The 113,927-nt window shown below is 60.4% G+C and carries 98 protein-coding genes, 2 tRNA genes, 1 other RNA gene, 1 pseudogene and 1 riboswitch (1 of these 103 cut by a window edge); of the genes and pseudogenes, 56 read left to right on the top strand and 46 right to left on the bottom strand.

The genetic code is table 11. The features are described 5' to 3' along the window. Both ACWHRL_RS16615 and ACWHRL_RS16610 read right to left on the bottom strand, forming a co-directional pair. Positions 1-794, bottom strand: partial view of a FecCD family ABC transporter permease gene (locus tag ACWHRL_RS16615; protein WP_447894529.1) — the 5' portion only. 244 nt of this gene lie to the left of the window's left edge; 794 of the gene's 1,038 nt are visible here — the first part of the coding sequence; its start codon is at positions 792-794; its stop codon lies off the left edge, out of view. Then, entirely contained in the window at positions 794-1,810 is a 1,017-nt protein-coding gene (locus ACWHRL_RS16610) for an ABC transporter substrate-binding protein (protein ID WP_447894528.1), read from the bottom strand. Before ACWHRL_RS16610 ends, ACWHRL_RS16615 begins: the two co-directional genes overlap by 1 nt. A 42-nt stretch (positions 1,811-1,852) precedes the next feature. Next, positions 1,853-2,044: riboswitch (cobalamin riboswitch) on the bottom strand. Positions 2,045-2,148: 104 nt separating this feature from the next. Here ACWHRL_RS16610 and ACWHRL_RS16605 point away from each other — a divergent pair. Next, complete coding sequence (locus ACWHRL_RS16605) at positions 2,149-2,616, top strand: DUF2243 domain-containing protein (RefSeq protein WP_447894527.1); 468 nt, start codon at positions 2,149-2,151, stop codon at positions 2,614-2,616. Next, positions 2,617-3,426 (top strand): cytochrome c oxidase assembly protein, encoded by an 810-nt coding sequence (locus ACWHRL_RS16600; RefSeq protein ID WP_447894526.1) that lies wholly within the window; start codon positions 2,617-2,619, stop codon positions 3,424-3,426. Positions 3,427-3,493: 67 nt separating this feature from the next. On the opposite strand, the gene ACWHRL_RS16595 is transcribed toward ACWHRL_RS16600, so the two are convergent. From ACWHRL_RS16595 to ACWHRL_RS16585, 3 genes are read right to left on the bottom strand one after another with little or no spacing between them, the layout of a single operon-like run. After that, entirely contained in the window at positions 3,494-4,561 is a 1,068-nt protein-coding gene (locus ACWHRL_RS16595; RefSeq protein ID WP_447894525.1) for a TRAP transporter substrate-binding protein, read from the bottom strand. Positions 4,562-4,593: 32 nt separating this feature from the next. Next, on the bottom strand, positions 4,594-5,883 hold the full coding sequence (locus tag ACWHRL_RS16590) for a TRAP transporter large permease (protein WP_447894524.1): 1,290 nt from the start codon (positions 5,881-5,883) through the stop codon (positions 4,594-4,596). 2 nt (positions 5,884-5,885) lie between these two features. After that, a complete protein-coding gene (locus tag ACWHRL_RS16585; RefSeq protein ID WP_447530161.1) occupies positions 5,886-6,437 on the bottom strand; it encodes a TRAP transporter small permease in 552 nt (183 codons plus the stop codon). A 371-nt stretch (positions 6,438-6,808) separates the two neighbouring features. Between ACWHRL_RS16585 and araD the strand changes: the two genes are divergently transcribed. The 7 genes from araD to ACWHRL_RS16550 all read left to right on the top strand — a co-directional run bounded on the left by araD (position 6,809) and on the right by ACWHRL_RS16550 (position 15,394). Beyond that, a complete protein-coding gene (araD, locus tag ACWHRL_RS16580; RefSeq protein WP_447894523.1) occupies positions 6,809-8,542 on the top strand; it encodes an L-arabinonate dehydratase in 1,734 nt (577 codons plus the stop codon). Between the two features lie 12 nt (positions 8,543-8,554). Further along, on the top strand, positions 8,555-9,355 hold the full coding sequence (locus ACWHRL_RS16575; protein ID WP_447894522.1) for an HpcH/HpaI aldolase family protein: 801 nt from the start codon (positions 8,555-8,557) through the stop codon (positions 9,353-9,355). 70 nt (positions 9,356-9,425) lie between these two features. Next, the gene (locus ACWHRL_RS16570; protein ID WP_447894521.1) at positions 9,426-10,307 is read left to right on the top strand and encodes an SMP-30/gluconolactonase/LRE family protein; all 882 of its coding nucleotides are present in this window, start codon (positions 9,426-9,428) and stop codon (positions 10,305-10,307) included. 43 nt (positions 10,308-10,350) lie between these two features. After that, a complete protein-coding gene (locus tag ACWHRL_RS16565) occupies positions 10,351-11,799 on the top strand; it encodes an NAD-dependent succinate-semialdehyde dehydrogenase (protein WP_447530157.1) in 1,449 nt (482 codons plus the stop codon). 9 nt (positions 11,800-11,808) lie between these two features. Beyond that, a complete protein-coding gene (locus ACWHRL_RS16560) occupies positions 11,809-12,576 on the top strand; it encodes an SDR family NAD(P)-dependent oxidoreductase (protein WP_447894520.1) in 768 nt (255 codons plus the stop codon). After that, the gene (locus ACWHRL_RS16555) at positions 12,528-14,639 is read left to right on the top strand and encodes an alpha-glucosidase (RefSeq protein ID WP_447896191.1); all 2,112 of its coding nucleotides are present in this window, start codon (positions 12,528-12,530) and stop codon (positions 14,637-14,639) included. Before ACWHRL_RS16560 ends, ACWHRL_RS16555 begins: the two co-directional genes overlap by 49 nt. Further along, on the top strand, positions 14,639-15,394 hold the full coding sequence (locus ACWHRL_RS16550) for a TSUP family transporter (protein ID WP_447894519.1): 756 nt from the start codon (positions 14,639-14,641) through the stop codon (positions 15,392-15,394). Before ACWHRL_RS16555 ends, ACWHRL_RS16550 begins: the two co-directional genes overlap by 1 nt. Before the next feature lie 40 nt (positions 15,395-15,434). On the opposite strand, the gene ACWHRL_RS16545 is transcribed toward ACWHRL_RS16550, so the two are convergent. Both ACWHRL_RS16545 and ACWHRL_RS16540 read right to left on the bottom strand, forming a co-directional pair. Further along, positions 15,435-16,475, bottom strand: coding sequence for a LacI family DNA-binding transcriptional regulator (locus tag ACWHRL_RS16545; RefSeq protein ID WP_447530154.1), 1,041 nt, complete (start codon positions 16,473-16,475; stop codon positions 15,435-15,437). A 195-nt stretch (positions 16,476-16,670) separates the two neighbouring features. Beyond that, positions 16,671-18,152: a carbohydrate porin gene (locus ACWHRL_RS16540; RefSeq protein WP_447894518.1), complete on the bottom strand. Its 1,482-nt coding sequence runs from the start codon at positions 18,150-18,152 to the stop codon at positions 16,671-16,673. 390 nt (positions 18,153-18,542) lie between these two features. On the opposite strand from ACWHRL_RS16540, the gene ACWHRL_RS16535 reads away from it, so the two are divergent. Then, positions 18,543-19,559 (top strand): hypothetical protein, encoded by a 1,017-nt coding sequence (locus ACWHRL_RS16535; RefSeq protein ID WP_447894517.1) that lies wholly within the window; start codon positions 18,543-18,545, stop codon positions 19,557-19,559. A 116-nt stretch (positions 19,560-19,675) separates the two neighbouring features. Here ACWHRL_RS16535 and speB read toward each other — a convergent pair whose 3' ends face one another. Further along, a complete protein-coding gene (speB, locus tag ACWHRL_RS16530; protein WP_447896190.1) occupies positions 19,676-20,578 on the bottom strand; it encodes an agmatinase in 903 nt (300 codons plus the stop codon). A 145-nt stretch (positions 20,579-20,723) separates the two neighbouring features. Between speB and ACWHRL_RS16525 the strand changes: the two genes are divergently transcribed. Next, entirely contained in the window at positions 20,724-21,647 is a 924-nt protein-coding gene (locus ACWHRL_RS16525; protein WP_447894516.1) for a LysR family transcriptional regulator, read from the top strand. A gap of 174 nt (positions 21,648-21,821) precedes the next feature. Then, positions 21,822-23,024, top strand: coding sequence for an FAD-dependent urate hydroxylase HpxO (gene hpxO, locus ACWHRL_RS16520; protein ID WP_447894515.1), 1,203 nt, complete (start codon positions 21,822-21,824; stop codon positions 23,022-23,024). Between the two features lie 15 nt (positions 23,025-23,039). On the opposite strand, the gene ACWHRL_RS16515 is transcribed toward hpxO, so the two are convergent. Continuing rightward, complete coding sequence (locus ACWHRL_RS16515; protein WP_447894514.1) at positions 23,040-24,359, bottom strand: NRAMP family divalent metal transporter; 1,320 nt, start codon at positions 24,357-24,359, stop codon at positions 23,040-23,042. 187 nt (positions 24,360-24,546) lie between these two features. Between ACWHRL_RS16515 and ACWHRL_RS16510 the strand changes: the two genes are divergently transcribed. Both ACWHRL_RS16510 and ACWHRL_RS16505 read left to right on the top strand, forming a co-directional pair. Next, positions 24,547-25,176, top strand: a complete 630-nt coding sequence (locus tag ACWHRL_RS16510; RefSeq protein WP_447894513.1) for a hypothetical protein — start codon at positions 24,547-24,549, stop codon at positions 25,174-25,176. A gap of 100 nt (positions 25,177-25,276) precedes the next feature. After that, positions 25,277-25,549, top strand: coding sequence for a DUF2798 domain-containing protein (locus tag ACWHRL_RS16505; RefSeq protein WP_447894512.1), 273 nt, complete (start codon positions 25,277-25,279; stop codon positions 25,547-25,549). Between the two features lie 2 nt (positions 25,550-25,551). Here the strand turns inward: ACWHRL_RS16505 and ACWHRL_RS16500 are convergent, their stop codons facing one another. The 5 genes from ACWHRL_RS16500 to ACWHRL_RS16480 are packed head-to-tail and all read right to left on the bottom strand — an operon-like array spanning position 25,552 to position 31,315. Beyond that, positions 25,552-29,046 carry a pilus assembly protein gene (locus ACWHRL_RS16500; RefSeq protein ID WP_447894511.1) on the bottom strand — a complete coding sequence of 1,165 codons (3,495 nt, stop codon included), beginning with the start codon at positions 29,044-29,046 and terminating at the stop codon, positions 25,552-25,554. Continuing rightward, a complete protein-coding gene (locus tag ACWHRL_RS16495; protein WP_447894510.1) occupies positions 29,043-29,555 on the bottom strand; it encodes a pilus assembly PilX family protein in 513 nt (170 codons plus the stop codon). Before ACWHRL_RS16495 ends, ACWHRL_RS16500 begins: the two co-directional genes overlap by 4 nt. Then, on the bottom strand, positions 29,552-30,451 hold the full coding sequence (locus tag ACWHRL_RS16490; protein WP_447894509.1) for a PilW family protein: 900 nt from the start codon (positions 30,449-30,451) through the stop codon (positions 29,552-29,554). The genes ACWHRL_RS16495 and ACWHRL_RS16490 overlap by 4 nt, the downstream gene beginning before the upstream one ends. A gap of 1 nt (position 30,452) precedes the next feature. Further along, the gene (gene pilV, locus ACWHRL_RS16485) at positions 30,453-30,860 is read right to left on the bottom strand and encodes a type IV pilus modification protein PilV (protein ID WP_447894508.1); all 408 of its coding nucleotides are present in this window, start codon (positions 30,858-30,860) and stop codon (positions 30,453-30,455) included. Beyond that, positions 30,857-31,315 (bottom strand): GspH/FimT family pseudopilin, encoded by a 459-nt coding sequence (locus ACWHRL_RS16480; RefSeq protein WP_447894507.1) that lies wholly within the window; start codon positions 31,313-31,315, stop codon positions 30,857-30,859. The genes pilV and ACWHRL_RS16480 overlap by 4 nt, the downstream gene beginning before the upstream one ends. Positions 31,316-31,739: 424 nt before the next feature. Here ACWHRL_RS16480 and ACWHRL_RS16475 point away from each other — a divergent pair, with 424 nt between their 5' ends. Together ACWHRL_RS16475 and ACWHRL_RS16470 are read left to right on the top strand one after the other, a co-directional pair. Continuing rightward, a complete protein-coding gene (locus ACWHRL_RS16475; protein WP_447894506.1) occupies positions 31,740-31,928 on the top strand; it encodes a hypothetical protein in 189 nt (62 codons plus the stop codon). Then, positions 31,921-33,393 (top strand): sodium:solute symporter family protein, encoded by a 1,473-nt coding sequence (locus tag ACWHRL_RS16470; RefSeq protein ID WP_447894505.1) that lies wholly within the window; start codon positions 31,921-31,923, stop codon positions 33,391-33,393. Before ACWHRL_RS16475 ends, ACWHRL_RS16470 begins: the two co-directional genes overlap by 8 nt. A gap of 177 nt (positions 33,394-33,570) precedes the next feature. On the opposite strand, the gene ACWHRL_RS16465 is transcribed toward ACWHRL_RS16470, so the two are convergent. Then, positions 33,571-35,547, bottom strand: coding sequence for a methyl-accepting chemotaxis protein (locus ACWHRL_RS16465; RefSeq protein ID WP_447894504.1), 1,977 nt, complete (start codon positions 35,545-35,547; stop codon positions 33,571-33,573). Positions 35,548-35,739: 192 nt separating this feature from the next. Then, complete coding sequence (locus ACWHRL_RS16460; RefSeq protein WP_447894503.1) at positions 35,740-38,040, bottom strand: molybdopterin cofactor-binding domain-containing protein; 2,301 nt, start codon at positions 38,038-38,040, stop codon at positions 35,740-35,742. Positions 38,041-38,281: 241 nt separating this feature from the next. Here ACWHRL_RS16460 and ACWHRL_RS16455 point away from each other — a divergent pair, with 241 nt between their 5' ends. After that, positions 38,282-38,770: a MarR family winged helix-turn-helix transcriptional regulator gene (locus ACWHRL_RS16455; RefSeq protein WP_447894502.1), complete on the top strand. Its 489-nt coding sequence runs from the start codon at positions 38,282-38,284 to the stop codon at positions 38,768-38,770. A 32-nt stretch (positions 38,771-38,802) separates the two neighbouring features. On the opposite strand, the gene ACWHRL_RS16450 is transcribed toward ACWHRL_RS16455, so the two are convergent. The 7 genes from ACWHRL_RS16450 to ACWHRL_RS16420 all read right to left on the bottom strand — a co-directional run bounded on the left by ACWHRL_RS16450 (position 38,803) and on the right by ACWHRL_RS16420 (position 45,518). Next, positions 38,803-40,320 (bottom strand): tripartite tricarboxylate transporter permease, encoded by a 1,518-nt coding sequence (locus tag ACWHRL_RS16450; protein ID WP_447894501.1) that lies wholly within the window; start codon positions 40,318-40,320, stop codon positions 38,803-38,805. Between the two features lie 21 nt (positions 40,321-40,341). Then, positions 40,342-40,866: a tripartite tricarboxylate transporter TctB family protein gene (locus tag ACWHRL_RS16445; protein ID WP_447894500.1), complete on the bottom strand. Its 525-nt coding sequence runs from the start codon at positions 40,864-40,866 to the stop codon at positions 40,342-40,344. Between the two features lie 37 nt (positions 40,867-40,903). Next, positions 40,904-41,872 (bottom strand): Bug family tripartite tricarboxylate transporter substrate binding protein, encoded by a 969-nt coding sequence (locus tag ACWHRL_RS16440; RefSeq protein WP_447894499.1) that lies wholly within the window; start codon positions 41,870-41,872, stop codon positions 40,904-40,906. 179 nt (positions 41,873-42,051) lie between these two features. After that, positions 42,052-42,735 (bottom strand): N-carbamoylsarcosine amidohydrolase, encoded by a 684-nt coding sequence (locus ACWHRL_RS16435; RefSeq protein WP_447894498.1) that lies wholly within the window; start codon positions 42,733-42,735, stop codon positions 42,052-42,054. A 5-nt stretch (positions 42,736-42,740) separates the two neighbouring features. Beyond that, positions 42,741-43,508, bottom strand: a complete 768-nt coding sequence (locus ACWHRL_RS16430) for a maleate cis-trans isomerase family protein (RefSeq protein WP_447894497.1) — start codon at positions 43,506-43,508, stop codon at positions 42,741-42,743. Positions 43,509-43,521: 13 nt separating this feature from the next. Then, complete coding sequence (locus tag ACWHRL_RS16425; protein ID WP_447894496.1) at positions 43,522-44,355, bottom strand: alpha/beta fold hydrolase; 834 nt, start codon at positions 44,353-44,355, stop codon at positions 43,522-43,524. Next, positions 44,352-45,518: an FAD-dependent monooxygenase gene (locus tag ACWHRL_RS16420; protein WP_447894495.1), complete on the bottom strand. Its 1,167-nt coding sequence runs from the start codon at positions 45,516-45,518 to the stop codon at positions 44,352-44,354. Before ACWHRL_RS16420 ends, ACWHRL_RS16425 begins: the two co-directional genes overlap by 4 nt. Positions 45,519-46,014: 496 nt before the next feature. Here ACWHRL_RS16420 and ACWHRL_RS16415 point away from each other — a divergent pair, with 496 nt between their 5' ends. The 5 genes from ACWHRL_RS16415 to ACWHRL_RS16395 all read left to right on the top strand — a co-directional run bounded on the left by ACWHRL_RS16415 (position 46,015) and on the right by ACWHRL_RS16395 (position 52,269). After that, positions 46,015-46,500: a (2Fe-2S)-binding protein gene (locus ACWHRL_RS16415; protein WP_447894494.1), complete on the top strand. Its 486-nt coding sequence runs from the start codon at positions 46,015-46,017 to the stop codon at positions 46,498-46,500. After that, positions 46,493-49,411: a c-type cytochrome gene (locus ACWHRL_RS16410; RefSeq protein ID WP_447894493.1), complete on the top strand. Its 2,919-nt coding sequence runs from the start codon at positions 46,493-46,495 to the stop codon at positions 49,409-49,411. The genes ACWHRL_RS16415 and ACWHRL_RS16410 overlap by 8 nt, the downstream gene beginning before the upstream one ends. Positions 49,412-49,454: 43 nt before the next feature. Further along, positions 49,455-49,643 (top strand): hypothetical protein, encoded by a 189-nt coding sequence (locus tag ACWHRL_RS16405; protein WP_447894492.1) that lies wholly within the window; start codon positions 49,455-49,457, stop codon positions 49,641-49,643. Continuing rightward, positions 49,636-51,153, top strand: a complete 1,518-nt coding sequence (locus tag ACWHRL_RS16400) for a sodium:solute symporter family protein (protein ID WP_447894491.1) — start codon at positions 49,636-49,638, stop codon at positions 51,151-51,153. Before ACWHRL_RS16405 ends, ACWHRL_RS16400 begins: the two co-directional genes overlap by 8 nt. An 84-nt stretch (positions 51,154-51,237) precedes the next feature. Beyond that, positions 51,238-52,269 (top strand): leucyl aminopeptidase, encoded by a 1,032-nt coding sequence (locus tag ACWHRL_RS16395; RefSeq protein WP_447894490.1) that lies wholly within the window; start codon positions 51,238-51,240, stop codon positions 52,267-52,269. A gap of 87 nt (positions 52,270-52,356) precedes the next feature. On the opposite strand, the gene ACWHRL_RS16390 is transcribed toward ACWHRL_RS16395, so the two are convergent. From ACWHRL_RS16390 to ACWHRL_RS16380, 3 genes are read right to left on the bottom strand one after another with little or no spacing between them, the layout of a single operon-like run. Next, a complete protein-coding gene (locus tag ACWHRL_RS16390; RefSeq protein ID WP_447894489.1) occupies positions 52,357-53,286 on the bottom strand; it encodes a 5-oxoprolinase subunit C family protein in 930 nt (309 codons plus the stop codon). After that, a complete protein-coding gene (locus ACWHRL_RS16385) occupies positions 53,283-53,987 on the bottom strand; it encodes a 5-oxoprolinase subunit B family protein (protein WP_447894488.1) in 705 nt (234 codons plus the stop codon). The genes ACWHRL_RS16390 and ACWHRL_RS16385 overlap by 4 nt, the downstream gene beginning before the upstream one ends. Further along, the gene (locus ACWHRL_RS16380) at positions 53,984-54,736 is read right to left on the bottom strand and encodes a 5-oxoprolinase subunit PxpA (RefSeq protein ID WP_447894487.1); all 753 of its coding nucleotides are present in this window, start codon (positions 54,734-54,736) and stop codon (positions 53,984-53,986) included. Before ACWHRL_RS16380 ends, ACWHRL_RS16385 begins: the two co-directional genes overlap by 4 nt. Before the next feature lie 540 nt (positions 54,737-55,276). Between ACWHRL_RS16380 and ACWHRL_RS16375 the strand changes: the two genes are divergently transcribed. The 3 genes from ACWHRL_RS16375 (at position 55,277) to ACWHRL_RS16365 (ending at position 58,292) form a co-directional block, all read left to right on the top strand. Continuing rightward, positions 55,277-56,254, top strand: coding sequence for a TRAP transporter substrate-binding protein (locus ACWHRL_RS16375; RefSeq protein ID WP_447894486.1), 978 nt, complete (start codon positions 55,277-55,279; stop codon positions 56,252-56,254). A 79-nt stretch (positions 56,255-56,333) separates the two neighbouring features. Further along, on the top strand, positions 56,334-56,897 hold the full coding sequence (locus tag ACWHRL_RS16370; protein WP_447894485.1) for a TRAP transporter small permease: 564 nt from the start codon (positions 56,334-56,336) through the stop codon (positions 56,895-56,897). 90 nt (positions 56,898-56,987) lie between these two features. Then, positions 56,988-58,292, top strand: coding sequence for a TRAP transporter large permease (locus ACWHRL_RS16365; RefSeq protein ID WP_447894484.1), 1,305 nt, complete (start codon positions 56,988-56,990; stop codon positions 58,290-58,292). A gap of 8 nt (positions 58,293-58,300) precedes the next feature. Here the strand turns inward: ACWHRL_RS16365 and ACWHRL_RS16360 are convergent, their stop codons facing one another. Both ACWHRL_RS16360 and ACWHRL_RS16355 read right to left on the bottom strand, forming a co-directional pair. Then, positions 58,301-59,830: a sensor domain-containing diguanylate cyclase gene (locus ACWHRL_RS16360; RefSeq protein WP_447894483.1), complete on the bottom strand. Its 1,530-nt coding sequence runs from the start codon at positions 59,828-59,830 to the stop codon at positions 58,301-58,303. A 217-nt stretch (positions 59,831-60,047) separates the two neighbouring features. After that, a complete protein-coding gene (locus ACWHRL_RS16355; RefSeq protein WP_447894482.1) occupies positions 60,048-60,794 on the bottom strand; it encodes a sulfite exporter TauE/SafE family protein in 747 nt (248 codons plus the stop codon). Positions 60,795-61,309: 515 nt separating this feature from the next. On the opposite strand from ACWHRL_RS16355, the gene ACWHRL_RS16350 reads away from it, so the two are divergent. Next, positions 61,310-62,917, top strand: a complete 1,608-nt coding sequence (locus ACWHRL_RS16350) for a methyl-accepting chemotaxis protein (protein WP_447894481.1) — start codon at positions 61,310-61,312, stop codon at positions 62,915-62,917. A 14-nt stretch (positions 62,918-62,931) separates the two neighbouring features. Here the strand turns inward: ACWHRL_RS16350 and mgtE are convergent, their stop codons facing one another. Beyond that, a complete protein-coding gene (gene mgtE, locus ACWHRL_RS16345) occupies positions 62,932-64,287 on the bottom strand; it encodes a magnesium transporter (RefSeq protein ID WP_447894480.1) in 1,356 nt (451 codons plus the stop codon). A 54-nt stretch (positions 64,288-64,341) separates the two neighbouring features. Here mgtE and ACWHRL_RS16340 point away from each other — a divergent pair, with 54 nt between their 5' ends. Together ACWHRL_RS16340 and ACWHRL_RS16335 are read left to right on the top strand one after the other, a co-directional pair. Then, entirely contained in the window at positions 64,342-64,629 is a 288-nt protein-coding gene (locus ACWHRL_RS16340; RefSeq protein WP_447896189.1) for an FCD domain-containing protein, read from the top strand. 240 nt (positions 64,630-64,869) lie between these two features. Further along, positions 64,870-65,775 (top strand): D-alanyl-D-alanine carboxypeptidase family protein, encoded by a 906-nt coding sequence (locus ACWHRL_RS16335; RefSeq protein WP_447894479.1) that lies wholly within the window; start codon positions 64,870-64,872, stop codon positions 65,773-65,775. A gap of 106 nt (positions 65,776-65,881) precedes the next feature. Here ACWHRL_RS16335 and ssrA read toward each other — a convergent pair. Together ssrA and smpB are read right to left on the bottom strand one after the other, a co-directional pair. Then, positions 65,882-66,261, bottom strand: a transfer-messenger RNA (tmRNA) gene (gene ssrA, locus ACWHRL_RS16330). Positions 66,262-66,304: 43 nt separating this feature from the next. Continuing rightward, entirely contained in the window at positions 66,305-66,796 is a 492-nt protein-coding gene (smpB, locus tag ACWHRL_RS16325) for an SsrA-binding protein SmpB (protein WP_447894478.1), read from the bottom strand. Positions 66,797-66,922: 126 nt separating this feature from the next. Between smpB and ACWHRL_RS16320 the strand changes: the two genes are divergently transcribed. Beyond that, on the top strand, positions 66,923-67,357 hold the full coding sequence (locus ACWHRL_RS16320) for a type II toxin-antitoxin system RatA family toxin (RefSeq protein ID WP_447530103.1): 435 nt from the start codon (positions 66,923-66,925) through the stop codon (positions 67,355-67,357). Next, entirely contained in the window at positions 67,347-67,667 is a 321-nt protein-coding gene (locus tag ACWHRL_RS16315) for an RnfH family protein (protein WP_447894477.1), read from the top strand. The genes ACWHRL_RS16320 and ACWHRL_RS16315 overlap by 11 nt, the downstream gene beginning before the upstream one ends. A 3-nt stretch (positions 67,668-67,670) precedes the next feature. Here the strand turns inward: ACWHRL_RS16315 and ACWHRL_RS16310 are convergent, their stop codons facing one another. Beyond that, a complete protein-coding gene (locus ACWHRL_RS16310) occupies positions 67,671-68,168 on the bottom strand; it encodes an outer membrane protein assembly factor BamE (RefSeq protein WP_447894476.1) in 498 nt (165 codons plus the stop codon). 72 nt (positions 68,169-68,240) lie between these two features. Here ACWHRL_RS16310 and fur point away from each other — a divergent pair, with 72 nt between their 5' ends. Next, positions 68,241-68,651 (top strand): ferric iron uptake transcriptional regulator, encoded by a 411-nt coding sequence (gene fur, locus ACWHRL_RS16305; RefSeq protein WP_447530100.1) that lies wholly within the window; start codon positions 68,241-68,243, stop codon positions 68,649-68,651. A gap of 115 nt (positions 68,652-68,766) precedes the next feature. On the opposite strand, the gene recN is transcribed toward fur, so the two are convergent. Then, entirely contained in the window at positions 68,767-70,440 is a 1,674-nt protein-coding gene (gene recN, locus ACWHRL_RS16300; protein ID WP_447894475.1) for a DNA repair protein RecN, read from the bottom strand. A gap of 198 nt (positions 70,441-70,638) precedes the next feature. On the opposite strand from recN, the gene grpE reads away from it, so the two are divergent. The 4 genes from grpE to ACWHRL_RS16280 all read left to right on the top strand — a co-directional run bounded on the left by grpE (position 70,639) and on the right by ACWHRL_RS16280 (position 75,653). Then, a complete protein-coding gene (gene grpE / locus ACWHRL_RS16295; RefSeq protein WP_447530098.1) occupies positions 70,639-71,283 on the top strand; it encodes a nucleotide exchange factor GrpE in 645 nt (214 codons plus the stop codon). 138 nt (positions 71,284-71,421) lie between these two features. Beyond that, positions 71,422-73,356, top strand: coding sequence for a molecular chaperone DnaK (gene dnaK, locus ACWHRL_RS16290; RefSeq protein ID WP_447530097.1), 1,935 nt, complete (start codon positions 71,422-71,424; stop codon positions 73,354-73,356). Positions 73,357-73,480: 124 nt separating this feature from the next. Then, a complete protein-coding gene (gene dnaJ, locus ACWHRL_RS16285; protein ID WP_447530096.1) occupies positions 73,481-74,638 on the top strand; it encodes a molecular chaperone DnaJ in 1,158 nt (385 codons plus the stop codon). Positions 74,639-74,753: 115 nt separating this feature from the next. Continuing rightward, a complete protein-coding gene (locus tag ACWHRL_RS16280; protein ID WP_447894474.1) occupies positions 74,754-75,653 on the top strand; it encodes a DMT family transporter in 900 nt (299 codons plus the stop codon). On the opposite strand, the gene ACWHRL_RS16275 is transcribed toward ACWHRL_RS16280, so the two are convergent. From ACWHRL_RS16275 to ACWHRL_RS16265, 3 genes are read right to left on the bottom strand one after another with little or no spacing between them, the layout of a single operon-like run. Continuing rightward, positions 75,631-76,380: an ABC transporter ATP-binding protein gene (locus tag ACWHRL_RS16275; protein WP_447894473.1), complete on the bottom strand. Its 750-nt coding sequence runs from the start codon at positions 76,378-76,380 to the stop codon at positions 75,631-75,633. The two genes, ACWHRL_RS16280 and ACWHRL_RS16275, sit on opposite strands and share 23 nt — an antisense overlap. After that, positions 76,374-77,447: a FecCD family ABC transporter permease gene (locus ACWHRL_RS16270; protein WP_447894472.1), complete on the bottom strand. Its 1,074-nt coding sequence runs from the start codon at positions 77,445-77,447 to the stop codon at positions 76,374-76,376. The genes ACWHRL_RS16275 and ACWHRL_RS16270 overlap by 7 nt, the downstream gene beginning before the upstream one ends. Next, complete coding sequence (locus ACWHRL_RS16265) at positions 77,437-78,558, bottom strand: ABC transporter substrate-binding protein (protein ID WP_447894471.1); 1,122 nt, start codon at positions 78,556-78,558, stop codon at positions 77,437-77,439. The genes ACWHRL_RS16270 and ACWHRL_RS16265 overlap by 11 nt, the downstream gene beginning before the upstream one ends. A gap of 286 nt (positions 78,559-78,844) precedes the next feature. Here ACWHRL_RS16265 and ACWHRL_RS16260 point away from each other — a divergent pair, with 286 nt between their 5' ends. The 5 genes from ACWHRL_RS16260 to greA all read left to right on the top strand — a co-directional run bounded on the left by ACWHRL_RS16260 (position 78,845) and on the right by greA (position 85,287). Beyond that, positions 78,845-79,129: a DUF2218 domain-containing protein gene (locus tag ACWHRL_RS16260; protein WP_447894470.1), complete on the top strand. Its 285-nt coding sequence runs from the start codon at positions 78,845-78,847 to the stop codon at positions 79,127-79,129. Positions 79,130-79,239: 110 nt separating this feature from the next. Beyond that, entirely contained in the window at positions 79,240-80,052 is an 813-nt protein-coding gene (dapB, locus tag ACWHRL_RS16255) for a 4-hydroxy-tetrahydrodipicolinate reductase (protein WP_447894469.1), read from the top strand. Between the two features lie 333 nt (positions 80,053-80,385). After that, positions 80,386-81,531 (top strand): glutamine-hydrolyzing carbamoyl-phosphate synthase small subunit, encoded by a 1,146-nt coding sequence (gene carA / locus ACWHRL_RS16250; RefSeq protein ID WP_447530552.1) that lies wholly within the window; start codon positions 80,386-80,388, stop codon positions 81,529-81,531. A 52-nt stretch (positions 81,532-81,583) separates the two neighbouring features. Then, positions 81,584-84,814, top strand: a complete 3,231-nt coding sequence (gene carB / locus ACWHRL_RS16245; protein WP_447894468.1) for a carbamoyl-phosphate synthase large subunit — start codon at positions 81,584-81,586, stop codon at positions 84,812-84,814. Continuing rightward, positions 84,811-85,287 carry a transcription elongation factor GreA gene (gene greA, locus ACWHRL_RS16240; RefSeq protein WP_447530088.1) on the top strand — a complete coding sequence of 159 codons (477 nt, stop codon included), beginning with the start codon at positions 84,811-84,813 and terminating at the stop codon, positions 85,285-85,287. The genes carB and greA overlap by 4 nt, the downstream gene beginning before the upstream one ends. 88 nt (positions 85,288-85,375) lie before the next feature. Here the strand turns inward: greA and yhbY are convergent, their stop codons facing one another. Then, positions 85,376-85,702: a ribosome assembly RNA-binding protein YhbY gene (gene yhbY, locus ACWHRL_RS16235; RefSeq protein ID WP_447530087.1), complete on the bottom strand. Its 327-nt coding sequence runs from the start codon at positions 85,700-85,702 to the stop codon at positions 85,376-85,378. Positions 85,703-85,824: 122 nt separating this feature from the next. On the opposite strand from yhbY, the gene rlmE reads away from it, so the two are divergent. The 16 genes from rlmE (at position 85,825) to ACWHRL_RS16155 (ending at position 102,843) form a co-directional block, all read left to right on the top strand. Continuing rightward, a complete protein-coding gene (gene rlmE, locus ACWHRL_RS16230; protein WP_447530086.1) occupies positions 85,825-86,475 on the top strand; it encodes a 23S rRNA (uridine(2552)-2'-O)-methyltransferase RlmE in 651 nt (216 codons plus the stop codon). A 194-nt stretch (positions 86,476-86,669) separates the two neighbouring features. Continuing rightward, the gene (ftsH, locus tag ACWHRL_RS16225) at positions 86,670-88,664 is read left to right on the top strand and encodes an ATP-dependent zinc metalloprotease FtsH (RefSeq protein ID WP_447894467.1); all 1,995 of its coding nucleotides are present in this window, start codon (positions 86,670-86,672) and stop codon (positions 88,662-88,664) included. 117 nt (positions 88,665-88,781) lie between these two features. Beyond that, positions 88,782-89,690, top strand: coding sequence for a dihydropteroate synthase (gene folP / locus ACWHRL_RS16220; protein WP_447894466.1), 909 nt, complete (start codon positions 88,782-88,784; stop codon positions 89,688-89,690). Beyond that, positions 89,687-91,036, top strand: a complete 1,350-nt coding sequence (glmM, locus tag ACWHRL_RS16215; protein ID WP_447894465.1) for a phosphoglucosamine mutase — start codon at positions 89,687-89,689, stop codon at positions 91,034-91,036. Before folP ends, glmM begins: the two co-directional genes overlap by 4 nt. A 92-nt stretch (positions 91,037-91,128) precedes the next feature. After that, entirely contained in the window at positions 91,129-91,878 is a 750-nt protein-coding gene (gene tpiA, locus ACWHRL_RS16210; RefSeq protein WP_447894464.1) for a triose-phosphate isomerase, read from the top strand. A 4-nt stretch (positions 91,879-91,882) separates the two neighbouring features. Beyond that, a complete protein-coding gene (secG, locus tag ACWHRL_RS16205; protein WP_447894463.1) occupies positions 91,883-92,242 on the top strand; it encodes a preprotein translocase subunit SecG in 360 nt (119 codons plus the stop codon). Positions 92,243-92,290: 48 nt separating this feature from the next. Further along, a tRNA-Leu gene (locus ACWHRL_RS16200) sits at positions 92,291-92,377 on the top strand. 106 nt (positions 92,378-92,483) lie between these two features. Next, positions 92,484-92,560 (top strand) — tRNA-Met (locus tag ACWHRL_RS16195). A gap of 314 nt (positions 92,561-92,874) precedes the next feature. Then, positions 92,875-93,336, top strand: a complete 462-nt coding sequence (gene rimP / locus ACWHRL_RS16190; RefSeq protein ID WP_447530080.1) for a ribosome maturation factor RimP — start codon at positions 92,875-92,877, stop codon at positions 93,334-93,336. Positions 93,337-93,401: 65 nt separating this feature from the next. After that, entirely contained in the window at positions 93,402-94,916 is a 1,515-nt protein-coding gene (gene nusA / locus ACWHRL_RS16185) for a transcription termination factor NusA (RefSeq protein WP_447894462.1), read from the top strand. Between the two features lie 27 nt (positions 94,917-94,943). Next, positions 94,944-97,475 (top strand): translation initiation factor IF-2, encoded by a 2,532-nt coding sequence (infB, locus tag ACWHRL_RS16180; RefSeq protein ID WP_447530078.1) that lies wholly within the window; start codon positions 94,944-94,946, stop codon positions 97,473-97,475. Positions 97,476-97,492: 17 nt separating this feature from the next. After that, on the top strand, positions 97,493-97,900 hold the full coding sequence (rbfA, locus tag ACWHRL_RS16175) for a 30S ribosome-binding factor RbfA (RefSeq protein WP_447894461.1): 408 nt from the start codon (positions 97,493-97,495) through the stop codon (positions 97,898-97,900). Further along, positions 97,900-98,820, top strand: coding sequence for a tRNA pseudouridine(55) synthase TruB (truB, locus tag ACWHRL_RS16170; RefSeq protein ID WP_447894460.1), 921 nt, complete (start codon positions 97,900-97,902; stop codon positions 98,818-98,820). Before rbfA ends, truB begins: the two co-directional genes overlap by 1 nt. 117 nt (positions 98,821-98,937) lie before the next feature. Continuing rightward, entirely contained in the window at positions 98,938-99,207 is a 270-nt protein-coding gene (gene rpsO, locus ACWHRL_RS16165) for a 30S ribosomal protein S15 (protein ID WP_074397689.1), read from the top strand. Positions 99,208-99,425: 218 nt separating this feature from the next. Continuing rightward, positions 99,426-101,588 (top strand): polyribonucleotide nucleotidyltransferase, encoded by a 2,163-nt coding sequence (pnp, locus tag ACWHRL_RS16160; RefSeq protein WP_447530075.1) that lies wholly within the window; start codon positions 99,426-99,428, stop codon positions 101,586-101,588. Positions 101,589-101,673: 85 nt separating this feature from the next. After that, the gene (locus tag ACWHRL_RS16155; RefSeq protein ID WP_447894459.1) at positions 101,674-102,843 is read left to right on the top strand and encodes an MFS transporter; all 1,170 of its coding nucleotides are present in this window, start codon (positions 101,674-101,676) and stop codon (positions 102,841-102,843) included. Positions 102,844-103,047: 204 nt separating this feature from the next. Here ACWHRL_RS16155 and ACWHRL_RS16150 read toward each other — a convergent pair whose 3' ends face one another. From ACWHRL_RS16150 to dksA, 9 genes and pseudogenes are all read right to left on the bottom strand, one after another. After that, positions 103,048-104,226 (bottom strand): acetyl-CoA C-acetyltransferase, encoded by a 1,179-nt coding sequence (locus ACWHRL_RS16150; protein WP_447894458.1) that lies wholly within the window; start codon positions 104,224-104,226, stop codon positions 103,048-103,050. A 112-nt stretch (positions 104,227-104,338) separates the two neighbouring features. Then, entirely contained in the window at positions 104,339-105,202 is an 864-nt protein-coding gene (panC, locus tag ACWHRL_RS16145; protein WP_447894457.1) for a pantoate--beta-alanine ligase, read from the bottom strand. A gap of 63 nt (positions 105,203-105,265) precedes the next feature. Further along, positions 105,266-105,763 carry a 2-amino-4-hydroxy-6-hydroxymethyldihydropteridine diphosphokinase gene (gene folK, locus ACWHRL_RS16140; protein WP_447894456.1) on the bottom strand — a complete coding sequence of 166 codons (498 nt, stop codon included), beginning with the start codon at positions 105,761-105,763 and terminating at the stop codon, positions 105,266-105,268. A gap of 12 nt (positions 105,764-105,775) precedes the next feature. Beyond that, positions 105,776-107,161: a polynucleotide adenylyltransferase PcnB gene (gene pcnB / locus ACWHRL_RS16135; RefSeq protein WP_447894455.1), complete on the bottom strand. Its 1,386-nt coding sequence runs from the start codon at positions 107,159-107,161 to the stop codon at positions 105,776-105,778. Between the two features lie 854 nt (positions 107,162-108,015). Then, a complete protein-coding gene (locus tag ACWHRL_RS16130; protein ID WP_447894454.1) occupies positions 108,016-109,407 on the bottom strand; it encodes a sigma-54-dependent transcriptional regulator in 1,392 nt (463 codons plus the stop codon). Further along, positions 109,385-112,329: pseudogene (locus tag ACWHRL_RS16125) on the bottom strand (ATP-binding protein). Before ACWHRL_RS16125 ends, ACWHRL_RS16130 begins: the two are co-directional and overlap by 23 nt. Then, positions 112,319-112,495 carry a hypothetical protein gene (locus tag ACWHRL_RS16120; RefSeq protein WP_447530068.1) on the bottom strand — a complete coding sequence of 59 codons (177 nt, stop codon included), beginning with the start codon at positions 112,493-112,495 and terminating at the stop codon, positions 112,319-112,321. Before ACWHRL_RS16120 ends, ACWHRL_RS16125 begins: the two are co-directional and overlap by 11 nt. Position 112,496: 1 nt before the next feature. Further along, complete coding sequence (gene gluQRS, locus ACWHRL_RS16115) at positions 112,497-113,396, bottom strand: tRNA glutamyl-Q(34) synthetase GluQRS (protein WP_447894453.1); 900 nt, start codon at positions 113,394-113,396, stop codon at positions 112,497-112,499. Positions 113,397-113,488: 92 nt separating this feature from the next. Then, positions 113,489-113,926, bottom strand: coding sequence for an RNA polymerase-binding protein DksA (gene dksA, locus ACWHRL_RS16110; RefSeq protein ID WP_447530066.1), 438 nt, complete (start codon positions 113,924-113,926; stop codon positions 113,489-113,491). Between the last annotated feature and the right edge of the window lies 1 nt (position 113,927).

Here is a 113,927-nt window from a genome sequence, read left to right as displayed (position 1 = left end):
ATGACCGCCGTGACGAGCGCGGCGGTGCCGATCAAAAGCGAGCGGGTCAGCCGCAGATTCACGCCTAATGAGGCCGCGCTTTCCGCGCCGAACGCGAAGGCGTCCAGCGCGCGCACCTGGCTAAGCGCCACGCCAAGGCTTGCGACCGCCACGGGCAGGGCAAGCCAGGCATCCGGCCAGCGCACCGCGGAAAGATTGCCCAAAAGCCAAAACATGATGCCGCGGGCCTGCTCGGCGTTGGCCGAGTGGGCGATGATAAAAGCGGTCAGCGCGTTGAAAAGCTGCGCCCCGGCGATGCCGGCCAAAATCAACACCCCCGCGCCTCGGGTGCCGGGGCCGCTGCCCGCCATGTGGGCGAGCAGCGCCACGAAGCTGAACGCGGCTAACGCGCCGGCAAACGCGCCCATCGACATCGAGATCATGCCCGCCCCCACGCCGGCGACGGTCACGGTGACCGCGCCGGTGGAGGCGCCCGCGGAAATGCCCAGCAGGTACGGGTCGGCCAGGGCGTTGCGTAAAAGCGCCTGTAAAATTACCCCGGACACCGCCAGCCCTGCGCCGCAGCAGGCGGCGACCGCGGCGCGCGCCATGCGGTAATGCCACACCACGGCTTCATCCAGGCTATTGAGCGGCTGGTCGGTCAGGCCGGTCTTTTTGGCCAGCACGTCGAGCACGGTGGAAAGCGGAATGCGCGTTTCGCCGACCGCGGCGCCGATAAAAAGCGCGGCGAGCAAACAAAGCGGCATCAGCCAAACCCAGGTGGCGGCGGCGGGGCGCGCCGTTTTCGCGCGCATCAGAGCGCCAGGTCGAAATTGGCCAGGTGCTCGATCAGCGTCTCGAGGGCGAAAATACTGCGTATCGAGGGGTCCATGGCCTGGGCGTCGATTTCGATCACGTGCTCGCTTTGCACCGCGTCGAGCAGCCCGGTCACCGGGTCGCTTTGTAGATAGTCGCGTTTGGTGGCCAGGTCGTCGGCGGGGAAGCGGCGGCGCTCCATGCGTGCGGCGGCGATAAAGGTAGGATTGGCGCGGGCGATGTGCTCCCAGCCCACGCTCGGCCACTCCTCTTCGATGCTCACCACGTTGTCGATGCCGAGGGTGCTCATCATCCAGTCCGGTACGCTGTTCACACCTGCCACGTAAGGGTCGCTACCCAGCTGTGCCGAGGAGTACCAGAACACGCCGCTGGTATCCTTGGACAAGCTGAGTGCCTGGGCGGCCTCGATCGCGGCGGTTTCCCGCGCCTTGAGCGCCTCGATGGCACCATCGCCGCGCTCTGATACATCGAACATACGTGAAAGCGTCGCGATGGCCTGGTACACCAGCGCCGGGTCGAAGAGCGTGCGCCGCGCGCCGTCCATGCTTTGGACGTTGTCCTTGCCCTCGCACTCGGTAGGCAGGGTCCAAAGCGCCACCCCCGCGTCGTCGAACATCTCGGGCGTGCCCACCACACCGGCCGGCCCGACCATCCACTCAAAAGCGGAAATCACCAGGTCCGGCTCTCGGTTGATCACGCTTTCGAAGCTGGGCGCGTCGTCGGAAAGGCGCTCGACGCCGGCATTCGCCTCGGCAAACTCATCGAGCACCGGGTTGACCCAAAGCGAGGTGCCGACCATTCGTTCTTCGAGGCCGAGCAGATAAAGCATTTCCGTCGCCGCCTGGCCGATGGTGACCACCCGCGCCGGCGGCGCTTCGAGGGTGATGGCATGACCGCAGCTTTCAAGCGTGAGCGGGTAGTCGGTGGCCGCCAAGGCAGCCGACGCCGCGCAAAGGCCCAAAAGGGCCGTTGCGTTACGTAATGTCAGCATCATGTACACTCCCGTGCATGATCCGCGGCCGCCAGGGGCGCCGTGGTGAGTGAAGAGTCGTCGGCAGTTCTCCTGACTGACGGGTCATGGCTAGCTCACCTTCCCGGACGTAGCGTCCAGTGGTCTCTTGAGCGTCGCTCGCCGCCTACAGTTGCGGGGGCAGTTCCGGTTCGCGGCCAGGCCGCTTTGGATTCTCTATTAAGTTTCCGAAGAAACACCGACGCGCGCTATTCTAGAGAGCGCCCCTGGTCAGGGCAATTGCTCATTGCGCCAGGCACCGCCCACCCTTTACCCCGGGGGTGGGCTTGCCTACGCTTACATGACAGTCAGGGAGAACGGCGATGACCAGAATGGCGAATGCATCTACCACGTTGAGCGCAAAGCGCTCGCTTTGGGCGGCGGTGCTGGTGGGCATCGGGGTCATGGCGGCCGTCGATGAAATCGTCTTCCACCAGCTTTTGCAGTGGCACCACTTTTTCGACTTCTCCACGCCGGCATTCGGTATTGTGTCCGACGGGCTGTTGCATGCAGGCGAACTGCTGGCCGTGGTGGTGGGGGTCTTCATGCTGTTGGATCTTTCTCAGCGCCAATGTTTGAGCATTGCCTGGACGAAAGCGGGCTTTTTTCTGGGGATGGGCGGCTTTCAGCTCTTCGATGGCCTGATCAACCACAAGGTGTTGGGCCTGCATCAGATTCGTTACGGCGTGGATCCGCTGATGTACGACCTGGTATGGAACGCCTGCGCCATCGTCTTTTTGCTGGTCGGGGTGGGGTTTTTCCGGCGCGCCCGGTCAAGCGCCGCGCGTTAAATGCACGCCCACGCCAACACTCATGGCTCGCTGCTGGCTTGGCTGCCCTTCGCGCTGGTCGTCCTCATCACGCTGGTGTACCTGGTTGCCGCCCAAGGGCTTCACCGCCGGGCGTTCTGGAGCCGTAAGCGGTGCGGTTTCTTCGTGCTGGGCAGCGCGCTGCTGGGCGTGGCTTTCTGGCCCTCGCTGATGAATTGGGCGCACCACGACCTGATCGGGCACATGACGCTGCACCTTTTGATCGGCATGTTCGCGCCGCTTGCCTGGGTGTTGGCCGCCCCGGTCACATTGCTGTTCAAAACGCTTCCGCAGGCGGGCGGCAAGGTGGTAGTGGCGCTTCTTCACAGCCGCTTCATTCGCTTGATCGCTCACCCGGTCACCGCACTGTTTCTCAACGTGGGCGGCATGTACGTGCTCTACATGACGCCGCTTTACGCCGCTTCGCTTGAAAGCCCGACGCTTCACTACGCCATTCACCTGCATTTCCTGCTGGCAGGTTATCTTTTCTGCTGGGCGATCCTCGCCGAGCCCGACACCTCACCCCACCGGCTCAGCCTGCGCTTTCGCCTCGGCGTGCTGTTCGCCGCCATCGCTACCCACAGCCTGCTCGGCAAGCTGATGTACGCTCAAGGCTTACCCCGGGGCACCGGCCACGCTCTGGAAGACGTGCAAGCCGCCGCGCAGCTGATGTACTACGGCGGCGACCTGGCCGAGGTGCTGCTGGCGGTGGTGTTGATGACGTTTTGGTTGAGACGGCCGGTGGGGCGGCGAGAAGAGATAGGGGGAAGAAAGAGGGTGCAAGGGGGATAGTGTGACTGTCAGCCTGTTGGAGTGACCAGGCTGACAGTTATCTTAAGTTTAAGCTATTGTCCGGCGCTTATGACCCCAGAATGGAATCCCGGTCAGCATTGGCGCGCTCTTCTGCCCGGTCACGGGCCGCTTCGAAGGCGTCCAAAAAGCTTTCGCCGTCTTCGCCAAACGTCTCCAGGTACCACTTCCTGACGGGGTCGGCCAGGGCGCGAAACTCTTCCATCTCTTCTTCGGTCGGCGTGTAGATCTCGCCTCCCGCTTCTTCCCATTTGCGGTAAGCCTCCAGCTCCTTGCGTGGCTGGATACCAAACTGAACCGTCGCCATCATCGCCGCACCATCGGCAACGACACGCTGTTGCTCAGCAGACAGAGATTGAAACTTCTGATTCCCCATGAGCCACATGGCCGCCATGTACGCATGGTTATCCATGGTCATGTACTTGATGACTTCCTGGAAATTCATGTTGGTGATGTCTGAAATCGAGTTGAGCGTGCCGTCGACCACGCCGGTCTGCAGGCCGGTATACACTTCAAGCCAGGGCAGCGGAGTTGGCGATGCGCCCATTTCCCTGACCATGAGCTGCTGGATTTCCGACTCTATCGTGCGAAAGCGAAGCCCTTCGGCATCACTGGGCGTGCGAATTTCACGCTCACCGTTGACGATATTGCGCCAGCCACCGGTCTGCGTCATGGACATCAGGCGGATGCCATCGTTACTGGCCTGGAGAATCTCATCGCGTAAAAAGCCGGTAAATTCCGGGTCGGTGAGCATGTTCATCGCCGCCCGGTCATCGGGGAACGCGTAAGGAATATCCAACCCTTGGATCGGTGGGTAAACCGAGGCGACGCCACCGGCCGTCGCCGTGTAGATGTCGACGATGCCTGCCTGCATGGCTTCGAAACACTCGTTGGCTGAGCCACATAGCTGTGCGCCGGCAAAGATATTGACGTTGATGTCGCCGGCGGTACGGCTCTCCACGTAGTTTTTGAATACCAGCGCCGCGTCATATTCCTGGTCTTCTTCGTTGGCGAGAAACACCAGATTGAGGTCGGTGGCGTGCGCCAGAACTGGCGTGAAAAGCGTGCCCCCCACTAGCAGCGTAGCGAGGGTTTTACGGGCGTGTTTCATGGACATTGTCATTGTTCTCCTTGGAGTTTTATTACAGGTCAAGCGACATAACCAAACATTCTGGGTAGTGCCAAAATGAGGTCAGGGATATAAACCAAAGCGAAAAGGATCGCGATCTCGACAAAAAAGAGCGGCAGCATCTCCCACGCGATTCTCTCGATGCGTTCTTTGCTGATACTGCTGACCACAAAGAGGACCAGGCCCATCGGTGGCGTTATGAGCCCCATGATCAAGGTGATACTCATCACGACAGCAAAATGAATAGGATCAACCCCGACCCCGGTCATGACGGGGGCCAGGATGGGACCCAAAATCAGAATGGCAGGCCCGGCATCCATGATGGTGCCGACGGCCAATAGAAAAACCACGACCAGAAAGAACAGAATCCGCGGATCGTCGGTAACGGAGAGAATGAAGGTGCTTACGAGTTGCGGCGTGCCTTTCAGGCTGACCAGCGATGCAAACGCGACGGCCGCCCCTACCAGCAGCAGAATGACCGCTGAGTTCAACGCAGCTTTACCAAACAGACGGGGAAGCTCTTTGAAGCTGATTTCACGGGTCACGAAAAGCCCAAGAATCAATGCGTAAAAGGCAGCAACGGCCGCGCCTTCCGTGGGCGTGAAAATACCGCCCACGATACCGCCGATAAGAATGACCGGCGTAAGAAGCGGCATGAAGGCGGTCACGAATGCCTGCCACTTCTCTTTCCACGTGGCTTTACGTAGCGGCTCCGGGAACTCCTTGAAACGGGCCATGATGGCAATCGTGATCATGAGCCCTACACCGATCAGGATGCCCGGCACGATGCCGCCCGCAAACATGCCCGCCACGGAAACGTTCATGATGAACGCATAAAGAATGAAGATGCCGCTGGGCGGAATAATGCTGGCAATGACCGCGGATGCGGCGGTGATCGCCGCCGAGAAACGGTTGGTGTAACCCGATTGGCGCATGGCCGGGATCATCACGGACCCCATGGCGGATGCATCCGCGACTGCCGAGCCTGAACCACCCGCCAGCATGAGGGATGAGGCAACCGAGACCTGGCCCAGGCCGGCTTTGCGGTGGCCAATAAGCGTTTCGGCAAAACGCACGATACGCGCAGTGACCCCGCCCGCTGTCATCAGCTCGCCCGCCAGAATAAAGAAGGGCAGCGCCATCAAGGGGAAACTATCGATACCGGCAAAAAGACGCTGGAATAAAAGATTGAGAAAGACCGGCCGACCTTCCAGCAGCAGGCTAACGCCCGGGGCAAAAAGCATGAGAAAAACAATCGGCATGCCCGCGATTAAAAGAAAGAGGAATACCCATAAATAAGCAAAGGCCATGGTTATACCTCGACGTTGTCGTTATCAGCAGACGTTTCATGCCTGGCTGGTAAGTGGATGTTAAAAAAGAGGCTATATCCCAAACGCAGGACGCGTTCAAAAGAGCTTAAAGCCGTGAGAAAAAAGCTTAAGGGGAGGACGTAGTAAACGATCGACATGCTAATGCCAAGCGATAGACTCGCGATCGTGGCACCTCGATCGATACGGTCAAAGCCGAGTTTGATACACCATATCAGTACCGCTAAAACACATAGTTCGAGCAGCAACTGCAGAAGTCGCCATAAAAAGGCGTCTTTAAACCAATCCGTCACTATTTCAAGGCTTGCGTTAAGCCCTTGGCGATGGGCGGCGGGGAAGAACAAAAACGCCATCCATACCATCATGAAACGCGCCAACTCCTCCGTCCATCCGAAGCTGTCGCTGAGCACGTAACGGAAAAAAACGTGGGTAATCATGATACCCAGCATGGCGGCCAGCAGAAGCGTTGCCATGTAGCCCGCCCAGCGTGTTGTTATCCCGTTTATACGATCAAGTAGGGCGATGAACGTGGGCATTGCCGCCTCCGTAAGGCAGTTAAGCCTCCTTTGGGAGGTTGCCTTCTTCTTTGTAGTAGTAAAGGTGAGCTTTTGATAGCGTATCTCGTAGCGCTGCGAAAATGTTAGTGATGCCCCTATAGACTGTCAAGCAAACCGGCGCCAGTTCGGGGCTGGTAGGCTTAGACATAAGTCTTATATATGGAAAATAACCCACTTATAGTTCGTTAAGATTATGATTTTAATTTATTATTACTATTATTTCGATGGCTGTTCCCGTCATGAAGTTGACAGTTCTAAACACCGAACGCTATATTTTCGTAGCGCTACGAAAATATAATAAAAAGGGAAGCCATCTTATAAACGCCCGTTACGACCTAAAGGCCTACGACGTGACAAAACAACAGCGACGCAAGATCGAAGAGCTGCGCAGCCAGCGCTGGTACGACTCCCAGGATATGCGAGGGTTTGCGCATCGCCAGCGAACCCAGCAAATGGGCTTGCGCCGCGATGAGTTCATGAACAAACCGGTCGTCGGTATTATCAATACCTGGAGTGATTTGAGCCCCTGCCACGCGCACCTGCGGGATCGCGCCGAGGCGGTCAAACGGGCGGTGTGGGCGAGCGGCGGGTATCCCGTCGAGCTGCCTGCCTTGTCGCTGGGGGAGGTGCTCGTCAAACCCACCACGATGCTTTACCGCAATTTTCTGGCGATGGAAGCCGAAGAGCTGCTCCGCTGCCACCCCATCGACGGTGTGGTCCTTTTGGGCGGCTGTGACAAGACCACGCCCGCTTTGCTGATGGGCGCCATCAGCATGAATATACCGGCGATATTCTGCTCGGCCGGCCCCATGCTCAACGGAAAGTGGAAAGGTAAAACGCTGGGTGCTGGCACCCATACGCGTAAATATTGGGATGAGTTACGCAGCGGGAACATTACCCAGGAAGAGTGGATCGACCTGGAGTCGCGAATGACGCGCTCCAACGGCACGTGCAACACCATGGGCACGGCCTCGACCATGACGTCGATTATCGATGCGATGGGCCTTAGCCTGCCGGGTGCTTCGAGCATTCCGGCGGCGGACGCCGCGCATACCCGCATGGCGTCCGAGTGTGGTAGTCGTATCGTAGAGATGATCTGGGAAGACCTTAAGCCTTCCGACATCCTAACCCGGGATAATTTTCTTAACGGCGTCAAATGCTATATGGCGCTGGGCGGCTCGACCAACGCCGCGATTCACCTTATCGCGCTGGCCCGGCGCGCCAATGTCGAACTCACCCTGGACGATATGGACACGGTCGCGCGCCAAATTCCCGTTTTGGCGAATATTTTCCCGTCAGGCAACCACCTGATGGAAGACTTCTATTACGCCGGGGGGCTACCCGCCCTGCTGTTGCATTTGAGCGACCACCTCGAGCTTGGTACGGCCAGCGTCAGCGGTCAGACACTTGGCGAGAACCTGAAAGATGCCGAGTGCTACGACGAGAATGTTATTCGCCGCCTGGATAACCCGGTCTGCGACGGTGCGGCACTGGCCGTGCTGCGCGGTAACCTGGCGCCGAGAGGGGCGGTCATCAAGCCAAGCTCTGCCGATGCCAAACTGACCCGCCATCGTGGTAATGCGATCGTGTTTGAAAACCACGCCGATATGGTGGCGCGTATCGATGACCCGGATCTGGACGTGACGGCGGACAGTGTACTGGTATTGCGTAGCGCCGGCCCCAAGGGTGCACCGGGTATGCCCGAGTGGGGCGCCTTGCCGATTCCCAAGAAGCTGTTGGCCCAGGGTGTCAGAGACATGCTGCGCCTGTCGGATGCCCGCATGAGTGGCACCCACTACGGTACTTGTGTGCTTCATATTGCGCCCGAATCCGCCGTTGGCGGGCCACTCGCGCTGGTACGCAATGGCGATGAAATCGAGCTGGATGTCGCCGACCGGCGCCTGGCGCTTTGCATCAGTGATGACGAACTCGAAAAGCGTCGCCAGGCGTGGCGCCCCCCCAGCCCGCGTATCGATCGCGGTTACACCGCCATTTATCAGGAGCATGTCACCCAGGCCGACCAGGGCTGCGACTTCGATATTCTACAAAACGGCCAGCGTCAGCCAGAGCCGGAAATCTTTTAAGGAATCAATCCGATGACCCTTCCCAAAAACAAGTTCAAGCAGTGGTTGAATGAACCCGACAAGGTGCCCGTGGGCACTTGGTTGATGACGGCAAGCCCCAATGTAGCCGAAGCCATTGGCTGGGCCGGTTTCGATTACGTCGTGCTCGATATGGAGCATGTCCCCATTGGTATCCCCGAGGCGGTCGCCATCATGCAGGCCGTCGCGGGTACGCCGACTGAGCTCGTGGTGCGCCTTCCCTGGAACGATCCGGTCATCGTCAAACGGGTGCTCGACAGCGGCGCCCAGACGCTGATGTTCCCCTATATCCAAAATGCCGAGGAAGCCTCCCAGGCGGTGTCGTCGACGCGCTATCCCGGTAAAGGCAGCCGCGGCGTGGCGGCGGTTCACCGCGCCAGCCGCTACGGCACGGTCGCCAATTATTTGCAGCAGGCGGACGAAGAGATCGCGGTGATCCTGCAATTGGAAACCCCCGAAGCGCTGGCGGCCATGGACGACATTGCTGCGGTGCCGGATATCGACGGATTCTTCGTGGGCCCGGGCGATCTTTCCGCGGCCATGGGGCACATTGGCGATATACGCCACACCGATGTCCAGGCCGCCATCAAAGAGGCCGTAGAGAAGAGCCAGCGGCTGAAGCTGCCCTGCGGCATCGTGGGCGCCGACCCCGAACTGGTGGGCCAGTACCGGTCGCTGGGCTTCGGTTTTGTCGCCGTGGGTTCGGATATGAGCCTGATGATGTCGCGGGCCAAAGAGTACGTGGGCGCTCTCAAGGGCGGCGATGTGGACACGGGCAATAGCGGCGTCTACTGACGCCATCGCCGTTTGGGCATCAGCCGTGACACGATGTTTTGTCATCTGCAACCGAGATTCGAGAGTGACCATGATGGATACTTCTTTCACGACGGTTCTGCCCGCTCAGGCCCTGCTTGGCGAGTGCCCGGTATGGGCGGAAGACGAGCAGGCGCTTTACTGGGTGGATATCGAAGCCCCTGCCCTGAATCGGTTTGACCCGGCCACTCAGCAGAACCAGCAGTGGCCGATGCCGGAAAATATCGGCTGTTTCGGGCGCCGCCAGGGGGGCGGTTTCATTGCAGGGCTGCGTTCGGGAATATGGCTGCTGGACAGCGAAGCGCAATTAGATCACTGCGTGGCGCGCCCGGTCGAGGATACCTCTATTAGCCGCTTCAATGATGGCCGTGTCGACCCCTGGGGGCGCTTTTGGGCGGGTACCATTCATGAGCCCCGGGACGTACCGGCCGCGTCGCTTTTTCAGGTCGATGCAGGGCTCCAATGCCGTCGGCTCGCGGGTGATATCAAGGTGTCCAACGGCGTCGCTTTCAGCCCGGACCGTAGCTGGGCCTACCATTCGGATACACCCAATCACGTGATTTACCGCTACCCCCTTAACCCGGAAACCGGTGATATAGCGGGCCCGCGGGAAGTTTTTCATCGCTTCCCCTTTGGTAACGGGCGCCCGGACGGGGCGGCGGTCGATAGCGAAGGTTACTACTGGTCAGCGCTTTACGAGGGCGGCCGGGTGGTGCGGTTATCGCCGGCGGGGGAGATCGTGGCCGAGTACCCGCTGCCCGCCCGCTGCCCCACGATGTGCGCGTTCGGCGGGCCGGATTTAAAGACCCTATATGTTACCTCGGCCCGCCAGGGGCGCTCGGCGGAGGAGCTCGAGCGCTACCCCGAGTCCGGGAATCTTTTTGCCATGCGCGTAGACGTGGCAGGGCAGAGCGAGCCTCTGTTCATTGGCTAGCTTTTGAGCTGGTCTGAATTCGAATAACGTTGAGGAGCACATGATGTTGAAACTAAACGATGCCACTTTACAGCGTGAGGCATGCCTGATCGGTGGTGAGTGGGTAGGCGCTGATAACAATGACGTAAGTAACGTCACCGACCCCTCAAATGAAAGCGTATTGGGCCAGGTACCGCGGCTGGGCGAAGGCGAAACGCTACGTGCCATCGATGCGGCCGAAGCGGCGCTGCCTGCCTGGCAGGCGATGACCGCCAAGGCACGCGGCGCGCTTTTGCGGCGCTGGCATGATTTGCTCCTCGAGCATCAGGAAGACCTGGCGGCACTCATGACCGCCGAACAGGGTAAACCGCTGGCCGAGGCACGCGGTGAGATCGGTTTCGCGGCCAGCTTCTTCGAGTGGTTTGCCGAAGAGGGCCGGCGTACTTACGGGGATGTGATCCCGACCCCGCAAAGTGACCGCCGTTTGCTGGTCGTCAAGCAGCCCGTCGGTGTGTGTGCTGCGATTACGCCCTGGAACTTCCCCGCGGCGATGATCGCCCGCAAGGCCGGACCAGCGCTGGCGGCGGGGTGCACCATCGTCATCAAACCGGCGGCGCAAACGCCCTATTCGGCCCTTGCCATGGCGGAGCTTGCCATGCGGGCGGGCATTCCGGCCGGGGTGGTCAATGTGGTCACCGGGGAGGCACGTGCTATCGGTAAAGCCATGACCGAAAGCCCGAAAGTGCGCAAGCTCTCTTTCACTGGCTCCACCGCTATTGGCAAGATGCTGCTCAAGCAAAGCGCCGATACTGTCAAGAAAGTGTCGATGGAGCTCGGCGGTAACGCGCCGTTTATCGTGTTCGACGATGCCGACCTTGAAAAGGCCATCGAAGGCGTCATGCAGGCGAAATTCCGCAACGCCGGGCAGACCTGCGTGTGTGCGAACCGAATCTTCGTACAGGCCGGTATCCACGATGCCTTTACCAAGCGCCTTGCCGAAGAGGTCGCCAAGCTCAAAGTGGGCCCAGGCCACGAGGACGGGGTCGATGTCGGGCCAATGATCGATGCATCGGCCGCTGACAAGGTATTGGAGCAGATCGAGGATGCGCTCGCCAAAGGCGGCCAGCTCCTGCTGGGCGGGCAGCGCAAGGAAGGCAACTTCCTGACGCCGGCCGTACTGACCGGGGCAACGCCGCAGATGACCTGTTTTGGTGAAGAGACGTTCGGCCCGCTGGCGCCGGTGTTCCGCTTCGAAAGCGAAAGCGAAGTGATCGCCCAGGCCAATGACACCGAATACGGGCTGGCGGCGTACTGCTACACCCGCGATTTGAGCCGCGCCTGGCGCATGTCCGAAGCGCTGGAGTACGGCATGGTCGGTATCAACAACGGTCACGTATCGACCTGCGAGGCACCCTTTGGCGGTATCAAGCAATCGGGCCAGGGTCGTGAGGGCTCCTATCTGGGTATCGAGGATTACCTTGAAACCAAATATATCAACATGGCCATCGAGTGAAGCGCTCTCATGAATGATTATCGTGATGTGACGTATCAGTCGCTCAATGACAAGCGTGTGATTATTTCCGGCGGTGGGTCGGGCATCGGGGCCGAGCTGGTCAAGGCGTTTATTGCCCAGGGCGCTCGGGTCGCGTTTCTGGATATCGACACGGATGCCGGGGAAGAGCTGGTACGAACGCTTGGGCCTAAAGCTGCGTTCCATGCCTGCGATATCCGCGATATCGAGCGCTTGCAGGCGGTGGTGAAAGAGATCGAGGCAGCGCAAGGGCCCACGCAGATCCTGATCAATAATGCGGGGCTCGATGATCGGCACTCCATTGAGGACATCACACCGGAGTACTGGGACAACTGCCAGGCCATCAACCTGCGCCATCACGTGTTTGCCACTCAGGCCGTACTGCCTGCCATGAAGACGGCCGGTACTGGCGCCATCATCAACCTGGGCTCCATTTCCTGGATGCGAGGGCGCCCCGGCATGGTGGGCTACACCGCCGCCAAGGCGGCGATCAATGGGTTGACCCGCACCCTGGCCCAGGAGCTGGGGGAGCACGGCATCCGAGTCAACTCCCTGGTGCCGGGCGCCATTCTAACGCCGCGCCAGGAGCGGCTCTGGCTGACGCCGGAAGTCAATCAGCGCTTTCTTGACCTGCAGGCGCTGAAATTCCGGCTTCAAGCTGATGATGTCGCGCGCATGGCGCTCTTTCTCGGCTCCGAGGAGAGCCGTGGCTGTACCGGCCAGAACTTCATCGTCGATGCAGGCCTGACCCTCAACTGATTAAGCGGCGTTCGGCGTCGCCCCTTCAACGAGAAACTCCTATGCAAATAACGACCACACAAGGCCAGCTAAGTGTGACGCTGGGCGGCGAAGCCCTTCTTGTTCACCGACCCGAAGCGCCGGCTTTCTTTATTGGCCGCGGCAAAGAGCGCATGGAGATGTACCGGGGTAATTTCGAGATCGAGGATTACCTGGAAAGCCGCGAAGCCTTGGCGCATTTAACGGCCGTTGAAGAGGCGGGCGGGATCCAACTGGCGCTGCGTCGTTATCGCGAGGACGAGGTACAGCTGACGCTTCGTTTGGTCGAAGTGGAAGACGGGGTTCGTCTGGAGTCGCTGGGCGCCTCCGAAGGTGTTAACCGCTTCTGGCTGCGTTTAGCGGCACAAGAGGAAGAGCGGGTATGGGGTTGCGGCGAGCAGATGTCCTACTTCGATTTGAGAGGGCGTCATTTTCCGCTCTGGACGTCCGAGCCCGGGGTAGGGCGCGACAAGTCGACCTACGTGACGTGGCAGTCGGATGTGGTCAATCGCGCGGGTGGCGACTATTACCACACCAACTACCCCCAGCCGACCTTCGTTTCCTCGCGGCGTTACTTCTGTGACCTGGAGACGACCAATTACGCGGATTTCGATTTCAGAAATGACGCCTTCCACGAGCTACAGGTATGGGGCGTTCCATCGACCATTTTGCTGCGTAGCGCCCCGACCTTTCTCGAGCTGGTCGAGCGTATCGGCGCGCATTTTGGCCGCCAGCCCCAACTGCCCGAATGGGTGTATAACGGGGTCATTTTGGGGCTCAAGCGCGGCCAGGAACACGCCGAAGCCAAACTGGCCGAAGCGCTCGCCACGAATATGTCGGTATCCGCCTTGTGGTGCGAAGACTGGGCGGGCGTGCGCGAAACCAGTTTCGGTACGAGGCTTTTCTGGGATTGGCGCTGGCAGGCCGAGCGCTACCCAAGCCTCGACTCGATGATCGAAGAGTTGCGCCAACAGGACGTGCAGTTTCTTGGCTATGTGAATCCGTATCTATGCGTGGATGGGCACTTTTTCCCCGAAGCACAGGCCCAGGGCTACCTGGCGACGGATGGTCAGGGCCAGACGGCGGTGGTCGATTTTGGTGAGTTCGATTGCGGCGTCGTGGACTTTACCAATCCGTCGGCATGCACCTGGTTTAAAGACGTCATCATCAAGCAGCAGATGCTGGATCTGGGCGTGCGCGGCTGGATGGCGGACTTTGGTGAGTACCTGCCTATCGATGTCACCTTGAGTAATGGCGTCTGTGCCAAGCAAGAGCATAACCGCTGGCCGGTACGCTGGGCGCAGGTGAACGCAGAAGCCATTGCCGAAGCCGGTCTGACGGATGAGGCCACCTTCTTCATGAGGGCGGGCTACAGCGGTGTGCAGGCACATTGCCCGCTGCTCTGGGCCGGTGATCAATCGGTCGATTTCACACGTCATGATGGGCTGGCGACGGTTATCTGCGCCGCACTCTCATCCGGGTTGATGGGCAACGCCTTCCACCATAGCGATATTGGCGGCTATACCAGCCTGTTTGGTAACACTCGCGACGGCGAGCTGTTCATGCGCTGGACCGATATGGCCGCCTTTACCCCGGTCATGCGTACCCACGAGTCCAACCGGCCGACCGAGAACCTTCAGTGGTTCGATGACCAGGAAGTAGCCACACACTTGGCCCGCATGAGCCGCATTTACGCGCGCTTATCGCCGTATCTCAAGTCACTGGTCGTCGAGGGCAGCGAGAAGAGCGTGCCAGTACAGCGTCCGCTGTTTTTGCACTTCGAAGCGGACGAGGCGTGCTACGCCATTCAGGATCAGTATCTGTATGGGCCGGATGTACTCGTCGCGCCGGTTCACGAGGCGGGGAGAAGCGACTGGCGCGTCTATTTACCCAAAGGCGTCGAGTGGGTGCACCTTTGGAGTGGGCAGCGTCATGCCGGTGGCCAGCGCGTCACGGTAGACGCCCCCTATGGGCAGCCCCCGGTGTTCTACCGCGGCGATAGTGCCTGGACATCGCTATTTGAAGACGTGGCTGGCCAAAAGTGATGAGTGTCTCGGCCACCTTGCTGCTACTGGGCTGGGTGGCGTTGGCCACCTATGCCCAAACGATCACCGGGTTCGCTTTCGGGCTGATATTGATGGCGGGCGTGGTACTTTCCGGGCTCGCACCGGTGTCGATGGTGGCCATACTGATCAGTATTCTGAGTCTGTTCAACTGTGCGCTGGCGCTTTATCGCAACATGAGCAACCTGGATTGGCAGATCATTGTTTTATGCTCACTGAGCGGTTTCGTGACGCTCATTGGGGGTGTTTGGGCGCTGGACTTTTTAAGCGGAAGCTACGTACACTGGCTGCAGCTGATTTTGGGGCTGGCGATCATTTTGAGTAGCTTGATGCTGGTGCTTAACCCGGTGCCCAAAAATGCCCGGTCCGGGCGGCTATCGTTTCTGTTCTTTGGAGGTTTGTCGGGCTTTATGGGCGGCATGTTCTCCACCTCGGGCCCGCCGCTGGTGTTTCACTTCTACCGCCAGCCGCTGACGCTGGCAGTGATCCGCGACTGTTTGCTTCTGATCTTTGCGATCAACTCGCTTCAGCGCCTGATCATCGTGGGGGTGAGCGGTCAGCTAACCCTGAATATCCTGGTATTGGCGGCGACGGCTATACCCGTGGTGATGCTATTTACCTGGCTTGGACGGCGTTACCCGCCACCGCTTGGTGAGCGAAGCTTACGCCGGGTGGCCTTTTTACTGCTGTTCGCCTCGGGTTTGAGCTTATGTGCCTCTTCGCTTCTTGCGGCTTGAAGCATGGCATGGCCCCGCCTTGTTATTCGACCCCGTAGAACTAGCGTTGGCGAAGGCTGCTGGCCCTGGGGAGTAATTCGAACCCAAGGTCCAGGCTACGTTCCTGCAAATGGCCCTGGAGGCGTTGAAGAACGCACTGGGCCACCACGTTGCCAATTTCCTCTCGGGGCGGGCGGATGGTCGATAAAGGCGGGAGCGTGCAGTTACTGAAGTCCATGTCACCGAAGCCGATCATGGCAATATCGTCAGGAATCCGGATTCCCCGCCGCTGGGCTTCACCTATCGCACCCAGGGCCAGCATATCGTTACCGAAAATGATGCCATCCGTATCGGGGTGGCTCGCGAGCAGGTCGATGAACGCCTGGTTGGCCGCTTCTGCCATGCGCCCCGGCCCGCAATCGATAACGCGTGTGTGAGATCTGCCCAAAAGGTCCACCAGGGCCGCTTCGCTACCGGCGCAGCGCTGCTTCGCGCGTTCGTCGACGCTCAAGCGGGTACCGATAAACGCGATCTTCTGACACCCGGATTCGATCAGGTGACGTGCCTGAGCACGACCGACATCGTGATGCGAAAAGCCGACCAGGGTATCCAAAGGGTTCGAGCCCAGTTCCCACATCTCGATGACGGGAACGTCCGAATTGCTCAGCATCCGCCGGGTTTCCCGGCTGTGGTTCAAGCCCGTCAGTACCATGGCGCTGGGCGACCAGGACAGAAACGTTCTGACCACCGCTTCTTCTTCGGCCTCCGCGTAGTCGCTATGGCCCAGCAGCAGTTGATACCCTTGTGCCCCCAAGGCTTTCTGCATGGTGTTGACCGTCGAGGCAAAAATGGCATTCACCATGGAGGGAACCACTACGCCAATGACGCGTGTTCGCGCGGCGGCAAGGGCGCCTGCCATCAAATTGGGCACGTAGCCCAGCGTATCGATCGCCGCTTGTATGCGCTTGCCCAACTGTCCGGAAACCTCATCGGGTTTACGCAGATAAAGCGATACTGTGCTGGCCGACACATCAGCAAACTTGGCGACGTCGTTCATTGTGACGCGCTGGGTCGAACGACGCTGGCGAGATTTATTATTCATACCCTGGCTCTCTAGCAAACACGATGTCGAGGGCTTGGTACCCTACACGCTTTAAAGCATGTTCGATTGTATCATAAGCTGAATTTTCGTAGCGCTAGGAGCGACGGGTAGGTACTAAAAGCCCATGGAGCGAGCTCCATGGGCAAAGACGAACATTACGACAATAAACGCGATGTGAGCGGTGTTAACGGTACTTTAAAAGAAGGTTTCAACCTGTACACCAAAGCTCCATTGGCCGCCCGTGAAGTTATCATTACCAAAGGGGTCTTCAGTGTCATAGCCGTTAAGGTCGCTGTCCCAATCGGTGTAGGAGGCAAACGCACGAAGCTCGGGCCTTTGCCAGAAGCCGCCTACATCCAGCTTGAACGTGGGGGCGATGGTGAACTTGGCAAAATTCCCGCTGACCGCATTGCGGTTTCGATACCCTTCGGGGCTGAGATCCATGTATTGATAGCTCACCTCGTACTGCATTTCGAAATTTTGCGTTAGCTCGTTGGCAAGCCGTGCGTTCGCCGTAACCCAGCGATAGCTATCCCCTTGCGAAAACCGGTCTTCACTCGTTTCGGCCAGCAGCGCCGGCGCAATACGCCAGTTAGGGGAGAGGTACGTGGTGCCGTAGACCGCTAAACGGGCCGTTTTAGCGTCGTCGATCAAATCCCCGTTGGACCCCAGGCGTTTGACCTCGGCGCCGAGCCCCTGGCCGTAAAGTAGCGCCGCCTTGAAGTTGCCTTCGGAAAGCCCAAAGAAAGTATCTCCATGGTAAGCCACCATGCCGTGGGCGCCGTTATCGGCGGCGGTATCGCGGCTTTCCGTTAGGCGGTCGTCGTTATCAGCGGCAGACATCGCGTTGACCATCATCTGCCAGTTACCCACGTAGTTATTGGACGTCAAGATCAGGCTGTCCGTGCTGCCTCTCCCCGGGTCGCGCGGGTCACCCACTGGAAAGTCGTTAAAGCTTCGTCCATAGAGCGAGACATTGGTACGCCAGTTATCGGTGGGCTTTACATCGTATATCCCGGCGCCGGTACCGGCCAAAAACACCACGTCGCTGTCCAGCCAGTGGATATCGAAGGTGTCGCGATCGATACGCTTACCTGCCCAGATAGCGGCATCTTCGAATGCCCCGGTAAAGCTTGGAAGCTGGTCCAGCTCGACGTACACCTGGCGCACGTTGAGTTCAGACTCGTTGGCCGTCCAGTCATTGCTCGTAGTCACCGAGTCGGCAATCGCCACGCGGAAAAGCGACCTGGCGCCGCTATCGAGCTGCTTGCGTAAATTGAACATCAGGTTGACGTAGGTATCCGGCTCGTTTCCCAAGCGACCAACCGCGCCGCCCAAGGGGCCCACGGGTGTCACATAGGGGCCTCCTGAAATACTTTTGCCATCCTCTCCAATGAGTAGCCCCGAGCGGGCATAGCCATTGAGGGAAAGACCCTCGTCGCTGGAGGCGCGCCTTTCCAGCACATCAAGACGCTGAGAGACCGATGTGGTATTGGGCTCGAGGGACTGAGCATCATCGGTATCCTGGGGCTTATTGTTGCGGGCTTCCGCCGCTTCCAAACGCGCCTCGAGATCGGCCAGGCGTGCTTCGATATCAGCGTCGTTTGCATGAGCGAATGTACTGACACCGGCAAATGCAACGGCGGCCGTTAAGGGAGCGAGTGCCAAAAACTTCATTTTAAGGATCCTTTGCTTAACAAGCTGTTGTTGTTATCCAGAGTTATTTCGTAGCGCTAAGATATAATGATTAAAAAAATAGGGCGCTGACACAGTACGCCATCGTAGCGCTACGAAATTTATTTTGTACTAGACGATAGTATTGAGCCTGCAGAAAACCTTTTTCTGAAAGAGGGGCCTTACTACCCCATGTTCACTACCCAAAAGCACCCATTCATGAACGCTTTCGTATGCCTCTGGGTATCGCTCTCGGCATCGCCGGTAAGTTTCTTTCTTTAAACTTCATTTCTCGAACTCCCGGGTCTAACAAAAATTTGCTATCGTCCCTGGTGCTTTAGCTTTGTCTGAATTATTGCGTGGTTTGAGCGATGTCATTCGGCTCAGGTGTTTGTGTGTTTTCAACTTTTAAGAAAGGGAGTATCTATGTGGGATTTCAGGCTTGGCCAGGCAATTGGCCTCATGCTCAAGACGTTACCTTTTATTATTTTCCGGTTAGCCGTCTATTTCGGGGTGGCGTTGGCCTACCTGCTGATGACCGGTATCGGCGCTGGTATTGGGTGGGGCGTTGGCGGCTTGGGTGACGCAGGCTTTCAGGAGTCAACCACGTTCTGGGGGGGCGCTATCGGGTTTGGTATCGTGGGCGGCGTCATGTACTTCTTGCGAGAGTATCTCCTGTACATGGTCAAGGCAGGACATATCGCCGTATTGGTCGAGCTACTGGAAGAACAAACGCTACCCCAGGGGCGTGGGCAAATTGAACACGCAAGTCAGGTCGTCAAGGAGCGGTTCGGTCAAGCCAACGTGCTATTTCTGGTCGATCAACTGATTAAAGGTGTGCTTAAGTCGTTTATCGGCCTGGTGAAAACCGTCTTCGGCCTTCTTCCCATTCCAGGGGCTCAGCAGTTTTTGAACATTCTGCAGGCGTTTTTGCGTATCGCGGTTGGGTTTATCGATGAAGTGATTTTGGCGTACTGCCTACGCACACGCTCCACGAATGCGTGGGCAGGTTCCCGGGACGGCCTGATTCTTTATGGGCAGAATCTCAAACCGATGATGCAGAATGCCGCTTGGCTGACGGTCATTATGTATCTGCTGTCCTTCGTGGTCTTTCTCGTCATGTTGGCGCCGGCTGCTTTGGTGGCGTATCTCATTCCAGGAGGCTGGTCAGCCACGGGCATCTTGATTGCACTATTGTTTGCCTGGAGCGTGAAAGCCGCCGTGCTCGAGCCGCTAGCCGTTACCTGCATGATGCAGGTCTATTTCAAGGTGATCGAGGGGCAAACGCCGGACCCGGAATGGGAGGCCAAAATCGAGGGTATGTCCAGCAAGTTTCGCAGGCTGAAAGAAAAAGCCACAGACGCTTCAAAAGGCAGTGATACGCCCGCTAGCAGCCACGTCAACTCGTAGGACTTGTTTGCCGCCAGGGGGCTGAGAATATGAGGATGTCAGCTCGTTTCTAAGCGAACTACGCTTGGCGCTTTAGAATGTCACGATTAATAAAGCGCCAAGGTATGAAGACGCTATCAAAGGCGTTTGGACGCCCCCAACACATACAAAAACTCGAGCGCCAAGGTGGCGGCGGCCAGCGAGGTGATCTCGCCGTGATCGTAGGCGGGGTTGACCTCCACCACGTCCATGCCGACCAGCTCCATACCGACCAGGCCCCTTACCACCTTCAGCAGTAAATCGGTCGACATGCCGCCGCAGACCGGGGTGCCGGTGCCCGGGGCAAAGGCCGGGTCCAGGCCGTCGATATCCAGGCTTATGTAGGCCGGGTGGTGGCCCACGCGGGCGCGGATTCTTTCGAGTACCGCTTTCGGCCCATGGTCGTTCACCCAGTCGGCGTCCAATACTTCATACGGGTGGTTCTGGCGATCGAAACTGGTGCGAATGCCAATCTGTAGCGAGTGTTCGGGCACGACCAGCCCTTCTTTCAAGGCGTGGTGAAAAATGGTGCCATGGTCAAAGCGCGTGCCCTGCTCGTAGGTGTCGGTGTGGGCGTCGAAGTGGATCAGCGCCATGGGGCCGTGTTCGCGGGCGTGGGCGCGTAGAAGGGGCAGGGTAATGTAGTGGTCGCCGCCGAGCGTCAACATCTTTTTGCCCGCCCCTAGCCAGCGCCCGGCGTGGCTTTCCAGGTTGTCCACCAGGCTTTCGGGCTCGCCGTAGGCGTAGTCCAGGTTCCCCGCATCGCACACCTTTAGGCGCTCCTCGAGCGCGAAATCCCAGGGCCAGCGCTTGCCTTCCCAAATCAGGTTGGCCGTGGCCTGGCGAATGGCGTTGGGTCCCATGCGCGTACCCGCTCGGCCGGAACAGGCCAAATCGAAGGGCACGCCGCTCACCACCACCTCGGCATCGCTCGTTTTGGGGTCGAGGGCCTTGGGCACGTTCATAAAGGTGGAAATTACGTCGCCGTAAAGGCTTGGCATGGTGGGTGAGGCAAGAGGGGAGAGCTGAGTCACCGGCAGATGTCTCCAAAAGGAGGAGGGAAAGGCCGGACCATAAAAGGTTTTAGGTAATGAATAAAATGAATGTTTAGAATCAATCCATTCGCTTCATTGATGATGGTGATTCATGCGCTTGCCTCACACGTTCGATCTCAACCTGCTTCGGGTGTTCGTCATCTTGATGCAGGAGCGCCACGTGACCCGGGCCGCGCTTAAGCTACACCTGAGCCAGCCCGCGATCAGTCACGCGCTCCGGCGCCTGCGAGAAGGACTGAACGACCCGCTTTTCGTGCGTACGGATCAGGGGATGCTGCCCACCCCTCGGGCCGAGGCGTTGCTGCCGGTGGTGCGCCAAGCGCTCGCCTTGCTGCAAGAGGGCCTCGCGCCGCCGGCCGCTTTCGAACCGGCGACCAGCACACGCCACTTTACACTGGCCACGACGGATTATTTCGAAGAGCTCATGTACCCGCCATTTCTAAGCGGGCTACTCAGCGGCGCCCCCCATATAAGCTTCGCCATCGAACTCATAACGCCCCAGGTGCTGGGCGAGGGATTGAAAAGCCACGAGGTGGATATGGTGGTCGGGCTGGATAGCCAGGTCGAGCTGCCCTCTGGTGTAGTGACAACGCCGTGGCTTGCAGAGCAGTGGGTATGCCTGGCCGCGACGAACAACGCCCAGGTAGGGGGGGCGCTCAGCCTGACCGAGTTCGCCAAGCTACCCCACGTGGAGCTTGCCGACATTAGCGGGCTAGGGCCGAGCTCTATCGACAGTTGCCTGAGCGCGCACGGCTTGACGCGGCGGGTGGTCTCCCGAAACCTTAACTATATCGCCGCCGCGCGGGTGGTGGCGCTAACCGGGGCGGTGATGACGCTTCCTCGGCGTATGGCCGAGCGGTTCATCGCGCTGTTGCCGGTACGTCTGGTCGACGCCCCGGGTGAGCTTGGCGCGCTCACACTCACGCTGATTCAGCATGAGCTTTACGCCCATGAGCTCGCCACCGTCTGGCTCTTCGATGAGCTGCGCGGGTTTGCCGCATCCACCGAGACATAAGGCTGGCCCCGATATTGCTCGTTCAATGCAGTGTTACCCCGTGCCTCCGCGAGGGGATATACGCTTTGGACGATAGATGCGGTAGGCTCGTGGGAGACCTTTGATAGCCACTTTTTATAACCACTTCTTATAGCCACTTTTTATAACAACTGTTTTGCAGAATCGGGAGGCGTTATGGCATTGAGTATTGTCGTGATTGGCGCGGGCATGGGCGGGTTGAGCGCAGCACTTGCGTTCAAGCGCCAGGGGCACCGTGTGCAGGTGTTCGAACGGGTCGAGGTCATGCGCCCGGTCGGAGCGGCCATTTCGCTTTGGCCCAACGGCGTCAAAGTGATGCACCAGTTGGGCCTGGGCACCACGGTAGAGCAGATCAGCGGTGACATGACGCGCATGCGCTATTTAAGCCATGAGGGCCACCTGCTGAGCGACTTCTCGCTGACGCCGCTTTATGACGCGGTCCATCAGCGCGCCTGCCCGATTTCCCGCGCCGCGCTCCAGCAAATGTTGTTCGATGCGGTCGGGGCGGAACATATCGCGCTGGGGCGTAGCTGCGTGGATTACGAAGCCGATGATGACGGCGTGACCGCCGTGCTGGAAGACGGCGAGCGTGTCGAGGCCGACCTGTTGGTGGTGGCCGACGGCACGCACTCACGCCTTCGCAACAAGATCGTCGGCCAGCGTGTCGATCGCCAGTACGTGGGCTACGTGAACTGGAACGTGCGTGTGACCGCCCATCCCGACCTGGCCCCGCTGGAAAGCTGGGATCAGTATGTCGGCGAGGGCAAGCGCGTCTCGCTCATGCCCATGGGCACCGGAGGAAACGACGAAGGCCAGCAGGAGTTCTATTGCTTCTTCGATGTGCCGCTAAAAGCGGGTACGCCCGCCGATTCCGAACACTACCGCGATGAGCTGAAAGCGCATTTTGCCGGCTGGAGCCCGGCGGTTCAGAGGCTAATCGATCAGCTCGACCCGGCGCGTATGGCGCGGGTGGAGATCCACGATATCGAGCCGTTGAGCACGCTCATCGATACCCGCGTGGCGCTACTGGGCGACGCCGCCCACGGCATGGCACCGGATCTGGGCCAGGGCGGCTGCCAGGCCATGGAAGACGCCTGGGTGCTGGCCGAGGCGGTCAAAAAAGCGCTAGCGGAAAATGACGAGAGGGCTCAGGCGTTAGCGCAAGCGCTGGCGCAGTACGATCATGCCCGGGTAGAGCGTGTGGGCGAGATCGTTGCGCGGGCGCGCAAACGCGCCGACATGATTCACGGCGAAAACCCCGCCGAAACCCAGGCCTGGTACGAGGCGTTAAAGCACGAGGATGGCCAGGGCGTGCGTGAAGGTATCCAAAAGACGGTGGTAGGCGGCCCATTGAGCTAGGCCGCCGGTGGAGGCTTACAAAAACTGCACGACGATATAGCCCAGGGATAACAGCGTCAGCGTGGCAATCGCCAGCCAGCTCCAGGCGTTGATCAGCTTCGAGGGGCGAAGTGCTGGGGGGACGGTCGCGCCGTTGGCGGTGAAGTGGTTCAGCGCGGCAAGTATCGGGCTCAGCAAAAAGGCCACAACCATGACAAAGTCCATGAACAGCCGGAAGTTGCCCATCAACGTATAGAGAATCACCGCCGCCAGCAGCGAAAGCCCGGCCAGCGATACCAGAAAGGCCGGGCTGCCTTCGAGGGTGCGCGTCTCTTCGATGGCTCCGGTGGGCCGGGTAAAAGTGTACCAGGAGGCGCTGATCATGCGCGGAAAACCGTCGAGTACGGTCAAAAGCGTGGTGAGCATGACGGTAAAGGCGGAAATGCCCACGACCACGCCGCTCCACTCGCCCAGGGTGCTGGTGTAGAGGCTAATCACTTGGGTGGCAAAGCCGACCGCGCCGTCCGCCGGGTTGATGGCTTGGCTATGCATGACTCCCGCGCCCATGATCACGAAACACGCGGCCAGCACGCCCGCGCCGATGTAGCCAATGTTGAAGTCGATTTTTTCGGCGGCGGTCTCGCTGCGCGTGCCCTGTTTTTTGTTGCGCGCCTCGGACCAGAGCGAGTTCATGATGGCCAGTGTGATGTCGGAGGGCATCAGGCCCAGCACGGCGACCAGGGTGACGAAAGTGGCCACGCTCCAGAGCGGCGATGCCGCGGTGGCCGGGTAGAACGTCCATTCCACCAGCGGTAGGGCGGCGGCAGCGGCCAGCACCGTGGTCACGCTCAAAATCACCACGAATACCTTGTTGATCCAGTCCAGCAGCTTGTAACCCCCGGCAAAGGTGAGCACGCCGCAAAGCGCAATCAAAATCACCGCGACGGTGGGCGGGCTCAGCGTCAGGGGCACGATGCTGCCCGCAAGACCTGCGGTAGTGATCGCAATGGCGGCGATGATGATAGCGGTGACTGGAATTTGCACCAGCGCGAAAAGGCCGACCACAAAGCGACCAAAGGTTTGGCGGTATCCTTCGACCAGGGATTGCCCGGTGACGCTGACATAAAACGGGCCAAAGAAGAACGAAGGATACTTCAAGAGCACCGCAAGTAGAATAAAGCCCAAAAGCCCAATACCGTACTCGGCGCCGGCTCTTGTAGATTGCACCACGTGGGAGGTACCAATCGCTGCGCCTGCAAACAGAAAGCCGGGGCCCAGCGCCGCCAGGTATTTTTTGGCATGGGACGGTCGATGGGGTGCATCGCCACTCAAGGAAGTGGAGTGTTGAGAGGGCATGAAATGCTCCTTATGAGCCAGATAACCAGTCAGGCGGTGTTATTGTTTTGCCCGTGCTGCGCGTGGCGCTATGGTAGCTTAGCTTGACTGCGCTTTCATGCCACATTCGAATATAGACGCAGATATTGTTAAATATAAGTAACGCTTGATTGACTCTAAACCACCCATCTTATGAGTAGGCCCGCCCATGCTTAGTGCGATTGTTTACGCTTTGATCTTTATCGGCGTCACCGCCACGCTTTATCAGCTCTATGCGGTCAACTACGCCATCAATTTCGATAATCACAAGAAGCTTTCGATGAAGGACCGAGCGCGCCTTGAATCACTCAAGGCGGCGGCGGAGCGCGACCGGGAAAGCGGTGGCCAGGAGTTCGACCAGGCGGTAGAAACGGCGTTGGGAGCGGAGTTCGATAAGACGTTGGCCCGGGAGGCGTTCGAGCACGAGGACGATGAAGCCGCCATGGCGCTACTGCGTCGTCGCTCACAGCTGCGTTTTGGCCCCCGTTTGACCGCGCGTCTTCCGCTTGTGGGCAGCATGGCGTTGCCCCGGCGCGATTGGCGGCCGCTTTTTATCGGCCTGGTCATACTCAATAGCCTCATTGCCCAGTTTTTGGGCGGCATGAGTATCTACACGCTGCTTTATCCCGTCATCACTCCCTCGCTTGGTTGGCTGAATGAGCCGGCCATTCTGATGGTGCTGATTTTTCTGCTCATACCGCTGAATTACCTGATCGGGCAGCTGGATTTCTACCTGAACGACCTTTACCAGCTAGGGCGCCTGAAGCAGAAGAAAGCCTCCTCCACCGCCTATGCGTGACGCGATGCCGGGTAAGGGGTACTCCCGGCACTTGGGCTTTCACCCTTCTTCGCTAAACAAGTAAAGTAGGCAGCTTGCTAAATCGATAAAGGCCGTGGTGATGGTTCGAAAAATTTTCCCCGAGCAACGCCTGCTGGCGGCGCGCAAGCTGCACCCGAAGTTTACTCCACTGGTGTTCGCTTTTTACATGTCGTCCATCATGGCTTTTTTGATGACGTTGGTGATTACCGCCGTTAACAGCGGTTGGGAGCCGGGGTTCATGGGCCAAGTATGGCAGGCCTACCGGGTGGCGATGCCGGCCGCTTTCTTGTGCATTTTGGTGGTGCGCCCGCTCGTCGCCCGGCTGGTTCAGTGGACCGTGCGACCCTGGTGATCTCAACGCAGCGCCTCGACTTCCTCGCCGGTCAGTTGGCGCCAGGAGCGGCGCCCGAGCGGCACTTCGTTGAAATCGACCGTGATCAACCCGCTGCCATCCGGCGAGGCGGCTGAATCCCCGGGGTTGCCGATAAAAAGCGTTTCGCGCCCGGTCTCTGAATTTTTGACCCCCACCAGGCGCTCGCCGCTACCTACCTGTAGGCCTACGATGGCATTGCCGTTGATCGTGGCGTTGCTATCGACCTCCCCATCGCGGTTGAGGTCGAAAATGGTGGCCCCGCCGCTGCCGCCGGTATCGGCCAAAAGCGATAGAAAATAGCCCACGCGTCGGCCACCGCAAGGGTCCGTATTATCCGGCAGCAGAGTCGAAAACCGCACCCGCCTGGGAAGGCCGCTCGAGAGGGACGGCGAGGCGGTGACGCGCTCGCCTACGGGCAGCTCCATCCGCCACCCCGGCTGGTTGCCGGTCAGCGCAAGGTTGGTGGTAGCGCGTGCGGTTACCCCGTTTTGGGCGGCGGTGGCGGTAATGCGTTGGGTCAGAAGCTGGCCGGCCGTCACCGGGCTCGTACGATCGACCTGATCGCGAATACCGATCAACTGCTGAACGCCTCGGTCGCTTATATCCTGATTTCTAAAGTAGCTGCCGGTGCCGAAGAGCACCATGAGCCCGTCCTGCGCGTTGCTACTCAAGGTAACCGCAGGGGCCGAGGTGATCGGCTGGGCGCGGGAGCCTGAGTAGAGTTTCGTGATCGTACCGCGGCCTCTTAGTGAAAAGCGCCACAGGTTGCCTGCCAGGTCACCGGCGTAGGCGAAGTGAGCACCGCTGGTAAATTCTGGCCACGCCGTAACGGTCGGCGTGGCTAGCCCGTTGGGGGCCTCGAGCGTACCTTCGCCGGTTTTCAGGTGGGCGATCAGTTGGCCGGTCGCCAGATTGACCACGAAGAGCGAGGCCTGGTAGCCGGTGCTGTTGTAACCGTTACCAAAGATGGCCGCCCAGGTGCCATCGCTTAGCTGGGTAATCGTGGGGTCGCTCACACCGCTACCCAGCTCCGGATGACGAAACTCCCACAGCACACTTTGCGCGCCCATTTGGTTCGGCTGGGTCACATCCAGCGCAAACACCGTGCGCCCGCCCGACCCCATGGTACCCACGACCACTGCGCGGGGGCTGCCGTTGACCGTTATCTCGCGCGCCGCTGGGGTGCCGTCCATGAAGTAGCGGTGGCTGTAGGTTGCCCGGGTCAGTTCACGAAGCGGGGGTGAGCTCCCCTGGGTGAGCTCCGAGGGCAGATAGGCAAAGAGCTCGCGCCCGGTATCCGCGTTGAAGCCATGCAGCATGCCATCGTTGGCGGCTACCAATAGAAGCGGCACGCGCGTGGCGCTTTTGGGGAGCACGACCGGATTGGCATTGATGATGTCGCCCAGAAGCGACTGGCGGGCGCGCAGCGGCGGGCGGTTGAGTCCCTGAAACCAGTCGATCTCTGCCTGGGTGAACCCGCTGGTGCTCGTGCCCAGCACCGCCCCGGTACGCCGTGCGTCTGGCTGTGGGCGATAGGAGGTCAAAAGACGGCGACTCCCGGCCTGACCGGCGAGCTGAGTTTCACCGTTCCAGCGGGGCGTCAGTGTGCCGTTGGGTCCGATCGCGGCGGCGGTCAACCGGCCCGACCAGTCGTCACTTCGAAAACCCGCACTGTAAAGCAGGTTATTGCTCTCCAAATCAAAGGAGTCGTTACTCACCGCCGAGGACGTATTGGATTGCGAGGCGGTGATGATGTTGCCGAGCACCTGCTGCATTACCTGGTTAAGCGAGGCTTCGTCGTTGGCGAAGTAGGCGCGTTCGGTGCCGCCCGCCCGGGCCAGTTCGCCCAGCGGGTCCTGGGGCACGCCGGGTAGGTTGTTGATGTCCGGCGGCAGGTTGAAGCCCACGACGTAGGTTCTGACCGGTTTTGGCAGTGCTCGGGCGGTATCGTCATAAAGGCGTCTAATGGCGTTTTGCGCGTCTCCAAGTGCCTGGCCCACGTTGTTGCCCAGCGAGCGCCCGAAACGGTCGACCGAGGGCAAGCCATCGGTGAGCCAGATATTGGCATTGACCAGACACTGCTGGGCGCTGGGGTTGTTGATGTTCGGGATGCGCATTCCGGCGCGATACCCCTGGTTGCTGGTAAAGGAACTGCCCGCGCTAGTATTGTTCAAAAAGTAGTCCCGCGCGGTGTACATGGTGCCTTCGATGGGGGTAAGCCCGGTCGCGAGCAACGGCCAGGCGGGGTCGGTCATCGGGTTGCCGTTGCCGTTCCAGTCGTGGCGCTGCGGCTGAAGTTTGGTGAGAATCGATGTCCAGTGAGCGTTGTCGATCGAGCCATCGGGAAGCGATCCGCCGATGGGCACGTGAAGATAGCCAAGCCCTGGGGAGGAGGCGGTACGCCACTCCAATTGGTTCAGTGCGATAGAAGCGGTATGCGCCCCCCAATTGGGAATGCCGCGTTGGCGCAGGCTGTCTACCAATGGAAGGTTGTATGTGCCTATGATGGGTGTACGGCCCAGAAAACCTGTATAGCCCGCGATGACGGGGTCGTCGTACCACACTCGATTGGGTTCGATAACCGACCAGCCGGTATTATTGCCCGCAAGCCCTCTATAGCGTTCGACACGCTGATCGGCGGTGGCCGTGGGATTTTGGATGTTGCGCCAGTACTCGGTAACATCGTGGGTGGGCACACCCGTGGAATAGGACTCGTCGAAGGTGTAGCCCGGCACGCCTACGTTAAAAAAGGTATAGAAATTACTGTTTGGCAGCTTTGAGCGAAAGCGTTTGGTGGAGGCATTCCAGGCGCCGGTAAAGTTGGGCGCGTACCAACTGGGGTTGGCCGTTGTCGAATAACGAGCGTCGAGTGCGCGTTCGGTTAGCCGCCACACCACGGTACGGCCATTGAAGGCATCGTCGCGAGTTCGAGAGGCCGGGTTTTGCTGATACGCCATCAACCCCAGGTTGATCTCGCCCCGGTAACGGTCGATCAACTCGCGCCCCACGCGCTTCATGATGCTCGATTTGCTCAGCGGTGAACGTGCCCCGGCCGGGCATAGTGAGGCATTAAACGTATTGAGCTGACAGGCGGCAAGCGTTTCTCGGTCGCCCTGGGTCGTGCCGATTGCCACGCGACCATCCAGCCCCTCCTGGCCGCTTTCCGAGTTATCCAAAATCAACAGGATATTAGGATCGACGTGGCTTACCGCATTGAACGGCGCGTTGGCGACCCCCGTTCTATCGGGCGGTATTTCATACGCTTCATCGATGACGCCGCCGCCGCCACTGACTGGCGGTTCCGTGGTGGTGGGCGGCTCAGAGGGAGTGCCCGTCGCGGGGGGGGCAGTGGTAGGAGGCGGCTCGGTGGTAGGTGGTGGGCTGGTCCCCAGCGCCATGACAGGGCTTACCCCAAAGCTTGCCGTCAGGGCCATCAGCAGGGTGGCGGTTAGGCGCGCGTAGCTCGGTTTGTTCATGGTTTTACTGCCGCCCCCTGTTCATGTGCAAAAAATACTTCAAGCATAACGGCCGTATCCTGCGACTTACCAAACCCTACGGAATTGATATTAAAAAGAAATTCAATCATTTCTAGGCCTGCGCCGGTGTGGTGCGAGCCAAGCTCGGCTACCAGCTCGATACAGTAATAAGAGTCGAGGATTTGTCCTGCCCCTTCTTTCCCATGAAAAGACCAGTTTTTTAAATTTTTTAATACTTCCCTAGTGGGTTCTAACTGCCCACGGCAATCACGATTACGAAAGTCTTGTATTGAAGGGTTTTCTTTTAATTGTTGCTCAGCCTCATATAAAGCGGCTTCGGCAGCTTGCAGTGCTGCATTGTAATCCTGCTGGTTAAGCGCCATGCGTCCCTGGGTTATCGAGCCTTGCATCGACGAAAGGCTCACCAGCGTCACGATGGCCAGAAAAATCAGGCTGAGTACCAGCGCCATACCGCGCTGAGCCGTTGGATGACCGTACTCGCGGTTCATGGTCGACTCCCCGGGTTCCTTAGCGCGATGGTCGTGGTGAAGGCCTGATAAAGGCGTCCGTCATCGGCGTTAAACGGGTTCGAGCGAAAGTTGCCAGTGGCAATCGTGGTGGGCGCCTGGCGCAGGCCGGTACGCTCGCTTTGTACGATCAGGCTGATACGTACGGCGCGAACTGCTTTCCACTGATCAGCGCTTAACGCCTCGGGGGGCAAATACTCGTCACCGATCAAAAAGAGGGCGCGAAAGGCCGGGATGTGGCTCGCGAGTACTTCGTTCCCTCTATCGCCGCTGGTATCAACGCGTCTAAGCGAAGGGGCGTTCGCGTTGTCGTCATCGGTGCCCAGGTAGTAAGTGGCACTATCCAGTATCCATGCAAAGGTTCTGCTTTCCGGGTAGTCGCTAGCGCTAAGTTTTGGCGGGAGTTCACCCTGAAAAAGGGCACATTTAAATGGGCCCTGTAATAAGGTCAGCTGTTCTGAAGCCGTTAAGGTATCGATTGAGACTGGAATAGGGTTGGGTATTACTTGGGAAGGACCGCCACGAAATTCAATGCTATGAGCTTCCGGCAACGCATTGATTAGCGAGCTATCAGGTTGCGCGTGCCCCTGTACCGAAAGTGTCGTGTTATCGTCAGGAGGTGGAGGCGACACGCAACTACCTCTGAAACCCGCTTGACGAAGCTCGCGCGAAAGCGTTTCCAGCGCAAACCGCCCGGTATCCTGCATATTGGCGAGTGCGGTGGTGATTTGGTAGCTGCGTTGAGAAGCAACAAAAAGCTGGGTGGCGCCCATGATAACCAGCACGCCGATCACCATCGCCACCAAAAGCTCGACCAGGGTAAAGCCTGCCTGGGGCGGCGAAGCGCTGGGCGAGGGGTGAAGGCGGCGATCGCGCATCTTAAAGCTCCGAAACCAGTTGGATGCGGCGCCGCTCGCCGGGGGAGGACGGCTCTTCAAAGCTCACTGTTACGCTTATCTCTGGCGGGGTCACCACGACCTCGCCCAGGCCTTGGGGCAGTACGTCGGCCAGGTCACGCACCCAGCCTTGGGTGTCGCTGGCCACCAGGCCGCTGCCGCTCGAGGGCTGCCCCGGGGTCAGCGCGTAGGCCCTCGCATCCTCTTTATTGGCACGAATACGATCCAGCATGTCCTGGGCCATGTTGGTGGCCTGGGTTTCCAGATAGGCGCTTCGCTGCTGTGAGAGTGCCTGGGTTTGCAGCGCGACCACGCCAAGTAGCCCAATCGACATGATGAGCATGGCAATCAGCGCTTCTAAAAGCGACACCCCGCGCTGCGCGTTTTTCATGGACCCCCGGTGGCGCGTTGTTCACCGCAGCCCTGTACCCGCGAGAGGCCGCTGCGCTCCAGGCGAATACAGCGCGCCTGGCTGCCCAGCTGAAGGGAAAGGGGCGCGGTGATCGGGTGGGTAAAGCGCCCAAGGCTATTAAAACGGATGGAAGACGGGGCGCCCGCGACGTTCAGGTTTTCAAGCGACTGCGGCCAGCGGCGCAGTGGGTTGCCACCAGGGTCGACGACTTCCCAGCCGGCCGCCCAGCCGCCCGTTAGCGGGGTCAGCGATACGCTTCGGTTACGCCGCACGGCTTCGCTTCGCGCGAAATTCAGCGCGGTCTTGAACTCGTTGGTGGCGCCCACCACACGGTTTGTCTCGATCAGCCGAGCGAAGTTGGGAAACGCCACCGCCGCGAGCAAGGCCAACACGGCCAGCGCGACCAAAAGCTCTAAAAGCGTAAAACCAGTCATAAGGCGGTATCTTTTAAGGGCCACGGCGAACTCTTTAAAGACCTGCCAGACGCTACCCGGCAAGTCGTTCATTATCGTGAGTCGTTGCCCTTCATTAATATGAGTCGACAACGGCTTGTCTGGTCATAAAGTATCAGAAGTGCTTGAAGGGGTAGGCGTGAAATACCCGGCTTAAATGCACGTAATTAAGCCGATGCCGGGCACCGGGAAGGCGCTTTGGCCGCCCACTGCGCGTAAGGCAGAGCGCCTGGCGTAATGTCCTGGTGTTTTGACGGTGTTTTTAACGCAAACTTGTGTAAAGCATCACGCTTTCTTGACAGAAGAGTTGGCAGGGGCAAAGTATGCTGAAATGCTTCGTCTGCCTGTCAGTGGCGTTTCAAGGCGGGCAATAGGTCGATATCGCCAATACAACAAGAGGTACATCATGGCGCGCGAAAAATGGATATGGGCCGTTTGGGCAGTGGTCGTACTGTGCTGTCTGGTGCCTTATACCGTGTTGACTCACGTAGCGGCCTGGTACGGCAGCTTTCTGTTCTGGAGCGGGGCCGGGCTTTTGGTGATCGTGCTGAATATTTTCATCACCCAAGGATTCAAGGAGTACGACGGTGACTGAGTCGATGATATGGGTCGCCATCGTGCTTTATCTTGTCGTATCGGTCGTGATCGCGTTTTTATCCCGCCAGGGGCGGGTAGACAGCATGTCCGGGTATTTTCTGGGCAATCGGCAGATGAACGGGTTCGTGTCCGCGCTTAGCTATAGTGCCACGACCTACAGCGCCTTCATGATGGTGGGGCTGGCCGGGCTTACCTACGCGGGGGGCGTCGGGGCGCTGGGCTTTGAGATCATCTATTTTGCCGGCGTGTCGTTGGTGGCGATTTTCGGGCCGCGTTTCTGGGCGGTGGGCCGCGCGTTCGGTTTCGTCACGCCCAGCGAGATGTTGGGCTTTCGTTATCACAGCAAGTACGTGGCGCTTTCGATGTCGGTGGCCAGCTGTATTTTTTTGATCCCCTATTCGGCGGTACAGCTGGCCGGCGTGGGTTACCTTTTGGAGGGCATGTCCGGCGGGGCGGTGAGCTTCACCACCGGGGTGATGCTGGCCACGGCGATCGCGGTGTTCTTCTCCTACATCGCTGGCATTCGCTCGGTCATGTGGACCGATTCGCTGCAGGCGCTGGTGATGATCGTCGCCTCGACGCTGGTGGCGCTGTTGGTCATTCGAGGGCTAGGGGGCTTTAGTGGGCTTTTCGCAACGCTTTCGAGCGAGCACCCCGAGGCGCTCACCGTACCGGGGCCGGGGCTTTTTAGCCTGACCACCTTTTTGGGGTTAAGCATCCCCTGGTTTTTCTTTAGCCTCTCCAACCCCCAGGTAAGCCAACGCCTTTTTATGCCGGCCTCGCTCACTGCCATGCGCCAGATGCTGATTGGCTTCATGGTGTTCGGTTTGATCTACACCCTGGTATCGGTGCTATGGGGATTCTCCGCGCTGGTGGCTTTTCCCGGCCTCGAACGCGCTGACCTTGCCACGCCGACCCTGCTCGGTTCCGGTCTCGTGCCGCCACTGCTGGGCGTGATCGTGATGGTCGGTATTCTGGCCGCCGCGGTCTCCACGATCGATTCCATCATGCTGACGCTTGCCTCGATGCTTTCCCGCGACGTTTATACCCACGCTCGCCCCGGCGCGGGCGAGAAGCGCCAACTGCTGGTCGGCAAGCTGGTCGTGCCGGTGATCGCGCTGCTGGCGCTGGGCTTTGCCGAACTTCAGCTGGATTTGATTGCGGTGCTTTCCGTGGCCGCCTCCTCTGGGCTGGTGGCCATGGTGCCAGCCATCGTGGGGGCTTTTTATTGGAAACGTGGTACGGCATTCGGGGCACTGGCCAGTATCCTGGGGACCAGTACGTTCGTACTCGCGATGTACGCGACCGGCAATACGTTACTTGGCTTACCGGCAGGTATCTGGGGGATTTTTGTCGCAACGCTGCTGTTTGTGGGGGGGAGTTTATTGACGACGCCTCACGTTGCGTCACGGGTGGCGTTTTTAGACGCTGTGAACGACGTGCTCGTTAAAAAACGGCGATAAGGCCTTCTCGACCTACCTTGCGGGTGGTGTCGAATAACGACTTGATGGTGGTCAGCAGAGCACCTCAACACTTGGCTTTCGCCGGTGGGCCGACCGTTTAACGCCGATGATAAAAAACCCGCGATCCAGGATCGCGGGTTTTTTTACAGGCGAGTGTCAGGTGAGAGGCGAAACGTCTTAGAACTCTTCCCATTCGGCAACATCCTGGCGAGCAGCACGCGGGGCGGCAGAGTGCTCGGGCTTTGGAAGTGCGCTGGCGCTACGCTGCGTAGACGACATGGGGGATGTGAAGAAGGCGGTTTCGTTACCCAACACGAAATCACTCATCAGCCGATCCAGACGCTGGGCATTCTCGCGCATTTGCGCGGCCAGCGAAGCGTTTTGACTGACCATCGAGGCGTTTTGCTGCGTCATGGTGTCCATTTCCGCCACCGCGGTGTTGACCTGCTCGATGCCCGCCGTTTGTTCTCGAGCGCCGGCGGCAATCTCGCCCATGACGTCGGTCACTTGGGTGATGCTTCGATGGATCTCTTCCATCTGCTGAGCCGCCGCGGAAACGATCTGGTTACCCTCCTGGGTGTGGCCCACCGACACATCGATCAGGGCACGGATATCCTGAGCAGCGGTAGCCGAACGGCTGGCAAGCATGCGCACTTCACTGGCAACGACGGCAAAACCACGGCCCTGTTCACCTGCGCGGGCGGCTTCGACCGAGGCATTGAGCGCCAGAATGTTGGTCTGAAAGGCGATCGAGTCGATCAAGCCGATAATATCGCTGATCTTGTGAGAGGACTCGGTAATCGCCTGCATTTTGGTCTGCATCTGGCGCATGGACTCGTTGCCACGTTGCGATGCACCGGACGCCTCGAAAGCCAAGCCATTGGCCTGTTCGGAAGCTTGCGAGGTGTGGGCGACCGTCGAGTGAATTTCCTCCATCGAGGCGGAGGTTTCCTGAAGGTTGGCCGCTGCCTGGTCGGTACGCGTAGAGAGCTCCTGCGTGCCGTCCGCGATGTCGCCGGCGCCGGCCAGCACGGTCTGCGCGTTTTGGCGTACCTCCTGAAGCGTTTCCTGCATCCGCTCTACAAAGGCGTTGAAGCCTTTTGCCAAATCGCCCACTTCGTCCTGGGATTTGACCTCCAGACGGCGGGTCAAATCCCCTTTGCCCTGGGCGATATCCGCCATGGCGCTGGCGGTATGCCGGATGGGGGCAAGCGCTCGGCGAGCGGCGAAAGCGACCACGACCAGCAATAGCCCAAAGAGAATTAGGCCCGCCACCAGCAGTGACAGCAATAAATGGTGGGTTACGCCGGTAAACACGGCGGCGGGCACGGTAGTGCCGACCACCCAAGCCGTATCGTCGACCGGGTTCCACATTAGGGTTTTATGCTCACCGCTTGGCATGGTGGCTTGGCCCGAGCCTGGCTGGCCACCCAGCATCTGAGTGCCAAGCGCGTTCAAGCCTTCGTAACCATGGGTTTGATCGCCACTGGTGTAGTTAAGCGCAAGGCGATAAGACGCCTCCGGATGAGCGATGACGCGCCCTTGGCTATCGAGCATCCAGCCGAAGCTGCCTTCACCGACCTCGATCTCAGAAGTGATAGATGTCAAAGATTCGAGTGAAAGGGCGACGCCCAGTAGCCCCATCCGGTTGCCGCGCTCATCGAATATCGTCTCGACCATCAAGGCGGCCGGTTGATTGGTGGCCTTGGAGATGAAAGGGTCGAGAAGCAGGCTATCCGCGGTGCCATCCACTACCAGCGCTTGGAAGTAGGGGCGTTCGGCGATATTAAGCGGCATACCTTCCTGATTAATCGTATTGCCGGCCGTATCCGAGACAAACAATGACTCGATGGTGCCATCCGACACATGACGTTTGGCGAGCCAGTCAACGTGTGAAGCAAGCGGAGCGCCCTGCGCCAGGCGTTCATCCTGCGCTAATACGTTGAGCCAACTGCGATAACCATTGATCCATCGACTGACCTCATCGGCCCGCGCGTCTACCTGGCGCATAGCGGTATTGTTGATCAGTGAAGGAATCGCCTGATTAAGTTGCATGTTGACGACTACGCCCAGCACGATGGCAACGGCTAATAAGGGTAACGCCACTGCGAAGAGCAGTTTTTGCGTTAACGATAGGCGATAAAAAATGTTCATTGATAGCCCCAATAAATCGAGAAACGACCGTTGCTGACCCTCAGCGACGCAGCGTAATCGAAAGAGAATTGTGTTTAGTGTTGTGACAAGCGTTATTAACGGCGACTAAGCGCGAAGCTTGAGCAAATAATGGCCTAATTAAAATTGTTTTAGTTTAAGAATAATTAGTAAAGGATGTTTGGAAACAAGTCTTTAATGTTTTATATGTGTTTGATTAACGTATGTTGGTTTTTTCATTGCTGGTGTCGAGTTCAATTCTTCTCTTACACAGGCGGCGGTAAAGGGTGGTTGGATAAAGCGCACGCCAATGGCATCGAAGAGGGCATTTGCAATCGCGGGCGCTCCAGGTAGTGAGGTTGATTCGCCAACTCCGAGAGGCGGCTGGTTGGGTTGTTCGAGCATTAGCACCTGTATCTCGGGTAGCTCAGAGAAACGCAGGATCGGGTAGCTGCCCCACTCGCGGTTGACCGGCACACCTTTTTCGAACGTAACGCGCTCCTTGAGCGTTCGACTGAGCGTCTGGATGATGTTGCCCTGCACTTGATGGCGCACGCCGGCCGGGTTGACGAGCAGCCCCGCATCCTGGGCCACGTACAAACGCTCGATGACGATGCGCCCGCTTTCGGCATGCACCTTGAGTTCGACGACCCAGGCGGCGAGTGCCGCGCCGAAGCCGGGAAACTTGCTGTGCACGTATTGGGCGTAGGCAAAACCACGGCCGTAGTGCCAGCCATCGTTCGAGCGCGGCGCGCTGAACGCCGGGCGAGCTGCCCACTGTGTGCGCTCGGCCAGGGCACTCACCAGCTTCGCCGCCCGAGGGTCGTTCAAGTGGCGTATCCGAAAGGCTACCGGGTCTTCACCGGCCTTGTAGGCGAGTTCATCGATGGCGCTTTCGTGGGCGAAGGCGTTGGGCATGGCCGAGACGCCCCGCAGCCAGGAGGCGCGCACCAGGGTGGGGACGTCATCGCAGGCGATATAGCGGTGCGCAAACCGGTAAGGCGGCACCGAGGTGCGATCGCCCATCTTGAAAGGCATGTCGCTCGGTGCTTGAGCGCCGGTGAGTAGCAGCGCCAGAGTCGGGGCGTTGTTGGACGGGTAGCGGGTCACGAACCGGTAGCCTTCGAGCTTGCCGCCTTCATCGATGCCGGCATCGATCTCCATTCGCTGGGCCGCGCCCTTGGGCTCCCAGAGATGCTCCTGCTCTCGGGTGAGTTGAACGCGCACGGGCCTGCCCACGGCACGAGACAAGAGGGCCGCGTCGGCACCTACGTCATCGGCACAGTTGCGCCCGTAGCAGCCCGAAGCCTCCATGCGGGTTACGGTAATGGCGCCCTCGTCCAGCCCCATCAGTCGCGAAAGGTCCGCGCGCAAGCTGTGCGGGTTTTGCGTGCCGGACCACACCTCGAGTCCGCTCTCGCGGTAGTCGGCCACCGAACACGACGGGCCGATCGAGCCGTGTAGCTGAAAGGGCCAGAGGTAGCTGCGCTGCACACGGTGATGAGCCGTTTCCAGCGCTGCGTCCACCTCGCCTTCTTCGAGCAGCACGCGCCGCTCGGCAGGAAGCGCTTCGAGGGCCTGCTCGACATTGTCCAGATCCGGCAGCGCCGTCGGCGTGCGCCAGCGCACCTTGAGCCGTCGCGCAGCCGCGGCGGCCTGCTCTTCGCGCTCGGCCACCACGCCGATGAAATCGCCGATGACGACCACCTTGACCACGCCGGGCAGGTCGCTGACCGAGGCTTCGTCGACAAAGATCAGCGAGGTGCCCACGAACGCGCCTCGGTCGTGGCCCGCGTAGGGCGGCCGGACCACGCGAGCGTGAAGCATATCGGGCACGCGCACATCGTGGACGAACGTCAACGCCCCGGTGACCTTGCCCGGAATATCCACCCGAGCGGAGGACTGGCCCACCAATCGGTAGGTGTTCACTGGCTTCAACGGCGCCTGGTCGTCGAGTTTCAAAGCGTGACGGGCGCCCTTGAGCAGCGTGGCGTACTCGATGCCTGGCGAGGTGCTATCGTCTGGCGCGATGCGGCCATCGTGGCAGACGAGCTGATCGCGGTCGCTATCGAAATGCCGGACCGCCAGATCGAGCAGATGCTCGCGCGCCTGGGCGGCGGCGCGGCGCAGGGGCTCGGCGGTGATCTGGATCGTTGCGCTGGCAAGCGTCGGGCCCTGGTTGGGCACTTCAAAAGGGTTGCCCAGTATCATGGTGACCGCCTCGAGCGGCGCGCTGAGCTCCTCGGCAACGATCTGGGCCAGGGCGGTACGAATTCCCGTGCCCAGATCCACGTGGCCGTTGAAGGCGAGTATCCGGCCATCGGCGAGCAGGGCGATGAAGAGCTCGGGTTCGGTCGGCACGAAATCCGAATGTGTACCCGGCTGCCCCGGGACTGGCTTGGGCGAGGGAAGCGCATCTTTGTAAACGACGAGGAGGTCACTATCGTTTAGCAGCGCCTGACGGTCGTAGGGGTGTTCATTGTGGTCGCTGTTCAAGGGAGCCTCCCGCGTTTTGGTGGATGACATCGTTATCGAGATCGTCGACGAATGTTCGCCAGGCGCATCAAGGGTTGCCTGCGTTCGATAGAAAATTATAATGTGTACGCCATAAATCGGCGGCGCAAGCCGTTTCAGTAGCGGGGGCGTTAAAGCGCTTTCCCTGCGAGCCTTTGCTTTCGGGTGCCATACTGGTCTTGATACGCCGTTTCTGGCTCAACGTTCACCGCAGGGAGTTTGAATGACACCGGACCGTTTAGCGCACGAAGACGCTCACCACGACCACCCCACGCCTTCGCAGCAAGGCTACGAGTTCTCCGAGCAGGTCGGCCACCTGCTGCGCAAGGCCTACCAGCGCCACGTCGCCATCTTCCAGCGCCATACCACCGACAAACAGCTTACCGCCATTCAGTTCGTGACGCTGTGTACCGTCATGGAGCGTGGCCCCAGTTCGTTGACCGATATCGTCAACGCCACGGCCATCGACCCTGCCACCATTCGTGGAGTGATCAAGCGGCTCAAGGCGCGCGGCTGGGTCAGTCTGACCACCGACCCTTCCGATCAACGCAAGGTGATGGTCGTGATTACGGAGCCCGGCGAGGAACTGGTCGAGGCGATGGTGCCCCGGGCCAAGCAGACCAGCGATGCCACCATGGCCAATCTCAACCCGGCCGAGCGCGTGGCGCTGATGCACCTGCTGGAAAAGATGAACGCCGACACCGCGCCCTGACCCAGCGCTTGGGCGGCTTTCAGTGGCGTGGGTCACGGTATTTTCGCCCGCTTGATATCCTTGCCAAGGCGCACCCAGAGCGGTGCCAGAAGCGGCAGGGCAATGGCGAGTATCGAAAGACCGAACAGCGCCAGCGCGATAGGGCTTTGCAGAAACACCTCCCAGGAGCCGCGACTCAGCAGCAAGCTGCGGCGCAGGTTCTCTTCGAGCAAAGGCCCGAGTATCAACCCGAACGCCAGGGGGGCGGCGGGCAGCGACAGCAGATGCAGCGCGTAGCCCACCGCCCCGAACGCCAGCATGATGTAGACATCCGCCATGCTGCTGCGAATGGCGTAAGCGCCCACCACGCAAAGCAGCGCGATGCCGATCATCAGCAAGTGCGACGGAATGCGCAGCACCCAAGGCAGCCAGCGCATCAATAAAAGCCCGATGACCAGCGTGAGCAGCAGCGCGATGAAGAATCCGGCGTAGAGGCTCGAGACGAACCCCGGGTTCTCGGCAAACAGCATCGGGCCCGGGCGCAGGCCGTGGATCAGCAGCGACCCCATCAGCACCGCCGTGATGGCATCCCCCGGCACGCCCAGGGTCATCATCGGAATCAGGGTGCCGCCGATGCTCGAGCTGTTGGCGGCCTCCGGGCCGACGACGCCCTCGATGGCGCCGTGACCGAAGCGCTCCGGGTGTTTGGAAAAGCGCATTTCCTGAGCGTAGGCGATGGCCACCGCAATCGCCGAGCCCGCGGCGGGAACGGCGCCGACCAACGCACCGATCAGCGAGCCTCTGAGCATCGAGGCCCAGCGCTTGGCGATTTGGCCGATGCCGGGTATCGGTGACGCCGTGGCGTGTGCGTCGACTTCTGGTGTGGCGCGGTGGGTTCCATGCAGGTGCTTGAGCACTTCGGCCAGGCCAAAAAGCCCCACGCATAACGGCACCAGCTCGATCCCGCCTTGCAGGCCGCGCGTGTCGAAAGTGAAGCGCGAGACGTCGGTCAAGGCATCGAAGCCCACCATGCCGCACAACAGCCCGATGGCACCGACCAGCAGCCCGCGCACCGTGGAGCCCGGCGAGGCGTAGGCCAAAAGCACCAGACCGAACACCGCGATGGCCGTGAATTCCGGACTTCGAAAGCTCATGGCGATCGAGGCGAGCAGGGGTGCGATGAGTACCAGAAGCGCCAGCCCGATGACCCCACCGATACTCGACGCCACCAGCGCGTAGACCAGCGCTTCCTTGGCCCGGCCCGCGCGCGCCAAGGGGTGGCCGTCCAGCTGGGTGACGATCGCCCCGGGCGTGCCAGGAATATTGATCAGAATGGCCGAGATCGAGCCGCCGTAAACGCTGGCAACGAATACGCAGAGCAGAAAGAGAATGGCAAACGCCGGGTCCATACCAAAGCTCAGCGGCAATAAAATGGCCAGCGCCATGGTGGAACTCACCCCAGGCAGCGCGCCGAGCACGATCCCCAACAGCGTACCCAGTACCGCCAGCGTCAGCCCCCAGGGCGAGACCAGGGTGGCCAGTAGAGCGGAAAAGAAACTATCGATCAGCATGGTCGTCTCCTGGCCAGGGCGTCACAGCGCCACCCCGAGCAGCGTAATGAAGATCAGATGCAGGGAAAGGCCGAGCAGCGCCGCTCCGGCGATACCCACCAGCAGGGCCCGCCGGCGTTTGTAGTGGCGGCGGTACTCGAGCCAGACCAGCCACGGCGCGGCAAAAAGCCAAGTGGCCGCCAGAAAGCCGAACCAGACCACAAGGCTTGGCAGCACGAGCAAGGAGGCGAGCAGTGCCGCAGCGTGGGCGTGGCGACTGAACGCGCTGTTCTCTGGCGTTACCGCTGGATCCTGGATCGAGCGCCGTTTCAGCGCCCAGCCGGCCACCCCCTTGAGCAACAGCACAACGCCGCCGAGCATGAGCAGACTCAATACGACCAACGGCAGAAGCGCCGGCCCCGGGTCGGGACCGGCGCCCAAAGTATTCATCAGCCGGGCGTTGGTGTAGATATCGGAAAAACCGGCCAGGGCGACGGTGGTGAAAAAAAGGCCGCAGGCGAGGTCGCGCCCGACGGCGCGATCCAGACGAGGTGCGAGTGTACGCATGGCGTTATCTCCCCGTTGAGACACAAGGCCCGCGCGTTTAGCGCGTTAGCTCGGCGTCCACCAACCCGGCGGCGGCGAGAATGTCGTACACCTCGTCGGCGCGCTCGGTGAGGTAGCGGTCGGTAGCTTCGCGCTCCTTGGGCGCAATCACCAGGCCCACGTCGCTGGCCGCCGCTTGAAAATCGTCATCCTCGAGCAGCGTGTAGAAGGCCGAGGCCAACGCCTTGCGGCGCTCCTCCTCAACGCCTTGCGGCAGGTAGAGCATGAAGAAGTCTTCCGCCGTGAAGTCGTAGCCCTGCTCCTGGAAGGTGGGAATGTCCGGGGCGAAAGGGTGGCGCTCGTTGGCGGCCACGCCCAGCAGTTTGAGCTGCCCCGAGGCGTGCTGGTCGGCCAGCAGTGGAATGGGTAGAAGCGCCGACATGACCTCGCCGGAGAGCAGCGCCGAAAGCGTCGGCGCGTAGCCCTGATAGGGAATCTTGGTCATTTCGACGTCGAATTGCGCCTCGAGCATGCTGGCCGCAATAAAAGAGAAGCCACCGGGGGAGTCGTTGCCGTTGATGATCGTCCCCGGGCCGTCGTTGAGCGTCTCGAGATAGGCGTCGATATCCTCGATGCCCGTATCGCTTCCCACCGCCAGGGCGGCCGGCTCCGGCCCGATGAAGACCAGCGGGTCGAGCTCGTCCAGCGGCGTGGCGTTGGGGTTCATATAACTTTGGGCGATGGCGTGGGTGCCCATCATGCCCAGGGTATAGCCATCCGCAGCGGCCTCGGCCACGTGACGAACCCCGGTGGAGCCGGCAGCGCCGGTGACGTTCTGCACGACCACGGGCACGGAGAGGACCTCGCCCGCGTGGTCGGCCATCAGGCGCGCTGCCAGATCGTAAGCGCCGCCGGCGGGCCAGGGCACGACGAGGGTGAGCGCGCGCTCGGGGAATTCATCGGCGAGGACGCTGGAGCTCAAGGCGAGGCCCAGGGTGGAGGCTACTAGCAAACGGCGAAGTGTCATGTCGGTTACCTATCGGGTGTCAGGTGGATCAACGCGAAGTGTTTTTTTATGGTTGTGGGGGTGATGGCGTGCGTTGAGTGGGGGCTCCTTTTGGTAGTGGTGAATCGTGAGTGGTGAGTCGTGACTAGTGAGTTGTCGGTCGGGAACGCCCGGGGGCCGGGGCCGCTCGGGCGTTTTGGTTAGTGTTTCTGGAGATGATCGATGGCGGTTTGCCGGTCGATGACATCGCCGTACTTGCTGTCGATATCGAACAGGTTCGCCTCGTGCGGGTCCGGGTGGCGGTCGCCCACGCAGTCGCGCACGACCATGACGCGAAAGCCGTACTGCAGACCATCGACGGCGGTGGCACGAATGCAGCCGCTGGTCGAGCAGCCGGTGACGATGATCGTGTCCACCTCCATCGCCGTCAGCATCGAGGCAAGCGATGTGCCAAAGAACGCGCTCGCGTACTGCTTGGTCACCACTGGCTCCGTTGATGCGGGCACGACCTCATCGCAGAACTCGGCAAAGGGGTTGCCCGCCACCATGGCGCGCATCACCGGTGATTTTTTCACCCAGACGCCACCGTCGAGCTGATCCGGGGCGTGGTAAAGAATGTTGGTGTGGATGACAGGCGTGGCGCTTTGCCGGGCGGCCTCGAGCAGTGCCGGCATATTGGCCACGGCCTCGACTACGCCGGGAGCGTAGAGCGGCGACTCTTCCAGCACGTAGCCTTTCATGAAGTCCACCACCAACAGCGCCGCTTTACGCCCGAAACCGATCCGGCCGTCCCAGACGCCCCGGTAGTTGTCCTGAGCCGAGTTGTCCTGAGCCGAGCTGTCTTGAACCGAACTGCCCTGAACCGCGCTATCCTGTGTCGCCATGGTGGTTACTCCGAATAAGCGCCCGAGAGCAGCGCTCCGGCCCCGGGCACGACCGGCTCGAGATCCAGCGCCTTGAGCATGGCGTAGGTGGTGGCGATGGCGGCAGTGATCACCGGCTTGCCGGTCAGCGCCTCGACCTTGGGCACCGCCGCAAGCGAGGGCATCTGGACACAGGCCGAGAGCACGATGGCGTCGATGTCGGTCAGATCCAGGCTTGCCACGATATCCGGCAGGTTGACCGGGTCGTGGCGCGCCACGTCCAGGTTATTGGGAATTTCCAGCGCCCGGTAGTCCACGACCTCGATGTTCTCCTGGCGAATGTAGTCCACCACCATCTCGGTGAGCGGCTTCATGTAGGGCGCCACGACCACCACGCGCTTGGCTTTCATCACGTGCAGGCCGTCGACCAGCGCGCCAGCGCTGGTCACGACCGGCGTGTCGCTGCCGTTCTCTTGGGTACGGGTGCGCAGGCGTTTCTGTGACTCGCGGTGATAGCCCGGGCCCATCGACATGATCGCCACCAGGCAGGCGTAGCCCATCACGTCCACGGCTGCGTCGGAAAGCTCCAGCGCGCAGCGGTCGGACTCGCCATCCATCGCGGCCAGCTCGTCCTTGCTGACGTTTTTCATGCGCATACGGCTGGAGTGAAAGGTGAATCGCTCCGGGCGAATCAACTGACGCGCGGTCAGCATGGCGGGAATTTCCGTCTCCATGGTGATGTTGGAGCTCGGCACGATCTGGCCTATACGGTAGGTCTTGTTAGCGTTCGTCATGGCGGTCGGCCTCTTAAAGCGAAGTGCCCAGGAAGTCGTCGAAGGCGGTGAAGAAGCCGTCGAAGTCGTCCCAGGGAATCATGTGACCGGCGTTGTCGGCGGTGGTGATGCGAATCGACGGCAACAGGGTCTGGATCTCCTCGCGATCCTCTTGCTGGATCACGCCGCCCTTGCCCGCGCAGATCAAAAGCGTGGGAACCTCGATGGCGGGGAAGTCCTGGTGGATATCGACGGTGTGGAACTCCTCGAAGGCCTGCACGATGGCCGGCGTGTAGCAGGTGTGCAGCCACTCGGCGCGCAGGCGAAGCTGCTCCTCGCTCCAAGTGGGGCAGTAGGTGCGCATGGTGTCGATGTCCGCGCCTTCGGTGCAGTCCTTGATGGAATCCACGTACCAGGGCAGCTTGCTGGGGTAGTCACGACGGCCAGGACCGGAGACCGGCGGGTCGATGAGTACCAGTTTATCGATGCCGCGGGCACCGCGGTTCATGGCGCGAAGCGCAAAGCGTGCGCCCATGGAGTGGCCGGTCAGAACCACGTTCTCAAGGCCCAGCGCCTCGACGAAGGCCACGATGTCATCGGCGCAGGTGTCGGTGTCGTAGGCAAGCTCGGGGCCGGTCGCGGAGAGCCCGCGCCCGCGAACGTCGAGCACGTAGGTATCGAAGTGGCGACCCAGCCGCTCGGCCACGAACGCCCAGGTAATGGCGGGGCTGGTGATGCCCGGGATGATCACCAGCGGCTGGCGGTTGGACGAGGCCTCGCCGCCAAAGCGTAGGTAGTGCTGGCGGATGCCGTTGGCGTGAACGTTGGCGCCGTACTGATACGTGCAGGTGGAGGTCGTGTCGGTCATGCCGGGCTCTCCTCGTTGGCGGTGTTCGGTGTCTTGAGCGGTGTTTCGAAAACGTCGTAGCCAAAGACCCAGGCCGGATCCTCTTCTTCGCGCAGCCAGGTGTTGTCGTGAGACACCTTTTGCACACGCGAGGCGCGCTCGAAGCGGTTCGCGCGGTAAAGTTCGAAGGCCGCGTGGTAGTCGTCTGCGCCCACCTCTTCCAGGCAGCGCACCAGCATGGCGGCGTCTTCGATGGCCATGGCGGCGCCCTGGGCCATGTGCGGCTTCATGGGGTGGCAGGCATCGCCCAGCAGCACCAGGCGGTTGTCGTGCCAAAGCGGCAGCGGGTTGCGCTCCAGAAGCGGCCATTTGGTGACCGATTCCGTGCACTCGATCAGCGCCTGTACGGTCGGGTGATACCCCTTGAACGCCTCGAACATCTCCTCTTGGGAGCTATCGACGAAGGACGTGCCGTGGTTCCAGTCAGGTTCCGGCACGCCGGTCACGTAGTAGTACTCTTTTTCGTCGCCGGTCACGAAGTAGACCATCATGTGACGATCCTCGGACCACCACTTCACGCAGGCCTCGAAATCCAGGTCATACGCCTTGAGTTTCTCGGCAGAGATGATGGCGCGGTGGGCGACCCAACCGCTGTAAATCGGTGCTTCCGTACCCAGCAGCTTTTCGCGAATCTGTGAGTTGACACCGTCGGCACCGATCACCAGGTCCGCCTCTTCGATCGTGCCATCGGCGAAGGTCAAGCGAACCTTGTCGCCGCTTTCGTCGACGTCGGTCACGCGCTTGTCGAAAAAGAGCTGGTCCTGGTCGAGGGTGTCGACCATGAGTTCGTGAAGATCGCCGCGGTGCACGGTGATATAAGACGCCCCGTAGTGCTTCCGGGCGTATTCGCCCAAGGGAATGCGCGACTGATACTCGCCGGTCATGCCGTTACGGCTGAACCAGTAATCCGGGTGAGAGCCCATGGCGTCGAGCTTGTCCTCGATGCCGATACGGCGCATGACCTTCATCACGTTGGGGCCCAAGTGGATGCCGGCGCCCAGGCGAGAAAACGCGGGGGCCTGCTCGTACACCCTGGTGGGGTAGCCGGCCTGTTGGAGTAAAGCGCCTGCCGCGGCGCCGCCCAAGCCCGCGCCGATAACGGCAATGGTCGGTTTGTCGTTCATGAAGTCGTTTCCTCACTTTTTATTGGCGTATTGCGCCCGGAGAGCGTCTGGGCCTCAGAGGTGGCCCTGATCCTGTTTAAAATAACGTATACACCATTTATTTTTTGGTCAAGAGAAACCGCACGTAAATTCTTTAAACTCGTTAAATAGTGTGTTTAGTATATAAGTGCATGAATAAAAAGATTATTAAATAAATATTTGGATTTTTATAAAAACTTGATTGTTATGCGGCGAGAGTGCTATACGTTTTATATACGTCTATTTAAGGTGTGTGCACTGTTAATGCTCGAGGTTTAAGCATGTGCACTCATATGGTGCTGGGCCGGTATTCAAGCCATCGAGCCGGTCTAAAATGCATCGATATAAAAGCGGGCGATACCGCCTGATTCACGGCGGCAGTGTGAAGTTGCACTCGAAATACAGACCCGTTGAGCAGTAGAGCTCGAGACGCACCATCGATGATAAACGACTTCAACAATAACGACGGTCATCCCCTATGACGCTGAAGTTAAACGTAAACGGCCAGCACCATACGTTGGCCGTCCCTCTGGATACGCCGCTGTTGGCCGTGCTGCGCAACGATTTGGCGCTCAACGGGCCGAAGTATGGCTGTGGGCTGGGTGAGTGTGGCGCGTGCAGTGTGCTGGTCGACGGCGTCGCGGCGCGCGCCTGTGTGCTGACGGTGGCCGCGGTGCAGGGCTTCGAGATCACAACGCTTGAAGGGCTTGCCGACCATCAGCGCCTGGACCCGGTGCAGCAGGCCTTCATCGACGCCCAGGCCGCCCAGTGCGGGTATTGCCTGAACGGCATGATTGTCAGCGTTCGCTCGCTGCTCAACCATACGGCCACCCCTTCTGAGGAGCAGATACTCGCCTCGCTCGATCACAATCTCTGCCGCTGCGGCACGCACCTGGAAATTCTGGCGGCGGCGCATCTCGCCGTGGAGCTCGAAGCCGACCGGCGAGGAGGCCAGGATGCGTAAATCGCCTGACGCCTCATCGTCGTCGCACAAGGCACTGCCAGCTCAACTGCCTGGCCTTCGCTACGGCGTGGTGATTCGTCCGCCTACCTATGGCTGGACGGGCGAGCACTTCGAAAGCGCCCGCCTGATAAACGTCGATGACGCGGCGCTTGCCGCCCTGGGTGGCGAGCCCCGTGTGGTCGTCGACGGTAACTTTGTCGGCTTGGTGGCAACGACTCTCGAGGCTGCGCGTAATGCGGCTCAGCACTTGGTGCTTCGCTGGGAAAAGCCCGCCCCGGCGGCTAATGCGCAGCGCGAAACGCCTCTGGCAAAGCAAAACACCGGCGATGAATGGGCTCGCGATTATGGCTGGCCAAGCCGCTTGCGCTGGGGTGAGGCGCCGGGATGGGTGATCGCTGAAAGCAGCGACGACGCATTGAATATCTGGACACGGACCGCCACCCCCGAGGCACTGCGCCACGACCTGAGCTTGGCCACCGTGGTCGATAATGCGGCGATCACGCTGCATGCCCCGGTGGGGCAGGCGTTGGCAACGGGGCTGGGCCGCCACTGTGGTGACGACGCCGCCGTGGATGCGGCCCTGCTGGCGAAGGCGGTCGGCGCACCGGTAGCCGTATGGCTAAGCGCGGCCTATGACGCCGATGTGAAAGCGCTGGGGCGGGCGCAGCGTATCAGGCTCAGCGCGACGCACCAGAATGACGCATCCATTTCGCATTATCGGTATCGTCAGGCCTACGCCAGCGGCGAAGTCGCGGCCATCGGGCTACTGTTGAGCGGGCGGGCGACCCTGGAGGCACCGTCCGAACGTGACGCGTCGCTTTTTACGCCCTACCGTTTTGAAAAGGCGCATCTGTCGGCGCACACCGGTGAGCGGCCTGCCACCAATATCACTCTGCAGGACGTGCAGCAGACCTTTGCTCGCGAGGCATTCGTCGACGAGCTCGCCCACGAGTGGGGCCAGGACCCGCTGACGCTTCGCCTGAATCACCTGGACGATGCTCGAGGCAGCGAGCTGCTGGCGTCGGTGGCCCGTCAGGCCGATTGGCCCAAGAAGACGACGGCCGAGACGCCCGCGAACGACGTCCTGCGAGGGCGAGGTCTGGCCTACGCCCAGCTCCCCGACCGCCACCAACGCCTGGAAAGCGGGGTGCGCTCGGCCTGGATCGCCGATGTCGACGTCAACCGTGTGACCGGCGACGTGCAACTGACGCGGCTGGTGGTGGGGCAGGATAGCGGCGCCGAGCTGGACACCGCGCAACTCCAGCAAACCCTTCAAGCCCGGGTGCTGGGCGAGTCGCGCGGGTTGCTCGGCCGCGCGCCGGCCTTCGATGAGTGGGGCGACGGCCAGACGCCGGACGCTTCTTCCAACGCGCTCGCAACGCGCTCGACAGAGCTTTCCCCGCCATCGCCTGAGGCCTCACATGCCTTGCCGCTGGCCCTGGAGGACGCCGAGTTTGCGCCGGGCGTGGCCGTGATCGCCAATGCGCTGTTCGATGCCACCGGCGTGCGTTTTCGTGAGCCCCCTTTTACCGCCGGGCGAGTGCGCCAGGCCCTCGACGAGCAGGACCCCGAACTCCGTAAGGGCTTGCCACCCGGCGCACCACCGCGCAAGAAGGCCACCCGACGGCGCTGGCTTGCAGCGGCGGCGCTGACCACGGTGGCGGGCAGTGCGGTCATAGCCTGGCCGTGGAAAGGGGCGATCGCCCCGGTCACCCGGCCCGGTGCCAACCTCTACTCCGCCGAGACCATCGAGCGGGGACGGCTGGTCGCGGCGGCGGGCGACTGCGCCGCTTGCCACACCACCGAGGGCGGGGCCACCAACGCCGGCGGGCACGCCTTCGAGACCCCCTTCGGCACGCTTTACAGCACCAACATTACCCCGGACGAAGCGACGGGCATCGGTAACTGGTCCTTTGCAGCTTTCGAGCGCGCCATGCGCGAGGGCGTCGGTCGCGACGGCCGCCACCTCTATCCGGCGTTTCCCTACACCGCGTTTGCCAAGACCAGTGACGCCGATCTACAAGCGCTTTACGCTTACTTGATGGCGCAGCCGGCGGTGTCCGCGCCGGCGCCGAAAAACGCGCTGACGTTTCCTTTCAACGTGCGCGCGCTCATGGCGCCCTGGCAGGCGCTCTATCATGACCCCACGCCTTTCCAGCCGAACCCGGCTCAGAGCGAGCTCTATAACCGAGGCGCCTATCTGGCCGAAGGGCTGGGGCACTGCAGCGCCTGCCATAGCCCGCGTAACGCCATGGGGGCCGAGAAGCAGGGCGAGCAGTACCTGGCCGGTGCCGTGGTAGACGGGTGGGAGGCGCCGGCGCTCAATTCGCTATCGCGCTCGCCGGTGGCCTGGAGCGAAAGCGCGCTCTTCGATTACCTGCGCCATGGAAGCGCCGAGCTGCACGGCGTCGCCTCCGGCCCCATGGCGCCGGTGGTGGCCGGCCTTGGCGAGCTGCCGGAGTACGACGTTCGCGCCATCGCCCACTACGTGGCGCAGCAGATGCAGGCGCCGGCCGAGCACGCCGCCTCGGCCCGAGCCGACGTCCAGCGCTTGACCGCCGCCACGACCGCCGAGCCTCCTGGCATGGAGGAGGGCGCGCAGCTTTTCCAGGGCGCCTGCGCGGCTTGTCATGTGGATAACGGCGTGCCCGGGTTCACCAAGGCGTCGACGTCGCTTGCGCTCAATACCAATCTGCATAGCGACCGGCCCGACAACGTCATTCAATCGATCATGGGCGGTGTACACGACACCGCCGTTCCCGGCACGGGCAGCATGCCCGGCTTTGCCGACAGCTTGAGCGACACCCAGGTCGCCACGCTGACGGCTTACTTGCGGGCGCGGTTTGCGCCCGAGGCAGACCCTTGGCAACAACTCGAACAACGCGTCGCTGAAATACGCCAGCCTCACTAAAACAATACGACTTTCTCCCTGACGATATAAACCGAGGTGGATCATGAAACGAAGCAAGTGGATATGGGCAGTCTGGCTGGTGGTTCTACTGAGCTGTCTGGTGCCCTACACCCTACTGACCAATATCAACGCGTGGTACGGCAGCTTTCTGTTCTGGAGCTGTGCGGGGCTCGCCATCATTGCGCTGAACGTCTACATCACCAAGGATTTCGAGGAGCACGACAATGACTGAATCGATGATTTGGTGGTCCATCGGCATTTATCTACTGATTGCGGTGGGCATCGCGTTCTTGTCGCGCCAGGGCCCGGCGGAGAGTATGTCCGGCTACTTTCTGGGTAACCGGCAGATGAACGGGTTCGTTTCGGCGCTGAGCTACAGCGCCACGACCTATAGTGCGTTCATGATGGTGGGCCTGGCCGGGTTGACCTACGCCGGCGGTGTAGGGGCACTGGGCTTCGAGATCATCTACTTCGCCGGTGTCTCACTGGTGGCGATCTTCGGCCCGCGCTTCTGGGCGGTGGGCAAGAAGTTCGGCTTCGTGACACCTAGTGAGATGCTGGGGCATCGCTATAACAGCAAGCGGGTGGCCATGGCGGTCTCCATTGCCAGCTGTATCTTCTTGATTCCATACTCCGCAGTGCAGCTGGCCGGCGTGGGTTACCTGCTCGAAGGCATGAGCAACGGCGCCATTACTTTCACCACCGGCGTGATGATGGCTACTGCCATCGCCATCTTCTTCTCCTACATTGCCGGTATCCGCTCGGTCATGTGGACCGACTCGCTGCAGGCGCTGATGATGATCGTGGCCTCCACCCTGGTGGCGTTTCTGGTCATTCAGGGCTTGGGCGGCTTCAGCGGGTTGTTCGGCACGCTCCAGGCCGAACACACGGCCTCGCTCAGTGTACCGGGCTCGGGACTTTTCAGCTTCGTGACCTTCCTGGGGCTGTGCATTCCCTGGTTCTTCTTCAGCCTGTCCAACCCCCAGGTGAGCCAGCGCCTGTTCATGCCGTCGTCGCTGCGCTCCATGCGCCAGATGCTGATCGGCTTTCTGGGCTTTGGCTTCATCTATACGTTGGTCTCCGTGCTGTGGGGCTTCTCGGCGCTGGCGGCGTTTCCCGGCCTCGAGGGGGCTGACCTGGCCACGCCCTCGCTGCTGGCCTCTGAATTCGTGCCGCCGCTTCTGGGCGTGATCGTCATGATCGGCATCATGGCCGCTGCCGTGTCGACCATCGATTCCATCATGCTGACCCTGGCCTCCATGCTCTCGCGCGATGTCTACGCCAACGTCAAACCCGGTGCCGATGAAAAGCGCCAGCTGCTGATGGGCAAGATCGTCGTTCCCATCATCGCGCTGTTGGCGCTGGGCTTTGCCGAGTTGCAGCTGGATCTGATCGCCGTGCTGTCGGTGGCCGCCTCATCGGGGCTGGTCGCGATGGTGCCCGCGATCATCGGCGCCTTTTTCTGGAAGCGCGGCACCGGCGCCGGGGCGCTGGCCAGCATCATCGGCACCAGCCTGTTCGTGCTGATCATGTACGCCACGGGCAACTCCTTGCTGGGCCTGCCCTCCGGCATCTGGGGCATCGTCGTCTCTACGGTCTTGTTCGTTGGGGTGAGTCTCGCGACCCAACCCCATCAGGCCTCGGCGGATGCCTTTCTGGACGCGATTACCGACGAACTGGGTCGCAAAAAGCGCGTATCGGCCACTACCTCGACCACCTCTGGCAACAAAGCCACCGTCTGATGCATTGAACGGGGCTTAATCGACCTCTGTTGGCCCAATGCGGCGCAGAGGTCGCACCCTCATCGACGCTCTTCAGGAGGCGTTATGGATCACGCAAGCTTTACGGAAATCTGTCTTCACCAGCTGAAAATGTCCGGGGTCAAATCCGACGAGCGGCTCATCGTGCTCACCCAGGGTAACGAGCGCCTCGATTACGCCGACGCGTTCATGGCCGCCGGCCAGCGCCTGGGCGCCAACATGTACCACATGCGCCTGCCCGCCCCTTCTGCGATGGGCGGCTGGAACGTTGGCACGACCGGTTTGGCCGCCATGCCGGACGCGGTCGAGGCGCTGAAGAACTGCGACATGCTTATCGACTGTATCTTCCTGCTCTTCTCGCCGGAGCAGATGGCCATTCAGGACGCGGGTACGCGAGTGCTCACGGCGGTGGAGCCGCCGGAGTTGCTGGCGCGGATGCTGCCGTCCAAAGAGCTTAGAGAGAAAGTCGAGATCGGCGCGGCGATGCTGGAAAAAGCCAAGGTCATGCGGATCACCTCGCCTCATGGCACCGATGTGACCTACAAGCTGAACACCTACCCGACGGTGGCCGAATACGCCTGTACCGACGAGCCGGGGCGGTGGGATCACTGGCCGTCCGGCTTCGTGTTCACCGGCGGCGACGACGACGGCGTGGATGGCACCATCGTGGTGGCGCCGGGCGACATCTTGTTACCCCAGAACATGTACGTTCGCGAGCCGATCACCTACACCATTGAGAAGGGTTGGATCACCGATATTCGCGGCGGCCTGGATGCCGAGCTGGTCAAATCCTACATGGAGAGCTTCGACGATAAGCGCGGGCTGGGCATGAGCCACGTGGGATGGGGCATGAACCCGAATGCCAAGTGGCACCGTATGGTGCCCGGCGAATTCCCCGGCGGTATGGGCATGGAGCCGCGCAGTTTCTACGGCAACGTGATGTTCTCTACCGGGCCCAACAACGAGCTCGGCGGCCCCAACGACACCGCCTGCCATTTGGATATTCCCATGCGCGGCTGTTCGCTGTTTCTCGACGACGAGCCCGTCGTGGTCGATGGCGACATCGTGGTCAAGGAGATGCAGATGGCAAAGAACTGATCAGTCGCCGAAAACGACAAAAGGCACCCTTGGGTGCCTTTTGTCGTTTTGAGCGCCTGGATGGCGAAAGCCCAAAGGCCAACAGGCCTATTCCCACACCGCCAGCTGTCGTCGATGAGCCAGCTGCGCCTGGGTGGCGCTGACCGCCTTCAAGCGGACCTCGGTGCCGGGCAGGCACTGGGCGAGCAGCGCACAGGCGCTGGGGGTAAGCGCGCCGATGCGTGGGTAGCCGCCGATGGTTTGGCGGTCGTTCATCAGCACGATGGGTTGGCCGTCCGGCGGCACCTGAACCGCGCCCAGGGGAATGCCCTCCGAGACGATACCCGACAACGCGCTTTGAAGCGGCGCTCCGGTCAGGCGAATACCCATGCGGTCGGCGCGCTGGTCGACCGTCCAGGTCTGGTTGAAGGCGTTATAAAGGCTGCGCCCGGCAAACAGCGCAGCCTGTGCCCCCAGTACCATGGGCAACGGGCAGCCTGGCGTGGGAAGTGGCAGCTGCACACCTCGGGGCAGCGTGCGCGACGGATGCTTGCCGCCGTGCCAGCTGAGCCGGTCGCCGGTTCGCAGCGGCTTGCCGTCATCGTGAAGCCCGCCGATTTCCTCCCGCGCCGTGCAGGCGCGGCTGCCCATTACCGTTGGCGCGTCGAGCCCCCCGGGAAAGGCCAGGTAGGTGCGTAGCCCGGTTTTGGGCTGACGAAACGTCAGCTTCTGCCCGGCGTCGAGCGTAAAACATCCCTGAGACGCTAGCGGCTGGCCGTCGATACGTGCGTCCAGGTCGGCACCCGCCAGTGCGAGTGTGACGTCGCCTTCGGCTTGCAAGGTGAGGTTGCCGCCCATGGCGATCTCGAGCGCAGCGCAGTTTGGCGCGTTACCCAAAAGCCAGTTGGCCCAGCGATACGAAATCCAGTCCGCCGCGCCGGACTGGGTGACGCCCAGATGGCTGACGCCGAAGCGCCCGTTATCCTGAATCAGCGCCAAGGGCCCTGCCTGCTGTACGATCAAACCGGGCTGGTTCATGGGCGCTCCTCCAATGGGGTGGTATCGCCGCCGGCGGCTTCGAACTCGGCTTTCGATACCGCCTTGAAGCGCACCTTGTCACCCGGGCCAAAGAGTGGCTCGCCCCGCCGGGCGTACTCGAATAGTGGCACAGCGGTACGGCCCAGAACGTTCCAGCCGCCGGGGGAAAGCAGCGGGTAGATCGCCGTTTGCCGGTCGGCAATGCCCACACTGCCTGCCGCTACCCGTTGCCGGGGCGTTTGTAGCCGAGGGGTGGCCAGCGCTTCATCCACCAGCCCCATGAAGCCATAACCCGGCGCGAAGCCTAGCGCGAAGACGCAGTAGTCGTGATCGCAATGGCGTTTTATGAGCTCGTCCACGCTGATCCCGGCACGCTCGGCGACCCGGGGTAGCTCCGGCCCGACGCTTTCGTGGTACCAAACGGGAATTTCGTGAAGCCGGCCGTTTTGCGTGTCAGCGGGCGCAAGACCCGTGAGTGCCTGCTTGATCAGCGCGGAGGCTTCAGAAAAAGCGAGTTTTTGACAGTCGTAGTGTATCAACAGCGTGGTGTAGGACGGGACGAGATCGATCAGCGCCTCGCCAAAGGCGCGGCGCAGCGCGGTATCCGCGGCGATGATCCAGGCCATGTTATCTTCGTCGATGACGTCGAACAGCCGAGCGGTAATCGCCTCCATGGACGCGGTTTCAAGGCGCAGGTTCACGCCGACTCCAGCGCGTCGAAGGCCTCGCGAATGGCGCGCACCGCCGCCACGGACTCTGGATTGTCGCCGTGCACGCAGAGCGTGTCGCAGGGAAGTTGAAGCGGTGTGCCATCGAGGGCGGTAAGCGTCTCGCCCCGGGCAAGCGCTTTGGCCTGAGCGACGATGGTCGCCTGCTCTTGATGCACGGCACCGGGCAGGCGGCGTGAAACCAGGTGGCCGTGGGCGTCATAGGCGCGGTCGGCGAAGGCCTCGAACCAAAGCGCCACCCCCATTTTGGTGGCAAGCTCACGGTGTGGCGCGCTGTCGGCGGTGGCCATCACCATCAACGGCAGGTTGATGTCAAAGCCACGAACGGCGCGCATCGCGCCTTCCAGAAGCTCCGGGTTGGCGGCCATGTCGTTGTACATCGCCCCATGAGGCTTGATGTAGGCAAGCTCGGCGCCTTCGGCGCGGCAAATCCCGGCCAGTGCCCCGGCCTGGTAGAGCATCATGTCCTCGACTTCCGCCGCCGAGCAGGCCATGGAGCGCCGCCCAAAGCCCATCAGATCCGGGTAGCCAGGGTGGGCGCCGATGCGCACGCCGTGCTGGGCGGCTAGCGCCACCGTGCGCCGCATGACATGCGGGTCGGAGGCGTGATAGCCACAGGCGATATTGGCGCAGTCGACATACGGCATCACCTCGCTATCCAGTCCGAGGCGCCAGTTACCGAAGCTTTCGCCCATGTCACAGTTGAGCAGCGGGAGGGCCATAACGTCTCCAAGGGTATGTTAAGTGTTGTCGATTACATGTAATGAAAATGCCACCAATATAGGGGAGGGGCTCTTCACGTTACCAATCGTTTTACCTGTATTTATTACCGATGACTTATATCATGCTGTTATTTAAGTTAAAAATAGTTGACGATAGGGTGTGAACCGATAGTCAAATACTCAAAACGATAAGGAAAGAGCGGCACGTATTTGCCGCACAATCGGTTCATAACAGTGTCGCCGGTGAACATTTTAAAGCGGACCATGTTCTTGACCGCGACGCACTAGTGGTTAAGCCTCTTCGGCGTGTTTTGGCCTCGAATTTGCAGCGAAATAACGTATAGTCCGAGCGTACTTCGCGACTGGAGTCGATGGCTGGCCAGCTTTATCGCCTTGCACTCTCTAAGCCTGTGCTTACGATGTACTACGATATTATCTGGCGAAAAGCCAAACATTCACGCGTTACCGGTCCATGGATTAAAGGCTTTGCCTCTTCACCCCACGCACTATTACAAGATATCTAAAGAGAGGAAACAACATATGCGACTCACGACACCGCTAGTGCTGGTTACCGCCTGTACGGTGGGTTTTACAGCGCAAGCCGCTGAATGGACCATGGCAACCCCTTACGGCGATGCAAGTTTTCATACACAAAATACCCGACAGTTCGCCGAGGATGTGGCCGAGGCCACCGATGGCGAGCTGACGATCACCGTACACAGTGGTGGCTCGCTGGTCTCACACGGGGAAATCAAACCGTCGGTGCGCCGGGGTACGATCGACGCAGGCGAGGTGTTTTTATCGGTCCTCTCCAACGACGACCCGATCTTTGAAGTAGATACCCTACCCGGGGTGGCGGGTAGTTATGACGAGGCGTTTGCGTTATGGCAAGCGACCAAACCCATGATGACCGAGCTCTTCGCTGCTGAGGGTCTGATGCCGCTTTACGCAGTGGCTTGGCCGGCTCAGGGTATTTATACCGCACAGGAACTGACTGATCCGGCGCAATTCGAGGGGCTTCGGGTACGTGCACCGAATATCAACACTCAGCGGTTCATCGAGTTTTTAGGTGGCAGTCCCACCGAGACCGAAGAGTCGGATATTCCGACAGCGTTCAGCACCGGACGCGTGGACGCCATGATCACCTCAAGCTCCACCGGTAATTCGATGACGGCCTGGGACTACGTTTCCCACTATACCGATGCCACTTTGTGGTTTCCCAAGAATATCGTGTTCATTAGCCAGCGCAGTTTCGATCGCCTGGACGAGTCGACCCAAGAGGCGTTGATGGAAGCCGCCGCGCGTGCCGAAGAGCGTGGCTGGCAGCTCAGTCGGGAAGATAACGACGAGAGTCTGGCCACGCTTGAAGAGAATGGTGTGAGCGTTTCTCAGCCTAACGACGAGGTAGCCGATGCGCTGCAAGCCGCCGGTGATCAGCTATTCACCAACTGGCTGGAGCGCGCCGATGAAGAAGCGGAAGCGGCTCTTGAAAACTACCGCGAGCAGCTAGACCAGTAAGATCCGGTTGGTGTTAGTCATTTGACGGCAAGCTTTGCTTGCCGTCTTCATAACCCGCGCGTTTTATGAGGTCTTCTACATGACGTTTAAACTCGACAAGCTCTACCGCCTGGGGGCATGGGGGGCTGCGGCGTGCATGATTGCTATCTGCACGTTGATCACGCTGCAAGTGCTGTTTCGCTTGCTCGACGCGCTTTTGGTGTTGGTCGGGTTGAACCGGTTGGGTATTAGTATTACCGGCGTTTCGGAAATGGCGGCGTACCTTCTAGTGGGCGCCACCTTTTTGGGTCTGGCTTACACCTTCACTCACCATGCCCATATTCGAGTAACGCTACTGATTTCGAAGCTGCCTTCGAGAGTGCGCGTCTGGTTTGAGGTGTTCGGACTGGTAGTGGCTCTCGCTATCAGTCTCGTGCTGGGCTATGGCCTGATCGGGCTCGCCCGCGAAAGTCTTCAGTACAATGATGTCTCCTCCGGTTTTTTATCGCTACCCCTTTGGATCCCCCAAACGGTATTGATCACCGGGGTAGGGCTTTTGTGCCTGGCGCTCATCGAGGCGTTGATCAATGCACTGCGCATTGCCGCACGCGACCCGGCCAGTTTTCGTGAGGCGACGGCCACCGAAGATGGCAACATGCATTGAGCATTCGTGTCCGTCCTACGTGGCTTGAACGCGCCGGGCCAGCTTATCGATGAGTGAATCGACGAATAATACAACGTTGGAGAAGACCCTGTGCTACTACTGAGCTTGGTCACTATTGTCACCCTCTTTGCCCTGCTGGGCAGTGGGGTGTGGGTCGCCTTTGCCCTTATGGGAACGGCCTGGATAGCGCTGGCGTTTTTCAGCCCCTTTGCGCCGGGCTCGGTGCTGGCCTCCGACTTTTGGGGCGCCAGCTACGGGTGGGATCTGACCGCGCTGCCCATGTTTATCTGGATGGGCGAAATACTGTTTCGCTCTGGGCTTGCGGACAATATGTTTCGCGGCCTCTCGCCCTGGTTGAATCGACTACCAGGGCGCCTGTTGCATACCAATATCATCGGCAGCGGTATGTTTGCTGCGGTGTGTGGTTCGTCGGCGGCGACCTGCGCGACGGTGGGCAAGATGACGCTGCCCGAGCTTGAGCGGCGCGGCTATGATAGCAACATGGCCATCGGCACCCTGGCCAGCGCATCGACGCTTGGGCTTTTGATTCCCCCTTCGATCGTCTTGATCGTATACGGCGTGGTGACCGAGCAGTCGATCTCACGGCTGTTCATGGCGGGCATCGGGCCAGGGCTGATGATTCTGGCGCTGTTCATGAGCTACCTGATCATTTGGGCGTTGGTCAAAGGTAAACAATCCGGGTTAACCGGCGCTGACGAATCTGATATGAGATTGGGCGAGAAGCTGCGTAACACGCTGGCGCTGATGCCGATCCTGCTGTTGGTCGGCGGTATCATCGTCTCCATTTATGGCGGGCTTGCCTCACCGACCGAAGCCGCTGCCGTGGGCGTCGTTCTCTCCATTATCATCGCGCGGTTCAACGGCCAATTTAATCGCGGAATTTTCACCAGCTCGCTTTTTGCCGCAGTGCGTACGGCCTGCATGATTGCCTTCATCATCGCCGGTGCCTCTTTTCTTACATCCGCCATGGGCTTTACTCAGGTGCCCATGCGCCTGGCGCAGGCCATCAGTGAAATGGGGCTGTCGCCCACCATGCTGTTGGTAGCACTGACCTTGTTACTGCTAATCATGGGCTGCTTTTTAGACGGGATCTCGCTTATCTTGCTGGTAACAGCGATTATCATGCCGGTGATTAGCGAAGCGGGATTTGATTTAATCTGGTTTGGCATCTACTTGGTCATCGTAGTGGAGATGTCTCAGATTACCCCGCCGGTGGGTTTTAACTTGTTCGTCATTCAAAGCCTGACCGGCAAGGATATTCTGACGATTACCAAGGCCACGTTGCCGTTTTTCCTTTTAATGATGCTCGCCATTGCGCTGATGCATCTTTTTCCTGCAATTGCGCTTTACTTGCCTCGGGCGATGACGGGCTGAGTGACTACTCAGCGCCCATAAATTGCCACACCGCTGCGCCCGGCGCGCTTGATGTCGTACATGCTCTGGTCGGCGGCGGCGATCAGTTCGTGCACGTTGTCGAATACACCGTCTTGTACACAGGCAATGCCGATGGAGACTGAAATATAAAGCGGTGTTTCGCCGCTGTAGAACATGGGTTCTTTTTCGAGTAACGCCATGATGCGGTGCGCGAGCCGCTCGGCGTTTTGCGCCGTTTCATCGGGCATGATGATGAGAAACTCCTCGCCGCCGTAGCGCCCAGCGATATCGGAGGCGTCGACCAGCGAAGAGAGCACTTTGCCAAAGCGCTGCAGGACGTTGTCGCCGGCACGGTGGCCGTGCTGGTCGTTGAGCCTTTTGAAGTGGTCGAGGTCGATGAATACCACGGACAGGGTGCGGTTTTTCTGGCGGCACAGCGTAAAGCGCATCTGAAGCTGTTCATCGAGCCAGGCGCGATTGGCCAACTGCGTGAGAGGGTCGATACGGCTTCGCTCGAGCAGCGCGTCGTGCTGATGCTCCAGTTGTCTGAAGCTCATCTGCTGCGCCTCCAGCCGCGCGCTAATAGCGAGAGCGTGCTGAAACAGCAGCTGTTTCGCTTCGCTCAGTACTGCCTGGCTATCGATAGGCAACGGCACGGCCAGCTTGAGTAGATCGCTTAACAGGTGAATCTGCTGATGCATTCGATGGAACAGCGACTCGAGCAGGACCACGTGCTCGGTATCCGAGGCAGAGAGTTCGTAAAGCAGCGTTGCAAAGGACTGAGCCGGGGCCTTGGATAGCCACGCATCCGCCAGCGGGCCTGAAAAGCGTACGCATATGTCGAACGGGGCCTTTGCCAACACGCTGTCGTGGCTCTCATCGATCGCGGTGACGATATTTTCCGGCAGGCCCCACTTGGCTGCAAGCCACGCGCCAATCAGCGTATGGTCGCAGCCAAAGCGCTGGCGCTCCTCTTTGGCGAGCTGCATGTGAGAGCGGTCGGGCTGGGTGTAGAGCGTGGCCGCTTCCTCGGGGTAAGCCATTTGCAGCGCCAGGATGCCAATGTCTTGCAACAGCGCAACGGTAAACGCCTGGCCTAGATAGTCGGGGCAGAGTGTTCGGGCAAGCTGGCTTGCAATCGCCGCCGAAGCAATGGCTCGCTGCCATCCCGGTATGGCGATCTCGTTGGTTTGGTCGTCTTTAAAAAGTGCAAAGCTCAAAACTACTGCTAGTGTCGCGTCGGTGCCCAGGCGCTGGGTTGCCTCAAGGCTCGTTTGCGCAGGCCTGGGGGCGCGCACGATATGCGCCGTATTCGACACCGCAATCAACTGCGCGGTAAGTGCCGGGTCGTGTTCGATGACAAAGGCATACTCTTTGAGCGACACGTCAGGCTTTCGCGCGACCTCCAGCACCTGCATGGCGACCGTCGGCATCGAGGGCAACGAAGCCGTACTCAAAAGTGATTTGCTTAGAAAGCTGGGCAACTTTTCCGACAGCGCTGCATAGAGCGTGTCGCTAGCCACTGAATGGCTCTTCATCTTCTCTCCATATGCAATGCTCACTCAGTGCAATAAGCGATTATTATGGCCTCACGAAAGCATATACTTTTAAAGGACTTTCGTCGCCTTTAAAGCGCTATAACGTCTTCTCTATACAGCAGGAATTACTATTTTAAATTAGTCGAAAGCCGCTGGTTTCCGGCATCGCCGATTCTCCCGCCTTGTCGATGCTTTCGTTCGGGCTTGAGTCTGAAGGCTAAACATTCAAGGATTGCACGATCAGGTTAGTGCCCACCAGTAGCATGGCCAGGATGACCAGCCGGTAGAACAGTGCATCGTTCACTCGGCTTTGCAGCCAAAGCCCGTTACGCACCCCCATCCACGCCACGGGTACCAGCAAAAGCGAGGCCCAGGCACTGGTGAGGTTGACTTCGCCCAGCCAGAGGTAAGGCCCCAGTTTGATGGCGTTGACGATGGCAAAAGCCACCGCACAGGTAGCAATGAAGGTCCCCTTGGCAAGTTTGCGCGGCAGAAGATACACGTTGAGCGGTGGTGCACCGGCGTGGGCGATAAAGCTCGTAAACCCGCACACACTTGCCGCGGGCAAGGCCCAGCGTGTGGAGATGGGCTTTTTGGCGACCGGCTTTAACAGCATGTAAACGGCAAACACCAGCGATAAAAGCCCTAGTACCAGCCGAACGCCCTGATCGCTCAAGCTGCCAAAAAGTAGCGTACCGATCGCCACGCCGATAAAAAGGCCGGGCAGAAAGCGCCACACTTCTGCCATATCGTGCTTGCCCCACCACGCTTTCACCGCGAATACGTCCATCACCAAGAGCAGCGGCAATAATAGTCCTGCGGCTTGAGTGGGGCTGATCACCAACGCCATTAACGGCACTGAAAGCGTACCGAACCCGCCTGCAAAACCACCCTTGGAGACGCCGGTGAGGTACACGGAGAAAACGATCAATATCCAGGCGATGGTGGAGTAATCGGGAAGCATGGGGGACCTAGTCTACTAAAATGAAGTCTGTAAAACGTCGTGGAGTAGCGGAGTATAGCATCCGGCTATCTGTCGGCGGGTAAGGTGGTAACACAGCTGCACTTTAACCCCATCTTGTTTGAACCGATTTTCGGTTTTGAGCAGTGTATTAATGGCTTTTAGCTATTTGGCTGAATAGGGTGGATTAATTAAAGTTTTAATGATTTTAGCCGTTTTTAGAAGTGACGGGGATGGGTGATCAACGACTAGACCGTGATTTTTATGATGGCGCGGTAAGCTTGGTCGTATCGCCTAACGGCCTTGCTGATTGCCAGCGTCCATTCGGCGGGCTGTTTTCAGGGGGCTGGTAGTAAAAGGGAAACGCCTATAAAAAAGCGCTATAAAGCGTTCGGTCTTCAACTGCAAGGGCACCTAAATAAGTGCGCGGCGGCTTCGAGTGTGGTGCCTGTTATATAAAACGACTGTACAGCGAGCGTCCCTTCCTGAGTTCTCTATCACCTAACGGAATATACATAATGAAATTCAAGGATTTTTCAATTAGCAAGCAGATTGGCTTTGGATTTTTAGTGCCTGTCTTTTTTTTAGTATTTACGGGGGGGTTGAACTCGTTCAGCCTGCGCAGCATTAACGACACCATGAGTTCTCTTTATTATGATCGCGTGGTCCCCTTGCAGGATCTTAAAGTGATTTCGGATGCTTATGCGGTGGATGTCATCGATGCCGTTAACAAGGCCAACGCGGCCTTGATGAGCGCTGAAGAGGCGCTCGAGGCGGTTCATGGCGCCCGCGATGTCATTGCCGATCGGTGGCAAGCTTATATAGCGACGACGCTGACGGCCGAGGAGGCGGCGATTGCCGCTCGGGCCCAGGCGCTATTCGAACCAGCCAACCGCGCGTTGGATGAGCTCGAGCAAACGTTGCAAACCATGTCAGGGCGGGCCGTGGGCAGGCTCGACGCTCATGATGGCGCCTTGTACGCCTCTATCGACCCTATAAGCGAGACGATCACTCGACTGATCAATGAGCAGCTCGTCGCCGCGCAGCGGGGGATGGAACATGGCGATGCCCGATACTATCAGGCGATGCTATCGACCCTGGCCCTTGGGTTATTGGCGGTGCTGATATCGGTCGGCGCGGCCGTCATCATTACGCGAGGTATTACCCGGCCGCTAGGTCAAGCCGTTCAGCAGTCCCAAGCCGTCGCCGATGGCGACTTATCGACCAGCATCGAACCCGACTCCCAAAACGAAATCGGTCAGCTGCTGATGGCGCAAAAGGCGATGGTCGCAAGTCTTGCCCAAGTAGTTTTCGATGTGCGCCGTAACGCCGAAAGCGTCGCGACGGCGAGTGCACAAATCGCGCAGGGCAACGACGACCTGAGCCAGCGCACCGAGGTGCAGTCCTCGGCGCTTGAGCAGACTTCGGCTTCGATCGAGGAGATGGGCTCCAGCGCGACCCAAAATGCTGAAAACGCCATGAATGCCAACCAGCTTGCCGCCAGTGCCAGCACGGTCGCCCGGGAAGGGGGCGGCGTTGTAGAGCAGGTCGTACAGACCATGCGAGACATCAATGAAAGCAGCAGCCAAATTCACGATATCGTGGGCGTCATCGATAGCATCGCGTTTCAAACCAATATTTTGGCGTTGAACGCCTCGGTAGAAGCAGCGCGGGCCGGTGAGCAAGGCCGCGGTTTCGCCGTGGTGGCCGGTGAAGTGCGTAATTTGGCCCAGCGCAGTGCGCAAGCGGCTCAAGAGATCAAGGCATTGATTAGTATCAGCGTAGAGCGCGTGGGTAAAGGCACCCAACTGGTGGATCAAGCGGGCGCCACCATGCAAGATATCGTGGCATCGATCCAGCACGTAAGCGACATCGTGGGAGAGATCAGTAGTGCCAGCAGCGAACAGAGCGCCGCCGTTAGCCAGGTGAGCCAAGCGATTAGTCAGCTCGATCACACCACCCAGCAAAACGCGGCGCTCGTTCAAGAGTCGGCCGCGGCGGCCGCAAGCCTTAGAGATCAGGCCCACGACCTGGTGGGGGCCGTGGAGAAATTCAAACTGTCAGAACACCCGCTAATAGCTAATACCAGCGGTCGCCCTTTGCTCGATAAAGCGCCCGCGAGGTGAGGGGGGACCCATCTTCATAAAATAATCACCGTCGCTAGGCCCAGAAACGAGAGAAAGCCGACGACATCGGTCACAGTGGTCAAGATAACCGCGCCGGAGAGCGCTGGGTCGATCTTCAGCCGCTTCAGGACCAAGGGGATCAGTACGCCCGAGATATTCGCCAGACTCATGTTGATAAAAATGGCCAGCGTGATGACCACGGTGATGAGCACCTGGCCAAACCAAAGATAGGAGATGGCGCCCACCACCAGGGCCCAGACCAGGCCGTTACTCATACCAACCCAAAGCTCCTTGTTATAGAGCCAACGCTTGTTATTACCGGCCAGTTGGCCAAGGGCCAGGCCACGGATCACCACCGTTAGCGTTTGGCTGCCGGCGATTCCCCCCATGCTGGCGACCACCGGCATTAGAATCGCCAGCGCTACGATTTGATCCAGCACCGCCTCGAACCGCCCGATGACGAACGCCGCCAAAAAAGCCGTCATTAAATTGATGCCCAGCCATACGCCGCGGCTTTTGGCGCTACGCACGATGGGCGTGAACACCTCTTCTTCGTCGCTGACGCCGGAAAGGTGCTTCAGCGTTAGATCCGCGTCGTCCTGGGTGATTTCCAGAACATCTGCCGCATTGAGCTGGCCCACCAGCAAGCCATCGCTATCGCACACCGGGACGAAGGGCAGCTCTTTCGAACGCAGCAAAATAGCGGCTTCGCTGACTTTCATCTGATCGTTGAGCGTGAAAAAGTCATCCATGTAGTCATCGACCACCGCGTCCTGGGGCTGCTTGATCAAGTCGATCAGCGTCAGCGTACCCAGCAGGCGTTTGTCTTTATCGGTGATCATCACCTGCTGCGACTCATCGTCGAGCAGATGATGGATGCGAATATAGCGCTGTACGGCTTCGAGGGAGACACCCTGCTTTACATTGACCGTCTCCGGGTCCATGTAGCGGCCCACGACATCCTCTTCGTAGGCGTGCAGGTTCTCTACTTGGGCGCGAATATTGTCATCGAGGCTTGCGTAAACGCTCGTTTTGACGTCCTCGTCAGCCACCTCGAGCACTTCGGCAACGTCCTGGGCGTCCAGACCTCTAACGATGTTTTCGATATCGCTGATCGACAGGTCTTCGACGTAGTCCGCGCGGATATCTTCATCGACGCTTGCCAGCACTTCGCCGAGCAGCGTAGCGGGGATGAGTTCCCACAAGAAGTTACGCGTCTTCGTGGGAAAGGATTCGAGGATGCGCGCTATTTCCAGAGTTTCCAGATCGTCGAACAGCGTCTTCAGTGACGGCGTATCGTTTTCATCGAGTCGCTCTTGAATGTAAAGAAGCTGCGTCTCGCCATCGGTGTACTGTTCGTCGTCGGCCATGAAATCCTTCCTTGGGCGCATGATCGGTAAAAGAGGGGGGTGCGTAGCGGTAACATGGCCCACCTTTCAGTCTATGGTGTACCTGCGTGGAAAGCTATAAACACAGAGTTGACTTGGCTTTACCGCGTTATGTACCAAGTGAGTCGCCAGCTTTACCGCGTCCGCTACCTTTCGAATCAAAAAAACGAGAAGTGGGCGACGGCCATGGAGGAGCACGAAGCGATTCTGGCCGCCCTGGAAGCGCGCGATGGCAAGCGAGTAGGCCACGAGCTGCGTAACCACCTAGGGAAAACCTGGATCAAGTACGCCAACGGGGAGCAGGTCTATAGCCCGCCGCGCTAAAAAAGGTGTGTTCGAGAAACTGGCACATGCCAATGCCTGAAGGTTTCAGGGGTGTCCTCAAAGCTTTATGGCTGCTTCCTATAAAAAGACGGCAACTAGATGGGGTAGCCGCTGTCACTTTATTCAGCGGTTCCTGGTTCAGGGGCCCGCCGGTCCGCCCCGCCATAGCGTAAGGGTTTGCCGGCTTTGTGTTCATGCTTCAAGCTCAATGCACGCAGACTCAGGCATCGGGAGCGGAAAATGGCACGACCGGATGACGTACCGAGAGAGGTGAAAAGCGATCTGGAGGGCGGGCTTGATCAGCTCGGTGGTAAGTCGCTTGGCAATTCTGCTGAAATCACCGCCGAGTCGGCCATTTGCGTGAGCGCTTCACGCCATTCGGCGCTTCATGATGATGTGCTGTGGGCCAAGGATGCGGACCTTAAAATGCTGCCGGCCTCCCTCGCGAAGCTGTTGACCTGCCTGGTCTTTTTAAAGTGGATGCCGGTACTGTCGGACGTCTTGCGGGTTGAGAGCGAAGATGCGACCGGCGGGTCCGGTAACAATCTGCGTGCGGGGGACGCCATCACGGTGGAGGGCGCGCTGCATAACCTCATGCTCCCCTCCAGCAATGTAACCGCCGCCGTCGTGGCGCGAGTAGTGGGTCAGAAAATACTGGATAATGAAGCCGGCAGCGGGCATCCGAAAGAGCGGTTCGTTCAGGAAATGAACACCACTGCGGCCAGGCTTAAAATGCACAACAGTCATTTCATCAACCCGCACGGTCTTCCCGCCGCCCATCAGTACGCTACCGCCAGAGATCTGGCCCGCCTCGGCCGGGCGGCGCTCGATAGCGACGTGCTCGTCACTATCTGGAACAAGGCGCGATACACCCTGCACGTGGGCGGCCCGGATGCGCGCGTGGAGCCCATCACAACATCGGTGGTCGCTATACGAGAGAAAGACCGCGCCGTTACCGGGGGCAAGACGGGCACGCTCACCGGGTGGGGGTTCAACCTCTTGCTCGAGCATGCCGCGCCGGGTGGTCACCGCGTCATTACCGTCGTTCTCAAGTCCACGTCCGATTCTCGGCGCTACAGCGATGCCACGACCATCCTGAATAGCGTCTCTCGAGCGTTTACATGGCCGGCGATCAAGCCTGTCTAGAAGCGTTTCGAGCCGCAGCAGGCTTTAATCGCCGGGCTCGAAAAGGCGCGTCTCAATTCCTGGGCACAAAAAAAGCACCCGAAGGTGCTTGATTTGCTGGGGTGTCTGGTGGAGGCGGCGGGAATTGAACCCGCGTCCGCCAGCACTCGCCCATTGGCTCTACATGCTTAGATTTCGTCATTTGCTTTAACGTAGCTGGCTCCGACGATCAGGATCCAGTCACGCGAGCCTTCTAAAGTTTAACGGTTGACGAGAAGACACCGCCAACCGCGGTCCTATCAGCTTTAGCTCATATCCCCGCAGTGATGAATAGGCACATCACCTTGGGGCCAGACAAGAAGCTAGCAGTTGTTACGCTGCCAGCGCGCCTTGAGCATAGTTTTCGTCGTTTGCGACTATTTTTCGTGATGTGGTATTTACGAGATACATCACGCTCTCGGCATGCACCGCAGGGTTTGTCACCGGCGTCGAAACCATGTCGCCCCCGAGTCAGAGCAGTATTCTAACGTGCTCAGCGCTAATTGACCAGCTACGCGCGGTTATGTTCCCGCATGATTCGACCTTTCTGACGGTCCCAGTCGCGATCTTTTTCGGTCGCGCGCTTATCGTGAAGCTGCTTACCGGTCACCAGCGCCAACTCACACTTCACCATATTGCGCTTCCAGTAGAGCTTGAGCGGCACGCAGGTGTGGCCCTTGTCCTGGGTGACCGAGAAGATCTTGGCGATCTCCTTGCGGTGAAGCAGCAGTTTGCGCGTGCGGGTCGGGTCAGCAATCTCGTGGGTGCTGGTGGTGTTGAGCGGCATGATGTGGCTACCCAGCAGCCACGCTTCGCCATTACGCACCAGAATATACGTATCGGTGAGCTGACCCTTGCCCGCGCGCAGGCTTTTAACTTCCCAACCCGCAAGCGAAAGGCCTGCTTCGAAGGTTTCGTTAATGTGGTACTCAAACCGCGCCTTCTTGTTCTGGGCGATGGCGCTGTTGCTGGGGCCCTTGCTCTTGCCGTTCTTAGTGGCCATGAAACCTCATCATTAATCTGTCGATAGCACCCCCTTCGTTATATGGGGAGGCGTGATACCATTCAAGGTCTGAAATATTATTTCCCATGATACGCTTTGGGCACTGTGAAGTCAGCGGAGAGGTCAATGCCAACCGTTAATCGTACCGCCATGGTGCGGCACACCCCCCAACAGATGTTCGATTTGGTCAACGATTTCGAACATTACCCCGAGTTTTTGCCCGGGTGCCGCCGTGCCCGCCTGATCGAGCGTGACGAAACGCATCTGATTGGCGAGATGACGCTGGGCCGCGCGGGAGTGGAGCAAACCATCACCACGCGCAATGATCTGTACGCCCCGGAGCGTATCGAGCTTTCGCTGGTAAAGGGCCCGTTCAAGCGGTTAAAGGGCCGCTGGCTCTTCACGCCCATGGGCGAGGGCACCTGCAAGGTTAGCCTGGAAATGGAGTTCGAGTTTGCCAACCGGTTGCTGGGTATGGCGTTTGGCAAGCTGTTCCAACAAATCGCCGGCCAGTTGGTCGATGCGTTCACCAAGCGCGCAGACGAACTATATGGCCGATGAGACCTCGAGCGCGCTTTTCTGCGTGGAAGTGGTGTTTGCCACGCCGCAGAAACAGCGCATCGTGAAAGTGGACGTTACGCCCACCACCACCGCCCGGGAAGCCGTCGCAAAGGCCGAACTCCCCGCGCTTTTCCCCGAGCACTCCGTCAATACCTTTGACGAAGCGCCATTGGGCGTTTTTGGGAAAGCACTGCGTGAGCCAAGCGTGCAAACGCTTTCACCCGGCGATCGCATCGAGGTGTACCGCCCGCTTCAGATCGACCCCAAGGCCGCCCGTCTGGCGCGTGCCAAGCGCCAGACGGGCGACTAGCCCTTAGTCCAGAATCACGGGCTGCGGGTCTGGTGCGTTCTCCGGGGTCGGTGTGGGCGCGTTCTCGGGCGCTGGCGTCGTCGTTTGCTGGTTCGGCGTCATGATCGGCGTTGCTGGGTCGGCGGTTTCGGTCGCCGGCCCTGCGCCCTCACTGCGACTGACCGTCGGTGCGCGCGAAAGATCGCCCTGCTGCTCGACGTTGGCGAGCCGCCCCTGTTCATCAAAAGTGAGCGTTACGCGGCGCTGCTCGACGCCGGCGTACGCCTTGTCCAACCGGTAGACGTAGTCCCACTCGCGGGAATCGAAGGGCGCCTCTAAAAGCGGGCGCCCCATGACGTAGGTGACCTGTTCCTGGGTCATGCCAGGTTGCAGCTGGCTGACCATTTCCTGGGTCACCAGGTTGCCTTGTGGGATGTCGCGCTTGTAAACGCCAACGTAGCTACAGCCGCTAACGACGGTCAGGGCAACGGAAAGCGTAATGATACGAGTCAATTTTTGCATTTGGGCCTGTTCTTCACTATCGTGGTTTCGGTCGATCATACCCGACCTAACCTGTTACTGCGAAGAGCAACCATGGCCGATCAGAACCATGAACTACGCAAAGCCGGGCTAAAAGTGACCCTGCCGCGTGTCAAGATTCTCCAGATTCTCGAAAATGCTTCGGGCCAACACCACCTTAGCGCAGAAGAAGTGTATAAAACACTGATTGATGCGGGTGAGGATGTCGGCTTGGCGACCGTCTATCGTGTGCTGACTCAGTTCGAGTCAGCCGGTCTTGTGATTCGTCACAATTTCGACGGCGGCCACGCAGTGTTCGAAATGACCCAGGAAGACCATCACGACCATATGGTATGTCTGGAAAGCGGTGAGATCATCGAGTTCGTCGATGAAATCATCGAGCGTCGTCAGCAAGAAATCGCCGAAGAACACGGCTTCGAGCTGATCGACCATGCGCTGGTGTTGTACGTACGCCCCAAGACGTAACACGCACTCCTTCAAGCGGTTTATTGAGTCAACGAACCGCAGCGCTCACAAAAGCGCCCCGGCTGCTATCGCGGCCGGGGCGCTTTTGGTTTTAGGCGTGCCAGGGTTTTAGCCGCTAGTGCGTTGGGCGCTGGCTGGCGTTGAGCATCTCCCGGGCGTGGGCCAGGGTTTGCTCGGAGAGTTTTACGCCGCCCAGCATGCGCGCCAGCTCGCTCACCCGGCCCTGATCGTCGAGTAGCGCCATGTGGGTCAGGGTGCTGTCGCGCTTGGCGTGCTTTTCGATATGCAGGTGCTGGTGCGCCTGAGCGGCGACCTGGGGCAGGTGGGTCACCGTCATCACTTGGCCCTTTTCGCCCAACTTGCGCAGAAGCTGACCGACGATTTCCGCCGTAGCGCCGGAAATACCCACGTCCACTTCATCGAAGACCAGGCTTGGGATGGTGGAGTGGCTGGCCGCCACGACCTGGATCGCCAGGCTGATGCGCGAAAGCTCACCGCCGGAAGCCACTTTGGTGAGCGGCTTGGCCGGCTGGCCCGGATTGGCGCTGATCAAGAACTGCACCTGGTCCAGGCCTTCCTGGCTGGGCGTTTCACGTGAGGAAACGGCCACCTCGAAGCGCGCCTTGCTCATCGCCAAAAACGCCAACTGCTGCTGGACTTCCTTGCCGAGTTTGATGGCGGCTTTCTGGCGCGCCTCGGAGAGCGCTTTGGCCTCCTGGCGGTAGCGCTCGCGGTACTCGGCTACTTGGCCGCTTAACGCCTCGATGTCTTCGTCGCTTGCCTCGAGCTGGGCGAATTCCTGGGCAAGCGCCTTGTGAAGCGCACAGAGCTCTTCCGGGGCGACGTGGTGCTTGCGTGCGATGCGGTGAACATCGGTCAGGCGCTCGTCCACCCAAGCCAGGCGCTCCGGGTCAAGCTCTGTGGCGCTGGCGAAGTGGGAGAGCTCGCTGGCGGCTTCCTCTACCTGAATGCGGGCATCCGACAGCATGGCAAGCGTATTGGCCAACACGCCCTTGTCGCTACCGGGAAGCGCGGTTAGTCGCGCGTGGGCCTGGTTGAGCAGCGATAAAGCGCCGCCTTCATCGCTTTCGCAGCACTCCACGGCAAACTGGGTCTCGCGAAGGGTCTCCTCGGCGTGGGCCAGCGTATGCTGCTCCTCTTCCAGGGTTTGCAGCTCGCCCTCACTCAGGTCCAATTGATCCAGCTCTTCCACCTGGTAGCGCAGTAGCTGACGTTTGGCCTCGACTTCGCTGCCAGCCTCGCTGCGTTTTTTCAGCCGTGCCCGGGCGCTGCGCCACTCCTTGAAGGTTTCGGTCAACGCCTGGCGCTTGGGTTTGAGCCCGGCGTAGTCGTCCAGCAGGGCAAGGTGAGTCTCTTCGCGCATCAGCGCTTGATGGGCGTGCTGGCCGTGTACCTGAATGAGCAGTTCGCCCAACGCTTTAAGATCGGCGATGGTCACCGGCTGGCCGTTGATCCACGCCTTCGAGCGACCGCTGGCGCTTACCACGCGGCGCAAAAGGCACTCTTCTGACGAGAGCTCTCGCGCTTCGAGCCACTCGGCAGCGGCGGGCAGGTGGGTAATGTCGAAACTGGCGGAAAGATCGGTGCGCTCGCAGCCGTGGCGTACGCTCCCGGCCTCGGCGCGTTCGCCCAGGCAAAGCCCCAGGGCGCCAAGCAAGATGGATTTGCCCGCCCCGGTTTCACCGGTGATGGCGGTCATGCCGTCGCTCAAGTCGAGCTCCAGACGGTCAACGATGGCGTAGTCCTGGATCACTAGCTGCGTCAGCATAGGGCCTCCTGGGCAGGGCGCTATAGAAACTGGATGCTTATACAATGATTGTTGTTTTATACAGTAGTCGATAACTCACTTCAATGCCCCTCTTGAGATGACGGCCAGGGCCCCCATATAGCGTGCATACGCATTGATAAACCCTTTGTTTCATCAGGCAGCCGCATTAGGCGCCGCGACCTCATTTAGGAGTACGGCATGGCGAAAGAACCGCAAACCCCCATGGATGACGAGCTGGCCCGCCAGGAGCAGGAGGCCGACGTTACCGAGCAGGCCGACGAAGAGCGCTTGGTCGAGGGTGACCTGGAAGGCGTGCTGGACGACGAGTCGCCGCTGGGCACCGACACTTTGGAGCAGGGCGTGGATAACCCGGAAGCCGAAGTGTTGGCCGCGCGGGTAGAAGAGCTCGAACAGAGTTTGTCCGAGGCCAAGGACCAGTCGCTGCGCGCCTCGGCGGAAGCGCAAAACATTCGTCGCCGCGCTGAAGCCGAAGCGGAAAAAGCGCGCAAATTCGCGCTCGAGAAGTTCGTGAAAGAGCTTCTGCCGGTGGTCGACAGCCTTGAAAAAGCCCTCGAGAACATGCAGGAAGACGCTACTGACGTACACCGTGAAGGCGTGTCCATGACGCTCAAAATGCAGCTGGACGTGCTGAACAAGTTTGGTGTCGAAAGCGTGGAGCCCCACGGCGAGCCCTTCGACCCTCAGGTGCACGAAGCGATGACCATGGTCCCCAATCCGGAGCTCGAGCCCAACACCGTGATGGACGTGATGCAAAAGGGCTACCTGCTCAACGGCCGTCTGGTTCGCCCGGCGATGGTCGTGGTCAGCAAGAAAGCAGAGTGATCGAGTTGGGGGTTAATGCAAAATTCCCCCTTGAAAAGTTCAAGGCGGCCCCCAGATAAAGGCCAACCCGCGGTAGTTACCGCAGACCGATTGCTCAACAGCATTTAGTTTTGTCACAACCGAATTCGAGGTTTTGCTATGGGACGTATTATTGGTATTGACCTGGGTACCACCAACTCTTGTGTGGCGGTTCTCGATGGTGATAGCTCCAAGGTAATTGAAAACGCCGAAGGCGGCCGCACCACGCCGTCCATCATCGCCTACACCGATGACGGCGAAACCCTGGTCGGCCAGTCGGCCAAGCGCCAGGCCGTGACCAACCCGGAAAACACCCTGTACGCCATCAAGCGTCTGATCGGCCGCCGTTTCAAGGACGACGTCGTTCAAAAAGACATCAAGATGGTGCCGTACAAGATCGCCGAAGCCGATAACGGCGACGCGTGGGTCGAAGTAAAAGGCAAGAAAATGGCACCGCCGCAGGTCAGCGCGGAAGTGCTTAAAAAGATGAAGAAAACCGCCGAAGACTACCTCGGCGAAGAAGTGACCGAAGCGGTCATCACCGTACCCGCCTACTTCAACGACAGCCAGCGTCAGGCGACCAAAGACGCCGGCCGCATCGCGGGTCTGGAAGTCAAGCGGATCATCAACGAGCCGACCGCCGCTGCCCTTGCCTACGGCATGGACAAGTCGCGCGGTGACAAGACCATCGCGGTTTACGACTTGGGCGGTGGTACCTTCGATATCTCCATCATCGAAGTGGCCGATGTCGATGGCGAAACCCAGTTCGAAGTGTTGGCCACCAACGGCGACACCTTCCTGGGCGGCGAAGACTTTGACCTTTCGTTGATCAACTACCTGGTCGCGCAGTTCAAGTCCGACAGCGGTATCGACCTTTCCGGCGACAACCTGGCCATGCAGCGCCTGAAAGAAGCCGCCGAGAAAGCCAAGATCGAGCTTTCAAGCGCCCAGCAGACCGACGTGAACCTGCCTTACATCACGGCAGACAACACCGGTCCCAAACACCTGAACGTCAAAGTGACCCGCGCCAAGCTCGAGTCGCTCGTCGAAGAGCTGGTACAGCGCTCGCTGGAGCCGTGCAAGATGGCGCTGAAGGACTCCGGTCTTTCCGCCTCTGAAATCGACGACGTCATCCTCGTCGGTGGTCAGACGCGTATGCCGCTGGTTCAGCAGAAAGCCGCTGAGTTCTTTGGCAAGGAAGCGCGTAAAGACGTCAATCCGGACGAAGCCGTTGCCGTAGGTGCCGCGATTCAGGGCGGTGTACTGGGCGGCGACGTGAAAGACGTGCTGCTGCTCGACGTCACCCCGCTGACGCTGGGTATCGAGACGCTCGGCGGCGTCATGACGCCGCTGATCGAGAAGAACACCACCATCCCGACGAAGAAGACCCAAACCTTCTCCACCGCGGATGACAACCAGACGGCCGTGACCATTCATGCCGTGCAGGGTGAGCGTAAACAGGTAGCGCAGAACAAGTCGCTGGGTCGCTTTGATCTCGCCGACATTCCGCCGGCACCGCGCGGCGTACCGCAAATCGAAGTTGCCTTTGACTTGGACGCCAACGGTATCCTGAACGTCTCCGCGAAAGACAAGGCGACGGGTAAAGAGCAGTCGATCGTCATCAAGGCTTCCAGCGGTCTTTCCGATGAAGAAGTCGAGCAGATGGTGCGCGACGCCGAAGCCCACGCCGACGAAGACAAGAAGTTCGAGGCGCTGGTCCAGCTGCGTAACCAGGCCGACGGCATGATTCACGCCACGCGCAAGACCCTGGAAGAAGCCGGCGACAAGGCGACCGATGAAGAGAAGCAGAACATCGAAACCGCCATCACCGAGCTCGAGGAAGCGGTCAAGACCGATGATCAGGACGATATCCAGAAGAAACTGGATGCTCTGACCGAAGCCTCTGGCCAGCTGGCGCAGAAGATGTACGCCGAGCAGGCTGAAGGCGCCGAGGCAGCCGAAGGCGAAGGTGGCGAAGAAACCGCTTCCAAGCCGGAAGACGACGTGGTTGACGCCGAGTACGAAGAAGTCAACGACGAGCAGAAGAAGCAGTAATTTCTCTTTCTGCCAAGGATAGCAGTGACGCGGGAGCTCTCTCCCGCGTTGCTGTTTCCGCGGCCAGGACGTTTATCGTGACCTGTACCGTCAAGTGCATACCTAACCAGGAGGCGTAGGACCCATGTCCAAGCGCGATTATTATGAAGTCCTGGGTGTTGAAAAAGGGGCCGATCAGAAAGAGATCAAAAAGGCCTATCGCCGCCTGGCGCAAAAATTCCACCCTGACCGTAACCCGGATGACGAAACCGCCGCAGAGAGATTCCGCGACGTATCCGATGCCTACGAAGTGCTCAGCGACGAGCAAAAGCGCGCTGCTTATGACCAGTTTGGCCACGCCGGTGTAGACGGCCAGGGCGGCGGCTATGGTGGTGGCGGCTTCGGCGGCGGCGGTGGCGCTGGGGACTTCAGCGACATCTTCGGCGACGTGTTCGGCGATATCTTTGGTGGCGGCGGCGGTCGTCGTCGTGGCCCGAACGCCCCGGCCCGCGGCTCGGATCTACGCTACAACCTGGAGCTGGATCTGGAAAACGCCGTCGCCGGTACCACGGTCGACATTCGTGTACCGCGCCACATCAACTGTGACCGCTGCGACGGTGAAGGGGCCGAGCCCGGTACCAGCAAGGACACCTGCCCGACTTGTCAGGGCATGGGTCAGGTGCGCATGCAGCAGGGCTTCTTTGCCGTGCAGCAAACCTGCCCCACCTGTCACGGCTCCGGCATGCAGATCAAGGTGCCGTGCCACAAGTGTAATAGTGAAGGCCGCGTACGCGAGACCCGTACGCTGTCCGTGAAGATTCCGCCTGGTGTGGATACCGGCGACCGTATTCGCCTGAATAGCGAAGGCGAAAGCGGCGTGAACGGCGGCCCGGCCGGCGATCTTTACGTGCAGGTCGCGATCAAGTCGCACCCGATCTTCCAGCGCGATGGCAAGCACCTGCAGTGCGATGTGCCGATCAACTTCGTCGACGCGTCCCTGGGGGGCGAACTCGAAGTGCCCACGCTCGATGGCCGCGTGAAGCTCAAGATTCCGCCGGAAACCCAAACCGGACGGCTCTTCCGCCTACGCGGTAAAGGCGTGAAACCGGTTCGCGGCGGCGCGCCGGGCGATCTGCTTTGCAAGGTGGTGATCGAGACCCCGGTGAATTTGAACGAAGAGCAGAAAGGTCTGCTGCGTCAGCTCCAGGAGAGCTTCGACGGCAGCAACAGCCACAGCCACTCGCCGAAGAAAACCGGCTTCTTCGACAGCGTGAAGAAGTTCTTCGAAGAGATGAAGCCGTAAGCTGAAGGTCTCGGCGTTGGCGGGGTGCTCCATGGAGTACCTGGCGCGCCATTAGCGTACAAAGTCCCCGGTGCCTGGCGCCGGGGACTTTTTTGTAGAAAAAAGCGAGTCGATCATGACCGGAATTGAAGACCGCCCAGGGCTGGGCATTTGCTTGCGCGTGCTGTCCGGGGTGATGTTCACCGGCATGCTGGTGTGTATCAAGGCGGTGAGCGAGTCGGTTCCGGTGGGCCAGTCCATCTTCTTTCGCTCGCTGTTCGCGCTGATCCCCATCGTCATCTTTTTGATGGTTCGCCGGGAGTTTCCCGGGGCGCTGGCCACCCGGCGCCCGCTCGGGCATCTGCTGCGCTCGGGGCTTGGGGCGGCGGCGATGTTTTGCTCGTTTTCGGCCGTCGCTTTTCTGCCGGTGGCCGAGGCGACGCTTTTGGTGCAGCTGGCGCCGATCTTCATGGCGGTGGGCGGCGTGCTGCTACTCGGCGAAAAATTTTCGTTCTACCGCGCCGGGGCCATCGTGCTGGCGCTGGCCGGTATGGCGGTGCTGGTGGTTCCCCAACTGAGCGGGGCCGGAAGTGACGGCCGGCTGTTGGGCTACGCGCTCGGCACCGTGGGTGCGCTTTTGACCGCGGGCGCTCTGCTGACCATCCGGCATATCTCGCGCACCGAAACCGCCGGGTCGATCGCGTTTTATTTCATCGTGGTGTCGTCGCTGGCGGGGCTTGCCACGTTCCCGTTGGGCTGGGCCTCGTTGAGCAACACCGAGTTTGCCCTGCTGGTGCTTTCCGGGCTGTTTGGCGGGGCAGGGCATATCGCCATGACGCTGGCGTTTCGCTATGCCGAAGTGTCGCGGCTGGCGCCGTTCGAGTACGTTGCGCTGGTCTGGCCGATCGCCGCGGACTGGGTGCTGTTCGCCATCCCCATCTCGAGTGGCTTTATCATGGCACTGCCGCTGATGCTGGCCGGCGTGGCGCTGGCCTCCCTCGAAGGTCGCCGCTCTAGACGGCCTCTTCGACGATAAGCTGAGGGAGGCCCTTCGAGCAGGGCTCGATGCGCGCCGCCACTTTGTAGACCTGGCGCAAGAGATCCGGCGTGATGACCTCTTGTGTGGGGCCGCAGGCGATCAACCGGCCGTGCTCTAGCACCATCGAGGCATCGGTGAAGCGCAGCGCGTGGCCCAAATCGTGCAGCGCGACCAGAATCAGCATGCCGCGCTCGTCGGCCAGCCGACGCAGTACGCTCAGCAGGTTGATCTGGCGGTTCAAGTCCAGCGCCGATGTAGGCTCGTCGAGCATGAGGATGTCCGGTTCCTGCACCAGCGCCTGGGCGGCACTCACCAGCTGGCGCTGGCCGCCGCTCAAATCGCCAATATCGCGCTCGCCAAGGGCGGCAATATTCAGCTCCCCAAGCGCCCGGTCGACCTGGGCAAGATCCTCAGGCTGTACCTTTAGGCTTCGCCCCTGCATGCGTGCCAAAAGCACCGACTCGTAGACACTGAGCACCGCCTTCGCGCCGGTGTCCTGGGGCATGTAGGCCACCGGGCGCTCGGACTGGGTGTTGCCGATAACCACCGTGCCCTGGCCCTGCACCAGGCCCAGGATGCGGCGAAAAAGCGTCGATTTACCCGCCGCGTTGGGCCCCAATAGCGCCACCACCTGGCCGCCGTGAAAGGTGGGGGTCGTGACGTCATCGACGATGGTGCGACGCCCGTAACGCGCCGATACGTGATTGAGCGTGAGCGTTACCATGAGGCCTTCTTGTGGTTGAGCACGAGAAACAGAAAGAACGGAATGCCGACTAATGATGTGACGATGCCGATGGGAATGATCGTGCCGGGAATGATCAGCTTGGAGATCACCGAGCCCACCGACAAAATCAACGCGCCGCAAATCGCCGAGCCCGGCAGGAAAAAGCGCTGATCCTCGCCCACCAGCATGCGGGCGATGTGCGGGCCCACCAGGCCGATAAAGCCGATGGTGCCCACGAACGCCACCGCCACCGCCGAGAGCAGCGAGACCAGCACTAGTACTTCCAGGCGCAGCGCGCGCGGCTTGACGCCCATGCTCTCGGCCTTGGCATCGCCCAGGCGCATGGCGGTCAGCGCCCAGCCGTGGCGGGCCAGAAGCGGCAGGATCGCCCCCAGAATGCCCAGCGCGATCCAGAACTTGGGCCAGGTCGCCTTGGTCAGGCTCCCCATGGTCCAGAACACGACCGCGGTCACCGCCTCCTGGCTTGCGAAAAACTGGATCAGCGACATCAGTGAATTGAAGATGAACACCATGGCGATGCCCAGCAGCACGATGGTCTCCACCGTAACGCCGCGCTTTAAGCTCAGCGCGTGAATCAAGAACGCCGTGAACATGGCCATGATGAAGGCGTTGAGCGGCACCACGAACTCGATGGAGGCGGCGGGGATGATCGCGACACCAAACGCAAGGCCCAGGGCAGCGCCGAAGCTCGCCCCGGCGGAGATGCCCAGGGTGAAGGGGCTGGCCAGCGGGTTGCTCAGAATGGTCTGCATCTGCGCGCCGGCCACTGAGAGGCTTGCGCCGACCACCAGCGCCATCAGCGCCACCGGCATGCGCATCTCCCAAAGGATCACGCGGATCTGATCGCTGACGCTTCCGGGAGTGAGCAGTGCCGCGATGACTTCGCCGAGACTATAGCGGGCCGGGCCAAGCGATAGATCGACGCATAGGCTGAAAAACAGGGCCACGACCAGCGCGACGAGAATCAGCTGGCGGCGTAGTACCTGGGTTTTATAGTGGCTGCGCCCCTGGCTTGCCGGGACACTCAGGGTGGTATCACTGGTCATCGAGGGAGATCCAGTAGCCGGGTTCATAGTCGATCGGTAAAAAGCGTTCGTGGAGTTCGCGCATCGTGGCCTCCGGGTCCAGGTCTTCGAAAAGATCCGGATGTAGCCACTTGGCGAGCTGCTGAATGGCGACGAAGTAGTAGGGGCTGTTGTAGAACTGGTGCCAGATCGCGTGGACGTTGTCATCCTCGACGGCCTGAACGCCGGTCATCGCCGTGCGGTGGGTGAGGCCTTCGAGCTTGGCTCGCGCCGCATCCATATCCGCACCCGGGCCCATGCCGACCCAGTCGCCGCCAGGGACGTAGGCATCCCAGTTGCCGCCGGTCACGACGATGTGCTCCGGGCTTGCGGCGATGATCAGCTCCGGGTTGAGCGTGCCGAAACTGCCCGGGATGATGCCCTCGGCGATATTCGCGCCCCCGGCAAGGGTGACGTACTCGCCGAAGTTACCGGGCCCAAAGCTCATGCAGCACTCATCGGAGTAGCCGCCGGCCCGGTCGATGAACACGCTCGGCCGCTCGGGGTCGGCCTCGTCGATCACGTTGGTGACACGGGCCAGCTGGGCCTCGGCGAAGTCGATGAATTCCTCTGCCGCTTCTTCATCGTCCATGATCTGGCCCATCAGGCGGATCGAGGGGATCGTGTGGGCAATCGGGTCTTCACGAAAATCGACGTAGACGATGGGAATGCCGAGCTGGCCGAGCTTATCGTCGTAGGCGGCGTCCTCGGTCGCCGCCTTGGCTTCCAGGTTCATGAACACCACGTCCGGGGTTAATGAAGCGGCCTGCTCGACGTCGAAGGTGCCGTCCTTGAAACCGCCAAAGGTGGGCAGCTCGCCCATCGCCGGAAAGCGCTCGGCGTAGCGCGCGTAGTTATCCGGATCGGCCTGGGAGAAATCTTCGCGCCAACCCACCACGTGGGTGAACGGGGCTTCGGGCTCGAGCAGACCCAACAGGTAGATCTGGCGGCCTTCACCGAGTATGACCCGTTCGGCGGGAGCATCGAAATGCACCTCGCGCCCGGTAATATCCACCACGTCGATACCGTCGGCCATGGCAGCCGTGCAGCTCAGGGCGGCCGCGCCGGCCAGGGCTTTTAGGTGTGAGCTCATAAATTTTCCCGCCGAGTCTGCTAATAAAAAGGCTGAAGATAAAAAGTCATCATGGTGTCTATAAAGAGTCGGGCCGCTCAACGGGGCCAGGCGCCCTGAGACAACTGTGTATGATTCGCATTTACATGGGGTATTATCGAGAAATCCCCGATAGCTGTCGAGCGGTTAGCGCCAAACTGTTCCAATTATTCAAACACTGCGTTGCGTAAGCGTTCAACGCAGCGTTTGTCAGTTTTCAACGCCGATCTTAAGCTACATCGATCGTTTCTTATGAAAGGAGAGTGTCATGCCGATATCCCGTGCTGAAATTGCCACCGAATCCGGCGAGCGCTTGATCAACCGTTTGTGTAAGCACTGGTCACACAAGCTCGAGGTCGAGTACACCGCTCAGGATGCCAAAATCGTCTTTCCCGAAGGCGGCACCTGCCTGATGCACGCCGAGGCCGATAAGCTCGCGGTCTCGATCGAAACCCTCGATGAGGCAACGCTGGATAAACTCGAAGGCGTCGTCCAGAACCACTTGGAGCGCATGGCCAAAGACGAGACGCTGGAGATCGTCTGGGAAAACTAGCCAGACCGCCCGCCGGCCGTGATGGCCGGCGGGCTCTGGTATACTCCCGCGGATGAATGAATAAAAGGCGCCGCCTGGCGCCTTTCAGACGATTGCACCCAGGAGATTGTATGACACGAGTGGCCATCGTAGGCGTAGCGGGGCGTATGGGCCGCACGCTGGTAAGCGCGCTAAATCAGGATGAGAACGCAACACTGGCCGGCGGTATCGTCGAGCCGGGAAGCTCGCTCGTCGGCGCCGATATCGGCGAGCTGGCGGGTACGGGGAAGTGTGGCGTGACCGCGGTCGACTCACTCAACGCCATCGTCGATGACTTCGATGTGCTAATCGACTTCACCGCCCCCCAAGTAACGCTTTCGAATCTGGCGTTCTGCGCCGAGCACGGCAAGGCCATCGTGATCGGTACCACCGGGATGAACGATGACGAGCTCGATGAGCTCGATGGTTATCAGGACAGGGTGGCCATGGTGTTCGCGCCCAACATGAGCGTCGGTGTGAACCTGACCCTCAAGCTTTTGGAAACCGCGGCCAGGGCGCTGGGCGATGAAGGTTACGATATCGAGATCGTCGAAGCCCACCACCGCCACAAGATCGATGCCCCCTCCGGCACTGCGGTCAAGATGGGCGAGGTCATCGCCAAAAGTCTGGATCGCACGCTGAAAGAGCACGGCGTGTTCGAGCGCGTGGGCCAGTGCGGGCCGCGCACCGATACCGAGATCGGCTTTGCCACGGTGCGCGCCGGCGATATCGTCGGTGAGCACACGGTGATGTTCGCCACCGAAGGCGAGCGCATCGAGATCACCCATAAGGCCTCCAGCCGTATGACCTTTGCCAAGGGCGCGGTGCGCGCGGCGCGCTGGGTCGCGGAGCAACGAAGCGGGCGTTTCGATATGCAGGACGTGCTCGGGCTGGGTGAGGCTTGAGCTGGATTTGTAGCCAAAAGACTGGTCTGGTCGCCTGAAATGCTGTAACATTCCAAAAATTTTGGCCGGGTGGTGGCATGTGAGTAGAAAGTAAACGGCGAACGCTGCGCTTGTTGCACTGGCTTTATTGAAAAATTGCCCAACGCCGTACGCTAAACCATGGCCACCTGCCACGGAAGAACAACAAGCGGGATGAAACCGATTTTTTCTTTATCGGCTTCGTCCCGCTTTTTTACGACCCGACGTTTGCACGCAAACGCCGACACCGGATCGCCGAGCCTGCGCCCCCAGGCGCCTAACAGCATGGGAGAAGTTGTCTTGAATAACCCCGCATTGAGCAAACCTGCGATATTGGCCCTGGAAGATGGCAGCGTGTTTCACGGAGTGGCCATCGGCGCCGAAGGCGTCACGAGCGGGGAGGTGGTGTTCAATACGGCCATGACCGGCTACCAGGAAATTCTCACCGACCCCTCCTATACCCGCCAGATCGTCACGCTCACCTACCCGCATATCGGCAACACCGGCATTAACCCGGAAGACGTGGAGTCCGCCTCTGTTGCCGCCGCCGGCCTGGTGATTCGCGATCTCCCCCTGATGGCCAGCAGCTTTCGCAGCCAGCAGAGCCTTTCCGAGTATCTGGAAAGTCAAAACGTGCTGGGCATCGCCGATATCGACACCCGCCGCCTGACACGCCTTTTGCGCGACAAGGGCGCGCAGAACGGGGCGATTCTGGCGGGCAGCGATGCCGAAGGCGACGACGCCGTCGAGCGGGCGCTGGCGGCGGCCCGCGCCTTTCCCGGGCTCAAGGGCATGGATCTGGCCAAGGAGGTCTCCTGCAAGCAGGCCTATGAGTGGAGCGAAGGCGAGTGGAGCCTGGGCGCGGGCTACGCCGATACTTCGACCTTTGATCGGCCTTACCACGTGGTGGCGTATGACTACGGGGTGAAATTCAACATCCTGCGTATGCTGGCCGCCCGCGGCTGCCGCTTGACCGTGGTGCCCGCCCAGACCCCAGCTGCAGAGGTTCTGGCGATGAATCCGGATGGCGTATTTTTGGCCAACGGCCCCGGCGACCCGGAGCCCTGCGACTACGCGATCACCGCGATTGGCGAGATTCTCGAAACCGATACGCCGGTGTTCGGTATCTGCCTGGGTCACCAGCTTTTAGCGCTGGCCTCCGGGGCGAAGACCGTCAAAATGAATCACGGCCACCACGGCGCCAACCACCCGGTGCAGGATCTCGACTCTGGCACGGTGATGATCACGAGCCAGAACCACGGCTTCGCCGCCGACGAAACCACGCTGCCAGGTAATCTGCGCGCCACGCACCGCTCGCTTTTCGATGGCACACTGCAGGGCATCGAGCGCACCGACCGCCCGGCGTTCAGCTTTCAGGGGCATCCGGAAGCGAGCCCCGGTCCGAAGGACGTATCGCCGCTGTTTGATCGCTTTATCGGCCTGATGCAGGCGCGTCGCTGATCCGTTTGCCAAGCCCTATCGAGCTCATCGTCACTTTTTTGCGGGAACCGTTATGCCCAAGCGTACCGACATCAAGACTATTCTCATCATTGGCGCTGGCCCCATCGTCATCGGCCAGGCCTGCGAATTCGACTACTCCGGCGCCCAGGCGTGTAAAGCGCTGCGCGAGGAGGGCTACCGGGTGGTGCTGGTCAACTCCAACCCGGCCACCATCATGACCGACCCGGTCATGGCCGATGCCACCTACATCGAGCCGATCACCTGGCAGGCCGTCGAAAAAATCATCGAGGCGGAAAAGCCCGACGCGATCCTGCCCACCATGGGCGGGCAAACCGCGCTCAACTGCGCCCTCGACCTTGAAAAGCATGGCGTGCTCGACAAGCACGGCGTCGAGATGATCGGCGCCAACGCCGACGCCATCAACATGGCCGAGGACCGTGATCTGTTCGACCAGGCCATGAAGCGTATCGGCCTCGAGTGCCCGAAGGCGAAGGTCGCCCACACCATGGATGAAGCCTGGGAGATTCAAGCGGAGCTTGGCTTTCCGACCATCATCCGGCCTTCCTACACCATGGGCGGCTCCGGCGGCGGCGTGGCGTACAACAAGGAAGAGTTCGAGGAGATCTGCACCCGCGGTTTCGAGCTTTCCAACAATCACGAGCTTTTGATCGACGAGTCGCTGCTGGGTTGGAAAGAGTACGAAATGGAGGTCGTGCGCGATAAAAACGATAACTGCATTATCGTGTGCGCCATCGAGAACTTCGACCCTATGGGCGTGCACACCGGCGACTCGATCACCGTGGCCCCGGCGCAGACGCTGACGGATAAAGAGTACCAGATCATGCGCGACGCAAGCCTGGCGGTGCTGCGCGAGATCGGGGTGGAAACCGGTGGCTCCAACGTTCAGTTCGGCATGGACCCGCAAACCGGGCGCCTGGTGGTCATCGAGATGAATCCACGGGTCTCGCGCTCCTCGGCGCTTGCCTCGAAAGCCACCGGCTTTCCGATCGCCAAGATCGCTGCGAAGCTCGCGGTGGGTTACACCCTGGACGAGCTGCAAAACGATATTACCGGCGGGGCGACCCCGGCGTCTTTCGAGCCGTCCATCGACTACGTCGTCACCAAGATTCCGCGCTTCACTTTCGAGAAATTCCCCCAGGCCAACGACCGCCTCACCACCCAGATGAAGTCGGTAGGCGAGGTAATGGCGATTGGCCGTACCTTCCAGGAGTCGCTGCAAAAAGCGCTGCGCGGTATGGAAACCGGCAACGACGGCCTCGATCCGATCATCACCGATTTTAGTGATGAGGCGATGGCGCAGATCAAGGGCGAGCTGCAGGCCGCCGGCGCCGAGCGCATCTTCTTTGTGGCCGACGCCATGCGCGCCGGTATGAGCGTCGAAGAGGTCTTCGCGCTGACCAACATCGACCGCTGGTTTTTGGTGCAGCTCGAAGACCTGATTCTTTCTGAGGCCGCCGTAGCCAAGCGCGCGCTGGGCGACTTCTCGGCCCGCGAGCTCTACCAGCTCAAGCGCAAGGGCTTTGCCGACGCGCGCCTGGCCAAACTGCTCGGCGTCAGCGAAAAGGAATTCCGCCAAACCCGCCAGGCCGCGGGTATTCGCCCGGTTTACAAGCGTGTCGATACCTGCGCGGCGGAGTTCGCCTCGAGCACCGCCTATATGTACTCCACCTATGAAGAGGAGTGCGAGGCCGACGTATCCGATCGCCAGAAGATCATGGTGCTCGGCGGCGGGCCGAACCGTATCGGTCAGGGCATCGAGTTCGACTACTGCTGTGTTCACGCCGCGCTTGCCATGCGCGACGACGGCTATGAGACCATCATGGTCAACTGCAACCCGGAAACCGTCTCTACCGACTACGATACCTCGGATCGGCTCTACTTCGAGCCGGTCACCCTGGAAGACGTACTCGAAATCGCCGATAAAGAGAAGCCGGCGGGCGTGATCGTCCAGTTCGGCGGCCAGACCCCGCTGAAGCTCGCCCGGGAGCTCGAAGCCGCCGGCGTGCCGATCATCGGCACCACCCCGGACGCCATCGACCGCGCCGAAGACCGCGAGCGCTTCCAGCACATGATCGAGAAGCTCGGTCTCAAGCAGCCGCCCAACGCCACCGCGCGCAGCTTCGACGAGGCCTTTGCCAAGGCCGAGGCGATCGGCTACCCCTTGGTCGTGCGCCCCAGCTACGTGCTCGGCGGGCGCGCCATGGAGATCGTCTACGACGCGTCTGAACTCGAAAACTACATGACCAACGCGGTGAAGGTCTCCAACGACTCGCCGGTGCTGCTGGATCACTTTTTGAGCGCCGCGGTCGAGGTCGACATCGACGCGGTGTCCGATGGCGACGCCGTGGTGATCGGCGGCATCATGCAGCACGTCGAGCAGGCCGGGGTACACTCCGGTGACTCCGCCTGCGCGCTACCGCCGTACTCGCTGCCCGCGGACGTCCAGGACGAGATGCGCGATCAGGTCAAGCGTATGGCGGTGGAGCTAGGCGTGAAGGGGCTGATGAACGTGCAGCTCGCCTGGCAGGACAATGAAATCTACGTGATCGAAGTCAACCCGCGGGCCTCGCGCACCGTGCCGTTCGTCTCCAAGTGCATCGGCACTTCGCTTGCCCAAATCGCCGCGCGCTGCATGGCCGGCCAGACCCTGGCAAGCCAGGGCTTCGAGCGCGAAATCGTGCCGCACTTTTATAGCGTGAAAGAAGCGGTCTTCCCGTTCAACAAGTTCCAGGGGGTCGATCCGATCCTTTCGCCGGAGATGAAGTCCACCGGCGAAGTGATGGGCTCCGGCGACACCTTCGCCGAGGCATTTTTCAAGGCGCAGCTGGGCGCCGGGGAGGCCATTCCGGCCCTCGATGGTCCGCGCAAGGCCTTCTTGTCGGTACGCGAGCCGGACAAAGAGGGGATTATCGAAGTAGGCCGTTCTCTGCTAACATTGGGCTTCACGTTATGTGCCACGCGCGGTACGGCCGCCGCACTCGAAGCGGCCGGGCTTACAGTCGAGCACGTCAATAAAGTTTACGAAGGTCGCCCCCATATCGTCGATTCGCTCAAGAACGACGAGATCGCCTACATTGTGAACACTACCGAAGGTCGTCAGGCTATCAACGACTCTTCGATCATTCGCCGTACTGCTCTCGCGCGCAAGGTGCCCTATGCGACCACCCTGGCGGGCGCTAATGCCGTTTGCATGGCGCTCGAGTACGGTCGGGAGATTACGGTGCGGCGCCTTCAGGATCTGCATGCAGGAGCAAGTCAATGAACAAGGTCCCGATGACGGTAGCGGGCGAAAAAAGTCTTCGCGAAGAGCTCAATCACCTGAAGGGCGAAGCGCGCCCTGAAGTGATTGCCGCGATCGCCGAGGCGCGCGAGCACGGCGATCTCAAGGAGAACGCCGAGTATCACGCGGCCCGCGAACAGCAGGGATTTATCGAAGGACGTATTCAAGAGATCGAAAGCAAGCTCTCCGGCGCCCAGGTGATCGATGTCACCAAGTTGCCCAAAACCGGCAAGGTGATCTTTGGTGTGACCGTGGCGCTTTTGAACCTGGATAGCGACGCCCAGGTCACCTACCGTATCGTCGGTGAAGACGAAGCGGATATTAAATCCGGGCGCATCTCGGTCACATCCCCCATTGCCCGCGCGTTGATTGGCAAGGAAGAGGGCGATATCGTGGTGGTCAAGACTCCCGGCGGCGATGTCGAATACGAAATCGAAAGCGTCGAGCACATCTAAGCCGCGCGTTTCGATGGTGCAAAAAAGGCCCGGGCAGTGATGCCCGGGCCTTTTTCATGACGCTTCTCGATAGTGCTTTAACGCGTGCTCAGTGGCGGCCGTGATGGTTCTCGAAGCGGCTGACGTTGGAAAGTTTGGGGTTGGCGCTTGGGTTTCGGCGGTAAAAAAGCGCCATCTTGCCAATGGTTTGAACAAGCTCCGCGCCGCTTTCATTGACGAGCTCCTGCACCATGGCCGCGCGATCATCGCGCTCGGGGAGGGCCAGCTTCACCTTGATCAGCTCGTGATCGCGCAGTGCGCGGTCGAACTCGGCGAGCAGATTCTCGGAGATGCCGTTTTCAGAGACCGTCACGACTGGGTTCAGGTGATGGCCAATGCTGCGAAATGCTTTCTTTTGTGCCTGTGACAAGCTCATGGTATCTTGCGGTATCCCGGTTTGCGCTTAACGCTCCATCTTACGGTGAAACGCCGTCAAGTGAAAGCAGTCCACCCGGCACTTTCGCACATTCACCCCCATACGCTAGATGTAGACGCCTCATGCAGCAAAAGCCAGCAGGTCCCAAACGCTCCGCCAGCAAGACCAGCGCCAACTGGATGAAAGAGCATTTTGATGATCAGTACGTCAAGCAGAGCTGGCAGGACGGCTACCGCTCGCGAGCAAGCTACAAGCTTTTAGAGCTCGATGAAAAAGACAAGCTCTTTCGCCCGAACATGACGGTGATCGACCTGGGCGCCGCCCCCGGTGGCTGGAGCCAAGTGGCCGCCGATAAAGTCGGTATGGATGGTGTCGTCGTCGCCTCGGACATTCTGGAAATGGACGCGCTAGCCGGCGTTGACTTCATTCAGGGCGATTTCACCGAAGAGAGCGTGCTGAACGCCATTCTCGAGCGGCTGGGAAATCGCCGCGTCGACCTTGTGATGTCGGACATGGCCCCCAATATGAGTGGCATGACCGCCATCGACCAGCCTCAGGCGATGTATCTTGTCGAACTGGCCCTGGAGCTTGCCCGGGAAACGCTCTCCAAAGGCGGTACTTTTCTGGCCAAGGTGTTTCAGGGCGAAGGCTTCGACGCTTATTTGAAGGAGTTGAGAGGCGACTTCGACCGCGTAGTGACGCGTAAGCCCGGCGCCTCGCGCGCCCGCTCTCGGGAGGTCTATTTTTTAGCCCAGGGGTTTCGCGGCCGCTAATTCACGCCGCGAAGAAAACGATCATGGCGATTGCCGCGAAGGCAATCGCACTGCGTGTCATACGGGCCGTAAGGCCTATATGGCATACATGGCCCAAAGTCAAACGTGCTTTGGCAATGGTTGAACGTAGTGCTCTAGTGTAAGGTCTGAGTATCGACGGTTAACTGACGGATTCTTGTAATGAGGGTAGCCCCTTGAACGATATGGCGAAGAACCTGATTCTGTGGTTGGTCATTGCGGCCGTGCTACTGACAGTGTTCAACAATTTCAGTACGGAAAGCGCACCCCAGTCCACTAACTACTCCCAGTTTGTGCATCAGGTGCAAAATCAACAGGTTCGCAGCGTCACCATCGATGGCTACACCATTCAGGGTGAGCGCACCGACGGGTCGCAGTTCCAGACCATCCGGCCGGCGGCGGAAGACCCGAAGCTGATGGATGACCTGCTGAGCAACGACGTTACCGTGGTCGGCAAGGAGCCGGAGCAGCAGAGCATCTGGATGCGTCTGCTGATCGCCAGTTTCCCGATTCTGCTCATCCTTGCCATCTTCATGTTCTTCATGCGCCAGATGCAGGGCGGCGCCGGTGGCGGTAAGGGCGGCCCGATGAGCTTTGGTAAATCCAAGGCCAAGCTGCTCTCCCAGGATCAGATCAAAACCACCTTCGCCGATGTCGCCGGCTGCGACGAAGCCAAGGAAGAGGTCGAAGAGCTGGTCGACTTTTTGCGCGACCCGACCAAGTTCCAGCGCCTGGGCGGCACCATTCCGCGCGGCGTATTGATGGTGGGCCCGCCGGGTACCGGTAAAACGCTGCTGGCCAAGTCCATTTCCGGTGAGGCGAAGGTACCGTTTTTCTCGATCTCCGGTTCCGACTTCGTCGAGATGTTTGTGGGTGTCGGTGCGTCTCGCGTACGCGACATGTTCGAGCAGGCCAAGAAGCAGGCGCCCTGCATCATCTTCATCGATGAGATCGACGCCGTGGGCCGCTCGCGTGGCGCCGGCATGGGCGGTGGTAACGACGAGCGCGAGCAGACCCTCAACCAGCTGCTGGTCGAGATGGATGGTTTCGAAGCCAACGAAGGCATCATCGTGATCGCCGCGACCAACCGTCCGGACGTTCTCGACCCGGCGCTTTTGCGGCCGGGCCGTTTCGACCGTCAGGTCACCGTGGGCCTGCCCGATATTCGCGGTCGCGAGCATATTCTGGGTGTTCACCTGCGCAAGGTGCCACTGGCCGAGGACGTCAAGCCGGTTCTCATTGCTCGCGGCACCCCCGGTTTCTCCGGCGCGGATCTCGCCAACCTGGTCAACGAGGCAGCGCTTTTTGCCGCGCGTCGTAACAAGCGCCTGGTCGGTATGGACGAGCTGGAGATGGCCAAGGACAAGATCATGATGGGCGCCGAGCGCAAATCCATGGTCATGACCGACAAAGAGAAGCTCAACACGGCGTATCACGAGTCCGGTCACGCGATCATCGGTCTGGTGATGCCCGAGCATGACCCGGTCTACAAGGTAACGATCATCCCGCGGGGCCGGGCGCTGGGTGTCACCATGTTCCTGCCGGAAGAGGATCGTTACAGCCTCTCGCGCCAGCAGATTCTCAGCCAGATCTGTTCGCTGTTCGGCGGGCGTATCGCCGAAGAGATGACGCTGGGCGCCAACGGCGTGACCACCGGCGCATCCAACGACATCAAGCGGGCCACCGAACTTGCCCACAACATGGTCGCCAAGTGGGGCTTGTCCGATGAGATGGGCCCGATCATGTACGACGAGGACGAATCGCACCAGTTCCTCGGCGGCCCTGGGCAGAGCGGCGGTAAGCTGAAGTCCGGCGAAACCACTACGCGCCTCGACAAGGAAGTGCGTAAGATCATCGACGACTGCTACGAGCAAGCGCGCCAGATCCTGCACGATAACCGCGACAAGCTCGACGCCATGACCGAAGCGCTGATGAAGTACGAAACCATCGACGCGAGTCAGCTCAAGGACATCATGGAAGGCAAGGATCCGCGCCCGCCGGAAGGCTGGGATGACGGCGACTCCTCCGGCGGTGGTACGCCGGCGGGTGGCGAGCCGCAGCCAAAAGCGGACGAGCCGGACCACGGCGATGCCAATGACGATGGCGAAGAGGACGACGACGAACCGCGTCGCCGCCCCTCCGACCCGCTTGGCGGCCCGGCCGGGCCCTGAGCCTAACGCCGGGGGCGTCATACTCGCCCCGCTCCTAAAGCGCCCCACCTCGGGGCGCTTTTTTTTGGTATGCTAGGCGCCATCAAGCCGCCACGTTTTCTATTTATCAGGCTGTTCATGAAACCAACGCTCGACCCACACCAGGCACCCAGCCACGTCACCCAGTTGCAGTGCGGCCGTCATCGGCTGGATCTCTCCTTTCCGCGGGTCATGGGGATATTGAACGTGACCCCGGACTCTTTCTCCGACGGCGGCCGCCACGTCTCGCTCGACGACGCGCTGCGCCGCGCCGAGCAGATGCTGGCCGAAGGCGCGGCGGTAATCGACGTCGGCGGGGAGTCCACGCGCCCCGGCGCCGACGCCGTTCCCGAACAACAGGAGCTAGACCGCGTCGCTCCGGTCGTCGAGGCACTGGTGCGCGAACTCGACGCGCTGGTCTCCGTCGATACCAGTAGCGCCCTGGTGATACGCGAGTCCGCCGCCCTCGGTGCCGGTATGATCAACGATGTACGCTCTCTCGAGCGCGACGGCGCCCTGGCCGCCGCCGCCAGTAGCGGACTGCCTGCTTGTTTGATGCATCGCCTGGGCGAGCCCCAGGATATGCAGCATTCGCCGGCCTACGACGAGCCCATCGAGCAGGCGGTCGCCGATTACCTGGCAAGGCGCATCGCGGCCTGCGAAGCGGCCGGGTTCAAGCGCGACCAGCTGCTGCTCGATCCGGGGTTCGGGTTTGGCAAAACCGTTGAGCACAACCTGCGTCTTTTGAATCAAATGCGCGCGCTCGAGGCGTTGAACCTGCCGCTGTTGGTAGGCATGTCGCGTAAAAGCATGATCGGCAAGGTGCTCGGTCGGCCGGTCGAGGAACGTCTGCCTGGCGGGCTTGCACTGTCGGCCATGGCGGTCGAACGCGGCGCCAAAATACTACGTGTGCATGATGTTGGCGCGACGGCGGATGCCGTTACCATGGCCTGGGCGGTCCTCCAGGAAAGCTGCGAGCCGCCGGTCCACAAGGAACTCTTCTCATGACACGACGCTATTTCGGAACCGATGGTATTCGCGGCACGGTCGGCGAGACGCCTATCACCGCCGACTTTATGCTCAAGCTCGGCTGGGCGGCAGGGCAGGTGTTGCGCCGCTCGAACGGGCGCACGCGGGTGTTGATCGGCAAGGACACGCGCATCTCCGGCTACATGTTCGAGTCGGCGCTGGAGGCGGGGCTCTCCGCCGCCGGGGTCGATGTCTCGCTGCTCGGGCCGATGCCCACGCCGGGCATCGCCTACCTGACCCGCACCTTCCGCGCCGATGCAGGCATCGTCATCTCCGCCTCGCACAATCCGTTCGAGGATAACGGCATCAAGTTCTTTTCCGCCGAGGGCAAAAAGCTTCCCGACGAAGTCGAGGACCGCATCGAGGCGATGCTGGACGCGCCGCTTTGCACCGCCGAGGCCGGGCAGCTTGGCAAGGCCGCGCGCATCGACGATGCCGCTGGGCGCTATATCGAATTCTGCAAATCGACGCTGCCCGACCGGCTGAGCCTGCACGGCCTGAGCGTGGTGCTCGACTGCGCCCACGGCGCGACCTACCACATTGCGCCGAGCGTGTTTCGCGAGCTGGGCGCCGAGGTCAGCGTGATCGGCGCCACACCTAACGGGCTAAATATCAATCACGAAGTGGGCTCGACCCATCCGGCGGCGCTGCGTGCGGCGGTGATTCAGCAGGGCGCTGATTTAGGCGTGGCCTTCGACGGCGACGGCGACCGGGTGCTGTTGGTCGATGCCGATGGCCGGGAAGTCGACGGCGACGACATCCTTTATCTCATCGCCCGGGACCGCCATGAGCGCGGTCTTTTGCAGGGCGGCGTGGTCGGTACGCTGATGAGCAACTTCGGCCTGGCCAAGGCGCTGGAAGCGCTAGGCATTCCCTTCGAGCGCGTCAAGGTCGGTGACCGCTTCGTGATGGAGAAGATGGCGGCCAACGGTTGGGAGTTGGGCGGCGAGTCCTCCGGCCATATCGTATGTGGCCATGCGCAGACGACCGGCGACGGTATCGTCTCGGCGCTTCAGGTGCTGGCGCTGATGATGCGCGAGCAAAAACCGCTCGCTGCGCTGTTAAAGACGTTCGAGAAAGTGCCCCAGGCACTGGTTAACGTCCGCCTGCCCGCCGGTACCCATGCCAAAGACGTCATGGACGCTCCGGTGCTCAATGAAGCGGTCGGCGAGCTCGAAGCAAAGCTCGGCGACCAGGGGCGAGTACTGCTGCGCCCCTCGGGTACCGAGCCGCTGATTCGTGTAATGGTCGAAGGCCGCGCGCACCTGGATGTTCAGGCGCTGGCCGAAACCCTTGCAAAGCGGGTCGAAGCACTACTGACCTAAGCCTGGCCCGCGTTCGGCCCAAATGTGGGCAGCGGTTGTCTTGACAAGGCCGCTCCTATACCATTTCGCTCCACCTTGAGTGAGGATATTGAATGCGCACACCACTGATTGCCGGTAACTGGAAAATGAACGGCTCAAGGTCGCTGATCGACACCTTTGCAAGCACCCTGGCGACCACCCCCTTGCCCGAGCAGGTCGAGGCGGCGCTGATCGTGCCTTTTCCCTACCTCGACGCCGCGCAGCGGGCGTTTCAGTCGACCTCGCTCAAGCTGGGGGCGCAAACGCTCAATACCGAGGCCTCGGGGGCACATACCGGCGAGGTGAGCGCGCCGATGCTCAACGAGTTCGGGGTCTGCTATGTGCTGGTGGGCCATTCCGAGCGACGCGCGCTTTACGGTGATACCGACGAGGCGATCCTTGGCCGGGTCAACGTTGCGCTCGATCATGGTCTGACGCCCATTCTATGCGTGGGTGAAACCCTAAAAGAGCGCGAGGCCGAGCGCACCATGGCCGTGGTGCTGGCTCAGGTGGACGCAGTGCTTACCCATCTAAGCCGCGATGCCCAAAAGAAACTGGTCATCGCCTACGAGCCGGTATGGGCGATTGGTACCGGGCGTACGGCGACCCCGGAGCAGGCGCAGGACGTAATGGCCGAGGTGCGCGCGCACCTTGCGCGTTTTGATGACACCCTCGGTGAGGAGCTCGTGCTTCTCTACGGCGGTAGCATGAATGCCGGTAATGCAGCCGAGCTACTTGCAAAGCCGGATATCGACGGCGGTTTGGTGGGCGGTGCCTCGCTCAAAACCGATGATTTTTTCGCTATTTGTCAGTCAGCAGGATAACGCCATGCAAGTTGCAATTTTAATGGTTCACGTGATCATCGCGATCGCGCTCGTAGTACTTATCCTGCTTCAGCAGGGTAAAGGGGCCGATGCCGGCGCCTCCTTCGGCGGCGGGGCTTCACAGACGGTCTTCGGTTCCCGCGGCAGCGGTAACTTTCTGTCGACCGCGACCGGCGTTCTGGCGGCGGGTTTCTTCGTCACGTCCATGGCGCTTGCCTACTTTGCCACCCAGGCAGGACAGGCCCCAGAAGCCGGTATTCCGGACTCACGCTTGATCGAGCAACAACAAAGTGTTCCAACACTTGACGACGACTCGGGAAGTGTGGATAATACCGCGCCAGTGCTAGAGGAAAACAGCGACTAAGTATTTGAGATTAAATGCTTGTTGACGCTTTCTTTAGCCTCCCCTGATGCCGAAGTGGTGGAATTGGTAGACACGCTATCTTGAGGGGGTAGTGACCGTATGGTCGTGCGGGTTCAAGTCCCGCCTTCGGCACCACCGAGAAACTGGTTAGATCGGTTTCGAGGATTTCAGGGTGGTACCTGAGACGAGAAAGCCCTTGACGAAGGTCGTATAAGGGGCTAATATCGTCCAGCTAGATTGATGCGGGGTGGAGCAGTCTGGTAGCTCGTCGGGCTCATAACCCGAAGGTCATCGGTTCAAATCCGGTCCCCGCTACCATCTTTTTTCAAACGGTGTATGCGCAGCCATTCAGTATTGGCTGGCAATAGAATCACACCGATTTGTTAAAATGGTATTACAGGTTTCTTTTAAAAAGCCCCTTCCTGTGAAGGGGCTTTTTGTTAGTAGCGTCTTTACACACGCTGACGCTACCGGCAGATTTAAGAGTAGCTTTTTGCGAGCCAAGCGTGTCTTGCGCGCCGGCACCCGCCGCGACGTCGAAGGCACATTTTCAGGTAACGCCAATCAGCCACCTAGCTTTTCTCATGACTCCTGGCCAGGTGCCTGATGCAACGGCTATAGGAGCTTCGTCTGTGGCCACAAAACACGCAGCGCTGCACGCGCTGATTGAGCCTGTTGTTGCCGCCATGGGCTTCGAGCTATGGGGCATCGACCATCTTTCTCAGGGCAAACATTCACGCCTGGTGATTTATATCGAGCGTGAAAGCGGCGTCAGTGTCGAAGACTGCGCTGATATCAGCCGTCAAGTCAGCGCCGTCATGGATGTCGAAGATCCTATTCCCGGCGAGTACCGCCTGGAGGTTTCGTCGCCCGGTATGGCGCGCCCTTTGTATACCCTGGATCATTTTACACGCTACCAGGGCCACCAGGTGGCGCTCAAGCTGCGCACCGCCTTTCATGGCCGGCGTAAATATCAGGGGCTGCTTGCGGGCGTGGAAAGCGACGAAGTGCTGCTTCAGCTCGACGGCGAAGAGTATTGCTTTCCCATCGAAAGTATCGATGCTGCACACATTGTCCCGCAGTTCGAAGATTAAAAAAACGGCGGCCCCCCATGGCTGGGGCGAGGCACAAAGGACAGGTTTACTGGCGAGGCATACGCATGAGTAAAGAAATTTTAATGGTCGTTGACGCGATCTCTAACGAAAAAGGCGTTTCACGCGACGTAATTTTCGAAGCGGTCGAAGCGGCGCTGGCCAGCGCCTCGCGCAAGCGTTTCGAGCAGGAAGAAGCCAACGTGCGCGTGGAAATCGACCGCCGCACCGGCGACTACGATACCTACCGCTACTGGACCGTGGTCGAAGACGACGAGTTCGAGACGCCGGATTACGAAATCAAGCAAACCGTTGCCGAGCGGCGCGACCCGCCTCTGGCGCTGGGTGACGTCACCGAGCAGAAGATCGACAACGCCGTGTTTGGTCGTATTGCCGCCCAGACCGCCAAGCAGGTCATCGTCCAGAAAGTCCGTGAAGCCGAGCGCGCCGAAGTGGTCAGCCAGTACGCCGACCGCGAAGGCGAGCTGGTCGCCGGTATCGTCAAGAAAACTACCCGTGACGGGCTGATCATCGACCTGGGCGAAAACGCCGAGGCGTTTTTGGCGCGTAACGAAATGATTCACGGCGAGCGCTACCGCATGAACGAGCGGGTGCGTGCGCTGCTGGTTAAGGTCGACCCGGAGGCTCGCGGCGCACAGCTTCAGCTCTCGCGCACCAATGCGCAGTTCATCATCGAGCTTTTCAAGATCGAGGTGCCGGAAATTGCCGAGCAGCTCATTGAGATCAAGGGCGCGGCCCGTGATCCGGGCTCGCGCGCCAAGATCGCCGTCAAAACCAACGATCGCCGCATCGATCCGGTCGGTGCGTGTGTGGGGATGCGCGGCTCGCGGGTGCAGGCGGTGTCATCAGAGCTTCAAAACGAGCGTGTAGACATCGTGCTGTGGGACGACAACCCCGCGCAGCTCGTCATCAACGCCATGGCGCCGGCGGACGTTGCCTCCATTTTGGTGGATGAAGACGCCCACGCCATGGACGTCGCGGTCGCCCAGGACAATCTCGCTCAGGCCATCGGCCGCAGCGGCCAGAACGTGCGCCTGGCATCGGAACTCACCGGCTGGCGGATCAACGTCATGACCGAAGACGAGGCCGAGTCCAAGCGCGAGCAGGAAATCGATAGCCTCGTGGACTCCTTCGTTCACCACCTGAGCGTGGACGAGGACGTTGCCCGGCTATTAGTGGAAGAAGGGTTCACTACCCTGGAAGAAGTCGCCTACGTGCCGCTCGAAGAGATGCTCGAAATCGAAGAGTTCGATGAAGAGCTCGTCGAAGAGCTGCGCGCACGTGCCAAGGACGAGCTACTGACAATGGCGATCGCCTCGGAAGAAGCGCTCGACGGTGCCCAGCCGGCAGACGATCTGCTGGCAATGGAAGGAATGGAGCGCCACCTGGCCTTCATTCTTGCCAGTCGGGGCATTGTCACCATGGAAGATCTCGCCGAGCAGTCTGTCGACGATCTGGTCGATATCGAGGAGTTAGACGAAGCGCGCGCAGCGGCACTGATCATGACTGCCCGTGCGCCCTGGTTCGAAGACGATAGCGAAGCGGCTTCGAACACACAGTAAACAGGTCACGGGCTTGGGAGGGTCACAATGTCAGATATGACGGTTAAAGATTTTGCAGTAAAGGTGGGCCGCGATGTGCCCCGCCTGTTGGAACAGATGAAAGAGGCGGGCCTTAAGCACGCCTCGGAAAGCGATGCGGTCTCTGAAGACGACAAGCAAACGCTTTTGAGCTTTTTGAAGAAAAGTCACGGCGGCGGTGACGCCGCGGATGCCGGTAAAAACCGCATCACGCTGACGCGCAAAACGCGTAGCCGGATCAAAACCGGCGAGCGCGGCAAGACGATCGAAGTTCAGGTCCGCAAGAAAAAGACCTACGTCAAGCGCGCCGAAGAAGAGCAGCCGAAAGAGCCGGAACCCACGCACTCGGGCCCGCGCCAGCTAGTAGGCGATATGGCCGAGGCCGAAGCCGAAAATAAAGCCCGCGAGGCTCGCGAAGCCGAAGAGCGCGCCGAGGCCCAAAAAGCCCAGGCCGCTGAAGAAGCCGCGCGTAAGGAAGCCGACGCCAAGGCGCCGGCCCCGGCCGAAACCGCCGTGCCCGAGCTTCAGATCGACGAAACGCCGGCCTCCGAAGAGATGCCGCCGGCGCCGCCGAAAGAGGGTCGTACCGACCGTCGCACCGCGCCGCCCAAAAAGGCCGCGGCGAAGAAAAAAGGCCGTGACGAAGACGACGACCGTGGCGATCGCGAAGAGCGTAAGCGTGGCGGCAGTGCCAAGAAAGCCAAGCGCTCCGAGCGTCGTGGCGGTCGCCGCGGCCCCGGCCAGAGCGGCAACGGCAAGCACGGCTTCCAAAAGCCCACGCAGCCGATCGTTCGCGAAGTCTCGATTCCCGAATCGATCAGCGTCGCTGAGCTGGCCGACAAGATGTCGATCAAGGCCAACGAAGTGATCAAGGCCATGTTCACCATGGGCGCGGCGGTGACCATCAACCAGACGATCGACCAGGATACCGCGGCGATCGTGGTGGAAGAGATGGGTCACAAGGTCAAGCTGGTCAAAGACGATGCGCTCGAGACCGAAATGATCGAGGGCATCTCCTACGAAGGCGATGAGATTACCCGCTCGCCGGTCGTGACCGTCATGGGTCACGTCGACCACGGTAAGACCTCGCTTCTCGACTACATTCGTCGTGCCAAAGTGGCCACCGGTGAAGCCGGCGGTATTACCCAGCACATCGGCGCCTACCACGTCGAAGACAACCACGGTGGCGTGACCTTCCTGGACACTCCCGGCCACGCGGCGTTTACCGCCATGCGTGCCCGCGGTGCCAAGGCAACCGACGTGGTCATCCTGGTGGTAGCGGCGGACGACGGCGTCATGCCGCAAACCGTTGAAGCGATCGAACACTCCAAAGCGGCCGGAGTTCCCATGGTCGTGGCGGTGAACAAGATCGATAAAGACGGCGCGGATTTCGACCGCATTCGTAACGAGCTTTCCCAGCACGGTGTGATTTCGGAAGAGTGGGGCGGCGATACCCAGTTCGTTCACGTCTCCGCGAAAACCGGTGACGGCATCGAGGAGCTGTTGGAGGCGATCCAGCTGGTATCCGAAGTGCTCGAGCTCAAGGCTGTGCCGTTGGCGCCGGGTAAAGGTGTGGTCGTCGAATCGCGTCTCGACAAGGGCCGTGGTCCGGTCGCGACCGTACTGGTACAAAACGGTACCCTCAAGCGCGGTGATATCGTGCTGGCCGGCCTGCACTACGGCCGTGTACGGGCGCTGACCAACGAGCTCGGCCAGCAGGTCGAGGAAGTCGGTCCGGCGATGCCCGTCGAGATTCAGGGCCTGGACGGTACGCCGGACGCCGGTGACGACTTCATGGTCGTAGCCGACGAGCGTAAAGCGCGGGAAGTCGCCAACTTCCGTCAGGGCAAGTACCGCGAAGTACGCCTGGCGCGCCAGCAGAAAGCCAAGCTCGAGAACATGTTCAGCCAGATGGGCCAGGACGAAGTAGCCAAGGTCAACATCGTCTTGAAAGCCGACGTTCAAGGTTCGCTCGAGGCGATCCGCGGCGCGCTCGAAGAGCTCTCCACCGCCGAAGTCGAAGTAGCCGTGGTTTCATCTGGTGTGGGCGGCATCACCGGCACCGATGCCAATCTGGCGCTAGCCAGTGAGGCTATCCTGGTCGGCTTCAACGTCCGTGCCGACGCCGCTGCCCGCGAAATCGTCGAACGTGAAGGCCTGGATCTGCGCTACTACAGCGTTATCTACCACTTGATCGACGAGGTCAAGCAGGCGATGAGCGGTATGCTCGCACCTGACTGGAAAGAAGAGATCGTGGGTATTGCTGAAGTCCGCGATGTCTTCCGTGCGCCGAAAATTGGGGCAATTGCCGGTTGTATGGTGGTTGAAGGCAACGTGCATCGTAATAAGAAGATCCGCGTACTGCGTGATGATGTAGTGATTTATGAAGGCGAGCTCGAATCGCTGCGTCGTTTCAAAGACGATGTGCAGGAAGTGCGCAACGGCGTCGAGTGTGGTATCGGCGTCAAGAACTATAACGACGTCCAGGTCGGCGACAAGATCGAAGTCTTCGACCAGGTCAAGGTCGAGCGCACCCTGTAAGGCTGCGAGGAGCAAGCATGCGCGAATTCAAGCGTACCGACCGGGTAGCCGACCAGCTCCAAAAGGAGCTGGCGGTGCTTATCCAGCGCGAGATCAAGGACCCGCGCCTTGGCATGGTCACGGTTAGCGGCGCGACCGTCAGCCGTGATCTGGGCTACGCCGATATCTACGTCACCCTGCTGGGTGAGCAGGACCCGGCGCGCATCAAGGAAAACCTGCAGGTGCTCAAACGCGCCAGCGGTTTTCTGAGAAGCCAGATTGCCAAGCGCATCAAGCTGCGTCATGTGCCGGAGTTGCGCTTTCATTTCGATGAAAGCGTGGTGCGCGGCCAGCAGCTCTCTTCGCTGATCGACGAGGCGGTCTCGACCGACCGCGCCCGTCAGGACGAAGAAGAGGGCGGTAACGAAGACGAGGCGCCGCGGTAATGGCGCGTCGCCGTAAGGGCCTGCCGGTCAACGGCGTGGTGCTGCTGGACAAGCCCCAGGGCGTGTCCAGTAACCATGCTTTACAGCGCGTGCGCCGGTTGTTCGAGGCGCAAAAAGCGGGGCACACCGGTACTCTCGACCCCATGGCGACGGGCTTACTGCCGATCTGTCTGGGCGAGGCGACCAAGTTCTCCGCGCACCTTCTGGAAGCCGACAAGATGTATCGCACCCGGGTCGAACTCGGGGTGATCACCGATACTGGCGATGCGGAAGGTAGCGTGGTCGAGCGCCGTGAGGTGCCAGGGCTTTCGAATGACGACGTCGAGGCTGCCATTGCACGCTTTCGCGGCGAGATCGACCAGGTACCGCCGATGTACTCGGCACTCAAGCATCAGGGCAAAAAGCTTTACGAACTGGCCCGCGAGGGCAAGGAAGTGGAGCGTGCAGCGCGCAGAGTTAGCGTGTATGATGCCCGGCTGCTCGCGTTCGACGGTCAAGCGTTCGAGCTCGAAGTAAGCTGTAGTAAAGGCACCTACATTCGCACGTTGGCCGAAGATATCGGTTTGGCGCTCGGATGCGGCGCTCATATCAGCCAGCTAAGACGGCTCAAGACCGGCCCCTTTGATGGCAACGCGATGTGGACCCTGGAGGCGTTAGAAGCTCTTGGTGAGCAGAGCGCGCGTGAGGCCGAATTGATGCCCGTGGACGTACTGGTCGACCACCTCCCTGCGCTTAGCGTGGACGAGGCCGCCCATACCTCCTTGTCCTACGGTCAATCCGCCAGGCTCGACGTGGGGGCACTGCCGCCCAACGAGCTGGCACGACTTTACTACGCTGAGTCGTTTCTCGGCTTGGGCGTGGTGAAAGGGCCCCAGGAAGTGGCCCCCAAGCGGCTGTTAAGCACGGTCGCGCTTTCGTAAGTTCGCTGGTAAAACGTTGCAAGGACGCCGCGATTTACGCGAAAATACCCTTTGAGACTGCAAATATGCGTGGTCTCACCCATTCAATGTTAAGCATATTGCTGACTGGAGAGACAGATGGCACTAACCGCTGAGAAAAAGGCCGAGATCGTCAACGAATACGGCCGCGGCGAGAGCGACACCGGTTCCCCCGAAGTGCAGGTTGCCCTGCTGAGCGCCAACATCAATGGCCTGCAGGACCACTTCAAGACCAACAAGCAGGACCACCACTCGCGTCGTGGTCTGATCCGCATGGTAAACCAGCGTCGTAAGCTGCTGGACTACCTCAAGCGCAAGGATTTTGAACGCTATCAGTCGCTGATCCAGCGTTTGGGTCTGCGCCGCTAAAACGCCTTGTCGTGCCCCTTTTCATGAGGGGGCAGACAAGCCGCGAAGCGTGCAATCAAAACGGGTAGCCCCAAAGGGCTACCCGTTTTTTTATGCCCAAAACGCGCTAAAAGCGGGAGGAAGGCGGTGAATTCGGGTTTCTGGTAGCCCTTGAGCGCCACAGCGCCTAGAATAGTGGCGAGTCAAAAACGACCCCAGAAAAGACAAGTAGCTATTTTATGTTAAAGGAAGTCGCCGTGAATCCGGTAAAAAAAACGTTCCAGTACGGTCGTAGCACCGTCACCCTCGAAACCGGCCGTATCGCTCGCCAGGCCAGCGGTGCCGTGATGGTCACCATGGACGACACCGTCGTGCTCTGCACCGTGGTCGCCAAGAAAGACGTCAATCCTGGCCAGCCCTTTTTCCCGCTCTCGGTACACTACCAGGAAAAGACCTACGCGGTCGGCAAGATTCCCGGCGGCTTCTTCAAACGCGAAGGGCGCCCCACCGAGAAAGAGACGCTCACCTCGCGTCTGATCGACCGTCCGATCCGCCCGCTTTTCCCGAAAGGCTTCATGAACGAAGTACAGGTCATCTGTACCGTTCTCTCTACCGACCGTAACCACGACCCGGATATCGCCGCGATGCTGGGTACTTCGGCAGCGCTTTCGATCTCCGGCGTGCCGTTCAACGGCCCGATCGGTGCCGCGCGCGTGGGCTTCAACGAAGAGCAGGGTTACTTTCTGAACCCGACCGTCGAAGAGCTTGCGACCTCGGAGCTTAACATGGTCGTCGCCGGTACCGAAAAAGCCGTGCTGATGGTCGAGTCCGAAGCCCAGGAGCTTCTGGAAGACGAAATGCTCGGCGCGGTCCTCTTTGGCCATCAGGAAATGCAGGTGGCGGTCTCCGCTATCAACGAACTGGTCGCCGAGGCCGGCAAGCCGCGCTGGGAGTGGCAGGCTGCCGAGGAGAACGCGGCGCTTAAAACCGCCATGGCCGAAGGTTTTGAGGCTAAAGTCGGCGAAGCCTATCGCATTACCGACAAAATGCAGCGCCAGGACGCCCTGGCCGCGCTGAAAGACCAGGCGCTCGAAGAGCTGGTGGCCGTCGAAGGTGAGCCGGTCAACGACAAGTTTGCCAAAGACGACGTCAAAGGCGCCTTCGCAAGCCTCGAGAAGCGCGTCGTGCGCTCGCGGGTCGTGAAAGGCGAGCCGCGTATCGATGGCCGCGACAACACCACCGTGCGCCCGCTAGACATCGAAGTCGGCGTATTGCCCAAGACCCACGGCTCGGCGGTGTTCACGCGTGGTGAAACCCAAGCGATCGCCGTGGCGACGTTAGGTACGCTTCGCGACTCGCAGTTGATCGAGTCGCTGGAAGGCGAGCGTAAAGACCGCTTCATGCTGCACTACAACTTCCCTCCCTATTCGGTTGGCGAAGCCGGCTTCATGGGCGGGCCGAAGCGCCGTGAAATCGGCCATGGCCGTTTGGCGCGCCGTGGTGTGCAGGCCATGCTGCCCTCGGAAGACGACTTCCCCTACACCATTCGCGTGGTCTCAGAGATCACCGAGTCCAACGGCTCGAGCTCCATGGCCTCGGTCTGTGGCTCCTCGCTTGCGCTGATGGATGCGGGTGTTCCGCTGAAAGCGCCGGTGGCGGGTATCGCCATGGGCCTGGTCAAAGACCCGGAAGGTTACGCAGTGCTGACCGATATTCTGGGCGACGAAGATCACCTCGGTGACATGGACTTCAAGGTCGCCGGTTCCGTCGAAGGCGTGACCGCGCTCCAGATGGATATCAAGATCGAGGGCATCAACGAAGAGATCATGGAGACCGCGCTGCAGCAGGCCCACCATGCGCGCATCTCGATCCTCGAGCAGATGAACGCCGTCATTAATCAGAGCCGCACCGAGGTTTCTGATAATGCGCCGTCCATGGCGACGATCAAAATCGACCCGGACAAAATCCGTGACGTCATCGGTAAAGGGGGCGCTACCATTCGCAAGATTTGCGAAGACACCGGCGCTTCCATCGATCTTGACGATGACGGCACCGTGCGCATTTATGCCGAAGACAAGAAAGCCGCCAAGGCGGCCATCGACACCGTGCTGGCGATCACCGCCGAGGCGGAAATCGGCAAGCTTTACAACGGTAAGGTCGTACGTATTGCCGACTTCGGCGCATTCGTGAACATCATGCCCGGCACCGACGGTCTGGTACACATCTCGCAAATCGTCCAGGAGCGCGTCAACGACGTGCGCGACTTCTTGAACGAAGGTGACGACGTGGTCGTGAAGGTGCTCGACATCGACAACCGCAACCGCGTGAAGCTCTCCATCAAGGAGATCACCGAAGAAGAGAAAGCGGCGTTTGCCGTGCAAAGCGAAGCCACCGTCGAATAAGCGATCCGAAGGTGCTCCCTCCGCCCCCGTTGCCTTTGGCTGCGGGGGCGGCGTTGTTTGGGAGAGCGGTCGATAAGGAGAAATCATGGAGAAGGATATCGCCAGGTGGTGGGCGGTCATTGCGGTCATGTGCGGGATTTTCCTGTTGGTCACCGCCGAGCAGCTGCCGATCGGGCTGCTCTCCCAGGTAGCGGGGGAGATGGGCGTCACCGAGGGCACCGCCGGTTTGATGGTGACGGTACCCGGGGTGGTAGCGGCGTTGTCGGCGCCGCTGTTGCCGGTGGCAGTGGGCCGCATGGATCGCCGGGTGATGCTGACCGGTTTGATGATCATCATGACGCTGGGCAGCGTGCTCTCGAGCATGGCCGAAAGCTTTGTCATGCTGCTCGCCGCGCGGGTGCTGATCGGCATGAGTATCGGGGGGTTCTGGGCGGTCGCGGGCAGCATCGCGCCCAGGCTCGTGCCGGAGGAAAGCGTGGCCAAGGCGATGACGATCATCTTCGGTGGCGTCACGGCGGCCTCGGTGCTGGGCGTGCCGCTGGGTACACTCTTGGGGGATATCAGCAGCTGGCGGTGGGTGTTTGGCGGCCTGGGCGGCTTTAGTCTGCTGACCGCGGGTATGATCTGGCTTTGGTTACCCAGCCTTCCGCCCCGGGAGCCGGTGCGCCTGCGCATTCTCGCCCAGCAGGTGCTCAATCGCGGCGTGCGCGTAGCGGTACTCACCACCGGCTGCGTGGTGGTGGGCCACTTCGTCGCCTACACTTTCATCAGCCCGATTTTGCAAAACGTCAGCGGCATCGAGCAGCGCAACGTGGGAACCCTGTTGCTGCTTTACGGGGCGGCGGGCATTATCGGCAACGTGATCGCGGGCATGCGCGCGGCGCGCAATCCCTACATCGCCGTGCTCATGATTCCGGTGCTGCTGTTGGTCGTGGTGGCGAGCTTTCCTTTGCTGGGCACGAGTCCGTTCAGCGGCGTGGTGCTCTTGACGGTGTGGGGAGCGATCTTCGGCAGTATCTCGGTGAGCATTCAGACCTGGATTTTGTGCACCGCCCCCAACACCGAGGCGGCTACCGCTTTAATGGCCTTCGTGTTCAATATGGCGATTGGCTTGGGGTCGCTTTTGGGCGGGCGCGTGGTGGATGCCACGAGTCTACCGACCACCATGTGGGCTGCCGCCGGGCTTTTCCTGATGGGGGTGGTGCTGGTTGGTCGCACGCCATCACAGCTAGTCAATGGCGGCAGGATTCGGTAAACCGCTTCAAAAATCGAGCATTGGGGTCCGGAAGAGACCCTACGCGGGGGCGCTGTAAATACCTCCCTGTACGCTACTTTCGCCATCCCTGGCGAAAGACCCCCGCTACGGGTCTCTTCCGGCCACACTGGGGTGGTTGAGATATAGCTGCAATCAAAAGCCCCTGCTCGAAGGCAGGGGCTTTGTTGTTTAGAAGGCCTGAAGTTACGGCCGCTCGATGGCCAGCGCTACACCCTGACCACCGCCGATACAAAGCGTGGCAAGGCCTTTTTTGGCATCCCGGGCGATCATTTCGTGAATCAGCGAGACCAGTACGCGACAGCCCGAGGCGCCGATCGGGTGGCCCAGTGCAATGGCGCCGCCGTTGACGTTCACTTTGGAGACGTCCCAGCCCAGCTCCTTGTTGACCGACATCGCCTGGGCGGCAAAGGCTTCGTTCGCCTCGACGAGATCCAAATCCTCAAGGCTCCAGCCGGCTTTCTCAAGGCACCGCCTTGTCGCCGGGGCCGGCCCGATACCCATGATCGCCGGATCCACGCCAGCGTTGGCGTAGGCCTTGATGCGCACCAGCGGCTCGAGGCCCAGCTCTTTGGCTTTATCCGCCGAGCAGACCATCACCACGGCGGCGCCGTCGTTGAGAGAGGAAGCGTTGCCCGCGGTGACGGTGCCGTCTTTCTTGAACGCCGGCTTCATGCCACCCAGTTTTTCCGCAGTGACTTCCCGCGGGTTTTCGTCGGTATCGAACACCACCGGGTCGCCCTTGCGCTGGGGGATCTCCACCGGCACGATCTGGCTTTTGAACTTGCCTTCCTTGATGGCGTTGGAGGCGTTCTGCTGCGACTGGGCGGCGAACGCGTCCATTTGCTCGCGGGTGATGCCGTACTTCTCGGCCAGGTTCTCGGCGGTAATGCCCATGTGGAAATCGTTGAAGGCGTCCCACAGGCCGTCGTGGACCATGGTATCGATCGCTTTCCAGTCGCCCATGCGCTGGCCGTTGCGCGAGTTGGGCAGCACGTGAGGCGAGGCGGACATGTTCTCCTGGCCGCCGGCAATGATCAGGTCGGCATCGCCGCACAGGATGGCTTGCGTGGCCAAATGAACCGCTTTGAGGCCGGAGCCGCACACCTTGTTGATGGTCATGGCCGGCACCGAGTCCGGAAGACCGGCATTGATGGACGCCTGGCGAGCCGGGTTTTGGCCCACCCCCGCGGTCAGCACCTGGCCGAGCAGCACTTCGTTGACCTGATCCGGCGAGACACCGGTGGATGAGAGAATGTCCTTGATGACCAGCGAGCCGAGTTCGCTGGCGGGAATGCCCGCGAGCGAGCCGCCGAAGCTACCGACCGCGGTGCGCCGTGCGGCGACGATGACCACTTCTTGCATGACAGAACTCCCGAAATGAATAAGGCCGTAAGCCTGTGAGCGAGCGTATTGAATTCAAGCGTGTTCAATCAGCATAGGGGAAAGTCGTGCGTCGCGACAATACGCTTTTGGTTCACCCTCGTGGGTCGCGCCGTTGCAGGGTGACGGCCACATTATCGATCAGGCGCGTCGGGCCGAGCTTTGCCGCCGCTAATAGTACCGCCGCCGAGGTGGTGGGCGTTACCGGGCCAAGCGCTGCGCTTTTTAGCTCTACGTATTCCGGTGAAAAGCCCGCTGCCCCCAAGGCCGCGATCGCCTGGTCGAGCACGAGCGGGGCGGGCTCGCCGTTTTCCAGCGTCGCTTTCGCTGCTTGCAGGGCCTGGTAAAGCCTGGGCGCGGCGGCGCGTTGCTCATCACTCAAGTAGCCGTTGCGCGATGAAAGCGCCAGGCCATCCTCGGCGCGCTGGGTTGCCACGCCGATGATCTCGATGGGCATGTGCAGGTCCGCTTTGAGCTTACGGATGACCGCCAGTTGCTGGTAATCCTTCTCGCCGAACAGCGCGATGTCCGGCTGCACCAGGTTGAACAGCATCGTCACCACGGTGGCCACGCCGTCGAAGTGGCCGGGGCGGGTGGCACCGCAAAGCCCTTCGGAAACCACCGGTACCTGTACCCGCGTCTGAGCGTCCAGGCCGCCAGGGTAGAGCGCGGCGGCGGTGGGGGCGAACAGAAAATCGCAGCCGGCCTCGGCAAGCTTTGCCTGGTCCTCTTTTAGGGTGCGCGGGTAGGCGTCCAGGTCTTCACCCGGGCCAAACTGCATCGGGTTGACGAAAAGGCTTGCCACCACGATATCCGCGTGCTGGCGCGCGGTTTCCATCAGCGCCATGTGCCCGGCGTGCAGGTTGCCCATGGTGGGTACCAGCGCGATACGTTTCCCGGTTCGGCGGTCGTCGTTGAGCGTCGATCGAAGGTCGGCGATGTCGTGCAGCGTGCGCATTATGGTTGGCCTGGCAGAGATAAGACAAAAGAGGGCGTGGGCGACGTCGAGCCCCGTGGGCCGTTAACCCGGGCCGTCTTCGACCAGTCGCTGAATACCGGGGTTTTCGATGCGCTCCAGCCAGTGGCTGGCGGGTTGATCACTCAGGGTGATCGCATCATCGAGCTCGGTAAGCGGCATCAGCACGAAGGCGCGCTCGTGCATGTGCGGGTGGGGAACGCTTAAGCGGGGCTGCTCGATGCGCTGCTCGCCGAAGAGCAGGATATCAAGATCCAGGGTGCGTGGGCCCCAGTGGCGCAAACGGCGGCGGCGGTGGCGCTGCTCCAGGCCCTGGAGCTGATCCAGAAGCGCCAGCGGTGAAAGCGCAGTGTCGAGGGCGACGACGGCGTTGACGAAATCCGGCTGGTCCTGGGGGCCCACCGGGCGGCTGGCGTAAAGCGAGGAGACGCCGCTTACCCTGGTGAGCGGCAGCTCGCCAAGCTCGACTATCGCCCGGCGTACCTGGGCCAGCGGCTCTTCGATATTGCTGCCAATACCGATATAGGCAAGCGATGAGATCATGGCGCTGGCTCGCTAATCGCTTTTGCGCGTCGGCTTACGGCGCTTTTTACGCCGCCGGTCGCCCTGACTTGCCGGGTCGCCACCCACCTTTTGCAGCAGGCGGCGCTGTTCGTGCTCGTCGCCTTGCTGGAACGCTTCCCACCACTCGCCCAGCCCGCGGGGTATTTCACCGGCTTGCTCGCGCAGTAACAACAGGTCGAAAGCGGCGCGAAAGCGCGGGTGTTCGCGGCTTTGAAACGCGCGCTTGCCGCGACGCATGGGCAGGCGTGCCTGAAGCTCCCAGATCTCGCGCATTGGCATACCAAAGCGTTTGGGGATCGAGATATGCTGAAGCTGGCGCATCACTACTTCCTGGGCGGCGGTTTGCAGCGCGGGTACCGCGGGCATGCCTTCGCCTTCAAGCTCTGCCAGGCGTAGTGAAACCGGCCCCCACAAAAACGCGGCGAACAAAAACGCCGGGGTCACCGGGCGGTCGTTGGCGATGCGCTTGTCGGTATTCATTAGCGCCTGCTCGATCAGCTCCTCGACCCAAGCGGCGTCGGCCATGGCTTCCTCGGCTTCGGGGAAGAGCATGCCGAACAGCCCGTAGTGGCTCAAAAGACGGAAGGTCAAAAGCCCCTGGCCGGACATGAAGAGCTTGAGCGCTTCGTCAAACAGGCGCGCCGGCGGAATTTGCAGCAAAAGCGGCGCCAGCTCGTACATCGGCGCTTCGGTTTCCGGAGCGATCTCGAAGCCTAGCTTGGCGGCAAAGCGCACTGCGCGCAGCATACGCACCGGGTCTTCCCGATAACGGGTTGCCGGGTCGCCGATCAGTCGCAGCGTGCGCGCGTTGATATCGCCGATGCCGCCGGCGAAGTCATGAATCGAGAAGTCGGCGATGCTGTAGTAAAGCGCGTTGACGGTGAAGTCACGGCGCAGCGCGTCCTCTTCGATACTGCCCCAGACGTTATCGCGCAGAAGAAGCCCATCGTCGGACTGCTGAGCGATATGATCGCCGTGCTCGTCTTGAGGCTTGCCCCGGAAGGTCGTCACCTCGATGACTTCGCGCCCAAAGCGGACGTGAACGATACGAAAGCGCCGCCCGATCAATCGCGAGTTGCGAAACAAATCGCGCACCTGGTCCGGCGTGGCGTTGGTCGCCACGTCGAAATCCTTGGGTGTTTGGCCAAGGAGCGCATCGCGAATGCAGCCGCCGACCAGATAGGCACCAAAGCCTGCACCGTCCAATCGATAAAGTACTTTCAAGGCGGCGTCGCTGATCTGCTGACGAGAAACAGGGTGCTCGGAGCGGGGGATAACGTGAGGCGTTAAGGCCTCAGTAGGGTTTTCTTGGGAATCGAGCAGGTTTTTCAATTGCTCTCCCGAACCAGGTAAAAAACGGGTAAGTCCTCTAAACATGCGACGACATCGACTCGCAGTTAAAACGTAGGTTATTTAACAAAGGGTTTGATAAATGATAAGTCGATGAGTGTAGCCGACGCCCAACGCCTTGCAAAGCATTCAGACGAGGATTGTACAAAACGTTTAAAAAACGGCGTTCATAACGGCGTCAATGACCAAGGGCCAGATGCGGAAAGGGGAGGCCAAAACGGCCTCCCCTGTCAATTGGGTCAATCAGCATCCGTGCTGCTGTTTTTCTTCATGATGGCACATCGCCCTGAATACGCACCGCAGTCAGTAAAGCGTTGCTCACTCTGCTCCGACCGCCTCGTATTCAAAACAATAATCCAACCGCGAACTCTTCTCGCCCGGCGAATTGTTATTGGCTCCGGGGGTACATCGCAAAGCGTTTATTATTGTTGGCCGCTTTGAGGGTGTACGTCGCGTCCTTTTTCGGGTTATTGCTTTCGATTGTTTTTATGGATGCGCCTGCTATCAAGCGCGAGCAATTTGCAAGACGTCAGCCGTTTATTGTTATTGGTCGCTTATCTTGCCCTCGCCCTGTTGTTTTTGTTTTGGCGAGGTCTGTGCGGTATGACTTGTTATTGTTGTTGTTTAACCGCTACCCGATTTGTTTTTCTTACCCAGTAATACTGCACTTGGCGTGCCACTTGTTAAAAAGAAACCTTATTTCATCAACTTGTAGTATTCGAGTATTTTTTGAGCAGGTGCTGTGCACCAAGTGTTACCTTCAAAACAGCGTTTTTAAACGTCTTGTGTGTGGGAAGGTAACAACCCGAATGGGCGCTTTTTTAAATATTTTTATTGAAATCAGGATATTAGACGTTAGTCGTAGGGCGTGGTGCGTGGCATCAAGGCGTGGAGGTGTCGCCCCCCGCTCCCGGTCGTTTGGCGGTCTTTTTACGCGGAATACCCAGCCGCTGGCGCCGTTCCCAGAGGTTTTTACGGCTAATGCCCAATTTTTGTGCAAGTTCGGTTTCACTCATCTGATCCTGGTGCTCCAGCACGAAATGCTGAAAGTAATCCTCCAGCGAAAGATCCTCTTCCTCTTCGAACGGCTCTTTCGTTTCGGACGTAGCACTGGACGCCGGGCGGTGGGGTACCGGCCCCAGCCCCAGGTCGTCAGGGTGGATCAGGTGGCCCTCGGCGAGAATCACGCCGCGCTCGAGCGCGTTTTCGAGCTCGCGCACGTTGCCAGGCCAGGGGTAGTCCTGCACATCCTGACGCGCGGCGCGCGAAAGGCGAAGACCTGGCCGGTCGTGGCGCTGGCAGGCTTTCTCTAGCAGGATGTCGGCGATTTTCAAAACGTCCTCGTCACGCTCGCGAAGCGGCGGCAGGGCGATCTGCATGACGTTGAGGCGATAATAAAGATCCAAGCGGAACTCACCGCTTTTGGAAAGCGCGCGCAGGTCCCGGTGGGTCGCGGTGATCAGGCGGACGTTCACGTGACGGGTTTCCACGGAGCCGATCTTGCGGATTTCGCCTTCTTGCAGCACGCGCAGAAGCCTTGCCTGGGCATCCAGCGGAAGCTCGCCGATCTCGTCGAGAAACAGCGTACCGCCGTCGGCGGCTTCTACCAGCCCGGTGCGAGCGGCGCTTGCGCCGGTGAAGGCGCCTTTTTCGTGGCCGAAAAGTTCGGACTCGATCAGCGTTTCCGGGATCGCCGCGCAGTTAACGCAAATAAGCGGGGCCGCCGCGCGCTTGCTCTGCTGATGAAGCGCCCGCGCCACCAGCTCCTTGCCGGTGCCGGACTCGCCCTGGATCAGCACGCTGACATCCGCCGGAGCGGTTTTACGAATCCGGGTGTACACCTGCTGCATAGCGGCGCAGTCGCCGATCATGATTTGGCGGGTGCCGCCTTCGTCGGTAATCGCCGGGGCGCTGCCGGCCGCCATAGCGCGCTTGTGCAAAATGCCCTCGACGGTTTCCAGCAGCTCGTCGTGATCGAAGGGTTTGGCGACGTAGTCCACCGCGCCCAGCTTCAATGCCTCGATCGCCGAGCGCATGCTGGCGTAGCTGGTCATGACCAGCACCGGCGCCGGGGCGGCGGCTTCGATCAGCGCGGTGCCCGGCTCGCCCGGCAGGCGCAGGTCACTGATGATGAGATCGAACTCGGCAAGCGCGAGCGTTGCCGTCTCCTCGACGCTGGCCGCCTCGACGACTTCGTAGTGGCTGCGCTCGAGCAGTCGCTTGAGGGCGCTGCGAATAATCGCTTCATCTTCAACAATCAGTATCCTGGCCATTTAGGGTCGATCATCCTGTTGGTAAAGCGGCAGCCAAAGCGTAATGGCGGTGCCGCACGACTGTCCGCTCGGAGGCGAGGTGCACTCGATTCGGCCCTGGTGCTCGTTGATAATCTGGTACGCCACCGATAGCCCAAGCCCGGTGCCTTCTCCCGGCGCCTTGGTGGTGGTGAAGGGCTCGAACAAGTGATCCTTTACGCTTTCCGCGATACCTTCGCCGTTATCCGTAACGCGCCACCAGGCCTGCCCGGCCTGCTCGCCGGCCTCGATCGAAACCTCGCCTGGCCCTTGGCAGGCATCGCGCGCGTTGCCCAGCAGGTTCACCATCACCTGGGTCAAACGCTGGGCGTCGCCCTGAACGGTGAGGTGTGCTGGGCAGGCGTTATCAAAGCTAACATCCTCGCCCGACCGGGCCAGGTGGATCAAGTGTAGCGCGTCGTCGCTGATATGGCGGAGCACGACGCACTCTGCCGGGGGCGGCAATGACTGGCGCCCGCCGTGGGCAAAGCCCACCAGCGAGTTGACGATTTTAGTCACCCGCTGGGTCAGTTCCTGGATATGATCGGCGGTTTCCAGTAATGCCGGGTCGCTGGTATCGAAACGCAGGTTTTGGGCAAGCGATGAAATCCCCGTAATCGGGTTGCCGATCTCGTGGGCGACCCCGGCGGCCAGCTGGCCGATCGAGGCCAGGCGCGCGGCGTGCACCAGCTCCTCTTCGAGCCATTTCATTTCGCTGTGGTCCTCGACCAGGATCACGCTACCGCCACGGCTATCGAGCCCGCTCAGCGCGGCCTGGTGCAGGGTCAGAAAGTAGTCCCTGCCGTGTAGGCACACCGGTTGCTTGTAAAGCGGGCCGCTTGGCGCGTGCTGCGCGCTTTTTAATAGCTCGGGCCAGGGCGCGGGGAGGCTGTCGCGGTGCGCGCCGATCACACTCTCGCCGCTGATGCCGGATAGCTCGGAAAGCGCCTGGTTCCACATGGTCAGCTCGTCGTCATCGCCCAGTACGCAAAGCCCGACCGGAAGGTAGGCCAGGGTTTGGCGGTGGTGGCGGCGCAGCCCGTCGAGCTCCCGGGCAAGGCCGGTGAGCCGTGAGCGGTAGGCTTCAAGGCGGCTTTCCACGAAGTGGATATCGTCGGTCACCGGTGCGTCATCGTGGCGATAGGGCAGGTAGCGGTCGACGATATCGCGGGCAACAGAGGGGCCCATTAGCCCGGAAAGGTTTGCCTGGAGTCGGTCGCGCAGCCGGCGCAGCGCGTAGGGCCGGCGCTCCTCGGGGCCCAGGTTGAGCGCTTTCATTGCCCGGGCCACTTCGCGTTCGGCGGCCTCGTCGCCCAGCGCCTGGGCCAAGTGGGTGTGAAAATCCGCCGGAGTGGCGGCTTCCAGCGGCAGGCGCTTGGAGCGGATCACCGCATCGACCGAGCACGCCTCCGCGGCGCTCTGTTCGCCTTCCGAGGTGTGGGTGAAAAGCGAGATGACGATCAACAGCACGATATTGACCGCAAGCGATATCAGCGTGGTGGTGTACCAGTCCGGGGCCCCCGGCGGCATCATGTCGATGAACGGAAGGCCGGGCAGCGAGGTGGAGAGCAAAAGCGGCAGCCAAAGCCCCCAAAGCCATATCAGCGCGCCGCCGATAAGACCGGCCACCATGCCGTTACGGTTGGCGCCGGGCCAGTAAAGAAGCGCGAGCATTCCGGGTAAGCACTGGGCAATACCCACAAAGGCGGCGAGCCCCAGGTCTGTGAGGGTGTGGTGGCGGCTGATGCCCTCGGCAAACAACCAGCCGCTGGCCACGACGCCCACGACCAGCGCGCGGCGTAGCCATAAAAGCCAACCGTAAAGATTGCTGCGCGCCTCCGGCGGGCGGGCGATCAGCACCACGTGGTTGAGCACCATGCCCGATAGCGCAATGGCCATCACTGCCATGGTGCCGCTGGCCGCGGCCAGGCCCGCCAAAAAGGCCAGCGCCCCGACCCACCAATGGGTGGAGAGCTGATAGGCGGCGTAGGCGGTCAAGGAAAGATCGCCCCCCAGCGACTGCGCCGCCCACCAGATCAGCGGGATAGGAAGCGCCATCAGCAGCAAGAACAGCGGCAGCGTCCAGCTCGCCTGTAAAAGCGTATGCCGTGAGAGATTCTCGGCAAAGGTGATTTGAAAAAGATGCGGCATCATGAAAGCGGCCGCGAAAAACAGCAACAGCAGCGTACGCCACTGGGCGGGGTCCAGCCTGGGCGTGGCCGCCTGGGCAACGAGCCCGGGGCCGTCTAGCCATTGCTGCAAATCCTGGGGGCCGCTGAACACCCACCAAAGGGCGATGGCGCCGAGCGCAAGCATCGCCAGCAGTTTGATGAGCGCCTCGAGGGCGAGCATGCTCAAAAGCGTGTCGTGGCGGTGCTGGTGGCGGTGACGGGCGCCGCAAAGAATGGCGCCCAGCGCGATGATGGCGCAGAAAAGCAGCGTTGCGACGTCGCTGTAGCGGCTATGGGTCAGGTGAAAGACCGCATCGCTCAGGGTTTTGACCTGAATGCCCAAAAGCGGCAGTACCGCCAAAAGACTTAACAGGGTGACTAGGGTGCCCACCCAGCGCGAGCGAAAGCGAAACGCGAACAAGTCGGCAAGCGAAGAGAGCTGGTAGGTGCGGGTGATGCGCTGAATGGGCACCAGCAGCACCGGGGCGAGCAAAAACGCCCCGGCCGCGCCCAGGTAATAAGCCAGGTAGCCAAAGCCCGCCTCGGCGGCAAGCTCGAGGCTGCCGTACACCGCCCAGGCGCTGGCATAGATGCAAAGCGCCAGCGTGTAGACCAGTGGGTGGCGAGTCAGGCGTACCGGAATGAGCCCCCGCTCGACCGCCACGCCGACGCCCAGCAGTAGGCCAAAATAGCCAAGCCCCAGGGTGATGACGCCGACTAGTTCAACGCTCATCCAGCTTCCTTTTTTGCTCGAGCCAGAGGGTCAGCGCGATCAGCCCGCCCCAGATCAAAAAAGGGCGGTACCACACCGTCCCCGGCTCGCTCCAGCCGCCCATCAACACCGGCGAAAGCAGGTAACCGCCGAACACCAGAAAAAGCAAAATACGGTAGACGTACATATCAGCCCTCTTCCGGCATGGGCCGCTCGACGTTGGGCACCAGCCGCGCCGGCTGCCAGTGGGCGATGGCCCAGGTAAGCTGCTGATCGGGCGGGGCGCTTTGAAGCGCGCTCGTCGGGGCCTGGTCCAGCGCAACCAGTGCCTGGTAAAGCTGGCGGCGAACGGCATCGGGTTCATCCGCTAGCGCCGGGGCCAGATTCTGTTTGGAGAGTTTTTGTCCCGCTGCGCTCATCACCAGCGGTAGGTGCAGGTAGCGCGGGGCCGGGTAGCCAAGCGCGGTTTGCAGTTGGCCCTGCCAGGGGGTGTTGTCGAGTAGGTCGTGGCCGCGCACGATATCGGTCATACCCTGTTCGAAGTCGTCCACCACCACGGCGAGCTGGTACGCCCAAAGGTGATCCTTGCGCTTCAATACGATGTCGCCAAGTGCGGCCGGGTCGAAACACTGCTCACCGAATAAGCGGTCGTGCCAGCGAACGGGGCGCTTGGCGATATCGCTGCGCAGCCGCCAGGCAACGGGCTTGTCCGGGTCGCTCACGCCCTGGCGGCACCAGCCGGGGTAGACCGAGTAGTCTTGCCACTGCTTGCGCGAACAGCTGCAGGGGTAGGCAAGCCCTTGCCCGGCGAGGTTATCCAGAGCGTGCTGGTAGCGCGCGAGCCGGCTACTTTGCCAGACGACGTCGCCGTCCCAGTGAAGCCCAAAGGCTTCGAGCTGGCGCAAGATGGTGGTGTCGGCGCCTTGTGGGCAGCGCGGGGGGTCGAGGTCTTCGATCCGCACGTGCCACTCGCCCTTTTGGGCGCGGGCGTCCAGGTAGCTGCCGAGAGCGGCCACTAGCGAGCCAAAATGCAGCGGACCGGAAGGCGTGGGCGCAAAGCGGCCCCGATAGCGAACGGTGTTGGTCATAAAGCCCATCATGAGCCAGGTGGAAACGCTCGGCAAGGCACAAAAACGGGCACTCGCGGTGCCCGATTAGAGGTGGTAGAGCCCCTGCGTGATTATCCGCCCAGCTGTTTTTCTTTCAGCTCGGCCAGGGTCTTGCAGTCCACGCAGAGCGTGGCGGTGGGGCGCGCTTCTAAACGACGAATACCGATTTCGACGCCGCACGCTTCGCAGAAGCCATAGTCGTCTTCATCGATGTTCTCGATGGTTTCGTTGATCTTCTTTAAAAGCTTGCGCTCGCGGTCCCGGGTACGCAGTTCCAGGCTGAAGCCCTCTTCCTGGGTCGCCCGGTCGGCGGGGTCGGCGTAGTTATTGGCGTCTTCTTGAAGGTGGCGCACGGTGCGGTCCACCTCTTCCATGAGGTCCTGCTTCCAATTGAGAAGTAGCTGGCGAAAGTGCGCAAGCTGCTTGGCGTTCATGTACTCTTCACCCGGTGCCGGCTCGTACGGGGTGAAGGATGTGGACGCTTCCGGTTTCTGTTCCGCTACTGGCATG

The sequence above is a fragment of the Vreelandella sp. GE22 genome (assembly GCF_968212445.1).
The sequence above is the reverse complement of the archived record's forward strand: the minus strand, read 5'-3'. Positions and strand labels throughout refer to the sequence as shown.

Bases quoted from the DNA above. Each gene is read 5' to 3' on its own strand.
- ACWHRL_RS16610 (WP_447894528.1), bottom strand. From the start codon at position 1,810: ATGATGCTGACATTACGTAACGCAACGGCCCTTTTGGGCCTTTGCGCG.
- ACWHRL_RS16605 (WP_447894527.1), top strand. From the start codon at position 2,149: ATGACCAGAATGGCGAATGCATCTACCACGTTGAGCGCAAAGCGCTCG.
- ACWHRL_RS16600 (WP_447894526.1), top strand. From the start codon at position 2,617: ATGCACGCCCACGCCAACACTCATGGCTCGCTGCTGGCTTGGCTGCCC.
- ACWHRL_RS16595 (WP_447894525.1), bottom strand. From the start codon at position 4,561: ATGTCCATGAAACACGCCCGTAAAACCCTCGCTACGCTGCTAGTGGGG.
- ACWHRL_RS16590 (WP_447894524.1), bottom strand. From the start codon at position 5,883: ATGGCCTTTGCTTATTTATGGGTATTCCTCTTTCTTTTAATCGCGGGC.
- ACWHRL_RS16585 (WP_447530161.1), bottom strand. From the start codon at position 6,437: ATGCCCACGTTCATCGCCCTACTTGATCGTATAAACGGGATAACAACA.
- ACWHRL_RS16575 (WP_447894522.1), top strand. From the start codon at position 8,555: ATGACCCTTCCCAAAAACAAGTTCAAGCAGTGGTTGAATGAACCCGAC.
- ACWHRL_RS16570 (WP_447894521.1), top strand. From the start codon at position 9,426: ATGATGGATACTTCTTTCACGACGGTTCTGCCCGCTCAGGCCCTGCTT.
- ACWHRL_RS16565 (WP_447530157.1), top strand. From the start codon at position 10,351: ATGTTGAAACTAAACGATGCCACTTTACAGCGTGAGGCATGCCTGATC.
- ACWHRL_RS16560 (WP_447894520.1), top strand. From the start codon at position 11,809: ATGAATGATTATCGTGATGTGACGTATCAGTCGCTCAATGACAAGCGT.
- ACWHRL_RS16550 (WP_447894519.1), top strand. From the start codon at position 14,639: ATGAGTGTCTCGGCCACCTTGCTGCTACTGGGCTGGGTGGCGTTGGCC.
- ACWHRL_RS16545 (WP_447530154.1), bottom strand. From the start codon at position 16,475: ATGAATAATAAATCTCGCCAGCGTCGTTCGACCCAGCGCGTCACAATG.
- ACWHRL_RS16540 (WP_447894518.1), bottom strand. From the start codon at position 18,152: ATGAAGTTTTTGGCACTCGCTCCCTTAACGGCCGCCGTTGCATTTGCC.
- speB (WP_447896190.1), bottom strand. From the start codon at position 20,578: ATGCCAAGCCTTTACGGCGACGTAATTTCCACCTTTATGAACGTGCCC.
- ACWHRL_RS16525 (WP_447894516.1), top strand. From the start codon at position 20,724: ATGCGCTTGCCTCACACGTTCGATCTCAACCTGCTTCGGGTGTTCGTC.
- hpxO (WP_447894515.1), top strand. From the start codon at position 21,822: ATGGCATTGAGTATTGTCGTGATTGGCGCGGGCATGGGCGGGTTGAGC.
- ACWHRL_RS16515 (WP_447894514.1), bottom strand. From the start codon at position 24,359: ATGCCCTCTCAACACTCCACTTCCTTGAGTGGCGATGCACCCCATCGA.
- ACWHRL_RS16510 (WP_447894513.1), top strand. From the start codon at position 24,547: ATGCTTAGTGCGATTGTTTACGCTTTGATCTTTATCGGCGTCACCGCC.
- ACWHRL_RS16505 (WP_447894512.1), top strand. From the start codon at position 25,277: ATGGTTCGAAAAATTTTCCCCGAGCAACGCCTGCTGGCGGCGCGCAAG.
- ACWHRL_RS16500 (WP_447894511.1), bottom strand. From the start codon at position 29,046: ATGAACAAACCGAGCTACGCGCGCCTAACCGCCACCCTGCTGATGGCC.
- ACWHRL_RS16495 (WP_447894510.1), bottom strand. From the start codon at position 29,555: ATGAACCGCGAGTACGGTCATCCAACGGCTCAGCGCGGTATGGCGCTG.
- ACWHRL_RS16490 (WP_447894509.1), bottom strand. From the start codon at position 30,451: ATGCGCGATCGCCGCCTTCACCCCTCGCCCAGCGCTTCGCCGCCCCAG.
- pilV (WP_447894508.1), bottom strand. From the start codon at position 30,860: ATGAAAAACGCGCAGCGCGGGGTGTCGCTTTTAGAAGCGCTGATTGCC.
- ACWHRL_RS16480 (WP_447894507.1), bottom strand. From the start codon at position 31,315: ATGACTGGTTTTACGCTTTTAGAGCTTTTGGTCGCGCTGGCCGTGTTG.
- ACWHRL_RS16475 (WP_447894506.1), top strand. From the start codon at position 31,740: ATGGCGCGCGAAAAATGGATATGGGCCGTTTGGGCAGTGGTCGTACTG.
- ACWHRL_RS16465 (WP_447894504.1), bottom strand. From the start codon at position 35,547: ATGAACATTTTTTATCGCCTATCGTTAACGCAAAAACTGCTCTTCGCA.
- ACWHRL_RS16455 (WP_447894502.1), top strand. From the start codon at position 38,282: ATGACACCGGACCGTTTAGCGCACGAAGACGCTCACCACGACCACCCC.
- ACWHRL_RS16450 (WP_447894501.1), bottom strand. From the start codon at position 40,320: ATGCTGATCGATAGTTTCTTTTCCGCTCTACTGGCCACCCTGGTCTCG.
- ACWHRL_RS16445 (WP_447894500.1), bottom strand. From the start codon at position 40,866: ATGCGTACACTCGCACCTCGTCTGGATCGCGCCGTCGGGCGCGACCTC.
- ACWHRL_RS16440 (WP_447894499.1), bottom strand. From the start codon at position 41,872: ATGACACTTCGCCGTTTGCTAGTAGCCTCCACCCTGGGCCTCGCCTTG.
- ACWHRL_RS16435 (WP_447894498.1), bottom strand. From the start codon at position 42,735: ATGGCGACACAGGATAGCGCGGTTCAGGGCAGTTCGGTTCAAGACAGC.
- ACWHRL_RS16430 (WP_447894497.1), bottom strand. From the start codon at position 43,508: ATGACGAACGCTAACAAGACCTACCGTATAGGCCAGATCGTGCCGAGC.
- ACWHRL_RS16425 (WP_447894496.1), bottom strand. From the start codon at position 44,355: ATGACCGACACGACCTCCACCTGCACGTATCAGTACGGCGCCAACGTT.
- ACWHRL_RS16420 (WP_447894495.1), bottom strand. From the start codon at position 45,518: ATGAACGACAAACCGACCATTGCCGTTATCGGCGCGGGCTTGGGCGGC.
- ACWHRL_RS16415 (WP_447894494.1), top strand. From the start codon at position 46,015: ATGACGCTGAAGTTAAACGTAAACGGCCAGCACCATACGTTGGCCGTC.
- ACWHRL_RS16410 (WP_447894493.1), top strand. From the start codon at position 46,493: ATGCGTAAATCGCCTGACGCCTCATCGTCGTCGCACAAGGCACTGCCA.
- ACWHRL_RS16405 (WP_447894492.1), top strand. From the start codon at position 49,455: ATGAAACGAAGCAAGTGGATATGGGCAGTCTGGCTGGTGGTTCTACTG.
- ACWHRL_RS16400 (WP_447894491.1), top strand. From the start codon at position 49,636: ATGACTGAATCGATGATTTGGTGGTCCATCGGCATTTATCTACTGATT.
- ACWHRL_RS16395 (WP_447894490.1), top strand. From the start codon at position 51,238: ATGGATCACGCAAGCTTTACGGAAATCTGTCTTCACCAGCTGAAAATG.
- ACWHRL_RS16390 (WP_447894489.1), bottom strand. From the start codon at position 53,286: ATGAACCAGCCCGGTTTGATCGTACAGCAGGCAGGGCCCTTGGCGCTG.
- ACWHRL_RS16380 (WP_447894487.1), bottom strand. From the start codon at position 54,736: ATGGCCCTCCCGCTGCTCAACTGTGACATGGGCGAAAGCTTCGGTAAC.
- ACWHRL_RS16375 (WP_447894486.1), top strand. From the start codon at position 55,277: ATGCGACTCACGACACCGCTAGTGCTGGTTACCGCCTGTACGGTGGGT.
- ACWHRL_RS16370 (WP_447894485.1), top strand. From the start codon at position 56,334: ATGACGTTTAAACTCGACAAGCTCTACCGCCTGGGGGCATGGGGGGCT.
- ACWHRL_RS16360 (WP_447894483.1), bottom strand. From the start codon at position 59,830: ATGAAGAGCCATTCAGTGGCTAGCGACACGCTCTATGCAGCGCTGTCG.
- ACWHRL_RS16355 (WP_447894482.1), bottom strand. From the start codon at position 60,794: ATGCTTCCCGATTACTCCACCATCGCCTGGATATTGATCGTTTTCTCC.
- ACWHRL_RS16350 (WP_447894481.1), top strand. From the start codon at position 61,310: ATGAAATTCAAGGATTTTTCAATTAGCAAGCAGATTGGCTTTGGATTT.
- mgtE (WP_447894480.1), bottom strand. From the start codon at position 64,287: ATGGCCGACGACGAACAGTACACCGATGGCGAGACGCAGCTTCTTTAC.
- ACWHRL_RS16340 (WP_447896189.1), top strand. From the start codon at position 64,342: ATGGCCCACCTTTCAGTCTATGGTGTACCTGCGTGGAAAGCTATAAAC.
- ACWHRL_RS16335 (WP_447894479.1), top strand. From the start codon at position 64,870: ATGGCACGACCGGATGACGTACCGAGAGAGGTGAAAAGCGATCTGGAG.
- smpB (WP_447894478.1), bottom strand. From the start codon at position 66,796: ATGGCCACTAAGAACGGCAAGAGCAAGGGCCCCAGCAACAGCGCCATC.
- ACWHRL_RS16320 (WP_447530103.1), top strand. From the start codon at position 66,923: ATGCCAACCGTTAATCGTACCGCCATGGTGCGGCACACCCCCCAACAG.
- ACWHRL_RS16315 (WP_447894477.1), top strand. From the start codon at position 67,347: ATGGCCGATGAGACCTCGAGCGCGCTTTTCTGCGTGGAAGTGGTGTTT.
- ACWHRL_RS16310 (WP_447894476.1), bottom strand. From the start codon at position 68,168: ATGCAAAAATTGACTCGTATCATTACGCTTTCCGTTGCCCTGACCGTC.
- fur (WP_447530100.1), top strand. From the start codon at position 68,241: ATGGCCGATCAGAACCATGAACTACGCAAAGCCGGGCTAAAAGTGACC.
- recN (WP_447894475.1), bottom strand. From the start codon at position 70,440: ATGCTGACGCAGCTAGTGATCCAGGACTACGCCATCGTTGACCGTCTG.
- grpE (WP_447530098.1), top strand. From the start codon at position 70,639: ATGGCGAAAGAACCGCAAACCCCCATGGATGACGAGCTGGCCCGCCAG.
- dnaK (WP_447530097.1), top strand. From the start codon at position 71,422: ATGGGACGTATTATTGGTATTGACCTGGGTACCACCAACTCTTGTGTG.
- dnaJ (WP_447530096.1), top strand. From the start codon at position 73,481: ATGTCCAAGCGCGATTATTATGAAGTCCTGGGTGTTGAAAAAGGGGCC.
- ACWHRL_RS16280 (WP_447894474.1), top strand. From the start codon at position 74,754: ATGACCGGAATTGAAGACCGCCCAGGGCTGGGCATTTGCTTGCGCGTG.
- ACWHRL_RS16275 (WP_447894473.1), bottom strand. From the start codon at position 76,380: ATGGTAACGCTCACGCTCAATCACGTATCGGCGCGTTACGGGCGTCGC.
- ACWHRL_RS16270 (WP_447894472.1), bottom strand. From the start codon at position 77,447: ATGACCAGTGATACCACCCTGAGTGTCCCGGCAAGCCAGGGGCGCAGC.
- ACWHRL_RS16265 (WP_447894471.1), bottom strand. From the start codon at position 78,558: ATGAGCTCACACCTAAAAGCCCTGGCCGGCGCGGCCGCCCTGAGCTGC.
- ACWHRL_RS16260 (WP_447894470.1), top strand. From the start codon at position 78,845: ATGCCGATATCCCGTGCTGAAATTGCCACCGAATCCGGCGAGCGCTTG.
- dapB (WP_447894469.1), top strand. From the start codon at position 79,240: ATGACACGAGTGGCCATCGTAGGCGTAGCGGGGCGTATGGGCCGCACG.
- carB (WP_447894468.1), top strand. From the start codon at position 81,584: ATGCCCAAGCGTACCGACATCAAGACTATTCTCATCATTGGCGCTGGC.
- greA (WP_447530088.1), top strand. From the start codon at position 84,811: ATGAACAAGGTCCCGATGACGGTAGCGGGCGAAAAAAGTCTTCGCGAA.
- yhbY (WP_447530087.1), bottom strand. From the start codon at position 85,702: ATGAGCTTGTCACAGGCACAAAAGAAAGCATTTCGCAGCATTGGCCAT.
- rlmE (WP_447530086.1), top strand. From the start codon at position 85,825: ATGCAGCAAAAGCCAGCAGGTCCCAAACGCTCCGCCAGCAAGACCAGC.
- folP (WP_447894466.1), top strand. From the start codon at position 88,782: ATGAAACCAACGCTCGACCCACACCAGGCACCCAGCCACGTCACCCAG.
- glmM (WP_447894465.1), top strand. From the start codon at position 89,687: ATGACACGACGCTATTTCGGAACCGATGGTATTCGCGGCACGGTCGGC.
- tpiA (WP_447894464.1), top strand. From the start codon at position 91,129: ATGCGCACACCACTGATTGCCGGTAACTGGAAAATGAACGGCTCAAGG.
- secG (WP_447894463.1), top strand. From the start codon at position 91,883: ATGCAAGTTGCAATTTTAATGGTTCACGTGATCATCGCGATCGCGCTC.
- nusA (WP_447894462.1), top strand. From the start codon at position 93,402: ATGAGTAAAGAAATTTTAATGGTCGTTGACGCGATCTCTAACGAAAAA.
- infB (WP_447530078.1), top strand. From the start codon at position 94,944: ATGTCAGATATGACGGTTAAAGATTTTGCAGTAAAGGTGGGCCGCGAT.
- rbfA (WP_447894461.1), top strand. From the start codon at position 97,493: ATGCGCGAATTCAAGCGTACCGACCGGGTAGCCGACCAGCTCCAAAAG.
- truB (WP_447894460.1), top strand. From the start codon at position 97,900: ATGGCGCGTCGCCGTAAGGGCCTGCCGGTCAACGGCGTGGTGCTGCTG.
- rpsO (WP_074397689.1), top strand. From the start codon at position 98,938: ATGGCACTAACCGCTGAGAAAAAGGCCGAGATCGTCAACGAATACGGC.
- pnp (WP_447530075.1), top strand. From the start codon at position 99,426: ATGTTAAAGGAAGTCGCCGTGAATCCGGTAAAAAAAACGTTCCAGTAC.
- ACWHRL_RS16155 (WP_447894459.1), top strand. From the start codon at position 101,674: ATGGAGAAGGATATCGCCAGGTGGTGGGCGGTCATTGCGGTCATGTGC.
- ACWHRL_RS16150 (WP_447894458.1), bottom strand. From the start codon at position 104,226: ATGCAAGAAGTGGTCATCGTCGCCGCACGGCGCACCGCGGTCGGTAGC.
- panC (WP_447894457.1), bottom strand. From the start codon at position 105,202: ATGCGCACGCTGCACGACATCGCCGACCTTCGATCGACGCTCAACGAC.
- folK (WP_447894456.1), bottom strand. From the start codon at position 105,763: ATGATCTCATCGCTTGCCTATATCGGTATTGGCAGCAATATCGAAGAG.
- pcnB (WP_447894455.1), bottom strand. From the start codon at position 107,161: ATGTTTAGAGGACTTACCCGTTTTTTACCTGGTTCGGGAGAGCAATTG.
- ACWHRL_RS16130 (WP_447894454.1), bottom strand. From the start codon at position 109,407: ATGGCCAGGATACTGATTGTTGAAGATGAAGCGATTATTCGCAGCGCC.
- ACWHRL_RS16120 (WP_447530068.1), bottom strand. From the start codon at position 112,495: ATGTACGTCTACCGTATTTTGCTTTTTCTGGTGTTCGGCGGTTACCTG.
- gluQRS (WP_447894453.1), bottom strand. From the start codon at position 113,396: ATGACCAACACCGTTCGCTATCGGGGCCGCTTTGCGCCCACGCCTTCC.
- dksA (WP_447530066.1), bottom strand. From the start codon at position 113,926: ATGCCAGTAGCGGAACAGAAACCGGAAGCGTCCACATCCTTCACCCCG.